General features: G+C 68.7%; 102 protein-coding genes and 2 pseudogenes (1 of these 104 running past the window's edge). 49 read left to right on the top strand and 55 right to left on the bottom strand.

Annotation, left to right across the window (positions count from 1 at the left end; translation table 11 throughout):
• The 5 genes from ACFZ8E_RS04385 to ACFZ8E_RS04405 all read left to right on the top strand — a co-directional run.
• A protein-coding gene (locus tag ACFZ8E_RS04385; protein WP_147840804.1) for a response regulator crosses the window boundary here: on the top strand, nt 1-262 show its 3' portion. Its footprint begins 113 nt before the window's first position; 262 of the gene's 375 nt are visible here — the last part of the coding sequence; the start codon falls outside the window, past its left edge; it ends in the stop codon at nt 260-262.
• A gap of 676 nt (nt 263-938) precedes the next feature.
• A complete protein-coding gene (locus ACFZ8E_RS04390) occupies nt 939-1334 on the top strand; it encodes a DUF4149 domain-containing protein (RefSeq protein ID WP_243937918.1) in 396 nt (131 codons plus the stop codon).
• A gap of 168 nt (nt 1335-1502) precedes the next feature.
• Nucleotides 1503-2138 (top strand): NAD(P)-dependent oxidoreductase, encoded by a 636-nt coding sequence (locus ACFZ8E_RS04395; RefSeq protein WP_405042114.1) that lies wholly within the window; start codon nt 1503-1505, stop codon nt 2136-2138.
• A 118-nt stretch (nt 2139-2256) separates the two neighbouring features.
• Nucleotides 2257-2436, top strand: a complete 180-nt coding sequence (locus ACFZ8E_RS04400; RefSeq protein ID WP_405042115.1) for a hypothetical protein — start codon at nt 2257-2259, stop codon at nt 2434-2436.
• A 15-nt stretch (nt 2437-2451) separates the two neighbouring features.
• Nucleotides 2452-2697, top strand: a complete 246-nt coding sequence (locus ACFZ8E_RS04405; RefSeq protein WP_405042116.1) for a helix-turn-helix domain-containing protein — start codon at nt 2452-2454, stop codon at nt 2695-2697.
• A 125-nt stretch (nt 2698-2822) separates the two neighbouring features.
• Here ACFZ8E_RS04405 and ACFZ8E_RS04410 read toward each other — a convergent pair whose 3' ends face one another.
• Complete coding sequence (locus tag ACFZ8E_RS04410; RefSeq protein WP_243937914.1) at nt 2823-3632, bottom strand: GntR family transcriptional regulator; 810 nt, start codon at nt 3630-3632, stop codon at nt 2823-2825.
• A gap of 53 nt (nt 3633-3685) precedes the next feature.
• On the opposite strand from ACFZ8E_RS04410, the gene ACFZ8E_RS04415 reads away from it, so the two are divergent.
• Nucleotides 3686-4654 carry a PfkB family carbohydrate kinase gene (locus ACFZ8E_RS04415; RefSeq protein WP_147858497.1) on the top strand — a complete coding sequence of 323 codons (969 nt, stop codon included), beginning with the start codon at nt 3686-3688 and terminating at the stop codon, nt 4652-4654.
• On the opposite strand, the gene ACFZ8E_RS04420 is transcribed toward ACFZ8E_RS04415, so the two are convergent.
• Nucleotides 4617-5597, bottom strand: coding sequence for a helix-turn-helix transcriptional regulator (locus ACFZ8E_RS04420; protein ID WP_405042117.1), 981 nt, complete (start codon nt 5595-5597; stop codon nt 4617-4619). The two genes, ACFZ8E_RS04415 and ACFZ8E_RS04420, sit on opposite strands and share 38 nt — an antisense overlap.
• 447 nt (nt 5598-6044) lie before the next feature.
• Here ACFZ8E_RS04420 and ACFZ8E_RS04425 point away from each other — a divergent pair, with 447 nt between their 5' ends.
• The 4 genes from ACFZ8E_RS04425 (at nt 6045) to ACFZ8E_RS04440 (ending at nt 9051) form a co-directional block, all read left to right on the top strand.
• Nucleotides 6045-6248, top strand: a complete 204-nt coding sequence (locus ACFZ8E_RS04425) for a hypothetical protein (RefSeq protein WP_147725588.1) — start codon at nt 6045-6047, stop codon at nt 6246-6248.
• A 16-nt stretch (nt 6249-6264) separates the two neighbouring features.
• Nucleotides 6265-7041: a LysE family transporter gene (locus ACFZ8E_RS04430; protein ID WP_405042118.1), complete on the top strand. Its 777-nt coding sequence runs from the start codon at nt 6265-6267 to the stop codon at nt 7039-7041.
• A gap of 120 nt (nt 7042-7161) precedes the next feature.
• Nucleotides 7162-7593 (top strand): hypothetical protein, encoded by a 432-nt coding sequence (locus ACFZ8E_RS04435; RefSeq protein ID WP_405042119.1) that lies wholly within the window; start codon nt 7162-7164, stop codon nt 7591-7593.
• A gap of 135 nt (nt 7594-7728) precedes the next feature.
• On the top strand, nt 7729-9051 hold the full coding sequence (locus ACFZ8E_RS04440; RefSeq protein ID WP_405042120.1) for a cupin domain-containing protein: 1323 nt from the start codon (nt 7729-7731) through the stop codon (nt 9049-9051).
• Here the strand turns inward: ACFZ8E_RS04440 and ACFZ8E_RS04445 are convergent.
• Nucleotides 8971-10323, bottom strand: a complete 1353-nt coding sequence (locus ACFZ8E_RS04445; protein ID WP_405041836.1) for a transposase — start codon at nt 10321-10323, stop codon at nt 8971-8973. The two genes, ACFZ8E_RS04440 and ACFZ8E_RS04445, sit on opposite strands and share 81 nt — an antisense overlap.
• 138 nt (nt 10324-10461) lie before the next feature.
• Here ACFZ8E_RS04445 and ACFZ8E_RS04450 point away from each other — a divergent pair.
• The 4 genes and pseudogenes from ACFZ8E_RS04450 to ACFZ8E_RS04465 all read left to right on the top strand — a co-directional run bounded on the left by ACFZ8E_RS04450 (nt 10462) and on the right by ACFZ8E_RS04465 (nt 15150).
• A protein-coding gene (locus ACFZ8E_RS04450; RefSeq protein ID WP_405042121.1) for an IS5 family transposase occupies nt 10462-11267 on the top strand; the annotation gives its coding sequence in 2 pieces (ribosomal slippage) (nt 10462-10789 and nt 10789-11267; 807 coding nt in all).
• A gap of 105 nt (nt 11268-11372) precedes the next feature.
• Entirely contained in the window at nt 11373-12725 is a 1353-nt protein-coding gene (locus ACFZ8E_RS04455; RefSeq protein ID WP_405041836.1) for a transposase, read from the top strand.
• 72 nt (nt 12726-12797) lie between these two features.
• Nucleotides 12798-13306: pseudogene (locus ACFZ8E_RS04460) on the top strand (transposase); the annotation flags it as partial.
• Between the two features lie 875 nt (nt 13307-14181).
• Entirely contained in the window at nt 14182-15150 is a 969-nt protein-coding gene (locus ACFZ8E_RS04465) for a hypothetical protein (RefSeq protein WP_405042122.1), read from the top strand.
• A gap of 287 nt (nt 15151-15437) precedes the next feature.
• Here ACFZ8E_RS04465 and ACFZ8E_RS04470 read toward each other — a convergent pair whose 3' ends face one another.
• The gene (locus tag ACFZ8E_RS04470) at nt 15438-15758 is read right to left on the bottom strand and encodes a hypothetical protein (RefSeq protein WP_405042123.1); all 321 of its coding nucleotides are present in this window, start codon (nt 15756-15758) and stop codon (nt 15438-15440) included.
• A gap of 178 nt (nt 15759-15936) precedes the next feature.
• Nucleotides 15937-17205 (bottom strand): acyltransferase family protein, encoded by a 1269-nt coding sequence (locus ACFZ8E_RS04475; protein ID WP_405042124.1) that lies wholly within the window; start codon nt 17203-17205, stop codon nt 15937-15939.
• A gap of 878 nt (nt 17206-18083) precedes the next feature.
• Between ACFZ8E_RS04475 and ACFZ8E_RS04480 the strand changes: the two genes are divergently transcribed.
• The 8 genes from ACFZ8E_RS04480 (at nt 18084) to ACFZ8E_RS04515 (ending at nt 33123) form a co-directional block, all read left to right on the top strand.
• Nucleotides 18084-20531 (top strand): hypothetical protein, encoded by a 2448-nt coding sequence (locus tag ACFZ8E_RS04480; protein ID WP_405042126.1) that lies wholly within the window; start codon nt 18084-18086, stop codon nt 20529-20531.
• 856 nt (nt 20532-21387) lie between these two features.
• The gene (gene bcsS, locus ACFZ8E_RS04485; RefSeq protein ID WP_147725596.1) at nt 21388-22140 is read left to right on the top strand and encodes a cellulose biosynthesis protein BcsS; all 753 of its coding nucleotides are present in this window, start codon (nt 21388-21390) and stop codon (nt 22138-22140) included.
• Between the two features lie 110 nt (nt 22141-22250).
• Complete coding sequence (bcsA, locus tag ACFZ8E_RS04490) at nt 22251-24674, top strand: UDP-forming cellulose synthase catalytic subunit (RefSeq protein WP_405042127.1); 2424 nt, start codon at nt 22251-22253, stop codon at nt 24672-24674.
• A 42-nt stretch (nt 24675-24716) separates the two neighbouring features.
• A complete protein-coding gene (locus ACFZ8E_RS04495; protein ID WP_405042128.1) occupies nt 24717-27272 on the top strand; it encodes a cellulose biosynthesis cyclic di-GMP-binding regulatory protein BcsB in 2556 nt (851 codons plus the stop codon).
• Nucleotides 27269-28399: a glycosyl hydrolase family 8 gene (locus ACFZ8E_RS04500; protein WP_147727198.1), complete on the top strand. Its 1131-nt coding sequence runs from the start codon at nt 27269-27271 to the stop codon at nt 28397-28399. Before ACFZ8E_RS04495 ends, ACFZ8E_RS04500 begins: the two co-directional genes overlap by 4 nt.
• Complete coding sequence (locus ACFZ8E_RS04505; RefSeq protein WP_405042129.1) at nt 28384-30324, top strand: hypothetical protein; 1941 nt, start codon at nt 28384-28386, stop codon at nt 30322-30324. Before ACFZ8E_RS04500 ends, ACFZ8E_RS04505 begins: the two co-directional genes overlap by 16 nt.
• A gap of 161 nt (nt 30325-30485) precedes the next feature.
• On the top strand, nt 30486-31337 hold the full coding sequence (gene bcsN, locus ACFZ8E_RS04510; RefSeq protein WP_405042130.1) for a cellulose biosynthesis protein BcsN: 852 nt from the start codon (nt 30486-30488) through the stop codon (nt 31335-31337).
• Between the two features lie 1570 nt (nt 31338-32907).
• Nucleotides 32908-33123, top strand: coding sequence for a DUF6894 family protein (locus ACFZ8E_RS04515; RefSeq protein ID WP_147727202.1), 216 nt, complete (start codon nt 32908-32910; stop codon nt 33121-33123).
• A gap of 228 nt (nt 33124-33351) precedes the next feature.
• On the opposite strand, the gene ACFZ8E_RS04520 is transcribed toward ACFZ8E_RS04515, so the two are convergent.
• Nucleotides 33352-34698, bottom strand: coding sequence for a lipopolysaccharide biosynthesis protein (locus ACFZ8E_RS04520; protein ID WP_405042131.1), 1347 nt, complete (start codon nt 34696-34698; stop codon nt 33352-33354).
• 576 nt (nt 34699-35274) lie between these two features.
• Here ACFZ8E_RS04520 and ACFZ8E_RS04525 point away from each other — a divergent pair.
• Together ACFZ8E_RS04525 and ACFZ8E_RS04530 are read left to right on the top strand one after the other, a co-directional pair.
• On the top strand, nt 35275-36273 hold the full coding sequence (locus tag ACFZ8E_RS04525) for an NAD-dependent epimerase/dehydratase family protein (RefSeq protein ID WP_405044325.1): 999 nt from the start codon (nt 35275-35277) through the stop codon (nt 36271-36273).
• A gap of 132 nt (nt 36274-36405) precedes the next feature.
• Nucleotides 36406-37902: an exopolysaccharide biosynthesis polyprenyl glycosylphosphotransferase gene (locus tag ACFZ8E_RS04530; protein ID WP_405042132.1), complete on the top strand. Its 1497-nt coding sequence runs from the start codon at nt 36406-36408 to the stop codon at nt 37900-37902.
• A gap of 18 nt (nt 37903-37920) precedes the next feature.
• Here the strand turns inward: ACFZ8E_RS04530 and ACFZ8E_RS04535 are convergent, their stop codons facing one another.
• Nucleotides 37921-38718 (bottom strand): LuxR C-terminal-related transcriptional regulator, encoded by a 798-nt coding sequence (locus tag ACFZ8E_RS04535; RefSeq protein WP_405042133.1) that lies wholly within the window; start codon nt 38716-38718, stop codon nt 37921-37923.
• A gap of 457 nt (nt 38719-39175) precedes the next feature.
• On the opposite strand from ACFZ8E_RS04535, the gene ACFZ8E_RS04540 reads away from it, so the two are divergent.
• On the top strand, nt 39176-40021 hold the full coding sequence (locus ACFZ8E_RS04540; protein ID WP_405042134.1) for a LuxR C-terminal-related transcriptional regulator: 846 nt from the start codon (nt 39176-39178) through the stop codon (nt 40019-40021).
• An 11-nt stretch (nt 40022-40032) separates the two neighbouring features.
• Here the strand turns inward: ACFZ8E_RS04540 and ACFZ8E_RS04545 are convergent, their stop codons facing one another.
• The 3 genes from ACFZ8E_RS04545 to ACFZ8E_RS04555 form a co-directional block, all read right to left on the bottom strand.
• Nucleotides 40033-41475, bottom strand: a complete 1443-nt coding sequence (locus ACFZ8E_RS04545) for an HlyD family type I secretion periplasmic adaptor subunit (RefSeq protein ID WP_405042135.1) — start codon at nt 41473-41475, stop codon at nt 40033-40035.
• Nucleotides 41472-43292: a type I secretion system permease/ATPase gene (locus tag ACFZ8E_RS04550; protein WP_405042136.1), complete on the bottom strand. Its 1821-nt coding sequence runs from the start codon at nt 43290-43292 to the stop codon at nt 41472-41474. The genes ACFZ8E_RS04545 and ACFZ8E_RS04550 overlap by 4 nt, the downstream gene beginning before the upstream one ends.
• A 247-nt stretch (nt 43293-43539) precedes the next feature.
• A complete protein-coding gene (locus tag ACFZ8E_RS04555; protein WP_405042137.1) occupies nt 43540-45573 on the bottom strand; it encodes a right-handed parallel beta-helix repeat-containing protein in 2034 nt (677 codons plus the stop codon).
• Between the two features lie 340 nt (nt 45574-45913).
• Between ACFZ8E_RS04555 and ACFZ8E_RS04560 the strand changes: the two genes are divergently transcribed.
• Nucleotides 45914-47002: an AraC family transcriptional regulator gene (locus tag ACFZ8E_RS04560; RefSeq protein ID WP_147840778.1), complete on the top strand. Its 1089-nt coding sequence runs from the start codon at nt 45914-45916 to the stop codon at nt 47000-47002.
• A 173-nt stretch (nt 47003-47175) separates the two neighbouring features.
• Here ACFZ8E_RS04560 and ACFZ8E_RS04565 read toward each other — a convergent pair whose 3' ends face one another.
• From ACFZ8E_RS04565 to ACFZ8E_RS04590, 6 genes and pseudogenes are all read right to left on the bottom strand, one after another.
• On the bottom strand, nt 47176-48528 hold the full coding sequence (locus ACFZ8E_RS04565; RefSeq protein ID WP_405042138.1) for a UDP-glucose dehydrogenase family protein: 1353 nt from the start codon (nt 48526-48528) through the stop codon (nt 47176-47178).
• 320 nt (nt 48529-48848) lie between these two features.
• Complete coding sequence (locus ACFZ8E_RS04570; RefSeq protein ID WP_405042139.1) at nt 48849-50321, bottom strand: mannose-1-phosphate guanylyltransferase/mannose-6-phosphate isomerase; 1473 nt, start codon at nt 50319-50321, stop codon at nt 48849-48851.
• A 224-nt stretch (nt 50322-50545) separates the two neighbouring features.
• Nucleotides 50546-51409, bottom strand: a pseudogene (gene rfbA, locus ACFZ8E_RS04575) (glucose-1-phosphate thymidylyltransferase RfbA); the annotation flags it as partial.
• Nucleotides 51410-51509: 100 nt separating this feature from the next.
• Nucleotides 51510-52691, bottom strand: a complete 1182-nt coding sequence (locus tag ACFZ8E_RS04580) for a hypothetical protein (RefSeq protein WP_405042140.1) — start codon at nt 52689-52691, stop codon at nt 51510-51512.
• Nucleotides 52692-52942: 251 nt separating this feature from the next.
• Nucleotides 52943-54124, bottom strand: coding sequence for a DegT/DnrJ/EryC1/StrS family aminotransferase (locus ACFZ8E_RS04585; RefSeq protein ID WP_405042141.1), 1182 nt, complete (start codon nt 54122-54124; stop codon nt 52943-52945).
• 882 nt (nt 54125-55006) lie between these two features.
• Complete coding sequence (locus ACFZ8E_RS04590) at nt 55007-55474, bottom strand: Lrp/AsnC family transcriptional regulator (RefSeq protein WP_405042142.1); 468 nt, start codon at nt 55472-55474, stop codon at nt 55007-55009.
• Nucleotides 55475-55599: 125 nt separating this feature from the next.
• Here ACFZ8E_RS04590 and ACFZ8E_RS04595 point away from each other — a divergent pair, with 125 nt between their 5' ends.
• Entirely contained in the window at nt 55600-57957 is a 2358-nt protein-coding gene (locus ACFZ8E_RS04595) for a transketolase (protein WP_405042143.1), read from the top strand.
• Nucleotides 57958-58069: 112 nt separating this feature from the next.
• Here ACFZ8E_RS04595 and ACFZ8E_RS04600 read toward each other — a convergent pair whose 3' ends face one another.
• The 6 genes from ACFZ8E_RS04600 to ACFZ8E_RS04625 form a co-directional block, all read right to left on the bottom strand.
• Nucleotides 58070-59392 carry an MFS transporter gene (locus ACFZ8E_RS04600; protein ID WP_405042144.1) on the bottom strand — a complete coding sequence of 441 codons (1323 nt, stop codon included), beginning with the start codon at nt 59390-59392 and terminating at the stop codon, nt 58070-58072.
• A gap of 185 nt (nt 59393-59577) precedes the next feature.
• A complete protein-coding gene (locus ACFZ8E_RS04605) occupies nt 59578-60501 on the bottom strand; it encodes a hydroxymethylglutaryl-CoA lyase (RefSeq protein WP_147726131.1) in 924 nt (307 codons plus the stop codon).
• Nucleotides 60498-61715, bottom strand: coding sequence for a CaiB/BaiF CoA-transferase family protein (locus tag ACFZ8E_RS04610; protein WP_147840769.1), 1218 nt, complete (start codon nt 61713-61715; stop codon nt 60498-60500). The genes ACFZ8E_RS04605 and ACFZ8E_RS04610 overlap by 4 nt, the downstream gene beginning before the upstream one ends.
• Before the next feature lie 108 nt (nt 61716-61823).
• Nucleotides 61824-62747, bottom strand: coding sequence for a LysR family transcriptional regulator (locus ACFZ8E_RS04615; protein WP_405042145.1), 924 nt, complete (start codon nt 62745-62747; stop codon nt 61824-61826).
• A gap of 236 nt (nt 62748-62983) precedes the next feature.
• Nucleotides 62984-64033 (bottom strand): ketopantoate reductase family protein, encoded by a 1050-nt coding sequence (locus tag ACFZ8E_RS04620; protein ID WP_405042146.1) that lies wholly within the window; start codon nt 64031-64033, stop codon nt 62984-62986.
• Between the two features lie 224 nt (nt 64034-64257).
• Nucleotides 64258-65163, bottom strand: coding sequence for a LysR family transcriptional regulator (locus tag ACFZ8E_RS04625; RefSeq protein WP_405042147.1), 906 nt, complete (start codon nt 65161-65163; stop codon nt 64258-64260).
• A gap of 91 nt (nt 65164-65254) precedes the next feature.
• Between ACFZ8E_RS04625 and ACFZ8E_RS04630 the strand changes: the two genes are divergently transcribed.
• Nucleotides 65255-66136, top strand: a complete 882-nt coding sequence (locus ACFZ8E_RS04630; protein WP_405042148.1) for an aldo/keto reductase family oxidoreductase — start codon at nt 65255-65257, stop codon at nt 66134-66136.
• A gap of 61 nt (nt 66137-66197) precedes the next feature.
• On the opposite strand, the gene ACFZ8E_RS04635 is transcribed toward ACFZ8E_RS04630, so the two are convergent.
• From ACFZ8E_RS04635 to ACFZ8E_RS04680, 10 genes are all read right to left on the bottom strand, one after another.
• On the bottom strand, nt 66198-67526 hold the full coding sequence (locus ACFZ8E_RS04635; protein WP_405042149.1) for an HlyD family type I secretion periplasmic adaptor subunit: 1329 nt from the start codon (nt 67524-67526) through the stop codon (nt 66198-66200).
• Nucleotides 67523-69247 carry a type I secretion system permease/ATPase gene (locus ACFZ8E_RS04640; protein ID WP_147840764.1) on the bottom strand — a complete coding sequence of 575 codons (1725 nt, stop codon included), beginning with the start codon at nt 69245-69247 and terminating at the stop codon, nt 67523-67525. The genes ACFZ8E_RS04635 and ACFZ8E_RS04640 overlap by 4 nt, the downstream gene beginning before the upstream one ends.
• A gap of 103 nt (nt 69248-69350) precedes the next feature.
• Entirely contained in the window at nt 69351-71837 is a 2487-nt protein-coding gene (locus tag ACFZ8E_RS04645; RefSeq protein ID WP_405042150.1) for a hypothetical protein, read from the bottom strand.
• Between the two features lie 315 nt (nt 71838-72152).
• A complete protein-coding gene (locus tag ACFZ8E_RS04650) occupies nt 72153-73301 on the bottom strand; it encodes a metallophosphoesterase (RefSeq protein ID WP_405042151.1) in 1149 nt (382 codons plus the stop codon).
• Nucleotides 73302-73425: 124 nt separating this feature from the next.
• The gene (locus ACFZ8E_RS04655; protein ID WP_405042152.1) at nt 73426-74538 is read right to left on the bottom strand and encodes an FAD-binding domain-containing protein; all 1113 of its coding nucleotides are present in this window, start codon (nt 74536-74538) and stop codon (nt 73426-73428) included.
• A gap of 125 nt (nt 74539-74663) precedes the next feature.
• Complete coding sequence (gene paoC, locus ACFZ8E_RS04660) at nt 74664-76883, bottom strand: aldehyde oxidoreductase molybdenum-binding subunit PaoC (RefSeq protein ID WP_405042153.1); 2220 nt, start codon at nt 76881-76883, stop codon at nt 74664-74666.
• Between the two features lie 4 nt (nt 76884-76887).
• A complete protein-coding gene (locus ACFZ8E_RS04665; protein ID WP_405042154.1) occupies nt 76888-77838 on the bottom strand; it encodes an FAD binding domain-containing protein in 951 nt (316 codons plus the stop codon).
• Complete coding sequence (gene paoA / locus ACFZ8E_RS04670) at nt 77835-78461, bottom strand: aldehyde dehydrogenase iron-sulfur subunit PaoA (protein WP_405042155.1); 627 nt, start codon at nt 78459-78461, stop codon at nt 77835-77837. Before paoA ends, ACFZ8E_RS04665 begins: the two co-directional genes overlap by 4 nt.
• Nucleotides 78462-79439: 978 nt before the next feature.
• Complete coding sequence (locus ACFZ8E_RS04675; protein ID WP_405042156.1) at nt 79440-79682, bottom strand: hypothetical protein; 243 nt, start codon at nt 79680-79682, stop codon at nt 79440-79442.
• Between the two features lie 363 nt (nt 79683-80045).
• On the bottom strand, nt 80046-80471 hold the full coding sequence (locus ACFZ8E_RS04680) for a helix-turn-helix domain-containing protein (protein WP_405042157.1): 426 nt from the start codon (nt 80469-80471) through the stop codon (nt 80046-80048).
• Between the two features lie 269 nt (nt 80472-80740).
• On the opposite strand from ACFZ8E_RS04680, the gene ACFZ8E_RS04685 reads away from it, so the two are divergent.
• The gene (locus ACFZ8E_RS04685) at nt 80741-80935 is read left to right on the top strand and encodes a hypothetical protein (RefSeq protein ID WP_147841329.1); all 195 of its coding nucleotides are present in this window, start codon (nt 80741-80743) and stop codon (nt 80933-80935) included.
• Nucleotides 80936-81039: 104 nt separating this feature from the next.
• Here the strand turns inward: ACFZ8E_RS04685 and ACFZ8E_RS04690 are convergent, their stop codons facing one another.
• The 6 genes from ACFZ8E_RS04690 to ACFZ8E_RS04715 form a co-directional block, all read right to left on the bottom strand.
• On the bottom strand, nt 81040-81264 hold the full coding sequence (locus ACFZ8E_RS04690) for a hypothetical protein (protein ID WP_405042158.1): 225 nt from the start codon (nt 81262-81264) through the stop codon (nt 81040-81042).
• Nucleotides 81261-81632 (bottom strand): hypothetical protein, encoded by a 372-nt coding sequence (locus ACFZ8E_RS04695; RefSeq protein ID WP_405042159.1) that lies wholly within the window; start codon nt 81630-81632, stop codon nt 81261-81263. The genes ACFZ8E_RS04690 and ACFZ8E_RS04695 overlap by 4 nt, the downstream gene beginning before the upstream one ends.
• A gap of 285 nt (nt 81633-81917) precedes the next feature.
• Entirely contained in the window at nt 81918-82259 is a 342-nt protein-coding gene (locus tag ACFZ8E_RS04700; protein WP_244030201.1) for a hypothetical protein, read from the bottom strand.
• A gap of 81 nt (nt 82260-82340) precedes the next feature.
• A complete protein-coding gene (locus ACFZ8E_RS04705; protein WP_147842436.1) occupies nt 82341-82628 on the bottom strand; it encodes a hypothetical protein in 288 nt (95 codons plus the stop codon).
• 573 nt (nt 82629-83201) lie between these two features.
• Nucleotides 83202-83948, bottom strand: a complete 747-nt coding sequence (locus ACFZ8E_RS04710; protein ID WP_405042160.1) for a Crp/Fnr family transcriptional regulator — start codon at nt 83946-83948, stop codon at nt 83202-83204.
• The gene (locus ACFZ8E_RS04715) at nt 83945-84184 is read right to left on the bottom strand and encodes a DUF6894 family protein (protein ID WP_405042161.1); all 240 of its coding nucleotides are present in this window, start codon (nt 84182-84184) and stop codon (nt 83945-83947) included. The genes ACFZ8E_RS04710 and ACFZ8E_RS04715 overlap by 4 nt, the downstream gene beginning before the upstream one ends.
• A 150-nt stretch (nt 84185-84334) precedes the next feature.
• Between ACFZ8E_RS04715 and ACFZ8E_RS04720 the strand changes: the two genes are divergently transcribed.
• Nucleotides 84335-84703: a chemotaxis protein CheB gene (locus ACFZ8E_RS04720; protein WP_405042162.1), complete on the top strand. Its 369-nt coding sequence runs from the start codon at nt 84335-84337 to the stop codon at nt 84701-84703.
• Here the strand turns inward: ACFZ8E_RS04720 and ACFZ8E_RS04725 are convergent.
• Entirely contained in the window at nt 84700-84948 is a 249-nt protein-coding gene (locus ACFZ8E_RS04725) for a hypothetical protein (protein ID WP_243989252.1), read from the bottom strand. The two genes, ACFZ8E_RS04720 and ACFZ8E_RS04725, sit on opposite strands and share 4 nt — an antisense overlap.
• Before the next feature lie 200 nt (nt 84949-85148).
• On the opposite strand from ACFZ8E_RS04725, the gene ACFZ8E_RS04730 reads away from it, so the two are divergent.
• Nucleotides 85149-85538 (top strand): heme utilization protein, encoded by a 390-nt coding sequence (locus tag ACFZ8E_RS04730; RefSeq protein ID WP_147726341.1) that lies wholly within the window; start codon nt 85149-85151, stop codon nt 85536-85538.
• A 75-nt stretch (nt 85539-85613) separates the two neighbouring features.
• Here ACFZ8E_RS04730 and ACFZ8E_RS04735 read toward each other — a convergent pair whose 3' ends face one another.
• From ACFZ8E_RS04735 to ACFZ8E_RS04755, 5 genes are all read right to left on the bottom strand, one after another.
• Nucleotides 85614-85805, bottom strand: coding sequence for a hypothetical protein (locus ACFZ8E_RS04735; RefSeq protein WP_147726332.1), 192 nt, complete (start codon nt 85803-85805; stop codon nt 85614-85616).
• 202 nt (nt 85806-86007) lie between these two features.
• The gene (locus tag ACFZ8E_RS04740; RefSeq protein WP_405042163.1) at nt 86008-86388 is read right to left on the bottom strand and encodes a hypothetical protein; all 381 of its coding nucleotides are present in this window, start codon (nt 86386-86388) and stop codon (nt 86008-86010) included.
• Nucleotides 86389-86563: 175 nt separating this feature from the next.
• Complete coding sequence (locus ACFZ8E_RS04745) at nt 86564-86863, bottom strand: hypothetical protein (protein ID WP_147859067.1); 300 nt, start codon at nt 86861-86863, stop codon at nt 86564-86566.
• A 33-nt stretch (nt 86864-86896) separates the two neighbouring features.
• On the bottom strand, nt 86897-87241 hold the full coding sequence (locus ACFZ8E_RS04750; protein WP_405042164.1) for a hypothetical protein: 345 nt from the start codon (nt 87239-87241) through the stop codon (nt 86897-86899).
• Between the two features lie 87 nt (nt 87242-87328).
• Nucleotides 87329-87760: a hypothetical protein gene (locus ACFZ8E_RS04755; RefSeq protein WP_405042165.1), complete on the bottom strand. Its 432-nt coding sequence runs from the start codon at nt 87758-87760 to the stop codon at nt 87329-87331.
• 278 nt (nt 87761-88038) lie between these two features.
• Here ACFZ8E_RS04755 and ACFZ8E_RS04760 point away from each other — a divergent pair, with 278 nt between their 5' ends.
• The 3 genes from ACFZ8E_RS04760 to ACFZ8E_RS04770 are packed head-to-tail and all read left to right on the top strand — an operon-like array spanning nt 88039 to nt 90716.
• Nucleotides 88039-88791, top strand: a complete 753-nt coding sequence (locus tag ACFZ8E_RS04760; RefSeq protein WP_405042166.1) for an NUDIX hydrolase — start codon at nt 88039-88041, stop codon at nt 88789-88791.
• Nucleotides 88792-88822: 31 nt separating this feature from the next.
• Entirely contained in the window at nt 88823-89812 is a 990-nt protein-coding gene (locus ACFZ8E_RS04765) for an SPFH domain-containing protein (RefSeq protein WP_405042167.1), read from the top strand.
• 10 nt (nt 89813-89822) lie between these two features.
• Nucleotides 89823-90716: an NAD(+)/NADH kinase gene (locus tag ACFZ8E_RS04770; protein ID WP_147726338.1), complete on the top strand. Its 894-nt coding sequence runs from the start codon at nt 89823-89825 to the stop codon at nt 90714-90716.
• 12 nt (nt 90717-90728) lie between these two features.
• On the opposite strand, the gene ACFZ8E_RS04775 is transcribed toward ACFZ8E_RS04770, so the two are convergent.
• Nucleotides 90729-91172 (bottom strand): PACE efflux transporter, encoded by a 444-nt coding sequence (locus ACFZ8E_RS04775; protein WP_405042168.1) that lies wholly within the window; start codon nt 91170-91172, stop codon nt 90729-90731.
• Nucleotides 91173-91261: 89 nt separating this feature from the next.
• Between ACFZ8E_RS04775 and ACFZ8E_RS04780 the strand changes: the two genes are divergently transcribed.
• A complete protein-coding gene (locus ACFZ8E_RS04780; protein ID WP_243989258.1) occupies nt 91262-92170 on the top strand; it encodes a LysR family transcriptional regulator in 909 nt (302 codons plus the stop codon).
• 35 nt (nt 92171-92205) lie between these two features.
• On the opposite strand, the gene ACFZ8E_RS04785 is transcribed toward ACFZ8E_RS04780, so the two are convergent.
• Both ACFZ8E_RS04785 and ACFZ8E_RS04790 read right to left on the bottom strand, forming a co-directional pair.
• Nucleotides 92206-92850, bottom strand: coding sequence for a hypothetical protein (locus tag ACFZ8E_RS04785; protein WP_405042169.1), 645 nt, complete (start codon nt 92848-92850; stop codon nt 92206-92208).
• 45 nt (nt 92851-92895) lie between these two features.
• Nucleotides 92896-93480, bottom strand: a complete 585-nt coding sequence (locus ACFZ8E_RS04790) for a hypothetical protein (protein WP_405044326.1) — start codon at nt 93478-93480, stop codon at nt 92896-92898.
• A 148-nt stretch (nt 93481-93628) separates the two neighbouring features.
• Between ACFZ8E_RS04790 and ACFZ8E_RS04795 the strand changes: the two genes are divergently transcribed.
• On the top strand, nt 93629-94612 hold the full coding sequence (locus ACFZ8E_RS04795; RefSeq protein WP_405044327.1) for a hypothetical protein: 984 nt from the start codon (nt 93629-93631) through the stop codon (nt 94610-94612).
• Between the two features lie 21 nt (nt 94613-94633).
• Here the strand turns inward: ACFZ8E_RS04795 and ACFZ8E_RS04800 are convergent, their stop codons facing one another.
• Together ACFZ8E_RS04800 and ACFZ8E_RS04805 are read right to left on the bottom strand one after the other, a co-directional pair.
• Nucleotides 94634-95827, bottom strand: coding sequence for a glycosyltransferase family 4 protein (locus ACFZ8E_RS04800; RefSeq protein ID WP_405042170.1), 1194 nt, complete (start codon nt 95825-95827; stop codon nt 94634-94636).
• Nucleotides 95827-96867, bottom strand: coding sequence for a glycosyltransferase family 4 protein (locus tag ACFZ8E_RS04805; protein WP_313899064.1), 1041 nt, complete (start codon nt 96865-96867; stop codon nt 95827-95829). Before ACFZ8E_RS04805 ends, ACFZ8E_RS04800 begins: the two co-directional genes overlap by 1 nt.
• Before the next feature lie 60 nt (nt 96868-96927).
• On the opposite strand from ACFZ8E_RS04805, the gene ACFZ8E_RS04810 reads away from it, so the two are divergent.
• The 8 genes from ACFZ8E_RS04810 (at nt 96928) to ACFZ8E_RS04845 (ending at nt 105177) form a co-directional block, all read left to right on the top strand.
• Nucleotides 96928-98982: an HAD-IIB family hydrolase gene (locus ACFZ8E_RS04810; protein WP_405042171.1), complete on the top strand. Its 2055-nt coding sequence runs from the start codon at nt 96928-96930 to the stop codon at nt 98980-98982.
• The gene (locus tag ACFZ8E_RS04815) at nt 98972-99859 is read left to right on the top strand and encodes a galactosyltransferase-related protein (protein WP_243936523.1); all 888 of its coding nucleotides are present in this window, start codon (nt 98972-98974) and stop codon (nt 99857-99859) included. The genes ACFZ8E_RS04810 and ACFZ8E_RS04815 overlap by 11 nt, the downstream gene beginning before the upstream one ends.
• Before the next feature lie 21 nt (nt 99860-99880).
• A complete protein-coding gene (locus tag ACFZ8E_RS04820; protein ID WP_405042172.1) occupies nt 99881-101014 on the top strand; it encodes a glycosyltransferase in 1134 nt (377 codons plus the stop codon).
• A gap of 47 nt (nt 101015-101061) precedes the next feature.
• A complete protein-coding gene (locus tag ACFZ8E_RS04825; RefSeq protein ID WP_405042173.1) occupies nt 101062-101979 on the top strand; it encodes a galactosyltransferase-related protein in 918 nt (305 codons plus the stop codon).
• Nucleotides 101976-103046 carry a glycosyltransferase gene (locus ACFZ8E_RS04830; RefSeq protein WP_405042174.1) on the top strand — a complete coding sequence of 357 codons (1071 nt, stop codon included), beginning with the start codon at nt 101976-101978 and terminating at the stop codon, nt 103044-103046. The genes ACFZ8E_RS04825 and ACFZ8E_RS04830 overlap by 4 nt, the downstream gene beginning before the upstream one ends.
• 173 nt (nt 103047-103219) lie before the next feature.
• Nucleotides 103220-103561 (top strand): hypothetical protein, encoded by a 342-nt coding sequence (locus tag ACFZ8E_RS04835; protein ID WP_405042175.1) that lies wholly within the window; start codon nt 103220-103222, stop codon nt 103559-103561.
• Nucleotides 103562-103779: 218 nt separating this feature from the next.
• A complete protein-coding gene (locus ACFZ8E_RS04840) occupies nt 103780-104835 on the top strand; it encodes a serine endopeptidase (RefSeq protein WP_405042176.1) in 1056 nt (351 codons plus the stop codon).
• Nucleotides 104836-104886: 51 nt separating this feature from the next.
• Nucleotides 104887-105177, top strand: a complete 291-nt coding sequence (locus ACFZ8E_RS04845; protein WP_405042177.1) for a hypothetical protein — start codon at nt 104887-104889, stop codon at nt 105175-105177.
• A 55-nt stretch (nt 105178-105232) separates the two neighbouring features.
• On the opposite strand, the gene ACFZ8E_RS04850 is transcribed toward ACFZ8E_RS04845, so the two are convergent.
• Both ACFZ8E_RS04850 and ACFZ8E_RS04855 read right to left on the bottom strand, forming a co-directional pair.
• Nucleotides 105233-105415, bottom strand: a complete 183-nt coding sequence (locus ACFZ8E_RS04850) for a DUF2934 domain-containing protein (protein ID WP_243989279.1) — start codon at nt 105413-105415, stop codon at nt 105233-105235.
• A 4-nt stretch (nt 105416-105419) separates the two neighbouring features.
• On the bottom strand, nt 105420-105707 hold the full coding sequence (locus ACFZ8E_RS04855; RefSeq protein WP_405042178.1) for a hypothetical protein: 288 nt from the start codon (nt 105705-105707) through the stop codon (nt 105420-105422).
• Between the two features lie 499 nt (nt 105708-106206).
• Between ACFZ8E_RS04855 and ACFZ8E_RS04860 the strand changes: the two genes are divergently transcribed.
• Together ACFZ8E_RS04860 and ACFZ8E_RS04865 are read left to right on the top strand one after the other, a co-directional pair.
• On the top strand, nt 106207-109542 hold the full coding sequence (locus ACFZ8E_RS04860) for a helicase-related protein (protein ID WP_405042179.1): 3336 nt from the start codon (nt 106207-106209) through the stop codon (nt 109540-109542).
• Between the two features lie 146 nt (nt 109543-109688).
• A complete protein-coding gene (locus ACFZ8E_RS04865; RefSeq protein ID WP_405042180.1) occupies nt 109689-110096 on the top strand; it encodes a DUF1236 domain-containing protein in 408 nt (135 codons plus the stop codon).
• 133 nt (nt 110097-110229) lie between these two features.
• Here the strand turns inward: ACFZ8E_RS04865 and ACFZ8E_RS04870 are convergent, their stop codons facing one another.
• The 3 genes from ACFZ8E_RS04870 to ACFZ8E_RS04880 all read right to left on the bottom strand — a co-directional run bounded on the left by ACFZ8E_RS04870 (nt 110230) and on the right by ACFZ8E_RS04880 (nt 111872).
• On the bottom strand, nt 110230-110604 hold the full coding sequence (locus ACFZ8E_RS04870) for a response regulator (protein ID WP_405042181.1): 375 nt from the start codon (nt 110602-110604) through the stop codon (nt 110230-110232).
• Nucleotides 110605-111168: 564 nt separating this feature from the next.
• Nucleotides 111169-111525: a hypothetical protein gene (locus tag ACFZ8E_RS04875; RefSeq protein WP_405042182.1), complete on the bottom strand. Its 357-nt coding sequence runs from the start codon at nt 111523-111525 to the stop codon at nt 111169-111171.
• Nucleotides 111526-111581: 56 nt separating this feature from the next.
• Nucleotides 111582-111872: a hypothetical protein gene (locus ACFZ8E_RS04880; protein WP_147727702.1), complete on the bottom strand. Its 291-nt coding sequence runs from the start codon at nt 111870-111872 to the stop codon at nt 111582-111584.
• A 244-nt stretch (nt 111873-112116) separates the two neighbouring features.
• Between ACFZ8E_RS04880 and wrbA the strand changes: the two genes are divergently transcribed.
• The 3 genes from wrbA to ACFZ8E_RS04895 all read left to right on the top strand — a co-directional run bounded on the left by wrbA (nt 112117) and on the right by ACFZ8E_RS04895 (nt 113304).
• Entirely contained in the window at nt 112117-112764 is a 648-nt protein-coding gene (gene wrbA, locus ACFZ8E_RS04885) for an NAD(P)H:quinone oxidoreductase (RefSeq protein ID WP_405042183.1), read from the top strand.
• An 84-nt stretch (nt 112765-112848) separates the two neighbouring features.
• Complete coding sequence (locus tag ACFZ8E_RS04890; RefSeq protein ID WP_147726124.1) at nt 112849-113043, top strand: hypothetical protein; 195 nt, start codon at nt 112849-112851, stop codon at nt 113041-113043.
• A 78-nt stretch (nt 113044-113121) separates the two neighbouring features.
• Complete coding sequence (locus tag ACFZ8E_RS04895) at nt 113122-113304, top strand: hypothetical protein (protein WP_147726123.1); 183 nt, start codon at nt 113122-113124, stop codon at nt 113302-113304.
• Nucleotides 113305-113373: 69 nt separating this feature from the next.
• Here ACFZ8E_RS04895 and ACFZ8E_RS04900 read toward each other — a convergent pair whose 3' ends face one another.
• The gene (locus ACFZ8E_RS04900; protein ID WP_147726122.1) at nt 113374-113817 is read right to left on the bottom strand and encodes a DMT family transporter; all 444 of its coding nucleotides are present in this window, start codon (nt 113815-113817) and stop codon (nt 113374-113376) included.
• Nucleotides 113818-113836: the final 19 nt, after the last annotated feature.

A 113836-nucleotide genomic window follows, 5' to 3' on the forward strand; every position in this document is an offset into this window, starting at 1 on the left:
GGCCGGCAACGCCGATGAGGCTTGGGACATCCTCGAACGGCGCTCGGATGTCGGGGTGCTGTTCACCGACATCGACATGCCCGGCTCGATGTGCGGCAAGACGCTGGCGGAGCGCGTCTACGCCTCGTGGCCGGATATCCGACTGGTCCTGACCTCCGGGCGACACCGCTTGGCGGATGAGGAGGTCCCCGATCACGGCCACTTCGTGTCCAAGCCCTACAGCACGCGGGATGTCGTGGAGGCCGTCGCGGACGCCAAGTAGGGCGCCCTCGACGTCAAGGTCGGTGCCAAGCCCCTCGTCGACAAGGCCATGGGGAGGCGTGATGCAGGCGAGGCCGGCGCGACCTGGGACAGGGCACGCCGACTGGGGAGGTTCACGGGAAGTCGCGCCTTTCTACCAGTGGGTGCTAGCGAGAAACACGGTTGCCGGCGCGGATCACCTTTCTTGTGCTCGTTCACCAAGCCCTTCGAGGCGATGCGAACAAGTAGCCGGCGACTGTTCCAGGACCACTTTGATGGGGGAAATCCAAGATGCCGGTTCGCGCTTTCGTGATTTTGATACTGGGATCGATCGCGACGCCAGCCTTGGCCTTGCAACCGCAGGACACCCTGCGGGACTGAAGTGCCGCAACGGGCGCGGACCGTGATCGTCTGCTGCAGCAGCTGGAGAAATCCAGCGCAATAGCTGCTCCGCGCAAGGATGTGTTGTCCTGCCTCAATGATGCCGCGCGCATGAATGCGCATGCCGACTTGGCGATCGGCGATGTGTTCAGGGCCTGTGCCAAGCAGGCATCGGAAGACTCGATCTGAGTGCCGACCATCCCCTGACCTCGCGCGTGAAGCGGAGAGGCGTTTCAGGACGCAGGGGACGGCTATCAGCCGAGCGAAACAGATGCCGCCCACGAGGGCGATCTGAAAGCCATTGAGGTTTGGAACCGATGCTCACGCAAGCGGCTATTCTCGTGACGGCCCTCCTGTTCGGCGGGATGGTCCTGTACTCGTTCGGTTTCGCTTCGTTTCTGTTCAGCGCGCTGCCCGCCGACGCGGCAGGCCCACTGCTGCGCCGCGCCTTCCCGCATTTCTACATCTTCGTCATGGTGTGCGCCCTCGGTGGCGCGGCGCTGACAGCCACCACCGATAGGGCATCGGCACTCATACTGGGACTGATCGCCGTCACGGCGCTCCTCGCGCGCCAGATACTCATGCCGGCCATCAATGGCGCGACCGACATGGGTAATCGCGCTCGCTTCGGCATCCTTCATACCGGATCGGTCCTGGTGACCCTGGCTCACATCGTTGGGTCCTCCGCAGTAATCCTGAGACTTTCCGCCTAGCCGCGTCCGATCAGGGGCATACCTGCAATGCCCGGGGGCATGCCAACGAGATCTCGGGCTCTCAGGACAGCTCGATCACCGAACCGTAGAGAGGCTGGTCAAGCGACCGCATGGCGCGTCCGCGGTTGATGGGGTCTCGTCGCGCATTCAACCAACCGGGAAACGACCATGGCCCACGTCCTCGTCATCGGCGCCAGCAAAGGTATCGGCCTGGAGACCGTGAAAGCGTCGCTCGCGGCCGGACATCGCGTCCGGGCTTTCGCGCGTTCGGCCACGACCATGACCCTGTCCGGTGCGGGTCTGGAGCGTTTCACGGGTGACGCGCTGAAGGCGGGAGATGTCGCCGCCGCCCTCGACGGCGTTGACGTCGTCGTCCAGGCGCTCGGGGTGCCGGTCAAGGATCTGCTCGGCCCGGTGACGCTGTTCTCGGACGCGACCAACATGCTGGTACCGGCCATGGAGAAAGCCGGTGTCAAGCGCCTTGTCGCCGTCACCGGCTTCGGCACGGGCGATAGCAGAGCCTCCATCGGCCTGCTTCAGCGCGTCCCGTTCCGCCTCGTCTTCGGTCGCGCCTACGACGACAAGGATGCGCAGGAGATGCGCATCCGCAAGAGCGGCCTCGACTGGACGTTCGTTCGGCCAGGGGTTCTCACGCCCGGATCGGCGACTGGCCGCTACAAGGTTCTCACCGAGCCCTCAAAGTGGCGGAACGGCTTGATCGCGCGGGCCGACGTCGCCCACTTCATCGTCGGGCAGGTCGACCAGCCGACCTACGTGCGAAAGGCCGTCGTCCTGATCGGCTGATCGACCACGGCCGGACCCAGGCATCCAAAAATTCCGTGACCCGTATCGGATGCCGTGACGCGGCATGCGTTACCCTCGGAGCGGCGCGGCTCCCGCCCGGGGCCCAGGTCGACCCATCATGTTCGCCTCCGTCTACGTCAACCTGCCGGTCTCGGACCTCGCGCCCGCCGAGGCCATCCGCGCCTCGCTGGCGCCCTTCCAACGCGGCGGCAAGCCTCGGCAATCCGGACCTCGGCCTGGCGACCGTGGCACACAGGCCCAGCGCGTCTCCAGCCGCCAAGTCCAGCCGATGTTCTAAGCGGAGGGCCAGACCTTGTCGGGCTTCGTCCTCGACCGACGCCTAAACCGCGCCATGCAGCGCCTCATCGAGGCCGAGGATGCCCGCCCGGTGAGTGCGATCACCTTTGATGTCGCCTTCGGAGACCTGTCCTACGTCAATCGGACCTTCCGCAAGCGCTTCGCCCTGACTTCGTCCCAGGTCCGTCGACTGGGCAGGACCACCGGCGCAGTAGCTTCGGGGCCGGCCGGAGCCGGCGAGCCACTGCGCGCTGAGCGGTAGAGCAGGCACGGACCTTCGAGCCAAAGCCGTAAGCATCGAAGCTCCTATCCATCCAGCGCAAGCCGATGGGTTCATCCATTCGAAGCAGTCCACGCGAGGAGGGATCCGACGTCGGATCTCAGTCGCTACGCGCTCAGATTCAGCCGATAGCGATAGGCATCGCCCCGGAACAAGCCCTCGACGTACTCGATCATGACCGAGTTTTGGTTGTAGCTGTGGCGCTTGATCAGCAGGCACGGAAGGGGCCGTTCGAAGGCGAAGATCTCGCATTCGTCCGCCGTCGGCATGGTCGCCTCCACCGTCTGCTCGCAGCGCACGAGGCGGCCGCCCGGATGCTCGCTTAGAAAGGCGTAGACCGAGCCGGAAAGGTCGCCGGTCTCGAGGGCGGGCACCGCGCGGATGTTGTACCAGGCGACCTCGCGCGACATCGGCACGCCGTCGCCCGACCGGACGCGCGTCAGGCGCAGGAACGGGGCCGTCGAGGGGAGGCCGAAGATCGAGGCGATCGAGCGGTCCTCGGTGACCGTCCGCTCCAGGATGCGCGAGGACGGGATCTTCCCCAGCTCCCGCATCTCCTCCGTGAAGCCCTTGAGCCGGTCCATGCCCGGGCGCACGGGCTCGGGGGGACGGCGCACGAGGAAGCCGGAGCGCCCGCGCGGCACGAGAAACTCGTCGTCGCTGAGCTCGGCATAGGCGCGCTGCACCGTGACGCGGCTGACCCCGAGGCTGTCGGCGAGCTGGCGCTCGGCCGGCAGGATGACGCCCGGCGGCAGCGAGCCCGAGAGGATCAGCTCGCGCAGCTGGCCCTCGATCTGCCGGTAGAGCGGCATCGCGGTGTCGCCGCGCAGGCGCAACAGAGAGATCACCGAGGGACGCTCGCCGCTCGCGATGTCCCGGTCGACCTCCCCCTGCATCGTCCGATTTTTGGGGCGCACGTCCGATCGACCTCCGGTACAGAGGCTTATATCGGATCGGCTCGGAGCGCTCCATGCGTGTCTTTGTCATCGGAAGCTTCGTGATCGCCTGCTCGGTCAAGGTCGCGCGGCTGCCGCAGGCGGGCGAGTCCCTCGACGGCTCGGCCTTCGTGGCCGAGCCCGGCGGCAAGGGCTTCAACCTCGCGTTCGCCGCGCACCGGCTCGGCGTCACGGTTGACGGGCTCTTTGCCGTGGGCACGGACGTGTTCTCCCCGGTGGTCCGCGCGACCTTCGCGCAGGTCGGGTTCTCCGAGGCCATGCTGGTGCCGCATGCCGGCTCGACGGGCGCCGGCGTCGCCTTCGTCGATGCAGCCGGCGAGAACTGCCTGGCGGTCTGCCTCGGTGCCAACCTCGCCCTCGCTGCGGAGGACGTCCGGGCCGCTGCCGCCCGCGTCGGGCAGGCGGACCTCGTGGCGGCGACGTTCGAATCGCCGGACGCCCCCATCCGCGAGGCCTTCGCCCTGGCTCGGACGCGGGGTCTTCCCACCCTGCTGAATCCCTCGCCGGTGCGTGCCCTCGACCCGGCGATCCTGGCCGACACTGCGATCCTCGTCGTCAATGCGGTGGAGGCGGCCGATCTGGGCCTCGGCGCTCCCGACGCCATCGCTGCGGCCCGGGCCGCGACGCCGGCCATCGCCGCCCTGCTGGACGGCGGCCTCGAGCTCCTGGTGGTGACCCTGGGGCAGTGCGGCGCGATCGCGTTCCGCCGCGGAGTGCCGCCCCTGCGCCAGCCGGCCTTCGCCGTGACGGCGGTCGATACGGTCGGGGCGGGGGACGCCTTCGCGGCCGGGCTGATGGCGGGCCTGCTCGCACAACAGCCCCTCGACGCGACCCTGCGGCAGGCCGCGGCCTGCGGCGCCCTCACGACCCGCCGGTTCGGGGCCTTCGACGCCTTTCCGACCGCGCAGGCGTTGGCCGCCTTCCTGGACGAAGCCGGACCTCGCCTCAGGCCGCATCCAGGCACGGCGCCGTCTGCCCGCTGAACATCGAGAGCGAGGCGACGATGCTCAGCAGCTCCGCCTGCCGCTTGGTCCCGGTCTTGTTGAAGATCGAGGTGAGCTGGGTGCGAACGGTGCTTGTCTGGACGCCGACGCTCTCGGCGTAGCTCTGCAGGCGCGAGCCCCCGGCCAGCGCCTGGAGCAGGCGCGCTTCCGCCGGGGTGAGGTCGAACAGCAGGTTCAGGAGGCCGTCGTCCGGAACGGCCCACGCGCCGACGTGCACGAGGACGAGCAGCACCGCCGAGGCACCGAAGACGTCGCCGGGGTGCCGGTCCAGGCGCATGACGTGAGCGATCTGAGGGCGGTGGTCGGAATAGCCGCGCACCGGCATGCTCTGCGTCGCATGCCGGCCGCCGACGACGTTGCCGATCGCATCCTGCAGCAGCTTGCTGTTGATCAGGCTCTTGAACAGCAGGCCGCCGTGCTGGCCCGGGGGCAAGACCTCCTCCCGCTCCTGCATGCGGGCATTCATGGTCAGCACCCGCCCCGAGGCCGACAGGACCGCCGCGGGAAGCCCGATCTGGTTGAGCGTCATGGTGGCGACGCGGGTGCGCTCGCAGCCGAACTGGGCGCCGAGCTGGCACGCACGCGCGAGATGGGGCCGCAGGGCGTCGAGCCGAGGCAGGATGGCGGCCTCATGGGGGCCGGTCCGGGCCCGGCGTTCGGCGGTGATGATCGCGACGTCGCCGGTCGCCAGGGGAATCGTCGTCCCCACCTGCCAGAACGGCGCGTCGACCTCGCAGGGCCGCCCGTCATGGGAGCCCGGCACGAGGTCGACGTCGCGCATGAAGCCCGCATGAGCCAGGGTGCGCCACTGCGCCGTGCGCCCGCTGCCGCGCCAGGAAGCCGTGGTCGTGTGATGACGCAGGCGCTGCTCCAAAGTCGGTGAGGCGATCCACCGGGGCATGCCGACGGGGGGCAGCACCATGAGCACGGCACCATCCGAGTTCGCCGTATCGCCAAGAGATTGAAGGACCTCCGGCCAGAGCTCGGGAGTGCCTGCAGCCTCGTAGATCCGGTCGATGAGAGCTTCCCGCATCAGCACGCCCCACGGTGATCCCGCTGATCGCGATAAGACCAATATCAGTCCAAAATCGACGGCGGTATCCCTCAAACGGATGATGCCGGCGACGAGGGACGGCGCCGCGAGCCCGCTTCCGGCAGGTTCGCCGGTGCGTCGCCTCGCCGGGGGCGGCGACAACGCGGCATCCAGCGTCGTGGGTGAAGCCGTGCAAAGGCCTGACGTGGCGGAGCTTTCCTGTTCGGCCGAGACGTCCGCGGCGGGCCTGCGGCGGCGCAGGCGGTGCCATCCGCCAGACGGAGGATGCTCGGGGTTCAACCATCCCTAGATTGTCGGCTCGCGGAAGGATCAGCCATGAGAACAATCGTCGCCAGCCTCATCGTCGTTTTGTCCTGCACCGGGATCCGGGCCGACGAGTTGAACGACATGCCGGACATCGCCTGCGCCCAAGCATCCTCGGCCCTGGAGCGCGCGCAAATCGGGTGCCCGGACGCCGACAATGCCGCGCCCGAGCCCCGGGCGGTGGCCTCGCCCCTCGACCGCCGGGAAGACGACTGAACGCAGTCCCGCCGCCATGGGCGTCATCGCCACGGCCCTGCTCGCCGGCGCGAGCCTTGGGCTGACCATCGCCGCGCCGATCGGGCCGACGAGCCTGCTTTGCGTCCAGCGCACGCTGGCAGGGGGCCTGCCGACGGGCGTCGCCACCGGGCTCGGCGTCGCCACCGTGCATCTGACATACGGGGGGCTGATGGTGCGCTGGAGCGCGGACTTGGCTGCGGCGTTCTCGAACGGGGCCGTGCTCTCCCTGGTCTCGGGGACGGTGCTGCTCGGCCTCGCAATCCGGGTGCTTCGCAGCGTTTCGGTCCTGCACGTGAGCGGCGAGCGCCGCCACACCCTCGCCGCGAGTTACGGCAGCGCGGTCGTGCTGGCCCTGGCGAATCCCATCACCCCCGTGCTGTTCCTGGCCGCCATGCCGGCCCTCCTCGCGCGCGCGGCCGCGCCGCTTCCGGCGCTGGTGGTCGGCGTCTTCCTGGGCTCGTTCAGCTGGTGGGTCGTGCTCAACACCGCCGTGTCCCTGTTCCGGCGCTGTGTCACCAATCATGTTCTCGGCCGGATGAACAAGGCCGCCGGCCTCCTCCTCGCCGTCCTCGCGTTGAGCCTGCTGGCTCGGGGGTTGGACGGCCGCTGGGTGGGCCTTTTGGACGGTCCGCCCAGGGACGGGACACGATCGGCCAGCCCCCCGATCGGTGCCGAGGGGCCGCGCGGGACCGACCGGGCGACAGCGACACCCTCGCCACCGATCACGACATCCTCCGCCCGCTCTTTGGCCGGGTCGTGGAACGCACCCTAGGTCGGGGTCCCGCTACGATTCGGAATGATGAATATGCAATTTCAATATTGTCACAAAATTGCATTGATATTGTCCGCAGGGTTGTTGCTGTCTTCGGCTCCCGTCGATTCACGGGAGGATATGTTCATCGAAACCGTCGAAGGCTGGCACAGCAATAAGACACTTCGAAACAACGATCCGCTTCCCTGTCAAATGACCCATTCCTATCGCGACATGACGGACGGGGGAGCTCAAAATTCGGTCGGGATTACGAGATCGGACGGGCAAATCGTATTCATGCTGTCTTATGAAAGATGGAATTGGTCCGAGGGTGAAAGTCTTAAATCAGATCTGATAACCGGGAATGAAACGATCAGCCCCGTCCCAACCTGGATCGGCAAGGGGACGATCCTGTACTGTCGTATACTCGACAGGGAAGTCCGCAAGCTGTCGGTGAGCCGGACGGTTTTCGTGCGGTTTCCCAAGGGAGATGCTGATTTCGACGTTTCGGGTATCGAGGGCGCACTTGCGGCGATGGACCGCTGCAATCGATCTGATACAAAAACGAGATAGCGAAATAGTAATACTGTCATTCAATTTGCATTATCATCGCTAAAAATTGATCAGTATTTGAGTTTTATCAATTAAAAATCAAGAAAATATCAATAATTAGTGAAATAATCATATAGATCGAATTCTAGAAATACTGTGATTCTCCTCTCCTTGCTGTCGAAGGGATTCTTCGCGATGGTGGACGGCACGCGTCGGGCGATCCTCGGCGGCATCACTCTGGCGGCCGGTGCGCTCTCAGTGCGGACTTCGTCGGCCGCCGAAGCAGACGGACATGCGGCCGGGTACGATGTGGCCCCTGCTTCAAAATTCGCATCGACGATCCCACGCAAGGTGGGCGATGCCGTCAGTTTCACGACCTCGCTCGACAAAGGCTCGCTCAAAGCGACATCGGGCGGCTGGGCGCGAGACGTGACAGCGAGAATACTCCCTATCGCAACGGACATCGCCGGAGCACACCTTTATCTCAACGCTGGCGGCGTCCGCGAGATGCATTGGCACACGTCGGATGAATGGGCGTATATTCTTGCCGGTCGCTGCCAAGTGACCGTGGTGGACCCGAGCGGGGAGATGGAGGTCGCGAATTATGGGCCGGGCGACCTGTGGTATTTCCCAAAAGGTCACAGCCACGCCATTCAGACCTTGGGGGCTGAACCCTGCCACGCCATTCTTGCCTTCAACGACGGTCTCTATGGAGAGCATGGAACCTTCGGTCTCAGCGATTGGGCGAGCCGGCTAGACCCTGCGATGATGGCGCAGGTCTTCGGGATGCCCGAGGACTCGATCGCAGGCATCCCATCCGGCGAGGTCTATATTCGTCAGGGCGCTCTGATGCCTCTCGACGGGCCGCAATCCCGGGCCACCAAGGTGCTCAGCCGATCCCGCACGCACCGATACCCCATGCTGGCAGCCGGTCCCCAGACGAGCTCGGACGGCGGATCGCTGGCGATTGCCTCTGCCGAAGATTATCCGTTGTCCGCGGGCATGACAGGTATGTTGTTGAGGCTCCAGCCCGGCGCTCTGCACGAGCCGCACTGGCATCCAAACGCAAATGAATGGCACTACGTTTCTCGCGGACGGACGCGCGTGACGCTCTTTGCCCCGGACAAGCGGCTCTCTGTCGCCGAACTTTCCGCCGGAGATTGTGCTTACTTGCCACGCGGGTGTGGTCACACGGTGCAGAATATCGGCAAGGAGGAATGCGAAGTCGTAGGCGTGCTCGACAGCGGGTCCTATCAGGAAACGTCGCTGTCGGACTGGGTGCAACGTGTCCCGGTACATCTTCTGGCCAATAATCTCGGCCTTCCTGACGAGGCGTTCGCGAAACTTGCGCGCAAGAAATCTGTCATCATAGCAGCGTCTAAGCTCGACTTTGGCCACTCATGCGGCGTGGCAGAGGGCATAGGCCCAGGGCGCTGGCAAACGGAAGCCGGGTTTTGTTCGGGCGCGTCGGCGCGGTGATGTTGCCAAAGTCCGCTCGCGCCAGATCGCATAGCGCACGGCGGCCAGAGCATCGGCGAAGGTCGGGCGCGGTTTGGGGTACCACGCGGCGGCCGCGATCCGTTGCCGTTGGCGGACTGGGAGCCGTGCAGCCAGCAGCGTGACGATCGAGAACAGGGCGAGCAGGCAGGGCGTGGTGCGGGCGATGGCCTTGTCCGACCACTGCCGCTGCGTCTCGACACCGAGATGGGCGCGCGCTTCCTGGAAGGTGACCTCAACGGTCCAGCGCCGCACGAACCACCCCACGATCTGCGCGGGCTCGCGCACCGGTTCGGTGCAGAGCAGGGCCTGCGGTGCAAAGCGGCTCTCGGGATCGCGCACCAGCACCCATCGGATCGGCACGACCGGCAGACCGCCGTGCCGCCACACGGCGGTCCCGGAGGCGATCTCAAGGGTGCGCTCGCCCGCCCCGTACCAGCCGGGCACCACGACCGCGTGCCAGCGCGTGTCCTTGGCCGCGAGGATCGCGGCGAGCGTCGGCAGCCGCGCGCCTTTGGTCCGCGGGCGTCCAATCGTGCCGGGCGGCCGAGGTGGGGCCGGCTCGTAGAGAGCAGCATCCAGCCGCAGGCGGGTGATCGCCGTGATGCGAGCGCGGCGCATCGCGTCGAGGAACAGCAAGGCCGAGAAGCCGCTGTCGCCCACCACAACGAGGTCGCGTGCGCGCAGCCAGCGGCGAGCCTGGAGAGCGAGTTGGCGTCCGACGTCGAGCAGAGGCTTGTGCCGACGGCCCCGTTCGCGACAGGCGCGCTCTGACGGCACCAACGCGGTTAGGAACGGCAGCGCCCAGACGCGCCCCGCCCAGGGGATCGGGGCGAGCACCATGAGGCTCATCCAGCGCAGCCCGCTCGCCTTGACGAAATGGCTGTCGGAGGAGCGAACTGGATCACGGTAGATGCCCTTGGCCGCGATCCGCTTGCCGCGGCGGCGCTCGATCGTATCGTCCAGTCCCAGGACCACGGGGCCGCGTTGCGCGAACGCATCGACGAGGAGCCCGAGCAGGATACGGCTGCCGGAGCGCGGGCACCACGCCGCTCGGTTGAGGATACGGTGGACGTTCACGAACCGCCGCTCCTGCGCGCGGCCGATGATGCGCAGGACGCTCGTCACCGTGCGCCGCCCCGGCGTCAGGATCGCGCCGATCAGCAACAGCTGAGCATGGCGCCAGGAGCGGTGGACGAACAGCGGCGCGAACGCCAGGATGATCCCGGCAAAGCGGGTGGGCAGGGGCAGCATGGCGGTGTCTCTTGGCGGGGACGCCACCAGCCTATCCCTCACGCCCGCTTCGTCACCTCCGCCCACTCCACGCGCCGCAAATGGCCAAAGTCGAGCTTAGAGCCTCTAACAAAACCGGTTGCGGCGCGTTGAGGGGAGATGGCGAGACCGCTTCTTCCCGATGGCCTGTGGGCCGAGATCGCACCGCTGCTGCCGCCTGAGACAGCCAAGCCGAAGGGCGGTCGCCCGCGAAGATCTGACCGCGCGGCGCTGACCGGCATCCTGTTCGTGCTGCGCTCGGGCACGCCGTGGGAGTTGCTGCCCAAGGAGATGGGCTGCGGCTCCGGCATGACCTGCTGGCGGCGCTTACGCGACTGGCAGAAGGCCGGGGTGTGGGACCGCCTTCAGCAGGCGCTGCTCGACCGGCTCGGACGCCAGAACGGCATCGACTTCAGCCGCGCCTCCCTCGACAGCGCCTCCATCGCTGCAAAAAAGGGGGCCCGGCGGCAGGCCCGAACCCGACCGACCGGGGCAAGCCGGGCACGAAGCGCCACGTCCTCACCGATGCGAAGGGCATCCCGCTCGCCCTGAAGCTGACGGGGGCCAACGTGCATGACAGCCGGATGCTGGAGGCGGTCGTGGATGCCGTCCCGCCGATCCGTTCATGCTGGGGACGGCCGCGCAAGCGGCCCTCGAAGCTGCACGCCGACAAGGCCTACGATCACCGCCGCTGTCGTCAGGCGCTGACCCGCCGTCGCATCCAGCCCCGCATCGCCCGGCGCGGGATCGAGAGCAGCCAACGTCTGGGCCGACACAGGTGGGTCGTGGAGCGGACGCTGGCCTGGTTCGCCAAGTTCCGCCGCCTCGCCATCCGCTACGAGCGACGGGCCGACATCCATCTCGCCTTCTCGACCCTGGCCGCAGCCCTCATCGTTTGGCGCTTCATCGAACGATGGTTTTGTTAGACGTTCTTAGCTCGACTTTGGCCATTTGCGGCGCGTGGAGTGGGCGGAGGTGACGAAGCGGGCGTGAGGGATAGGCTGGTGGCGTCCCCGCCAAGAGACACCGCCATGCTGCCCCTGCCCACCCGCTTTGCCGGGATCATCCTGGCGTTCGCGCCGCTGTTCGTCCACCGCTCCTGGCGCCATGCTCAGCTGTTGCTGATCGGCGCGATCCTGACGCCGGGGCGGCGCACGGTGACGAGCGTCCTGCGCATCATCGGCCGCGCGCAGGAGCGGCGGTTCGTGAACGTCCACCGTATCCTCAACCGAGCGGCGTGGTGCCCGCGCTCCGGCAGCCGTATCCTGCTCGGGCTCCTCGTCGATGCGTTCGCGCAACGCGGCCCCGTGGTCCTGGGACTGGACGATACGATCGAGCGCCGCCGCGGCAAGCGGATCGCGGCCAAGGGCATCTACCGTGATCCAGTTCGCTCCTCCGACAGCCATTTCGTCAAGGCGAGCGGGCTGCGCTGGATGAGCCTCATGGTGCTCGCCCCGATCCCCTGGGCGGGGCGCGTCTGGGCGCTGCCGTTCCTAACCGCGTTGGTGCCGTCAGAGCGCGCCTGTCGCGAACGGGGCCGTCGGCACAAGCCTCTGCTCGACGTCGGACGCCAACTCGCTCTCCAGGCTCGCCGCTGGCTGCGCGCACGCGACCTCGTTGTGGTGGGCGACAGCGGCTTCTCGGCCTTGCTGTTCCTCGACGCGATGCGCCGCGCTCGCATCACGGCGATCACCCGCCTGCGGCTGGATGCTGCTCTCTACGAGCCGGCCCCACCTCGGCCGCCCGGCACGATTGGACGCCCGCGGACCAAAGGCGCGCGGCTGCCGACGCTCGCCGCGATCCTCGCGGCCAAGGACACGCGCTGGCACGCGGTCGTGGTGCCCGGCTGGTACGGGGCGGGCGAGCGCACCCTTGAGATCGCCTCCGGGACCGCCGTGTGGCGGCACGGCGGTCTGCCGGTCGTGCCGATCCGATGGGTGCTGGTGCGCGATCCCGAGAGCCGCTTTGCACCGCAGGCCCTGCTCTGCACCGAACCGGTGCGCGAGCCCGCGCAGATCGTGGGGTGGTTCGTGCGGCGCTGGACCGTTGAGGTCACCTTCCAGGAAGCGCGCGCCCATCTCGGTGTCGAGACGCAGCGGCAGTGGTCGGACAAGGCCATCGCCCGCACCACGCCCTGCCTGCTCGCCCTGTTCTCGATCGTCACGCTGCTGGCTGCACGGCTCCCAGTCCGCCAACGGCAACGGATCGCGGCCGCCGCGTGGTACCCCAAACCGCGCCCGACCTTCGCCGATGCTCTGGCCGCCGTGCGCTATGCGATCTGGCGCGAGCGGACTTTGGCAACATCACCGCGCCGACGCGCCCGAACAAAACCCGGCTTCCGTTTGCCAGCGCCCTGGGCCTATGCCCTCTGCCACGCCGCATGAGTGGCCAAAGTCGAGCTTAGAGCGTCTGGAGGCTGTTATGGACCGTCATTCGGAGATACCAGATGAAGGGGCATGACCTCTTCACGCAGATCCTACCCATCCGATGTCTCCGATGACGAATGGGCGCTGGTCGTCTCGTACCGACGCTGTTGCGTGAGGATGCGGGGCAAGGCGAGCACGGCTTGCGCGAGGTGTTCGACGGCCTGCGCCATGTGATGAAGACAAGGGGCACCGTGGCGGTGGATGCCCCACGATCTGCCACCTTGGGAAGCCGTCTACCAGCAAGCGCGGCGCTGGCTAACGGCGGCGGCTTCGAGCAACTCGCCGACGAATCCCGTACGCTGCCGCGCCTCGTCACCGGCCCCAATCCAGAACCAAGTGCCGCCATTCTCGACGGCCGGACCCTGCGCTCGATGCCCGAGAGTGGCGCGCGGGCCGGCTACGATGAAGCCAAGCGCAAGAAAAGCTCCATGATCCGCTTGGCCGTCAAGACGCTTGGCCACCTTCTGGCCCTGCGCGTCACGCCCGCCGACGCCGACGACTGCGCCCAGGTCGGGCGGCTGGCGGAGGCTATGCAAGCCACCAAATTCAGAGCTGAGACAACATGAAGGATTGACGGTCTGCGTCAGCGTATTCCCTAAGCGTAACAATTTCTCGCGTCGGGACAAAGTCTCGTTGCACGAGTCGATGACGCATGCATCGAACGAGCCTAATCTGCCCTATACCTGGGACGTCAACTTCCCGATCTGCGTCCCGTTCGGCCGAGCGGCAGCCGTGGGTGCAAATTCGCTTCCGCATGGCTTAAAGCCATACCTTGAGGAAGATGGACATTCAGGGGACAGGCCAAATTTCGAATTCTACTAGGAAGCGAGCTTCACCCGCGGGTCCACGTTCTCCGACAGATGCAAGTATGGTTCAATCAGATCGTAAACCCTGGATGCTTCATTCGAGCCTTTCCTGCATTGATGGCGTCGGGTGATTGACGAAGCTGCCCCCCTATGAAAGGGCAAATCCGAGATCTCCATGCGGCGTTAGTTCACGGTGAAGATGCCTTAAACTGTTTACGCCGCTCTGAAGATTGCGTTATACCTCAACGGGAAAATTGAAGGCATCCCACAAAGAGCGCTCGGATTGCGGATCTGGAAATCCACCAACGAGCCAAGCAATCTACAAATAGCCTGTTTGCTTTGGTTGTAAATACTGTATTGGGCGCGTATTTGAACAAATTCTAGCACATCAAAAGATTCGACGCAGTTCCAGCGTCAGCTAAAAATAATTTTACCAAAACCATTAAGCTGAAAATTGAGCTTCAGGAGTTCGACTTATTATCGAGCATCTATTTAGCTGTTAACCACTGTAGCAGTTTATTCGATCGCATGTAAATCGATAAATGAGGTGCGATATGTACCATAGAGTCTATAATAAAAAACCTGAAATATTTGTTGTAAAATCAACCGTGACCGAAGATCTGTTCGACGAGTTCGCAATGGCGTGCGGGGCGACCTATCAGGCAACCATTCGGCATGCACGAGTCACGGCAGCATTGGAGCAGGGAGTTTTTCGTATTCGAAGATTTGATATTTGGACCAACGATGAATCAGGAACGAAAAAGAAAATCGGCCAATTTTTGATCACAAAAGGTTTTAGGAACCTAAAGTTTCACCCAGGAATTTGTCTCCTTCAAGGTCATGAGCATCTTTGGAGTGAGGCTATGAGAATGGCTCTTGAAGCTCTGGGTGACGGACGATACGTTTATGGGTCACGTTTCAATCTAGAAGATCCGCGCGAAGACGAGATTGAGTGTATTAGAGGAGCTTATATTATCGAAGTCCATGACCATGTCGTCGAAGCGGTGGATTTTTCTCAATGGCCGACGTGGAATCATTATGTAAAAAACGTTAGCAACAACATCCGAAGGAACATTAAATATTTTGCAGAAAATACTCAAAATTATGATATAGAAATAAACACTGGTATACAATTCATACGCCATATTCCGTCTCTGGTTTTCAGTCGATACAAGATGTATCGAAGAAAGTCGGTCAAGTGCAGTCCTTATGGGATGGTAAGGATGTACCTTACTCGATTGCTGAGTTCTGGAAACAATTCGTATAGCGCTAGATTGCAAATCAATAAATCGAATAAGGCGACCTTTAGCGGGATCCAGTTCGGTGCTTTGGATTTCTACATGGACGGCGCCTCGGATGATAACGTCAGGGGCTGCGGATCATTTCTCGTTCTCGAAATGCTTGCGAGACTTTTCAACCGATCGCCCAATGGGAAATTCGTGCTTGGAAGTGATCCCAACCCAATTCGGGATCGAGAATCGAAATACACAACGCGACATCGTTATCGCCAAGACTTGAGGATATCATACTTTCCGACCAGCACAGTTGATTTTTATTATAAATCTCCAATAGACTGAGATCGCCCTAATTCAAAGTTTTTAACAATGAAAAACCGTCTAACAAAACTATCTGTGAAATTGTTGATTCGGTACTTAAGGTCAAGTCAATGCTTCCAACGATATTATTTATCTGTCAGATGAAGTAGAAATACAATACGGCGTGTTCGATCTTGGGATATAGAAATATGCCCATCGACAATCGGTTTTATTTGTCGTTGCCTGCTGGAGCTGAGATCTACGCCCCGTCGGTTGGCGGCGGGTTTTTGGCTAAGGCGTTGATGGGCTGAGGAGCGTTTCCGATGCCGTCATCCCTGTCGATCAATCTGCGCGAGCGGGTTGTTGCGACCCTGACGGGGAGGCGCGACCTGCCATGGCTCCGCCGCCCGCTTCGAAGTCAGCGTGTCGCGTGCCAGCCGCTGGGCGAAGCGCGTGCGGAAGGAGGGGCAGATCGCATCGTGGGCGCAGCGCAGCGATCGGCGCTCGCAGGCCATCGAGGTCCAAGCCGATCCGATCCAGCAACTTAGGAAGCGCATCCTGCGATCTGTCTGGACGAACTGCGCGATGCCCGGGCCGTGCAGGGCGTGCCAACCAGCACAGGCGCGCTGGCTCGAATCTTCGCCCGGCAAGGCATCACCCGTAAAAGGCGGCGCTGCGCGCGGCTGAACAGTCGCGGGCGGACGTGACGGCTGCCCGTACCGTCCGAAATCCCTGAACCGCCATCCGGCGAGCATCCGCCCGCTTCACACCGCTAGGATGTCGAAACAGCAGCAATGCCGCAGGATACAAAACGATTCGGCCTTCGCTTCATGATTGGACGCGACTCGACGCAATTTGTTTGATCGATATCGGACGTTGCGGATTTTGCTGTTGCAGCCTCGTGATGCGCTTTCCAAGCCGCGCGCACGGTTCGGCAATCAGAACATGAAAGGCCCAGCCACTCGTCAATACTAAGGGATAGACAATAATTATCATGGACCAAAGGGGAAGGACGTTTTGAAGTAAAAACGTGACGGCCGCCAGGATTGGCACTTGCACGAGGTAGACGCTGTATGAAATCCTTCCCAGGAGTTGTAGCGGCGGAGCCGATAAAAAACGTTCGATCCGACCTGGCGCGAGTGCTGCGGATATGACGAAAACCGATCCGGTTGCGACGCCAATATTGTGAAAGGCGTGTGTCTGCGACCAATGAGTTTGAACCATCAGCAGGCCGGCACACATCACGAACTCGCCAGCGTGGTATTTTGAGGTCGTCTCGAAGAACCGCCGGATTCTATCCAGATTGAGGGCCATCGAGGCGCCGATGACAAAAAATATCGTGTAATAGGCAGTATGTTGGAGTTCCCACAAAATGGTTCCGGTCAATGAAGTCTCAGGTACGGATCTGAGGAGGGCGTGTATTGCTGCTACGATGAAAAAGCATCCCAGGATAAGAATTAATGATGCTTTCCATTTCCACGAGATCATGGGTATCATAAGCAGAGGAAACAGGAGCGAGACACGCATTTCCCAAACAAGGGAATGAACAGCTCCGTTGAGGCGGAAGTTCGTCTGCCCCAGCATCAGTGCATGCTGCACGAGGTTTTCGATCGTAACAGGTGCCGACCACGTTTCGGCATTGATCCAATTGCTGCCCCCGGAAATATGAAAAATCGGTTGAAGAAAATAGACTGCAACGGCCGCAATCGCAATAATCGCAACATACGGAAGATAAATTCGGGAGATGCGCTTGATTAAGAATGCGCGATACTGCGGAGGGTGTCCTTCGATCCAAGGCAAAGCCAGCACCAGGCCACTCAGGACATAGAAGAGCGTGACCGCTTCATAGCCCGACCAAAAAATCCTCGCCGGGGTATAGAACAGGATATATTCCGTGGCGGATCTCGCCTCCGTTGTCCAGTCGGAGTAGAAATAGTCGCTGTAAGCGGGAATGATCGTAAGGCAGTGATGATTGAGCACGATGGCGGCTGCAAGGCCGCGAACCGCGTCGAGAGCATGCAAGCGCTGTGGTAATCCCGCATCGATTTTGGCGAGATCGCTATCCGTCGCAAGATTGTTTGCAGTCCGATCCGGCATGACAATATTCGCCTTCCTCACATGCCCTTTTGGAATAGCTCTTATCTCGTTGCGGGTGTTGTCGTACGGATCATCTGCGGGCTCAATGGCGATTTGGGGGAGCGCTTTGGTTGTAGGTCCGCGCTTCGGAGCCGAATGGAAACTGGCGCGAAATTGCCGCCGAGCAGATTGTCGGGAGCAGCCGTCTCTCAGCTTGGTTCACCGGCTCGAAGAGGTTTGTCTTTTGGTTCGACGCCACGTCCGAGGGTTTCACAATCGTCGTCGAGATGTCCGATCAAGCAAGAGCCGGCGCTTGATCGAGGCTGCGGCGACGCGGTGAGAGCCCAAGCGTCTGCGCGCGCGACATGATTTTATTCAAGACTTTGATAATGTTTTGAAATGCTGCGCTGCGAAGGCCGCGTTCTGTGCCAGGTTCCCATGGAAGTGCCGCCCCGACGGAGCCAATCAGTCACCTGATTCCGTCCCATGAAGAGAGCGCTGAGAATGCTCGCCAGGTCCTACGGCGTCACTCGGATCTCGCCTGCCGGTCGACCTCTGGCCATCCACGCGAGGCCGGTGATGTCACGCGGTGATCCTCTGAGCAGCATGGGCTTGGCCTTCACATTTCGGTATCGCGATCCTGCCGAGGGTGAATTGATCCGCTCATCGTTCGGGCTGCTGGATTAGGATCGGCAGAAAACGGATTCGGCCATCGTCGCTGCGATGGACCGGATTGCTGCCGCGACTTTGCAACCCAGGGGCGCGCCGATCGGAACTTTTGTCGAAAGGTCTATTTTCTTAGATGTGGGAGATCATTAACCGTTTTTTAACCATGTCTATCGAATTGCTGATCTGCTTGACCGGATGGCGACAAGCCTCTTTGGGCGCAGATGATGCATATGGGACGATCGATTTCGCTTCGGGTCCTGCTGGCCGCGATCCTCGTGGTCGCGGTGCTTGCCGGCGGTGCCTGCGTGCTGCTCGTCGGCTCTGAAGATGCTGCGGAGACTGCGCGCAGGAGCGAAGCGGACGTCCGTCGTACGGCGAACCTGATTTCCGACAGGCTGAGCGAGGAATTGGCGACGGTCGGGCGTGATGTCAGCCTTGCTGCGGAAAACACGGTGCTCGGGCGCGAGGGGAACGGGACGACGGTCCAGCAAGTCCTCGGACGCTGGCGTGCTCTTCATCCGGGATATGCCGACATCCTCGTCGCCGACAGGAGCGGTCGCGTGCTGGTCACCGCGAGCGGATCGCTCGCCGGCGCCGACGTGTCCGGGACGACCTGGTTTTCGCGCGGCCTATCCGGGATCGTGATCGGCGACGCGAGCGATCGCACCCGCACGGGCGGCGACGTCCCGCCGAACGTGATCATCGGCGCGCCCGTTCGCGCCGGCGGCACAACGGAGATCGGCGTCCTCGCGGTCCAGCTCAAGCCGGACTGGATCCAGGAGGTGGTCGCCGCCCTGCGCCGCAACCTCGGGGGTGCGGCACGCGACTCCGCCATTCAAGTCATGAATGCCGGCGGGCGTACGCTTCACCGGTCGACCGGCTTGGCGCAGGTGGGTCGAACCCATGAGGCCACCGCAGCCATCGCCGAAGGCGCCGGGCTCGGGTGGATCGTTTCGGTCAAACAGCGCGATCTCGTCGAGGACGCCGCGGGCGCAGGCCCCGCCACGTTCCTCGCCCTCGCCGCGGCGGCCCTCGGCGCGGCTTATATCGGCGGCGCGGTCGGGGGACGGCTCGGCCGCAACGTGCAACGGATCGCCGACGCGGCCCGTCAGGACCGGGTGGATCTGCTCCGTCGTGATGTGCCCACCGCCGATCTCGCCAACCTGGCCGATGCCGTCGGCGCCTGCATCGGGCGAAGCCAGGGACGGGAACGCCTGCTCGGGGAGTCCCGGGGAGCCCTGGCACGCAGCCGCGACCGCGTCCGCTCGGCGAGGCTGCTCGGGGGCTTCACGAGTTGGGAGGTCGACCTGCGGAACGGGCAGGTGACCTGGGCAGACGGCGCGGCCGCCGCGGTCGAGAATGCCGCCGAGCGGGCGTGTACGCTCGAGGAGATGCTCGCGCGGATCGAGGTCGACGACCGCGCGCTGCTCAAGAACACGATGCGCGCCGTATGCGAGGAGCCCGGCTCCATCCGAGAGGCGGTCATTCGTTCTCTCGCCGGTCCCGAAGACAGCGCTGGCCGCCGCCTGGTCCTGCGCCTCACCGCCGTCGCGCTCAACGGGCAACCGGTCCGTCTCCACGCCTTGACGCGTGAGATCGCCCAGGTCGCCCTTCCCGCGCCGTCCACTGGATCCGTCGCGCCGGGGGCCGTGCTGGCGGAGGTCGGTGAACCACCGGCCGCCTTCCCGGCACAGGCGATCGTCGCGGGGATCGCGCACGACATCGGCGGCGCCCTCGACGCGATCTGGGCCGACCTGCGCGACATCGAAAACGATGCCGCCTTCACGGATGACAACGCGATGGAGACCGCACGGCGCGATGTCGCCCGTGGTTCCGCACTCTTGAAGCGCATGTTGGCGCTCGTCCAACCCGACAGCCCGGTCGTGCAGAACGGCGACGCCGCGCGCGTCGTGACCGAGACCGTCGACTTCATCCGCGCGGCGATCTTGCCCGGGCTCGTGCTGACGCCGTGGGCGGGCACCCTGCCGAAGCTCGCATGCGGCATTCGCGAATTGGAAGTCGCCCTGCTCAACGTCGCCAGCGATGCACGCGCCTCCCTCCCGACCGATGCGATCGTGACGCTTTCGGTCGAGGAGGCGTCTGATCACGGCGACGCCCAGATCGGCCTGCGGGCCCGATTCTCGGCCCCGGACGGCTTCCGGGCCGATCGTGGCGTCGCCGCGGTCCGGGGCCAGATGGATGCGATCGGTGGGGCCATCGGCGTCGCGACTGCGAACGCGGGCATCACCATCACCCTGACGTTCCCGATCGCACGGGAGAGCCTTGTGCCATCCGATCCCGCCCGTGAGGCGGAACAGGTCCTGCTCGTCGAGCCCGATGCCGTCCTTCGCGCCTCGACGGCCGAGAGCCTGATCGGTCGCGGCTATGCGGTGACGCCCGTGGCGTCGACGGAGGAGGCGAGCGAGGCTCTCGCCGAGTCCCGCGCCTACGCCGTCCTGCTGTGCGCACATGCGATGCCGGCGGTGGACGGGGTCTTTCTGGCCGACGTCGTGTCGCGCACGCATCCGGCGACGGCCATCGTGCTGATGGCACCCGACGCGATCCCTCTCCGGGGCGACGCTGCGGTCCAAACACTGCGCAAGCCGTTCAGTTCGCAGGATCTCGTCGATGCCCTCGCCGGCGCGACCAAGCCGTCGCGCCGCGCCGATGCAGCGTGATGCCTGACCGGGCACGGGGACGCCGGTTCGCTCGAAGTCGACGTCCCGATCGCTTGCGCTGATCTGGAGTTGTCCGTCTCCCGACCGGAACACAGCTCCGCGTTGCGGCGGGCTGCACGGTCTTCGGTTCCTGACGACGTCGATCTATCGCGCCGAATGAAGGCGATCGATCCTTTTCACGCCCGTTCATTGATCGAGCGCGTGGAGGGTCTTTGATCTCCGCTTCGCCGCGTCGAAGTGCCGTGTTGCACGGGATTTCCTACGTGTAGGAAAAAGGCCACAGGGCGTCCTGCCCGGCCGGCGCAGATTCGCGACGCGCATCCTGTCGCGGACCAGCCGGAAGGAAACATCGTCCCTCTCTCGTCGATCAGGGGGGGCGACATAGCGTATTGCCGGCGGAGCTTTGGATCGTGAGCCCGTCCGGATCGGCGTCCGACCTTTTATTGGCGTCGTCACCGCCGACGAGCGCACCGATGTCACGGAGTCGATTGCGACCGGTGTCGCCACCTCTTGGCTCCGGATCTCCGGGCAGGTCTTACCTGTGCGTGTTCCAGCTCGAAGATTGACTTCCCCACAGCGTTCCGTCTGAAACGTTGCACCTGATCGCCTGAGACATTCTATCGGCCAGCACGGCCTCAATTCAGCACCGCGATCCGCGCAGAAAGCCTACAAAGTCAGCAAATTTAGACTGCAGATCTGAGCAATATATCGCCACTACAACCAATGGTTGAATAATCTAAGCACATTTAGAGGTCCCAGATATTGGGCGTTAACCATCCTTTAATCCTTATGAAGCTCTTTGTGCCGCTGGACATCGGCGCGCCGCGATGATCCGCCTGCACCCTCGGACGACATCATGACGAAGATTCGCGCTGGTCTCTGTGTCTTCGGAGCAATTGCGACGCTGGCTACGCCCAACGTCGTCGCGGCGGCCGACTGGTACACCGGCGCGGAACGGGAATCCGTGCAGGACGACTACATCGTCGCGATCGACTCCGCAGCCACCGTGACCTCGAACAGCTCGGCGTTCGGTGTCGTCACCGCGACGATCGCGCCAGTGACCCCGCTCAACGAGAGCGGTCCGCGCATCCGGCTGCAGGGCGTGGCCGGTACGTATTCCTATCCGTCCTCCACCGGCCGCACCGTGCGCGGCGAGCAGGAGGAGGGCACCGCCATGCTGGGCTATGAATGGATCTGGCAGCAGGCCGCGCTGGCCGGTTACGTCGGCGTGAACATCCGCAGCAATTCGCTGTCCGTCATCGATCCGAACAATCCCGTGCTCGGAACCGGCATCGGCGCGAAGGTCGCCGCCGATCTCTATCTCAATCCGACGGCGAACACTCTGTTCGCCGCCAACGCCTCTTATTCGACGCTGTTCAGCGCCTACTATGTCCGCATGCGGGCGGGTTTTGCCGTGGCCGATGGTGTCTTCGTCGGCCCGGAGGCGACGCTGCTGGGTGATGCGTTCTTCAACCAGTGGCGATTGGGCGCTCATCTTACCGGATTCACCATCGGGCCAATGAAGTTCTCCGTTGGCGCCGGCTACGCATATGATCGGATCCAAAAGGGTGGTTATTACACCAGCGTCGAAGGTCGAGCAGCCTTCTGATGAACCTCCGGCCGAAAGACAACCGTTGAGCGCCGAAATCCGGCAGTAACCGTGCCTGCATCCGAGACTCCCGCGATGCGCGACATTCTTTGATTCGAGGGATCGAGCCCGTGACATCCGTCCTCGTGCGTGCAGTCTGGCTTGTGAGTGCTGCCGTGGTGCTGCTTCTGCTGGCACAGCCGGTCGGAACCTCGATCCAGCTGGAGATGAGCCTCGGCGCGATCGGTCTGATGATCCTCCTCTGGCTGTTCGCGCGGGGGCAGGTCGGGCGTTCGGTGTTCCTGGCGGTCGGCAGCCTCATCGTGCTGCGCTACCTCTACTGGCGCCTGTCGAGCACGCTGCCGCCAACGACCGACCCCTTCGGCTTCGCCGCGGGCGTGACGCTGGCGCTGGCCGAGGTCTATTGCTTCTACATCCTCATGGTCAGCCTGATCGTGAACGCCGATCCGCTGACGCGCGCCCTCGTGCCGGCGGATGACGATGCGGACCTGCCGACCGTCGACATCTTCGTGCCGAGCTACAACGAGGACCGGCACATCCTCGCCACGACGCTGGCGGCGGCCCGCTCCCTCGATTACCCGGCCGGCAAGCTCACGGTCTGGCTTCTGGACGACGGCGGGACCGATCAGAAATGCACCGATTCCGATCTGGCGGCCGCGCAGGAGGCGCGCACGCGCAGGGCGGACCTGCAGACGCTCTGTGCGGAGCTCGGCGTCTCCTACCTGACCCGGAGGCGCAACCTGCACGCGAAAGCGGGCAACCTCAACAACGGTCTCCAGAATTCCGGCGGCGAGGTCGTGGTGGTGCTCGATGCCGACCACGTGCCGTTCCGCTCCTTCCTGCGCGACACCGTCGGCCACTTCGCCGAGGATCCGAAGCTGTTCCTCGTGCAGACGCCGCACGCCTTCCTCAATCCCGACCCGGTGGAACGGAACCTCGCCACCTTCGATCGCATGCCGTCGGAGAACGAGATGTTCTACGCGATCGGCCAGCGCGGCCTCGACAAGTGGAACGGCTCGTTCTTCTGCGGCTCGGCCGCGCTTCTTCGCCGGACCGCCCTAGAGGAGGCCGGCGGCTTCTCGGGCGTGACCATCACCGAGGATTGCGAGACCGCCTTCGAGCTCCATTCGCGCGGTTGGACCAGCGTCTACGTCGACAAGAGGCTGATCGCCGGGCTTCAGCCGGCGACGCTCTCGGACTTCATCGGCCAGCGCTCGCGCTGGTGCCAGGGCATGCTCCAGATCATGCTTCTGAAGAACCCGATGTTCAAGCGCGGCCTCAAGCCGATCCAGCGCCTGTGCTACCTGTCGAGCATGACGTTCTGGTTCTTCCCAATTCCGCGCCTGATCTTCATGATCGCGCCGCTGCTGTACATCTTCCTCGATATGAAGATCGTCATCGCGAACGTGGACGAGGCGGTGGCCTATACGGCGACCTACATCCTCGTCAATTTGATGATGCAGAACTATCTCTATGGCCGCGTGCGCTGGCCGTTCGTGTCGGAGCTGTACGAATACGTCCAGGGCCTGTTCCTGATCCGGGCGACGGCGGCGGTCATCCTGTCGCCGCGCAGGCCCCAGTTCAAGGTGACGGCCAAGAACGTGACGCTGGACCGCGACCAGCTCTCCCCCCTGGCGCTGCCCTTCTTCCTGGTGTTCGCGGTCCTGCTGACGGGCTGTTGCGTGGCGAGCTATCGCTACCTGTTCGAGCCGGGCGTCACCAACCTGATGCTCGTGGTCGGCCTGTGGAACGGCTTCAACCTGATCACCGCCGGTGCCGCTCTGGGCGTTGCGGCCGAGCGGCGCCAGACCGAGACCAGCCCGTCGCTGGCCGTCGACCGCCGCGCCGTCCTCACCCTCAACGGAATGGCGGTCGACGTGGCCGTCGAGCGCATCTCGAGCGCCGGCTGCCAAGTCCGCATGGATGCCGTGGTTCCGATGCAGCGGAGCACCGACACCAACGCCGGCCTGCTTTCGGTCCCGCCGCGCGCCGGGCTGTCCGCGGAGGCCGTCCGGGCCGCGATCCCGGTGCGGCTCACGGCGATGACGGCGTCCGGCGAGGAATCCGTGTGGCGGCTCGACTTCGAGACCCTGCCGCCCGAGGCGTACTTCGTCCTCGCCGACCTCATGTACGGCGACGCGGACGCGATGGCCCGGTTCCAGCAGCGCCGGCGCGGTCACAAGAACCTGCTCGCCGGGATCCTGCAGTTCGTCTGGTGGGGAGTCGTCGGCCCGGTGCGCGCGGCGGCGTACCTGCTCAAGGGCAACCCGGCACCGGTCCCCGCCGCAGCGCCCCAGGTCGAGGTGCCGCTTCCCCGCACGGTGACGATGCATCGCCGGCTCGTCGACGGCGCCCGCGCCGAGCCGGCCGCCAACGTCGGATCGTCGGAGATCACCGTCCGGAGCGCGAAGCCGGTGCCGAAGGTCGAGGATGCGACGCCGGGCTGGCTCCAGATGATGCTGGACGCCGAGAACGCCGCGCTCGTCCGCGACCGCCGGCGCAATTCGGACTCGCCCCACCCAAGCGCCGGCTGAGACATGGCTCAGATTGATCTCCCCCCCGCCCGTGCGATCGCCGTGCGTTCGCTCCGCTGCATCCGGGCCGCGATGGTGCTGGCGACCGGCCTGCTCCTGGCTCCCTGCGCCGGGGCGCAGAGCTTCCTCGGTCGCGGGGCTCCGCACGCCCTAACGATTCCCGGAGCGGACGAGGCGGCACGCCCCCCGCGCCGGGCCGAGGGCCCGTCGCCGGACGGCCCGGAGGCCGGGACGCCGGTCCCCGTGTCGCAGGCCGCCGTATCGCTGCCCCAGCGCCCGCTTCCCGCGACCGGCGAGAGCCTGCGGCTCAGCGGCGAGGAGGACGCCTTGCAATGGCCGGTCTACGTCACGGCCGAGCAGGCACGCGAGCGGCTGCGGCTTCGCGTCGGCTACCTCGCCGCCATCTCGGTGGTCCCGGAAGCCTCGTTCCTGACCGCGGCGGTCAACGACGTCGTCCTCGGCCGTACGCCGATCAAGGCGCCCGGTGCCGTCAAGGTGATCGAGTTCGACATCCCCGCGGGCGTGCTCAAGGCCGGGTACAATGCGATCGCGATCTCGGCGGTCCAGCGTCACCGTGTGGATTGCTCGCTGGCCGCAACCTACGAGTTGTGGACCCAAATCGACCCGTCCTGGACCGGTCTCATGATGCCGGCGGGCGTCGAAACCGTGCGGTCCCTGCGCGACCTGCCCGCGGTGGCACCGGATGCGCGCGGCCTCGTGCCGCTGCGCGTGGTGCTCCGGAGCAAGCCGGGGTTCTCGACCTTCGAGAAGATCATCGCCCTGGTGCAGCGCGTCGCGCTCGCGGGCCGCTACGCCCACGTCTCCGTCGAGTTCGGGGCACCGCTCCAGGGGCCTGCGGGCCTCAACCTGGTCATCGGCTCGGCCGACGAATTGCGGGATCTGCCCGGCATCGATGCGGCCCAGGCCGCGACGGGGCAAGCGCTCGTCTTCCTCCCGGCCAACGCGGAGCGGGCCGCGACCCTGATCGTGCCCGGCAGCGGAGCCGCCGAGATCGAATCCGCCGGTGGGGTGCTCACCGCCTCCGCCTCGCGTGTCGCCGAAGGCAGCCCGCAGGGCCTGCGCCAGCTCGCGCTCGCCCGCGGCTTGGAGCTCGGCGGCGGCACCACGGTGCCCCTGTCCCGCTTCGGCGTGCAGAATCGCGAGTTCTCCGGGCGATTGTTCCGGACGGGCTTCGACGTGACCCTCCCCGTCGACTTCATCCCGGCCGACTACGGCAAGGCTATCCTGTCGATGGCGGGCGGCTATGCGGCCGGCCTCGAGACCGGCGCGCAGGTCATCGTCGACGTCAACGGGCGCAACGTCGCGAGCGACACGCTCCCCCGCGCCGAGGGCGAGGTCTTCCGCAGCTTGGCGATGCCGCTGCCGCTCGGCCGCTGGCGACCCGGCCGGAACCGTATCGAGATCACGGCGCGGCTGCCGTCGCGGGCCGACCGGACCTGCGAGGACAGCGGGGTCGAGGCGAAGCGCTTCTTATTCCTTAACGACACGACGTTGACGCTTCCCCCCCTCGCACGCGCGCTGCGCCTGCCGGAACTCGCGGCGACCGCCAGCGGTGGATTGCCCTACCTTCGGACCGCGCAACGGCCGCGGCTGGTGGTGCCGACGCCGGACCGCGAATCGATGTCGGCCGCCGCCACCATCGCGGTCCGTCTCGCGCTCGCCGCAGGTCGCCCCATCGACTTCGAGATCGGAAACGAGAACGCGCTTCTGCGCAGGGCGCCGACGGTGGTCGTGGCGCCGGCCCGCGCCCTCGATCCGGAGGTGCTGCGCGCGGTCGGGCTCGACCCCGAGCAGATCCGGCGGATCTGGGAGACGCGGGCGACGGCGCTGCCGTCGCCCGCCCAGCCCGATGCGACCCCGGGCCTCAGCCTCGACCGTCTCCGCAACGACGTGCCGCCGGCCTGCGCCCTGCCGGCGTCCGCCTCGCGGACCGCTCTCGTGATGCCGCGCCGCGCCCGGGACGCGGACAGCGACGGCGAGACCCGCGATCTCGTCTCGTCCTGGAGCACCGCGGTGCGCAACCGCGACTCCGTTGGCGACATGCTGTCGAACGCGACGGGCAGGCTCGGCAGCGCGGCAACCGAGACCATGGCCGCGGCGACGGGGTGGCTCACGGATCAGGTGCGCGAGGATCCGGTGACGATCGGCATCGGAGCATCCCTCGTCGTCGGCCAGGGCATGGCGGGCCACGATCCGGACACGGCGATCACCGTCTTCACCGCACCCAACGGTGCCGCCCTTCAAGCCTCCGCCATCTGCCTGAGCGCTCCCGTCGTGTGGAACCAGCTCGAGGGACGCGTCGCCGCCCTCGACGCCAACGACGGCGCCCTGACCACCTTCGCCGCGCGCCAGGGCCAGATCGTGGAGACCGTTCCGCGGACCTTCGAGAACACGCGCCTCGTGCTGGCGGGGTGGTTCTCGACCAATCCCAACACCTTCGTCCTCACCCTGCTCGCGGCGGCCGTCCTTCTTGGCCTCAGCACGCAGGCGATGCTCCGCGGAGTCGGCCGCAGGAGCCAGCCGATCCCCGACGCGCGGCGGGACGCCGACGGGGACGACCGGGAGTCCGACCGATGAGCCCCTTGCGCCGGCGCCTCGCCGCCCTTCTCCTGGTTCCTCTCCTCGCGCTGCCGGCGGCGGCGCAGGCGCCCGCGCCGCCGGACGGCGTCGGTGAGGCATCGTCCCGCCCGGCTGGACCGCCGACGATGTTCAACGCGATCGGCGATATCGGTGCCTGGCGCAGCTACCGGAGCCGCTTCGTCACGCCCGAGGGCCGCGTGGTCGATACCGGCAACGGCCGCATCAGCCACAGCGAGGGCCAGGGCTACGGCATGCTGCTGGCCGTCGCGGCGGGAGACCGCGACGCCTTCCAGCGCATCTGGGGCTGGACCCGAGCCAACCTGATGGTCCGTCCCGACGCGTTGCTCGCCTGGCGCTGGGAGCCGGACAAGCGGCCGGGCGTGGCCGACGTCAACGATGCCACCGATGGCGACATCCTCGTCGCATGGGCCCTGGCCGAGGCCGCCGAGGCCTGGTCGGACGAGGGGTACCGCCTCGCGGGCCGCCGCATCGCCGTCGACGTCGCGCGGCGCACCGTCCTGTTCAAGGCGGAAGGCGGGCCCCTGCTCCTGCCGGCCATCGCCGGCTTCTCGGCCGAGGACCGGGCGGACGGCCCGGTCGTGAACCTGTCGTACTGGGTGTTCCCGGCCTTTCCGCGGCTCGCCGCGCTCGCGCCGGAGTTCGATTGGGCACGCCTGAATACCGCCGGGCTCGACCTGATGACGCGCGCCCGATTCGGCACGTCGAGGCTGCCGACCGAATGGATCGCGATGCGCGGCGGCGTGCCGAAGCCGGCGGAGGGCTTTCCGGCGACCTTCTCCTACAACGCGGTCCGTGTGCCGCTCTATCTCGCGATGGCGGGATACGAAGATCGAAAGGCCTACGAACCCTTCGTGAAGCTCTGGTCCGCATCCGGTTCCGCGGGCATGCCGATCCTCGACATCAACAGCGACCAGACGGTGGGCCAGCTTCAGGAGCCCGGCTACGCGGCCGTAGCCGCCCTGGCCGCCTGCGCCGGGACCGGTGCCGCGCTGCCGCCGAGCTTCGCCGAGCCGGCCGTCTCCGAGAACTACTATCCCGCCACCCTCCATCTCCTGGCGCTCGCCGCCGCCAACACGAGGTATCGCTCATGTCTCGGGCGTTGAGACGAGGCGGCGCAGCCCTGTCGCTGCTGGCGGGCCTGAGCCTCGATGTGGCGGGAACGGCGACCCAGGCGCGGGCACAGGGCGCGCCGGACGCGGCGAGCACCGTCCTGCGCGACGACCGGCGCGCGCCAGTGATCCTCGGCGCGACCAGCGCACCGTCGTCGGAGATCGTCGACGAGAGTGGGCTTCGCTACTACGCCGCGCAGCGCCAGAACGAGCGGGTGCAGACCGAGATCGCCCGCCTGCGGCGGCGCTATCCCAACTGGACCGTGCCGACCGACCTCGACACGCTGAAGCCGAGCCCCCCGGAGGAGGCTCCGCTCTGGGACCTCTTCACCGCGGGACGGGTCAACGAGGTGCGCGCGGCGATCGCCGCGCGGCAGGCGGCCGATCCCGAATGGCGTCCCTCGGACGACCTCGCGCGCAAGCTCAACCGCGGGACCCTGCGCAGCGAGGTCAAGGCCGCTGAGGCGAAGGGTGATTGGGACCGGATCCGCGCCCGCGTCGACGCCGCACCGGACACGCTGCGCAACCTCGACATCGACATCGCCTGGACCGTCGCCGAGGCCTACGCGCGCACCGGCTACACAGCCCAGGCCGTCAACGCCTACCGCACCATCCTGACCGGTCAAACCGACACCGCCCTGCGGCTCGCCACCATCCACAAGGCGATGGCCAACCTGCCGATGGCACAGGTCGAGCCGCTGCTCGCCATGGGCCATTCCGCCGCCGACGGGAGCAGCGAGTTCCAGGCGATTCGCCCCGACGTCACGCGGGCACGGATCGCGGCCGTGCTGCACGAGGAGCCGGCCGGGAAGATCGAACCGGCGGACCTCGCTGCGCTGAGCGACGCCGTGCGCAAGGCGGCGGACCCCGCCGAGCTCAGCCTGCTCGGATGGTATGCCTATCACCGCCGCCAGTTCCGCGAGGCGCTCGACTGGTTCAAGGCCGCCATCGCCCGCGGGGGCGATGCGCGGATCGCGACCGGCCTCGCCCTCTCGCTTCGCGAGCTGGGGCAGGAGCGCGAAGCCGAGGAAGTCGCCTATGCGTGGCGTGGCCCGTCCGTGACCAACGCGGCGCTCTACCTCGACATGATGGGACGCCGGCTGACACGGCCACCGGTCGCGGCCGTCGATCCCGCGCGCCTCGACCGCTTCGCCAAGCTCGTTCTGATGACGACCTCCGGCGAGGGTGCGCAGGCGTTGGGCTGGTACGCCTACAACGCCTGCCAGTTCGAGGCCGCCGCGGACTGGTTCCAGCGTGCGAGCGCATGGAAGCCCCAGGAAGCCGCCGTTCTGGGCTACGCGCTCACCCTGAGCCGCCTGAAGAAGACCCGCGAGTTCCTCGAGGTGGTGAACCGCTACGATGGCCTGTTCCCGACGGTGGTGGATCTGGTCTTGCCGGCGCCCGACGCCCAGGCATCGGGACCCTGCGACCCCGTCCGCGACCCGCCGGCCGCGCGGGCAGCCGCCGCCGCTCAGGTTCGCGTCCCCAAGCCGGTCCCGGCGGCGGTCCTCGGCCGGGCGTTGCCCGTGCGGCGCGGCGAGTTTCCTTTGCCGGTCGCCGCCGAGAATCCGTTCCGCTTCCCCGAGCCGTCCGAACGTGGCCGCGAAGCGGACTTTCTGCGCGACGCCAAGGCGCTACAACCTTTGATTGCTCGTCGCGTGCCCGGTGTCCCGGCGATGCCCTACGAACGCTACGGCTTCACCCTGCTGCCGGCCTGGAACGGCATGGACCGTCCGACATCGCAGGCTGCGCTGCCGCTGCCGCCCGCCGGCACGCTGGCCCATGCGGATGCCCCGAACCTGACGCAGGGGGACCCATCCCGCACCGCCGAGGCGCACGACGGCGATCGGTTCGGTCCCTTCGACACCGCGTCCGACAGATCTCGCACCGATTCGCGCAGCACGGGACTGGACCGATGATCCCGTTCTCATTCCCCGGTGTCGGCCGGCCTCTGCGCCGCTCCGGCAGCATCCTGCTGTTGACCGGTCTTCTGGCGGCCTGCAACACCGCGCAGGAGGCGCGCGGGCGGGTCGCGTTCGTCGCGACGGCCTACGCCTCCGGCGAAGGATCGCCCCAGCGCGTGCCGCTCGTGTCGCTCCCCGATGCCGGGTCGGCCGTTCTCGTCGACGAGTCCCGCCGCCGTGGCGCCCTGCATCAGAAGATCGTCTTCGGCCGCGATGGCAGCAGCCGGGCCGACCTGAGCTTGGGGACCGCCGGCTCGGGCATTTCCGGCATGGCCAAGCCGACGCGGCTCGGAATCGCCGCCGAACTCGCCCAGCTGCCCGACGGGCCGTACCGCGTGTCGCGTGAGCCGGCGCGCAACGCCTATGGCCCGGTGGGCGTGGCGCTGAACGGGCGCTGCGCGTTCGCGTGGCAGTGGATCGAGGATCTGCACGGCATCGGATTGGGCGACACGTCGGAGATGCCGGGCCGCATCTCCGCGTCGCTCAGGGTCCATCATTGCAGCCGCGGCTCGTCCGAATCCCTGATCCGCGACTTGTCCCGCCTGCGCCTGGGCGCGGCTCTTCCCGAACGGATCGCCCGGGCGCCGCGACGCGCACGCCCAGCACGGGCGCCGGAGAAGATGCAGGTTTCCAGCACGCCGGACCCCGTCGCCACGATGACGCCGCCCGCGGTCGCCCGCCCGCTCGTCACCGTCAATGGCAGCCGGACCCTCGTGAGCATCCCGCCGGATCGGGGCACCGCGGACTATGCTGTCGATTCCGGTCGCCCGGTGGTGCCGAGGCCGGGGCCGGGCGCCGCCGGATCCGAGGCGCTCGATCAGCCGCGCTACCTCACCGATCCTGCGCCGGCACGGCCATCCTCGAGCGCCCCGGCGACGCAACCGCCCCCCAGTCGACGCGACGCCCTGTCGACGGACCTTCCGGCGCAAGCCTATCGCGGGCCGACCCCCCCGCCGTTCGGTTGGTGAGGCCACCGACCACGCTCTCGAGGAAGACGAGGGCGGCCGAAACCGATTCCGGCCCGAAACGTCAGTATCCGATTCGGGCGACATCGACAGGGAATCCCTGCCGTGTCGTCCGTGTCCGATAGCAGATGTAGCCGTAGGGACCGTACCATCGGCTGCCGTTCCAGCACGGACGCTGGAGCGGTCGCAGGTCGATGATGCCCGGCTCCGGCCAGCCTGCCGAGGCGTAGATCGGGGCGGGCCGCGCGACAGGCTGATCGATCGGCTGTGCGCTCACCGCGGATCCGAACAGCGGCGTCAGGCAAAGGATCGATAGGGCGCGTCTCATGTTGCTTGCATCCATCGTGGATGGTCCTTCGCCTGAGATTTTCTCGTCAACGCTCGGCGCCCATGGATGTTCGACGTGGGTTGCATCGGCAAATCAGCGGTTCCGTCTTCGCGATCGATGTTCCCGAAAGACTCGGAAGCTGAAAACTCATTCTTGGTCGCGCGGCGAAGGCGGGGCGAGCGGATGGCACGGAGCCGCTTGGTTCGGCTGGTCGGAGGATGAGCTCGGGCGAAGGCGAAGGGTGGCTCGGCGACGCATGCGGACGGACGGTGTGGCGACGCTTCCGCCATTGCCCCATCACGGAAACCGACCTCCTCGCGCGTGCAGGACAGCACGGTCTGAGCCGTCCTCCCGCGTTCCGCTGTTCGGGCTCGAGCCATGCTGTCGCTCTATGCCGCAGCCCGAAGCTCGAGGCGGGGAGGGATGTCGAGCGTCACCGCGACTGTGACGCCGGGCGCGATCTCGCTTCAGGTTTGCCGGGTCACGTCGGAACCGGAGGGGTTCGCGAGCGGATCACGGTCGCGACCGGCGACGTCGAGCACCTCCCGATCGTGCTGAGTCGCGTCGGGGACCCTCGTGCCTGGAGGGCTACCGGTGCTTTCCCGCCTGGGTCGCGGACGAGGTCGACGCGCCGCCTCGGCAGAGTTCCGCCCCGGTCCGCGAGCCACGGCCGGTCTTCTCGATCGGCCCGGAAAAGCCCGCCGATCCGGTCGAGCGGTACTCCCAAAGCCCAACTCCATCGCTTCCGCGTTCTGCGGTAAGTATTGCGGGTCGTACCAGAGTGGTCCTCTGCCTGGCTAATCGCGTTCGACAAATCAGAATTCATGCCTCCGGCGCGTGCGGAGTGCCATGTCTCGCTATTTGGTCGGGTCCGTTCGAATGCGATACTCAACGAGCTTGCGAAGCACCGCCCGAACGTGCTCTCGAACCTGTCTGCGTCTGATGTCGTCGGCCTCTGACCGAGGCCCATCCTGCGGTGCGGCTTCAGTGGGCACGATTTTCACGTCCTCATATGGAGACCGGTGGCGACGACTGCGGCTTAAGCCGTTCGGCGCAGGCAACAATAGATACGCCAACTTGCGGGCAAAAATTTCATCAAAATACGTAGGCCGCTGTCGGATGCGCGCTTGTGCAAATGCGGATGGCGACATGGTTAAGCCGTCCTGATGCGCAACGCGGCAAAGTCGGCTGTTTACGACTCGGTAACGAGCCTGGGCCAAAAAAAATGAAACTCGGGAGGTCGGTTTGCCGCAACGCTTTCGCTTCGATCTTGAGAGCAGCCACATCGCGATCCGGGACGAAGCCGGCGTGGAAGCCGACAGCCTCGATCAGGCGATCGAGCAGGCGGAGGCTGGGATCGAGGAGATGCGGGCGAGCGGTGAGATGCCGCCTTCCAGCGAGACCTGGGAGCTGGTGATCCGCGACGAGGACGGCGTTGAGCTGAAGCGTCTCCCCGTCTGAGCCTTGCCGACGGATAGGAAGCGCCGATCCTCGCGTGCGGCGGTGCCTGCGGACGAGAGGAGGCGTCCCGCCGGGAAGGGCGTCCCCCGCCGGCACCAAAGCAACACCGCGTCGGCGAGCGGCGGGGTCTGCCAAGGAGCGCCGGACACGGTGCCGGTCGCGGCAAGCGTCAAGTTCGCGACCGCCTATGGGGCGGCTCGGCCGGCTTCGGCAGGGGGCCGTGTCTCGTCAGATGACCTGTCCGACACGGTCCTCGAGGAGCATCCTCTTCAGGATCATGTGGCTGGCGACCAAGCGCGCGATTGCCGAGATCAGCGTCGCCAAGGCTGCACCCATCACGCCGTGGAGGATGATCAGCGGGAGGCCGACGACGATCGATATCGCCACGCCGATGCCGTTGATCACGACAGCGGTTCGCGGGGCATCGATCCCGTGCAGGAACGAGCAGACCGCCTCGGTCGCGTAACCCGCCATGAATGCGAGGACGAGCACCCTCACAGGGCCGGTGAGGTCGAGATAGGGTGAGCCGGCACCGTAGAACGCCGACAGGATGAGCCGCGGCTCGATCAGCGCGCTGCAGTACAAGGCGAAGATGACGGGCGCACCCAGGAGGGCGCAGTTGCGTGCCGCGTTCCAGGCGCTGGATCTCCCGGACAGGTGCGCCCGCGCCGCGAGTTGCGGGATCAGGTTGAGCAGCGCGAACAGGACCGGGTTTGCGACGTTCAGGACGTTGAGCGCCGCCTGATACGACGCCGTCGAGCCGGCACCGTAGGCGAGGGCGAGCGTCCAGCTCAAGATCTGAAAGCGCGTGATGCCGAGCACGTTGCTGGTGAGCGAATACCGCCCGATCTGCCAGAAATCCTGCCAGGTCCCGGCGAGCCCCGCTGCATTCGGCATGGTCAACCGCGCTTGGCGCGCCTGAACGCAAGCCGCGACGGCCGACGTCAGCGCCATCACCCAGAAGATCGCGGACATGGACAGGGATTCGACGTACCAGAACAGCGATACGACCACCAAGGTTTGGCCGAGGTAGCTGATCGCGTCACCGAGGATGGCGTCTCGAAACCGCAATTCGGCGAACAGGGCGCGGCGGCAATACTCCTGGAACTGCCAGCACAGGAAGTAGGCGATGGCGGCCAGGGCCAGGTCCGCACGTCCGTTGGCGAGGTTCACGACCGCGAGGCCGATGCAGAGCGGGATGCTGAGCGGTACGAGGATCAACAAGCTCGTATGGATCAGCGCCCTGCTCTTGTCCGGGAGCGCGACGCTGCATCTGACGGTCATCGGATAGAAGACCAGCGTCGTGTTCACGACCTGCAACAGGAACAGCACGCCGAACAGGATCGAAACGTGCCCATATTCCGATGGTGGAAGATGGCGCGCGAGCATGATGTTGAGGACGAAGGTCCCCAAGCTGACGATCGCCTGGTCGATCAGAGGATATCCGGCACCGGTCGAGCGCGCCTTGATCCAGGTCGTCTCGATCCTCGATCGCCATGTCTGCCTCGAAAGCCCGGTGTGAAGCGCTGGGGGATCGCCGACGGCGGAGGCGGACGGATCGGATGCTGGCGGCATGGCTGGAACCCGTGCGGGACGCGGTGACCGGCGTCCTGTCGGCTCGACGTCTCCGTCGAACGGTCTGCCACGATGTCGCGTAACGACCCCCGCGACCGAGGTCCGGGGCGGCTCGAACCGAGGTCGGCGTCGTGATGTCTTCGAACGACGATGATGATCGACAGGCAGGAACGCGTCCGTTCATGCTGGAAGCTCGAGCACGGACGGAGCAGCGGCGACACGCGACGGGAGCGATCGACACTCCCTGCCGATACTGTATCGCAGCGTCCAAGCAGCAAGAAGCGTTCGCTTCGTACTAGCCCTCCTGGCTACTGCGCCCTGGTCCACCTCGGACTTCCGAACCATGCCCGCAGCCATGCTGCGATGATGTCGCCGCACGCGGGTGTCGTCCGGCGACGCGCGGACCCGATGAATCATGAAAACCGTCCATAGCAAGCCAAGCAACGCGGTGCGGATCTTCGCTTGCCGTACCAGCATTCCAGGACGGCGAGAGGGAGTAATACCTGTTAGAGATGGATATTAACGCATCGTTAAACATACTCTTCGGCGTTGCATTCGCTGGGAGAAGAGACAATGTTGAGCCGACGCGTGCTTGTGACCGGGGCCGGAGGATTCATCGGGCACCATCTGGTGACGTTCTTGAAAGCGAAGGGCTATTGGGTTCGCGGCGTCGACATCAAGATGCCCGAATACGAGACGTCGCAGGCCGACGAATTCGAGGTCCGCGACTTGCGGGATCCCGACGCCTGCCGAGCCGCGGTCAAGGGCATCCACGACGTCTACCACCTCGCCGCCGACATGGGCGGCATCGGCTACATCACCTCGTCCCACGCAGGCATCACGCTGAACAACACCAAGATCAACGTCGGCATGATCGACGCCGCTCGTGACTTCGGCGTCGAAAGATTCCTGTTCGCGTCGTCGGCCTGCATCTACCCGCAGTACCTGCAGCTTCAGCCCGATGTGACCCCGCTGAAGGAAGCCGACGCGTTTCCTGCCGATCCCGAGGAGGGCTACGGGCTCGAGAAGCTGTACATGGAGAAGATGTGCCAATATTTCACCGAGGACTATGGTTTCGCGACGCGCGTTGTCCGCTTCCACAACGTCTACGGACCGCTCGGCACCTATGACGGCGGGCGCGAGAAGGCGCCGGCCGCGATCTGCCGCAAGGTGGCGCTCAGCCAGGACGGCGGCGAGATCGAAATCTGGGGCGACGGCCTCCAGACCCGGTCGTTCATGCATGTCGACGATTGTGTCGAGGGCATCTACCGGATCATGGGATCCGGTTACGACAAGCCCCTCAATCTCGGAACCGACGAGCTGATCTCGGTCGACGGGCTCGTCGATCTCGTCTCGTCGATCGCCGGGAAGCGGCTGTCCAAGCGTCACGACACGTCGCGCCCGCAGGGCGTGCGCGGCCGCAACAGCGACAACAGCCTGCTCCGGGAGGTCCTCGGCTGGGAGCCTCGCATCCTCCTCGCGGAGGGGCTCGTCCCGACCTACCGCTGGATCTCCGGCGAGCTCGAAGCTCAGAGCAGCCTGCAGGCCCCGATCCCGGCGGTCGCCGCCGAGTAGCGAGGAAGGCGCGTGGGCATCGATCCCGGTGCCCACGCGGCCACGCCGCATCGGCATGCGCCGTGGAGCGGGCGAGCCGCCCGGTTCGTCGCGCTGCCGTCGATCCCCTCTCCGAGACCGAGATCGCGCTCAATGGCCACGACACTCCCGACGTCCGACCTCAAATCCGCCGCCGCCTCGCCCCTCGTCACGCTGCGGGGAAGCGGCCGACCTCTGCGCAGGACCGACGCGCTGGCGCGCTGCCTCGGCGTGGCGCTCGCTCTCGTGTCCGCGGACGCCGCGGCGGCGGCCATGGCCGTGGCCGGCGGCATGCTTCTGACACGGCAGAGCATCTTCGCCGATGCCGCCGGCATCTCGGACGTGATCGCTCTCCCGATCCTCGCCTGCGCGATCTTCGCCCTGTCGGGGCTCTACAGCGGGTACGGCCCGAGCCCTGCCGAGCGCCTTCGCCTGCGGACCTACAGCGTGCTCGCGCTGGCTCTGAGTTCCCTGGTCTTCCTGAGCGGATACGGCCTCACCGCAGGGTCCGCGATGAGCCTGACCGTGACGACGCTGCTCCTGGTCACCCTCGGCTTCTACGCGGAGGTCGCCGTCCGAGGCTTCCTGATCCGGAAGGGGGTTTGGGGGGCGCGGACCGTGATCGTCGGCACCGACGCGTGCGCCACCGGCTTGGCAACGACGCTGCTGGCGCAGCCGGAGCTCGGCTTCAACCCGATCGGCTTCCTGGTCGATGGCGCCCGGAGAACCGACGCGACGCAGGCCGGGCAGGCCGTTGCCCTCCTGCCGATCCTGGGCGCGATCGAGGAGGTGCAGAACCGATCGTCCGTCGAGGTCGCGATCTTCTGCTCCTCCGCCGATTTCGCGGCGAGCGACATGGCGGAGACCGGCCCGCTGCCGTTCCCGCGGGTCGTCGTGGCCCAGCAATCGCAGGATCTCCAAAGCCTGTGGATGCAGACCAGGCTGCTCGGCAGCACCTTCGGGTTCGAGATCCGCCGGGATCTCTACAGGCCGCGCAATCTCGGCCTGAAGCGCCTGGCGGATCTCGTCCTGACCTGGCCGCTCATCGTTCTGATCGCACCGGTCGTCGCTCTCCTCGCGCTGCTGATCAAGTGGGCCGATCCGGGGCCCGCCTTCTACGTGCAGCAGCGGGTCGGACGAAACGGCAGGCCGATCGGCGTGCTCAAGCTCCGCAGCATGTACGTCGATGCCGAGCAGCGACTGAAGGACCATCTCGCTGCCGACCCGCAGGCCGAGAGCGAGTGGCTGCGGTTCTTCAAGCTGAGGCACGATCCGAGGATCCTGCCCTGGATCGGCCACTTCATTCGGCGGACGAGCCTCGACGAGCTGCCGCAATTCTGGAACGTCATACAGGGCGAGCTCAGCCTCGTCGGGCCGCGGCCGTTTCCTTCGTACCACACCGACGGTTTCGATCGCCGCTTCCAGGCTTTGCGGCGCAGCGTCCCGCCGGGCCTCACGGGGCTCTGGCAGGTGTCGTCGCGCAGTGACGGCGACCTGGCCGTGCAGCAGAGCCAGGATACGTTCTACATCCGCAACTGGTCGATCTGGCTCGACTTCTACATCCTGCTCGCCACGGTGCCGGCGATGATCGCCGGGTCGGGTGCCCGCTGAAGCGGGCGCCTTTCTCTCTCAGTGAGCGTCGGCGAGCGACGGGTCGGGCTTGGCACCGACCCGTTCGGCCTGTTCGGGGCGGGAAGCGTGACCCAGGGCCCAGATCGCCGCCTGGGTTCGGTTCTGCACGTTGATCTTGCGCAGAATGCTCTTCACGTGAATCTTCACCGTCGACTCCGCGATGCCGAACTGCCGGGCGATGTGCTTGTTGGAGATGCCGTCCGTGAGGCATCTGAGAATGTCCGCTTCCCTGCCGGACAGGAACAGGCGCTGTTCCGTCGGCGCCGCCTTCAGGGGCTTGGGCTCGTACGGCGTGCGACGCGACGCCAAGTACTTGGCGAAGTTGATCGACAGGACGCCACCGTCGCCGAAGACGACATCCAGTGCCGTGATCAACGCGGAAGGGCTGATGCCGGCGCTCAGGAAGGCGTGCGCCGGGATGCTCATCGCGTCCGCATAGCGATCGGGATCGTTCTCATCCACGAGCACGACGATACGCGCCGCCGAATTTCTGGACCGCAACGCCGAAACGATCTCCGCCAGCTCGGTGCCGTGCGCTGCATCCGTGAAGATGATAAGCTTCGGGCTGGTATCCTGCAGATGATTCGAGCAATCGAGATGTGGTAACTGAATGATGTTCCGATATTGATGATCTTCGAGAATGCTACGCAGTCCTTCGCTGTAAAATCCAAACGGTCCGATGATCAGCGTCGCTATCGACCGGCTTGGATGCTGGTCTGTGATCTTGAGCCTGCGCTGCGCCGACGCAGCTGCTGGCGCTCTGATTCGGCTGAGTCGTAGCCCTTCGGACATCATCGCCTCGCGAATTTGAAAGACCGGGCATCTATAAAGCAAGAGAATGGAAATCCTGGAGGATAAGTCAATTCTAAAATGGAGCCACCGAGATCCGATTAGGGCTCTACATCGCGGATGAGAAAACAGTTGTCGCAATTTTTGCATGCCCCGAAGAGCGAGGGCCGAGCATCGGGCACAACGTTTGCGGCGGAAATGTAACTTATGATGGTCGCCCCGGGCGCCCCAACTAGTGTTTCGACAACAGTTACGAACCTCCTCGATTCGCAGGATCGAACGCTCGGCACAGGACGTGCTCGGGATCGCACACGGATCGACATCGGCATCCGGATGCCGCCGCCTGCGCTGCAGGGCGCATAGTACTTTGGGAGGACCAAGCTGGCCTTTTGAGACATATGGAGAAGGACCGATTTGATTATATTCGACGGTCACATGTCAAAACTGTCTTAGGCAGGCTCTCATGGCTGTAGAGAAGCGTAAAAGCGCGCGGTCCTCCGTGCCGCGGCCGGTGAATCGCCGTCGGACGGACGAGATCGTCGAGACGGCCCTGGTCGAGCCGAACAGCCTGTTTCGAGAGGGGATGGAACACATCCTGGCTCGAACGCGATTGCAGGTCGTCGCCAAGACCGACACGCTCACCGCTCTGCTGGCATCCTCGACCGGGCACAAGGCGCCGCGCCTGGCCATCCTGGCGATGGAGGGAGTGGACGCGCCCTCGACCGCGACCATCGGCGCGCTGAAGGCCCGGTATCCGGATTGCCGTATCGTGTGCCTGATCCAGGGCGATCATTCGGATGCGAGCGTCGACCTGCTGAAATCCGGCGCCGACGGCGTCCTGTTGCGGTCGATCGGCGCCGACGCCTTCGTCAGATCGCTCGAGCTGGTGATGCTGGGAGAGCGCGTGCTTCCCGCGGCCGCCCTGTCCGCGGCCTGTTCCGGCGAGTGTCGAGAGGCGACGCCCGCACATGGGCCTCTTCCGGACGGCGATCAGCCCGGCAAGCCGGAGCACGCGCCGCGCTACTGCAATCTGTCTTCTCGGGAACTCGCCATTCTCCGATGCCTCGTCCAGGGCGAGTCCAACAAGATCATCGCACAAAACCTCGACATCGCCGAAGCCACGGTCAAGGTTCACGTCAAGGCCATTCTCCGCAAGACCCACGTTCAGAACAGGACCCAGGCCGCCATCTGGGCCCTCAACCATCTCGCCGACTGCGAGCCCTCCGATCTCGAAGGGGCGGCGAATGGCAGCCACGGCCAAGTCGCGCCGGTTCTTCTGCCCGCCGATGGGTCTATCCGCGTAGCCTAAGCCGGGCGCGCTCAGTTCTCGCGCCAAGCCTTGGCGACCTGATCCGCGAGCGGTTTCGTCAGGAAGGAGATGACGGTGCGCTCCGTCGTCTTGATGAAGCTCTCGACCGGCATGCCCGGGCGCAGCTTCGCCTTCCCGAGCCGCCTGCTCTCCTCTTCGCCGATCGAGATCCGGGCGGTGTAAACGTTCATGCCCGACTTGGCGTCCTTCGTCACATCGGGCGAAAGCCGGTCGACGACGCCGTTGATCTCGGGGGTGGTGCGCTGGTCGAAGGCGGTGAATCGGAGCACGGTCTGCTGTCCGACATGGACGTGGTCGATGTCCTCCGGGCGGATCTTCACGTCGACGGCGAGCGCGTCGGCCTGCGGCACGATCAGCATCGCCGGCTCGCTCGGCGTGACGAGGCCGCCGATGGTGTGCACGCTCATCTGGTGGACGATGCCGTCCTGCGGCGCGCGCAGATCGATGTGACGCAGCGCGTCCTCGGCGACGACACGCTTTTCCACGTACTCGGAGGTCTTGGCACGGATATCGGCGAGTTCCTTTGCGACCTCGGCGCGCATGTCCTGGTCGATCTGGAGGATCTGCAGCTCCGTCTCGCTGATCTTGCCCTTCGCCTGCGCGATCGCCGCCAGGAGCTGGCCGCGCTCGCCGTCGAGGCGGGTCGCCTCGCGCTCCAGCGCCGTCACCCGCGAGACGGGGATCAGGTTCTTCTGACGAAGCTCGCGCAATCCCTGAAGCTCGTTCTGGATCAGCGCGATCTCACCCTCCTTCGCCCGAGACTGGTCGTTCAGGCCCGTGATCTCGTGGTTGAGCTGGGCGACCCGCTCGTTGAGCTGTGCTTTCTGGCCGCCGCGGGTCGCGCGCCGGATGGTGAAGAAGGCGGTTTCTCCGGCGATCAGGTTCGCCACCGTCGGGTCGGTCTTCGCGCGCTCGAGGAACTCGGCCGGGAAGGTCGGCGCGTCGGCGCCGCGCTGTTCCGCCTCGTCGCGCGCACGGCGCGCTGTCGTCTCGTCGAGCGACTTGACGACGATGTCGAGGTTGGCCCGGATCTGGGTGTCGTCGAGGCGCACCAGCACCTGCCCGGATCGCACGCGATCGCCCTCGCGGACGTTCAATGCGCCGACGACCCCGCCCACCGGGTGCTGGACCTTCTTCACCTCCGATTCGACGACGACCTGCCCGGGCGCGATCACAGCGCCCGAGAACGACGTCAGGCAGGCCCAACCACCGATGCCGAACACGAGGATCCCGGACAGGATCGCGGCGGCTCGCAGCTGACGCAGCAGCGAATCGTAGCTCGGGCTTCCATGGACGCCCGGCGCCGGGACGAAAACCTCGGCCAGGGCGCGCAGGCGTCCGGCCGCCGTCTCGATGCCGGCGCGCGCACGGGACAGCGCGAGGCGAAGGCGCGGCTCGAGCGAGCGGAACCTGGCCGGGACAGTCCGAATCATGCGCGGAACCGTTGCTGTGCGGCGGCGAAGGCCGGCCTCGGCGCGTCGGCCCGGGCGGGCACCTTCGCCGGCGGAGCGGTCGTCGGGACGGCGGTCGGGCGAAGGAGCCGGCCGAGAACCTCGTCGCGTGGACCGAACTCGGCGATGCGCCCGTCCGCGAGAGCGAGAATGAGATCGACGGTCGCCAGCACGTTGGGACGGTGCGCGACGACGATCGAGATGCCGCCGCGCGCGCGAACCCCGTGCAATGCAGCCGCGAGCGCGGTCTCGCCGGCCACGTCGAGATTGGCATTGGGCTCATCGAGCACGACGAGGAACGGGTTGCCGTAGAGCGCCCGCGCTAGGCCGACCCTCTGGCGCTGGCCCGCAGACAGGCGGACGCCGCGCTCGCCGATCGGGCCGTCGTAGCCGCCCGGCATCTGCACGATGGTGTCGTGGAAGCCGGCGGCCTGCGCCGCTTCGATCACGGCGTCCGCCGACGCGTTCGGGTCGAACCGGGCGATGTTCTCGGCGATGGTCCCCTCGAAGAGCTCGACCTCCTGCGGCAGGTAGCCGATGTGGCGCCCGAGCGCCGAATTCGACCACTGGTCGAGGGAGGCGCCATCGATGCGGACGCTGCCCCTGACCGGCGACCAGACGCCGACGATCGCCCTCGCCAGCGAGGACTTGCCGGACGCGCTCGGCCCGACGATGCCGAGCGAGGTGCCCGCCTCCAGGTCGAGGCTGATGTCGGACAGGACCAGCCGCTGGATCTGAGGGGGCGCGACGCTGACGGCCTGCAGGCTCAAGGTCCGGTGCGGCGCCGGCAGCTGCAGCGGCGTCGGCATTACGGGCAAAGCGGTCAGGAGCACGTCGAGCCGGCGCCAGCTCTGCCGGGCCGCGACGAAGCTGCGCCAATTCGCGATCGCCAGTTCCGCCGGCGCCAGCGCCCGCGAAACCAGGATCGAGCTCGCGATGATGATGCCCGAGGAGGCTTCGCCCGAGATGACGAGGCAGGCGCCGAGCGCCAGCACGCCGGATTGGAGCGCGAGCCGGAAGACCTTGGATGCGGAGCCGAGGCCGGTGGCGATGTCGGCGACGACCTGCTGCGCATCGAGGAAGCGGCGGTTGGCGCCGGACCAGCGACGGATGAAGGTGTCGCGCATGCCCATGGCGGCGAGCACTTCGGCGTTGCGCTGCCCGGCTTGGGCCAGGCTGCCGCGGCTGGCCGCGTGTTCCGTCGCCCGTTGCATCGGCCGCCGGGTCAGGCGGTCCGTGACGATGGTCAGGGCCACCAGCACGCCGGCTCCCGACAGGGCGGCGAGGCCGATCAGCGGATGGAACAGGAAGCAGATCAGGAGGTAGAGCGGCATCCAGGGGAGGTCGAACAATGCCCCCGGGGCCGGGCCGCTGAGGAAGCTGCGCAGGGCATCGAGATCGCGCACCGGCAGCAGCCCGTCGTCGGGCATGCGCCCGACCAGCGGCGCCCGGATGGTGGTCTCGAAGACGCGGACGCCGAGCGACTCGTCCAGCATGGCGCCGACGCGAACCAGCGCACGCGCGCGCAACACCTCCAAGGCCCCCTGGAACACGAACAGGGTGAGCGCCAGCAGGCACAGACCCAACAGCGTCGCGATGCTGCGGCTCGGAATCACCCGATCGTAGACCTCGAGCATGAAGAACGATCCGGTCAGGCACAGGATGTTCACGAGGCCGCTGATCACGGCGAGCCCGACCAGGGCGCGGCGGGCGACGACGATCGCGGAGGCGATCTCGAAGCCTCCGGCCGGCAGCCGGGACGCCGCGCGTGGATGTGCAGGCTGCGGTTTCACGAACACCACATCACCGTCCTTGCAGTCGATGGAGGAGGATTTCGGGTATGCGGGACCGGGGGCGCCAGCCGCCATCGCCCCGCGGATCGGAGCGATTCTGATGCCGGATGCGCTGTGCGCCGCCCGTCGCCGTGCCCCTCTGCCCGAGCGGAGCGAGGGGGCGGTCAGGCGTCGTGTCGCTGGAAATCCAGCGCGCGTCGCCGGGGAGGGCCGATCCGATGACCGGCCCCCCGTCGTGTTCGTCTCGACGGCGTCAGCCCCAATGGCCGCCCGCAGAGGCGTGGTGGAAGTGGTCGATCGGCGTCGCGGTCTCGGCCCCGGCGTGATTCGCCCAGTGCTGCTCGGCCAGTCCGGCGTAGTGCTGCAGCGCGTTGCCGGCCACGGCCTGCCAATCGACATGGCCGTCCAGGCGAGCCGAGATGGCGCTGGCGACGGACGGGTCGACGCCATGGTCGGCCAGCAGATCGGCCCAGGACGGGTGCGCGTCGCTCGATGCCGAGACGGGGCTCGTCGGCGTCGCGCCGCCGCCCTGTGCCTCCGTGCCCCCGTGGCAGTGCGCCAAGCCACGACCGGGGTCGTGCGGGTCGGTGTGCGGCGCACTCCCCGTCGCGGATGTTTCGTCCGGGGCCGCCGGGACGGGGGGCGTCCCATCGCCGATCCCCTCGCCGGGCTGCGCGGTCACGGGCGCCGGAGCCGTGGAGCCGGTCTGCTCGGGAGCCGCCGGCTGCGCGGTCGCCGGCGACGCTGGCTCCGTCGCGACGGGGGTGGAGACGACGGGCGTCGAGGCTGGATCGACGGATTCCGCATGCTCCGGTGCCGCCGGGGCGGTGGTCGCGGGCAGGGCGGGGTCGGCCGCGACGGGAGGCGTCTGGGATCCCGGCTCGCTTGGTGCCGGCGTCTCGGGGGCGGGCGTGAACTCGACGGGCACGGTCTGCGCCACCGGGATCTGCGTCGAGATCGTCGCACCGGCATCCTCGCCGGCGGTCGTTTGGAAGCCGCTGAAATCGTAGCCGGTGTTCACCCAGGAGAAGTGCTGCCCCGAGGGGTCGGCGTAGTGGTACGCGTTGTTGGCGAAGCTGTTTCCACCGTTGCGCAATCCGGCTTCGTCGAAGTCGGCGACCGAGCCGGAGACGCCGGCGCCCGGCGTGCCGTCGACGATCACGTTGTCATGGACCGCGTTGCCGGTGGTGGTGTGCGGGCCGTACGCGCCCGATCCGCGGTCCTGCTGAATCAAGGTGATTCCGTTGCCGCCGGTCGTCGCGTCGACATGGTTGCCGTAGACCTCGACGTTCTTCGAGTTCTGGATTTGGATCTGACCGTCCCACAGCCAGGGCGCCGTCGGGCTGCCGTTCCCCGTCACGACGTTGTTGCGGATCGTGGCGTCGTAGCTGATCTCGTGGCTGATGCCGCCGGCGAGATTGTTGACGACGGTGTTGCCGTCGTAGAGCGTGTGGATGTTGTCGATATCGGTCCAGAGGCCGTAGCCGTTGTTGTCGTGGGCATAATTGCCCAAGACCTGAAGATTGGTCGTCTGGGCGAACTTGCTGCCGCCGCCCTCGAAGCCGGGATCGATGCCGGCGAAATATCCGTTGTGGCCGATTTCGTTGCCTTGAACGAGAATGTCGGTGCCATTCGCGCCGAGACCCATCTGGCCGTTGTCGTGGATATTGTTGCCGACGATCTTGCCGTCCGTTCCAACGTAGGCACCGAGGGCGTAGTTCAGCCGGATCTCGTTGTTCTGGACCACCCATCCCTGGGCCGACGGGTCCCATCCCACGGCCGCGTGCTGCACCGGCGGGTCGTACTTCTCGATGACCAGGTTCTCGACGGTCACGCCCTTGGCTCCGCCCGCGAAGGCGAACGGGCTCACGCCGGCCTCGACCTTGTGGCCGGCGGGATCGTCCTGGAAGTAAATCTTGTCGGCGGCGTAGTCGAAGTAGAACTTGCCCGGCGCGACCTTGCCGAGCGAATCGACGGGCGAGAGCGGTTTGTCGTCGATGAAGAACGTCTCGGGATAGCCCGCACGCTCGGCACCGGGAATGCCCTTGTCGGTCGAAAGACGCATGCCCTCCTGGGTCTGGTCGCTCGCGACCCAATTCGCTCCTTCCTTGGTGAAATCCGTGATCTGGTGCGAACCGTTGAGAATCGCACCTTCCTGACCGATGAAGTGGTCGTTGTCCTTGGGCGTGACCGACTGCATGCGATGCTCGCCGGCCTCGATCCAGAAGGTCGATCCCGCGGGCGCGGAGTCGACGACGGATTGGATGTCCACGCCGACCGGCACCACGATGGCGCCTGCAGGCATGCTGGTAGAAGTAATCCCAAAGGTCTGTGACGCCACCATTGCGCTCCCGATCAGCTGAGGGTTCTCGTTGACGTGCAGGCCGAGCGACGTCTAAGTTTCTCTCAATACTGAAAGAAACCGTATTGCGTTCGCGATTGCGCGGACGCTCGATGTAGCCGGCTTGACCATTGGATACGCCCGCCATGGACTCGCTGTCTTGTCTTTTCGCGCCAGATATTTGCGACGTCGCGCCTCGGCGATCTCGAGCGATCCCGGCCATGGGCTATGCCGTGGCCGCATCCGCTCTCGTTTCCCTCGTGAACCCGATCCGTGAAGCGGTCGCATGACGGACCTCGGCGCAGCCCTGCCACAAGATCCGTCCCTGAGCAGCACGGCCGTCGCGCTCGCGGTCGAACGGCTCGTCCTGGCCGGGTTGGAGCCCGATCCGCTGCTTCGTCAGGCCGGCCTCGTCGGCGCGGATGCGGACATGCCGGTGCGGGGCGACGCGGCCGAGAAGCAGGGCGTCTTCCTCGATACCGCGGCCGACGTGCTCCAGGACCGGTCGCTCGGCCTGCACATCGCCCAGGATTACGAGCTGCGCCGGTTGGGCCTGTTCTTCTACCTGATGGCGTCGTCGGAAACGGTCGGCGAGGCGCTGAGCTGCTTCGAGCGCTACGTGCGCACGCAGGATGCCGGGCTCGACGCCTCGTATCGCCAATCCGACGTCGCCCTCACGGTCGCCGTGCGCCCCCTCGACGTCGGCTTGGCCCCCAGCCGGCATCTTTCGGAATTCCTGATGCTCTCGCTCTATCGACTGGTGACGTCGTTCACGCCGGCGACGCCGCTCGGCGTGAGCTTCGTCCACGTCCATCCCGAGACCGCCGAAGACACCGAGACCTCGTTCGCCGCTCCGGTCGACTTCGGCGCATCGGAGAACCGGATCGCATTCGCGGTCGACATCGCGAATGCGCGCCTGCCGAGCTTCGACCCCTACCTCCACGGGTCGCTCGTGCGTCAGTTCGAGCATGCGGCCGAGGCGGCGCAGGCGGAGCCGAAGTTCCTCTGGTCCGACGTCAAGAAGGCGATGGCGCCGCGGCTCTCGAACCGGACGGCGACCATGGCCGACATCGGGCGCGACCTCGGGATGAGCACCCGCACGCTGTCGCGCCGGCTTCGCGAGGAGGGCAAGACCTTCAGCGGGGTCCTGGACGAGCTGCGGGCCGAGCTCGCCAACTACTACATCCGGATCAAGGGTTTGCCGATCACGGAGATCGCGTGGCTGCTGGGTTATCGCGAGGCGAGCGCGGTCGTCGTCGCGTTTCGGCGCTGGACCGGCCTGTCGCCGACCGAGCTGCGGCGACGGAACGAGGCCATGACGATGGTGCGCAGCGCAGCGGCTCCGGACGAGAACGCGAGCGGGCCATCGCACTGACGGCCGCGCAGCTGCGCCGTTCGCACAGCCTCCGGTCCGTTATTTCGGAAGAACGATCGGGCTCGTCTCGGGGCGCCGGAACAACGGAAGGGATGGTTGCCCGCTCGGTCACGACGAGGAACGACCGGACGTGAGACGCCCCGGTCGCGTGACGCGCGACCGGGGCCGTGCCGTCACCCCGCAAGCGCCAGCGGGACCACGCGATCCGGCTTGCCGGCGTCGGCATCGCCCTTCCCGACGCCGACGTAGCGGAAGCCCGCCTTCTCGACCCGCTTGGGCCCGTAGACGTTCCGCAGGTCGACGAGGATGGGCCGGGCCATCGCGCCGCGGAGGCGATCGAGATCGAGCGCACGGAACACGTCCCATTCGGTGACGATCACGACGGCATCCGCATCGACCACGCAATCGTACGCGTCGAGGCAGTACGAGACGTTGGCGATCATCGCGCGGGCATGATCCATTCCTTCGGGATCGTAGGCACGGATCCGCGCGCCGGCATCCTGCAGCGCCGTGATGATCGAGATCGCCGGCGATTCGCGCATGTCGTCGGTATTCGGCTTGAAGGTCAGCCCCAGGATCGCGATCGTCCGCCCGCGCACGCCGCCGCAGGCCGCGATGACCTTTCGGGCGATGATGCGCTTGCGATGATCGTTCGAGGCGGCCGCGGTCTCGACGATGCGCATGGGCGCCCCGTGCGCCTGCGCCATGGCGATCATCGCCTGGGTGTCCTTCGGGAAGCAGGAGCCGCCGAAGCCGGGCCCGGCATGCAGGAACTTGGCGCCGATCCTCTTGTCGAGGCCGATGCCGTGCGCGACGTCCTGGACATCCGCGCCGGCCTGCTCGCAGAGGTCCGCGACCTCGTTGATGAAGGCGATCTTCGTGGCGAGGAAGGCATTGGCCGCGTACTTCGTCATCTCCGAGCTGCGCCGGCCCATGAACAGGATCGGAGCCTTGTTGAGGAACAGCGGCCGGTACAGCTCCTCCATCACCGCCCGCGCGCGCTCGTCTTCGGCGCCGACGACGATACGGTCCGGCCGCTTGAAATCGTTGATCGCCGCCCCCTCCCGCAGGAACTCCGGATTCGAGACGACGGCGAAATCGAGCTGCGGCCGCAGCTCCCGGACGATGCGCTCGACCTCGTCGCCGGTCCCGACCGGCACGGTCGACTTCACCACGATGACGGCGTAGCCGCTCAGCGCCACGGCGACTTCCCGGACGGCATCGAAGACGAAACTCAGATCGGCTTGGCCGTCCCTGGCGCGCGCCGGCGTTCCGACCGCGATGAAGATTACCTCGGCCGATGCCACCGCCGTCGCGAGATCCGTCGAGAAGCTCAGGCGCTCGTCCGCGAGATTGCTGGCGACCATGCCGTCCAGATGCGGCTCGTAGATCGGCAGGACGGCGCGTCTCAGAGCGGAGATCTTGTCGGCGTCGCGATCGACGCAGACGACGGTGTGTCCGAAATCCGCGAAACATGCGCCCGAGACGAGACCGACATATCCTGATCCAATGACGGCGACGCGCATCGTACCGACTCCTCTCGTGAGGTTACCCAGGCCAACGCCACGTCGGCGGCGTCGAAGACGACAAATGAAAGAATGATGTCCGTAAATATCGTCGGACGACAGGGCAGGTATTGGTCTATTTGGAACAAGCCGATCGCTCCAGTGGGCAAATAGCGTGTAGCTCTTTTGGAGAGAAGACCGTGCTTGTTGCCTGTGATGCGGCGTGCTTCGACACGGGCGGTCGGAAGGGGTGGCACGGTCTCGCAGCCCGATCGCGAGCGTGGTGCGGTCGCCGCCGCTCCGCTGGCGGCGTCACGCAGCCGAGACGCGCGGCGGTATCGCTACCGCCCGTAGACATCCTCGACGCGGACGATGTCGTCCTCGCCGGTGTAGGAGCCGACCTGGACCTCGATCAGCTCGAGCGGGATCTTGCCGGGGTTGGTCAGGCGGTGCAGCGCGCCGATCGGCAGGTAGATCCCTTCGTTCTCATGCACGAGGATGATCTGCTCGTTCAGCGTGACCTCGGCCGTGCCCTTGACGACCACCCAGTGCTCGGCCCGGTGGAAATGCTTCTGCAGCGACAGGCGTCCGCCGACCTTCACCATGATGCGCTTGACCTGGAAACGCTCGCCGATGTCGACGCGCTGGTACCAGCCCCAGGGCCGGTACATCCGCCGGTGCGCGTCGGCCTCCGGGTGGGCCTTCTTGCGCAGGCCGGCGACCAGTTCCTTGACCCGGCCCGACTGCGACTTCGAGGCAACCAGCACCGCGTCGGGGGTCGCCACCACCACCACGTCGTCGAGGCCGACCACCGTGGTCAGCCCCTCGCCCTCGCTGTGCACCAGGCTGTTCGAGGTACCGACGAGCTCGACCCGGCCCCGCACGGCGTTGCCCTGCTCATCGCGGTCGAGCACCTGCCAGACCGCGTCCCAGGTGCCGACGTCCGACCACGGGAACGACACCGGCAGCACGCCGGCGCGCGTCGTGCGCTCCATCACCGCGTAGTCGATCGAGATCTTCGGAGCCTCGGCGAAGGCGGCGGCGTCGAGGCGGACGAAGTCGAGATCGGTGGTGGCCGCGTCCACGGCCGCCCGGGCGGCGCCGATCACCGCGGGCGCGTGCGCCTCCAGCTCGGCGATCATGGTGTCGGCCCGGAACAGGAAGTATCCGGCATTCCAGAGCGCGCCTTCCGCGATCAGACGCTCGGCACCGGCCAGGTCCGGCTTCTCGACGAAGCGCTCGACGGTGTGCAGGCCGGGAAGCTCCTCCAGGCCCGCACCGGGCCGGATGTAGCCGTAATCGCGCGCCGGGCGCGTCGGCTCGATGCCGAGCGTCATGATCATGCCCCTTCGCGCGCCTTCGGCGGCTTCGGCCACGGCCTGCCGGAAGCCCTCGGTGTCGCCGATGACGTGGTCGGCGGCGAGGATGAGCACGACCGCCTGCGGGTCCGTGCGGGCCGCGTGCACGGCCGCGACCGCGACGGCGGCCGCCGAGTCCCGTCGTTCCGGCTCGAGCAGGATGTCGGCGGCGACGCCGCATTGTGCCAGCTGCTCGGTGACGATGAAGCGGGCATCCGCGTAGGTCAGGACGATCGGCCGGCCGAAGACCGGCGTATCGGCCACGCGCAACGCGGCGGCCTGGAACGTCGAGGTATCCGGGTTCACCAGCCGCGAGAACTGCTTCGGCATGCTCTCGCGCGAGGCCGGCCACAGCCGCGTGCCGGAGCCGCCGCACAGGATCACCGGGCGGACCGGGCTCTTGCGATCGCCGTGCTTCGTCAGGGACAGCACGCTCGGAGACACGTGGTAGGTCATGGCGACTCGATCCGGATCGGAAGGGTTTCGGCAGCCTCGCTGACGATGAGACCGATCCGATCTGCAGGGCTTGCTGAAGAACGGCATCGGCGATCGCGCGCGGGGCTCCATGCGCGCGATGCTGCTCACGCGACGCGGATGTCGCGGTGATGGGGCGCCGGTTCGCGCGGGAGGATCTGGCCCGGGGCCTTCACCATGAGATGGATCGGCTTGGCCGGCTGCTTGTCGCGCGCCAAGCGGAGCAGGTTCTGGCCGTAAGGGGTCTTCGCGAAGAGCTCGCCGCGGGCGACGAGTTGCTCGTGGCTGATGAAACGCTGCCGATAGGCGATCTCCTCGAGGCAGGCGACCTGAAGCCCCTGCCGCCGTTGCAGCGTCCGCACGAACTCGCCGGCTTCGAGAAGGCTGTCGTGCGTGCCGGTGTCGAGCCAGGCATAGCCGCGCCGCAGCAGCTCCACGTGCAGGTCGCCGCGTTCCAGGTAGACCTGGTTCACGCTGGTGATCTCCAGCTCGCCCCGGGCCGAAGGCCTCGTCGCCGCTGCGATGTCGAGCACCCGGTTGTCGTAGAGATAGAGCCCGGTCACGGCCCAGTGGCTCTCGGGCCGGATCGGCTTCTCGACGAGCTTTTGCGGCCGGCCGCGCCCGTCGAGGGTGACGACGCCGTAGGCTTCGGGGCCGTCGACGTGATAGGCGAAGACGGTCGCCCCGCGCTCGCGCATCGCCGCGCGGACGAGCAGGTTCTTGAGGCCGGCCCCGAAGAACAGGTTGTCGCCCAGCACCAGGGCGACCGGGTCGGTTCCGACGAAGTCGCGCCCGATGATGAAGGCCTGGGCCAGCCCCTCGGGCTTGGGCTGCACCGCATAGGAGAAGCGCAGGCCGAACTGCTCGCCGGTGCCGAGCAGCTGCTGATAGCTGCCGAGGTGCTCGGGCGCGGAGATGATTAGGATCTCGCGGATGCCCGCCAGCATCAGCACCGAGATCGGATAGTAGATCATCGGCTTGTCGTAGATCGGGAGCAGCTGCTTGTTGATGGCCAGCGTCGCCGGGTGAAGCCGGGTCCCGGACCCTCCAGCGAGGACGATGCCCTTCATGGCGACCCACTCCTCCTGCTCGACGGCGCCCCGCCGGGGACGCGATCACGATCCGAAACATCCGAAGCTCCGCCGGGACGTGCCCGAAGCGATCCAGGCCTCACCGCGCCGCGGCGGCCGGTCTCAGGTCGGGCGCCGCACCGATCCCCGCCGCCTGCTCCAGCACGTGAAGGTCGAGCGCGAACGGCGATGGGGGCGCGACGTCTTCGCGCGCGGCGGTCAGCAGATTGTCCAGCAGCATCGAGCCGACGGCCGTCTGCCAGAGCCACAGCCCGTTTGCCTGACCGACGAAGCTCGGTTCGCCACCGAGGGCACCGGCCGGCCTGAAGCCGGCGGCGAGACCGATCCCGAACACGCCGGCGACCGGCCGGCCCTTCGCGTCGAGAACCCGACAGGCACCATCCACGGCGGGACGGGGGGACGTGTTTCCCGTCAGGCGGATCGGTGCACCGCTCGAATCGAACAGGGGCAGCAGTCTCGGTCGATAGCCCAGCGCCGCGACGATGACGTCGGCCTCCTCGAGAAGGCGATGCGCGGGGGCCGGATCCGCGCCGTCGATGAGCATCGGAACGACACGCGGGTCCCCCGGCCGCCCGCCGATGCGTCTGACGTTCATGATCAGGTCACGGGATTCGGTCCGGAATCCGGCGAACCGGAAGACGAAGCCGCTCACCGGGCAGATGTCGCGAGGCTCGAACTCCGTATAGCCGTCGGCCAGAGCCGCCTCGGAGGACGGATAGAAGATCCGCAGCGGGCGCCGATGCAGGATCTGGATGCTGCCGGGCCGCTTCGTCTCCTCGGGCAGGGTTCTCAGGAGCAGCACCGCCGTCGCGACCGCGCTCGTGCTGCCGCCGACGATCGCGATGCGCGGCTCGGCGCGGCCCAGCAGGAAGCGAGCGAGGCGCTCCGTGCCGCCCTGTCGCAGGACATCGTCGGATTGCAGGATCTTGCCGGCGAATGCCGGCAGGAGCGGCCGGCCCGCGACCGGCTCCTCAAGCAACCGCGCCGGATCCTGTGCGCCGCCGGTGGCGAGGAGCAGCGTGTCCGACACGACCTCGAAGGTCGTGCCCATCGTCCTGCTGCAAGTTTTCGTGTGCCACAGCCCGTCCGCGTCGCGGTGGGCGCTTGTCGCCTCGTGATCGACGAGGACCAGCCCTCCGGCATCCAGGATCGCCTTGCGGAGGACCTCGCCGATCAGGACCATCAGGGCCCCGGCCTTCTCCAACGGGATCGATCCCTTTCCGTAGCCCCGCAACTCCCGGCACAGGGGATGGTCGACCAACTGGCCGAGCCGCGGGTCGGCGTGATCGGTGACCGCCGTGAGGAAGGTTTCGGCCGTGCTGTCGGACCAGATCGCGTAGCGCCCCAGGCGTCCGGCTCCGAGGATCGGCCCGGCCTCGATGACGGCGACGCCGCCGGCGAGGATCTCGTCGAGGCGCCCGTCTCGCGAGGCCGCGACGAGGGGCGCGAGCGCGGCCGGGCCGCCGCCGACGATGGTGGTGCGGAACGGCGCCTTCGGCGCACGCCGGGCCATCACGCCACCTGCTCCCGAGCCTGGGCGCCGCAGGCCGTGCGAAACGCCTCGCAGATCCGGCCGACATCCGCGACGGTGAGGAAATCCGAGAGCGGGAGTGAGACGACGTGCGCGCTGAGCGCATCGGCCACGGGAAGCGCGCCGAAGACGCACCGCTGCTGGAAGTAGGGCTGCTGCCCGACATGGGGGCTGAAGTAACTCCCCGTGCCGACGCCCATCCGTGCCATGTCCGCACGGATCGCGTCCCTGCTCGCGGCCGATCCGACCGGGAGCAGCACGGGCATGAACTGATAGACGATGCGCTCGCCCGGCGCCTGCTGCATCGAGAAGTCGCGCAACGCCTCGCGATACGCGGCGGTGAGGATCTGCCTGTGCCGAGCGCGTTCCTCGAAATCGCCGAGGCGGACGAGGGCGCCGAGCGCGGCGACCTCCGACATCTTGGCGTTCATCCCCGGCAGCACGGCCGAGCGCTCGCTGTCGAAGCCGAAATTCGCCATGCTCCGCAGGAGCGCGATCGTCTCGCCATCGGTGCTGTAGATCAGTCCGCCCTCGCCGACGCCGAACGGCTTGGTGCCGTGCATCGAATAGACGATCATGTGCGGGGAGCCGGTGCCGAAGGCTCGACCGAGCTGGTCGAGACATCCGAGCGAGGCGGCGGCGTCGATCACGATCGAAACATCGTGTTCCTGCGCCAGGCGATCGTAGCGCGCGAGATCGATGCACGCCCCGAAGGTCGCGTACGGCATGATCGCGACGACCTCTCCGGCATGGGCCCTCAAGGCCTCGTCCTCGGCGATCCGGCAGGCGCACCAATCCGACGGATCGACGTCGATCAGCAGCGGCGTGAGGCCTGCCCACAGCGCCGCATGGGCCGTCGCCGCGAACGTGAAGGCCGGCATGATGACGTAGCGCGCGGTCGGCCCGGACCGTTCGGCGGCCAGCTTCAACGCCAGCATCAATCCGCTCGTCGCATTGCAGACGGTGAGGCACGAACCGATGCCGCCGAAGACGTTCTCGATCATCGCCACTTCGAGTCGCGTATTGGTCGGCCCATAATTGCTCAACCAACAGGATCTCTCGATCTCCTGGAGCTCGCTGACGTGATCGCTCAGGCGCGGCGCATCCGGCTTCGTGAGGGGCAGATAGTTCGCTGCGATGGTTTCCAGCGCTCGCACTGTCATGGTGAGACCTCAGAATTACTGAATTCGCCTTGATCGCCGTTCAGGAGAACTGATCCCCGACGCGAGAAGCATGGCGGCAGTATTTTTTCTATTCAACTCACCGAACGCCTATATTATTGACTAGCCCAAAATCGCTCGGAGGCGGATATCAGGCTTCATGATTTGGGGAGATGTCGGGATGACAGCAGAGCGATCGAGTTGCTGCGAATTCAATCAATTATCGGCCGTATACAGCTGCGGAATATTGGAAAAATTCACATGCAGGTTCCTCGGCACTGTCACGCGCCGTCGCGGGCCATCGCGCGCGGCCACGGCTCAGGGGTCTTCCGCCGACCGTTCCTCAGCGCGACCACGGAGGGACGGGGCATCGCCGAACGCGTTCGCACGCGCAAAAGGATTAAGGTTGGCGCCGATGATGTATCCGTTTCGGCCCAAGCGAATACGTCCATCGGGAACACCGCGAAGATCGCCGGTGTCTCGCAAGATGCCGTCCGCGTGGCCTGAAAGGCCTCGATGGTGTCGTTTCACGCGAAGATGGTCCGCATTCGACGGGTCCCGATTCTGCTCGAATACCGAGATTGCCGGATCCGGGCGAGGCGGTTGCCCTTCGTCGCTTCGTCCGAGCCGATCCTGTCGAGGGCGACGGCACCACGCCGCCCGCGGCGCTGCCCGACGGGGTGACGATTGCTTCAGCCCCCCACATCCGGCACGGGCGGGCGCCGCTGGATGGATTGGTAATGACGTTCTGTCGGACCATGGCGGTCGCAACAGGCCTTCCGAACCGCCCCGGCGCAAGGCCGCCCGGTCGGTCCATGGGGAAGCCGGTCCGATGGACGACGGTCCGGCGACCGAGCCCTTCGCTTCCACGCCGGCCGCGCGCGGTCAGATCGGAAGCACGTTGGTGTACTTCACTTGGCCCAGGGCGAAGCTCGACTCGATGGATCCGACCCCGTCGAGGCGGGTGAGCTTGTCCTTCAGGAAGCGCTCGTAGGCGGCGAGATCCGGGACGACGACGCGCACCAGATAGTCGTGCCGCCCGGTCATCAGGTAGCACTCCACCACCTCCGGCCAGCGCGCCACGGCCTCGGCGAAGCGGTCGAGTTCCTCCTCGCGCTGGCGCTCGAGCTTCACCGAGGCGAACACGCTGATCGGCAGGCCGACCTTGGCCTGATCGACCAGCGCCACGTAACCCTTGAGGATGCCGGCCTCCTCCAGCATCCGGATGCGGCGCAGGCACGGGGAGGCCGAAAGGCCGACGCGGCCGGCGAGATCCTGGATCGTCACCCGCCCGTCGCGCTGCAGCTCGGCCAGGATCTTCCGGTCGATCGCATCGATTCGTCGATCCTGCATGAACTCACCTCAAGGTCCCGCTGGATTAGCGAATCCTGCCGAGATTTGCGCTCGGCACGCCGAGATTGGCAATTCCTGCCGCGTGCGTGGTGGCATCCTCAGGCCATCTCCGAGAGGCCGAAGCGATGCACAGCGACCCGCGCCTGCCCTGCCTGACCGAACTGGAGCGCAAGGCCCTGTGGCTCTCCACCTGGATGATCCACAACGCCAATCACCTCCGCCCGAACCCGGACGGCATGAAGGTCGGCGGCCACCAGGCCTCGTCGGCCTCCCTCGCGACGATCCTGACGGCGCTCTACTTCGCGGTGCTGCGTCCGGAGGACCGCGTCGCGGTCAAACCCCATGCCAGCCCGATCTTCCACGCGATCCAGTATCTCGCCGGCAACCAGACCCGCGCGAAGCTGGAGACCTTCCGCGGCTTCGGCGGCGCGCAATCCTACCCGTCGCGGACCAAGGACACCGACGACGTGGACTTCTCGACCGGCTCCGTCGGCCTCGGCGTCGCGCAGACGCTGTTCGGGTCGCTGGTGCGCGACTACGTCCGCGCCCACGGCTGGGGCCTCGACCGGCCGGAAGGCCGGATGGTGGCGCTGGTCGGCGATGCCGAGATGGACGAGGGCAACATCTTCGAAGCCCTGATGGAGGGCTGGAAGCACGGCCTGCGCCGGACCTGGTGGATCATCGACTACAACCGCCAGAGCCTCGACGCGGTGATCCGCGAGGGTCTGTACACGCGCTTCGAGGAGATCTTCCGCTCGTTCGGCTGGGACGTCGTCGTCCTGAAATACGGGTCTTTGATGGACGCGGCCTTCCGCGAGCCGGGCGGGGCGCGGCTGCGCGCCTGGATCGACACCGCGCCGAACCAGCTCTACGCGGCCCTGACCTTCCAGGGCGGCGCGGCCTGGCGCCGCCGCCTCGAAGCGGACCTCGCCGACGATGCCGACGCGCTGGCGCTGATCGACCGCCGTTCGGACGCCGCCCTGGCCGCGCTGATGGGCAACCTCGGCGGGCACGACCTCACCAACCTGATCCGGGCCTTCGAGGCGGCCGACAACGATCGCCCGACCGTGTTCATCGCCTACACGGTCAAGGGCTTCGGGCTGCCGCTCGCCGGCCACAAGGACAACCATTCCGGGCTGCTCACCCCGGCCCAGACCGCGCTGCTCCGCGAGAGCATGGGCGTGCGCGAGGGGCGCGAATGGGAGCCGTTCGAGGGGCTGGCGCTGCCGGACGCCGAGCTGCGCCGCTTCATCGACGCGGCGCCGTTCTTCTCCGAGGGGCCGCGGCTGCGCACGGCGCCGCGCCTGCCGGTGCCGGCGGGCTTCCCATGCCCGCGCCAGCCGACGCAGTCGACGCAAGCGGGATTCGGGCTGATCCTCAACGAGCTGGCGCGATCCGACGCGCCGATCGCGGAGCGCATCGTCACCACCTCGCCCGACGTCACCGTCTCGACGAACCTCGGCGGCTGGGTGAACCGGCGCGGCCTGTTCGCCCGGGAGGAACTGCGCGACCTGTTCAAGGCGGAGCGCATCCCCTCGACCTTCACCTGGGACTTCTCGGCCAAGGGCCAGCACATCGAGCTCGGCATCGCCGAGATGAACCTGTTCCTGCTGCTCTCGGGCCTGGGCCTGTCGCACAAGCTGTTCGGCGAGCGGCTGATCCCGATCGGCACGCTCTACGATCCGTTCATCAGCCGCGGCCTGGATGCCCTGAACTACGCCTGCTACCAGGATGCCCGCTTCATCCTCGCGGCGACGCCGTCGGGCGTGACCTTGGCGCCGGAAGGGGGCGCCCACCAGTCGATCGGCACGCCGCTGATCGGGATGGCGCAGGACGGGTTGTCGAGCTTCGAGCCGGCCTTCGTCGACGAGCTGTCGGTGCTGATGGCGCACGCCCTTGACCATGTGCAGCTCGAGGGGCCGGAGGGCGGCTCGGTCTACTTCCGGCTCTCGACCCGCAGCATCGCGCAGCCGCAGCGCGCGATGACGCCGGCCCTGTCCGACGCAATCGTCGCCGGCGGCTACTGGCTGCGCGAGCCCGGCCCGAACGCGGAGATCGTGGTCGCCTATACCGGCGCCGTCGCGCCCGAGGCGATCGAGGCGGTGGGCCTGATGGCCGAGGACCGGCGCGACATCGGCCTGCTCGCCGTCACCTCCGCCGATCGGCTCCATGCCGGCTGGACGGCGGCGCAGCGCGCCCGCGAGGGCGGCGACCGGACGGCGCGGAGCCACATCGAGGCCCTGCTCGCCGGCCTGCCGCCGCATTGCGGGCTCGTCACGGTGATCGACGGCCACCCGGCGACGCTCGGCTGGCTCGGTGCCGTGCAGGGTCACCGCACCCGGGCGCTCGGCGTCGAGCGCTTCGGCCAGACCGGCACCGTCGCCGATCTCTACCGGCACTACGGCCTCGATGCCCGCGGCATCGCCAAGGCTGCCCTGGCGCTGGCACCCGAGCGGCCGATCCGCAACCTGCGCATCGCCTGAGCGCCGCACGTGACGCTGCGCGATCCGATGCGGCTCGACATCGGCGTGATCGCCCGGGCTCCCTCGCAGGGCGAGATCTCGGCGGGTGTGGGACCGCCGAGGACCGGCCGGATCAGGGATTGCGGTCGTTGCGGCGCAGGCTGGCGGGCGATGCGAAGATCAGCAGGCCGGCCGCGACCAGGCAGAGGATGCCGATGCCGTAGAGGGCGGGCGTCGTCGAGCCGGTCAGGTCCTTCACCCAGCCGACCGCCACGGGGCTGACGATGCCGCCGAACTGACCGAGCGTGTTGATGAGCGCGATGCCGCCGGCGGCCCCGACGCCGGTGACGAGCTTGGCCGGCAGCGTCCAGAAGGTCGGGATCGAGGCGACGATGCCGGCGCCGACCAGCGCTAGGGCGATCATCAGCGGCACGATCTGCTTGTCGAACAGCCCGGCGGCGAAGAAGCCGATGGCCGCCGCCACCGCGAGGCCGGCGACGAATTTCGGCCGGTCGCCGGAGGCGTCGGACAGGCGCCCGATCACGACCATGCTGATCGCGCCGCAGATGTAGGGGATCGCGGTGAGGAAGCCGACCGAGGCCGCGGTGCCGCCGGTGGCGGTCTTGATCAGGTCCGGCCCCCAGAAGTTCAGGCCGTACGAGCCGACCTGCAGCAGGAAGTAGACCAGGGCGATGAGAAGGAAGCCCGGCTGCCTGATCGCGCCCCAGAGCGAGTGGTCGCCGATGTCGCGGTTGTGGTGCGCGATCTTCGAGGCGAGCAGGTCCTTCTCCGGCTGCGTCAGCCAGCGCGCGTCGGCGATCCGATCGTCGAGACGCAGGAACACCAGCACGCCCAGCACCAGGCAGGGCAGGCCGCCGGCCAGGAACAGCCATTGCCAGCCGGCGAGCCCCGCCGTGCCGTTGAGGCCGCCGAGGATCAGCCCCGCCACCGGCGCCCCGAAGATCCCGGAGAAGGCCGAGGCGACGAACATGAACGAGGTCACGCGGCCGCGGAACGAGGCTGGGAACCACAGCGTCAAGTAGTACAGGATGCCCGGTGCGAAGCCGGCCTCCATCGCGCCGATGATGAAGCGCAGCAGGTAGAAGTGCCACTCGGTGCTGATGAAGACCATCAGGGCGGTGGCGATGCCCCAGGAGATCATGATCCGGGCGATCCAGCGCCGCGCGCCGACCTTGTACAGCAACAGGTTCGAGGGGACCTCGAAGATCACGTAGCCGACGACGAACATGCTCGCCCCGAGCCCGTAGGCGACGTTGCTGAAGCCGAGGTCGCTCTGGAGCTGGAACTTGGCGAAGCTGATGTTGATCCGGTCGAAGAACGCGAACATGTAGCAGACCATGATCAGCGGCATCAGCCGCCAAGCGGCCTTGCGGACCACGCTGCTCTCCGTGATGGCGTCGAGACCCGCGAGCGGGCCGGTCGTGGCGGCGGTCATGGTTTCCTCCTGGAACGGGGCGGCGGGCGCCCCCGCCGGCCGGTCGCGGACGACCGTCGGGCAGGATGCGCGCGAGCACGGCGGAGCCGCCTTCTCCGAGGGGCTTCCGACGCGGATCGGTTCGGTCGGCGGCTCAGGCCGCCCGATCGACGGGACGGCTTACGCCGAATGAGGGACGGGGCGGCTCATGCCGCTTGCGGGACCGGGTGCAGATCGCAGGGGCGCCCGGCCTTGGCGACCTGGCCCGGCACGTCGTGGCCGACGAGGCGCGGCAGGTCGCGGGAGAGGCCGAGCAGGGCCTCGAGGTCGAGGCCGGTCTCGATCCCCATCTCGTGGGCCATGCTGACGAGGTCCTCGGTGCAGATGTTGCCCGTGGCGCCCGGCGCGAACGGGCAGCCGCCCAAGCCCCCGAGCGCCGCATCGAACCGGCGCGCGCCGGCGCCGTAGGCCGCGAGCACGTTGGCGAGCCCGAGCCCGCGGGTGTTGTGGAAGTGCAGGGTCAGCCGCTCGGCCGGCACGATCGCCAGCGCGCGGGCGACCAGGCGCTCCACCTGGCGCGGGTTGGCCATGCCGGTCGTGTCGGCGAGCGTCACGCCGGCGATGCCGAGCGCGAGGTATCGCTCGACCTGCGCCATCACCTTGTCGGCCGGCTGGTCGCCCTCGAAGGGGCAGCCGAAGGCGGTGGCCACCGTGGCGTTCGTCGACACGGGTGTACCCTTCACTGTCTCCATGATCCGGCCGAACCCCTCGATCGAGGCCTCCGGGCTCATGCCCATGTTGGCGCGGTTGTGGGTCTCGCTCACCGAGGCGACGAGGTTGACCTCGCCGACGCCGGCCGCGAGCGCCCGCTCGGCGCCTTTCGGGTTGGGCACCAGGGCGACGTAGACGGTGCCGGGCCGCCGGGCGATCCCGGCGAAGACCTCGGCCGCGTCGCGCAGTGCCGGCACGGCCTTCGGCGAGACGAAGGACGAGACCTCGATCCGCGAGAAGCCAGCGGCCGAGAGCGCGTCGATCAGCCGGATCTTCTCGGCGGTCTCGACGTAGCGCGGCTCGATCTGGAACCCGTCGCGGGTGGCGACCTCCTGGATCAGCATGGCGGTTTCGGTCATTGCACGGCTCCCTCGCGGCGCAGGCGCTCGATGGTCTCGGCGTCGCGGCCGAGGTCGGCGAGCACGGAATCGGTGTGGGCACCGAGCGCCGGTCCCTGCCAGCGCACCGCCCCGGGGGTGCCGGACAGCTTGGGCACGATGCCGGGCATCTTCACCCGGGTGCCGCCGGGCAGCTCCGCGTCGAGGATCATGTCGCGGGCGCGGTAGTGCGGGTCGGCGACGATGTCGGCCACCGAGTAGATCCGTCCCGCCGGCACGTCGGCCGCCGCGAGCGCTGCGAGCGCTTCGTCCACGGTGTGCGCCCGGGTCCAGTCCGCGATCACGCCGTCGATCATGCCGGCCACCCGCGAGCGGCCGTCGTTGCTGCGCAGCGCCGGGTCGTCGGCGAGGTCGGGCCGGCCGACGACGGTCATCAGGCGGCGGTAGATCGGGTCCGAGTTGCCGGCGATGACGACGAAGCCGTCGTCCTTCGTCGGGTAGGTGTTCGAGGGCGTTATGCCGGGCAGCGCCCCGCCGGTGCGGGTGCGGACCTCGCCGAGCAGGTCGTATTCCGGGACCAGGCTCTCCATCACGTTGAACACGCTCTCCACGAGGGAGACGTCGATGACCTGGCCCTGGCCGCCGGCGGTCTTGACGTGGAGCAGCGCCATCAGCGCGCCGATCACCCCGTGGAGCGAGGCCAGGGTGTCGCCGATGCTGACGCCGACGCGGGCGGGCGGGCTGTCCGGGCTGCCGGTGGTGAAGCGGATGCCGCCCATCGACTCGCCGATCGCGCCGAAGCCCGGCCGGTCGCGATACGGCCCGGTCTGGCCGTAGCCGGAGATGCGCACCATCACGAGCTTGGGGTTCAGCTCCGAGAGCACGTCCCAGCCGAGGCCGAGCTTCTCCAGGCCGCCGGGCCGGAAGTTCTCGACCACCACGTCGGCGCTCCGCACGAGGTCCTTGACCACCGCCAGCCCATCGGGCGCCTTCAGGTTGATCGCGATCGACTTCTTGTTGCGAGACTGCAGGTACCACCAGAGCGAGGTTCCCTCGTGCAGCTTGCGCCACTTGCGCAGGGGATCGCCGTCCCCCGGCGACTCGACCTTGATCACCTCGGCGCCGAACTCGGCCAGGATCTTGGTGGCGAACGGTGCCGCGATCAGCTGGCCGAGCTCGAGGACCCGGATCCCGTCGAGCGGACCCTTGGGCGATGCTTCGCCGGTGCCTGGCATGGCCGTTCCCTCCATTGTCTTTGGGTCGATCGGTATTGGATCGGGTGCACGCTGTCCAAACGCGATGCATCACCCCGCGTTCTCCGAAGGCGAACGCAGGCGCCCCTCTCAATCCCCGCCTGCCCGGCGCAGGTGATCGAACAGGACGGCCGCCGCCGGCGATTGCGTGCCCGGGCGGACGACGAGGCTGAGCGTCCGCCGCGCCCACGGGTCGGTGAGCGGCACGGCGACGACGTTCATCTGCGGGCCGAGCAGGGCGTGCACCCGCTCGGGCACCACGCCGAGCCCCATCCCGGCCTGCGCCATGCGGCAGATCGCGTCGAAGCTCGGCACGTGGACGCGCAGGCGCAGCGGCCGCCCGAGGCGTCGGGCCTCGTCGCGGAGCGTGCCGTAGATCGAGCTCTCGCGGTGCATGCCGACATGGTCGTGGTCGAGGGTGTCGGCGAACGCGACCGCGTCGCGGCCGGCGAGCGGGTGGCCGGCGGGCACGACGAGCACGAGGCGGTCGCTCCGATAGGGGTGGGCGACGAGGGAGCGCGGATCGGTGCTGCCGGCGCAGATGCCGAGATCGGCCGCTCCTTCCTCCAGGCCGGCCACCACGCCGCCGCTCGGCCGTTCCTCCAAATCGATCCCGATGCGGGCCTGCGCCGCCAGGAACGCCTGCAGGTCCTCGGGCAGGAACTGCACGATCGCCGAGAGGTTCGCGAGCACGCGGACGAAGCCGCGGAGCCCGCTGGCGTGCTCCGCGAGCTCCAGCGCGATCTGCTCGGCGGACCCCAGCATCCGGCGGGTGTGGTGCAGCAGCGTCTCCCCGGCGGGCGTCGGCCGCATGCCCCGTGGCTCGCGGATGAGCAGCTCGCAGCAGAGCGCGCGCTCCAGCTCGGCGAGCCGCTTGCTCACGGCGGAGGGGGCGATCGCGGCCCGGCGCGCCGCGCCGTTGAGCGTGCCCTCCTCGCAGATCGCCGCGAACAGCCGCAGCGTCTTGAGGTCGAGGCGGTTCAAGATGAACGGGGTCGGCGATCCCTCCGACATGGTCCGCGCCGCTCCCGTGATCCGATCGATCCGACCGGCGGACCCCGTGCTGCGATCCTGATCGCGCCCGGACGCTCCGGCAACGGGCCAAGCCTGAAGCACGCGCCCCGAGCCGCGTCCAGGCTCGGCGTCGCAGGGGGGCTCCACAAGCCGTCGGATCCCGTCGAGGAGTACATGATCCCGACGGGCGAGCGAGGTCCGGCCGCGCTTCGGTGAGACGGGCCGGACCGGGCTGCTCAGCCCGGGATGATGCGCTCGTCGAGCTTCCGGTCCACGATCTCGACCGTTCGGTCGATCTCGGCATCGGGCATGTCGAGCTGGTGCGAGATCAGCTTCAGCAGCAGGTCGACACGCTCGATGTAGGGCGCGCCGCTCTCGACCGCCCGGGCGGCCGACGAGGGCTTCAGCAGGCCCTCGGCCGCCTTGGCGTACTTCTCGAACGGGACCTGATCGCTCGGGTCGGCACCGAGCCGTCGGGCCACCGCGTCGACGTGCTCGTAGATCGTGCGGGACAGGGGGAGGTCGCCGTGCACCGCGTCGCGGATCGAGCGCGGCGCCTGGGGCGTGATGCAGCGGTAGTTGCCGGTGAGCAGCATCGACCACTTCGCCAGGGGCACGAACAACGAGTCGAACACCTTGAGCTTGACCGGAACGTCCTGGCCCTCAACGCGCACCGCGTCGATGTCCGCCTCGAGCTCGCGGAGCAGCGCGTTGTGCGCGGGATCGGCGAAGGTCGCCGCCTTGAAGTTCGTCGGCAACCCGACATGCAGGACGTTGGCGCCCTCGTCGGGCGGGCGGAACGCCTGCGGATCGGGCGAGCACAACGACATCAGGCCCGGCTCGAAGCGGTCCCAGACGCCGGCATTCGTGTAGGCCTCGCGCAGGTCCATCTTCGCGAGCGCCGGGATCCGATCGAGATACGGCAGCGGCGGCATGTTCATGATCGACAGGCACGGCAGCCTGGCCGCCGCGATCTTGATCATCAGCACGCGGATCGTGTGGTTGTTGTACTGCGGCTCCTGCATCGCCAGGCCGACGAGATCGTAGCGCGAGACGTCGACGTCCTCGGGCGGCATCGCGTCGACCTTGCCCGGCAGGTCACGGGAATGAAACGACCGGTGCGTGGCCTCGTCGCGCAGCTTGATGCGGACTTCGGTGCCCTGGCTGTTGATCAGGTCCGCGGTTTTCCGACGGCAGACCAAGGTCACATCATGCCCGGCCATCAGCAGCTTCGTCGAAAGCAGCGAGCCGTATGATGCCCCCAGGATCAATATTCTGCGCGGCATGGTTTCATCCCTGAGCGTTCGGTTCTTGTTTTTGCGCCGGACGGGCGCGCGGCTTGTATCTGGTATACGCAGCCGCCCGGCTCGCACGCAAGCGGCCACGCTCCAGCGGGACAGGCGGTCCCCAGGCTCGATCGGCGGCGGGCCTCGGGTGCTCGGCGGGGTGCGCTCGCGTCGTGCCGGCGCGCCGTGCGCCCCTTCCGCTCGCCGCGCGGCCGCGCCCGCGATCAAGCGATCTTCGGGTGCCGGATGAAGTCGACGAAGGCGCGCAGCGGGGCCGGCACGAGTCGCCGGCCCGGGTAGTACAGGTAGGGCCCCGAGAAGCGCGGCCACCACGCTTCGAGGACCGGTTCCAATGCCCCGCTGGCCAAGTGCGGCCTCAACCAGTCCTCGAACAGGGTGATGACGCCGGTCCCCGCGATCGCCGCCTCGACGGCGAGGTCGGTCGCGGCCCCGACGCGCACGAGCAGCGGCCCTGCCGGATCGACCTTCACGGTCTCGCCGTCGCGCTCGAACTCCCAGGCCATCTCGACCCCGCTCGGGAAGCGGCCGCGCAGGCAGGCATGGCCGAGGAGGTCGCGCGGATGCTCGGGCCGGCCGTGACGCGCGAGGTAGGCCGGCGCCGCAGCGGTCGCGAAGCGCTGCACGCGCGGCCCGATCGGAACCGCGATCATGTCCTGCTCCAGGCGCTCGTCGTAGCGGATGCCCGCGTCGCATCCGGCGGCGAGCACGTCGACGAAGCCGTCCTCGGCCAGGACCTCGAGACGGATCTCGGGATAGGCGGCGAGGAAACCCGGAACGATCGCGGGCAGCACGAGGCGCGCGGCGCTGACCGGCACGTTGAGCCGAAGCGTCCCGGCCGGCCGGTCGCGGAAGCCGTTCACCAAGTCGAGCGCCGCCTCGACCTCTGCGAAGGCCGGGCCGAGCCGCTCCAGCAGCCGTTCCCCGGCTTCCGTCGGCACCACGCTGCGGGTCGTGCGGTTGAGGAGGCGGACGCCGAGCCTGTCCTCGAGCCGCCGAACCGCCTCGCTCAAGCTCGACGCGCTGGCGCCGCTCATGCGTGCGCCCTCGCGAAAACCCTGCCCGCGCGCGACGACGAGGAACGCGTCAAGATCTCCGAGATCGGCCTTCATCGTTCGCCCATCCGCACAACTTGTGCGGATTGTGCCCCATTCTCGCGCACGGTCGCAACGTCCAGTTAGGTCGGGTCACAGGAGAAGCACCATGTCCTTCATCGATCAGGCCGGGACGTTTCGGATCGGCCACCGTTCCGTGAAGCGCCTCGGGTACGGCGCGATGCAACTCGCCGGGCCGGGCGTCTTCGGACCGCCCAAGGATCGCGACGCGGCGCTCGCCGTGCTGCGCGAGGCGGTCGCGAGCGGCGTCGACCACATCGACACCAGCGACTTCTACGGACCCCACGTCACCAACCAGCTGATCCGGGACGCGCTCGGCCTGTATCCGCACGACCTCACGATCGTCACCAAGGTGGGCGCGCGGCGCGGTTCCGATGCGTCGTGGAACCCGGCCGCGTCCGACGCCGACCTCGCGGCGGCCGTCCACGACAACCTGCGCCATCTCGGGCTCGACCGGCTGGCGGTGGTGAACTTCCGGGCCATGCTCGGCGACGGGCACGGGCCGGCCGAAGGGTCGATCGAGGCGCCGTTGACGGCGCTGGCCGAGCTCCAGCGGCAAGGGCTGATCCAGCACATCGGCCTGTCCAACGTGACGCCGACCCAGGTCGCCGAGGGACGCCGGATCTGCGAGATCGCGTGCGTGCAGAACCACTACAACCTCGCCCATCGCGGCGACGACGCGCTCGTCGACGCGCTGGCACGGGACGGCATCGCCTACGTGCCGTTCTTCCCGCTCGGCGGTTTCAGCCCGCTGCAATCCGCGGGCCTGTCCGCGGTGGCCGAACGGCTCGATGCCACGTCGCTGCAGGTGGCGCTCGCTTGGCTGCTGCGCCGGTCGCCCAACATCCTGCTGATCCCGGGGACCGCGTCGCTGGCGCACCTGCGCGAGAACCTCGCCGCCGCCGCGCTCCACCTGCCGGACGACGCGCTGGCGGACCTCGACCGGGTCGGCACCGCGACCCAGGCGTGATCGACCGGGCGGCGGCAGGCCGCATCGGCGAGCCTGCCGTCCGCGACGGGGGACCGGTCGCCTACTTCTCGCGGAACGCGCGGCGTGCCTGATCGACGAGGGGCTTGGTCAGGTAGGAGAGCACGGTGCGGTCTGCGGTGCGGATGAACGCTTCCACCGGCATGCCGGGCATCAGCTTGGCGCCGTCCAGCCGGCCGAGCTCGTCCTTCGTCACCCCGAGGCGCACGAGATAGTAGAAGCTGCCGGTACGCTTGTCCTCGCTCACGTCGGCGGCGATCCGGGTCACGCGTCCGTTCAGCTCCGGCGTGGTGCGCTGGTCGAAGCTCGGGAAGCGCAGGCCCGCGGCCTGGCCGGTCTGGAGCCGGTCGATGTCCTGGGGGGCGACGCGCACCTCAACCACCAGGGAATCGGCCGTCGGAACGATCAGCATGATCGGCTCGCCCGGCGCGATTACGCCGCCGCGGGTGTGGACCGACAGTTCGTGCACGTAGCCGGTCTGCGGCGAGCGGATGTCGATGCGCTGCAATTGGTCGAGGGCGGTGATCTTCTGCTCGGTCAGGGTCGCGGCCTTGGCGCGGTTCTCCGCCAGCTCCTTGGCGACGTCGCTGCGCAGGTTCTGCTCGAGCTGGATGATCTGAAGCTCGGTCTCGGAGACCTTGCCCTTGGTCTGCGCGATGTTGGCGACCAGCACGCCGCGCTCGCCCTTCAGCCGGGAGATGTCGCGCTCGAGGCTGGTCAGGCGCGTCAGCTGGATGAGATTCTTCTTCCAAAGGCCTTCGACGCCCTCGTACTCGCGCCCGATGATCGCGGTCTCCTGCTCCTTGGCGACCGACTGCTCGACAAGCCCCTTGATCTCCTCCTTGAGCTGCCCGATCCGCTCGCGCAGCTGCGCCTTCTGCCCCTCGCGGGCGTCGCGGCGGAAGTGGAACAGCCTGCGCTCGCCCTCGACGATGCGGGCGACCTCGGGTCCGGCTTCGGCGAGGCCCTTGGGGAACGCGACCTCGTCGCGGCCGTCGCGCTCGGCTTCCAGGCGGGCGTTGCGGGCGGCGATCTCCCACAGGCTCTTGGTGACGCTGTCGTAGGTGGCCCGCGCCGTCGTGGCGTCGAGGCGGATCAGCAGGTCGCCGGCCTGGACGCGCGCGCCCTCCTCGATCGGCAGCTCGGCGACCACGCCGCCGGTCGGGTGCTGCACCTTCTTGATGTTGCTCTCCACCACGAGCGAGCCCGTGGCGATGATCGCGCCGGACAGCTCCGTCGCCGCGGTCCAGGCGCCGGCGCCGGTCGCGACCGCGATGATCGTGGCGACGCCGGCGATGTGCCGGCGCAGGGAGCGCCGGGTGTCGCGCGTCGGATCCGGCTCGGGCCGGTTCGGCGTGTCGGCCTTCGTCATGCGACCCTCGTCGGTGTCTGCCGGGTGAGCGCGCTCAGCTGCGCCAGGACGTCGTCGCGGGGGCCGTGCAGCTGCACGCGGCCGTCGCCGAGGACGAGGATGCGGTCGACCGCGGTCAGCGCGCTCGGGCGGTGGGCGATCACCACGGCGATGCCGCCGCGGGCGCGTACCGCCTGGACGGCGGCCGACAGGGCCCGGTCGCCCTCGACGTCGAGGTTGGAGTTCGGCTCGTCGAGGACGACTAGGAACGGGTCGCCGTAGAGCGCGCGCGCCAGGGCGATCCGCTGGCGCTGGCCGCCCGAGAGGCCGAGGCCGCCGGCGCCGACGCGGGCATCGTAGCCGCCGGGCAGGCGCAGTACGACCTCGTGGACGCCGGCCGCCTTCGCGGCGGAGAGCAGCGCCTCCGGGTCCGGCTCGGGATCGAACCGGGTGATGTTCTCGGCGATGGTGCCGTCGAACATCTCGATGTCCTGCGGCAGGTAGCCGATCGAACGGCCGAGGGCGTCGGGGTCCCACTGGTCGATGGCGGCGCCGTCGAGGCGGATCACGCCGCGGCTCGGCCGCGCCAGGCCGACGAGGGCGCGGGCGAAGGTGGACTTGCCCGATCCGCTCGGGCCGATCACGCCGAGCGCGCTTCCGGGGGCGAGCGCCACGTTGACGTCGTGCAGCACCAGCGTGTCGGTGCCCGGCACGGCGATCGACAGGGCGGTGACGCGCACGCTCTCCCGCGGCGCCGGCAGCGGCGTGAGGGCGGCCGGCTCCCGCGGCGGCAGGAAGGCGACGATCCGGGTCCAGGCCTGGCGCGACGCCGAGAACGACTTCCAGTTCGCGATGGCGAGATCGACCGGCGCCAGCGCCCGGGCCGAGAGGATGGTCGCGGCCAGCATTACGCCGGCGGTCGCTTCCTCGCGCACCACGAGGTAGGCGCCGAGGCCGAGGATGCCCGATTGCAGCACGGTGCGCATCAGGCGCGCCGTCGCGCCGAAGCCGATGGCGAGGTCGTTGCCGTCGGTCGCCACGTCGAGGTTCCGGCGCGCCCGGGCCTGCCACAGGGTCGCGATCCGCGCGCGCATGCCGAGCGCCGAGAGCAGCGGCGCCGTGCGGTGCGCCATGTCGGTGAAGGCGCGTCGCTCGCCGGCCACCCGGACGCCCTCGCGGGTCGGGCCGGCCGAGGCCCAGTCGGTCAGGATCGTCAGCAGGCACAGGACCACCGCGCCGCCGGCGATCGCGGTGCCGAGCCAGGGATGGAACAGGAAGCAGACCGCGATGTAGAGCGGCACCCACGGCAGGTCGAAGAAGGCGGTGAACGCCATGCTCGACAGGAAGCCGCGCACCGTGTCGAGGTCGCGCAGCGCCTGCGGGCCGTCGTCGCCCCGCGGCGTCTCCGACCCGCGAACCAGCAGGGTCCGGAAGATCCGCGCGCCGAGGCGCTCGTCGACGAGGCGCCCGAACCGCGACAGGATCCGGGCGCGGAACACCTCCAGCACGCTCTGGATCAGGAACAGCATCAGCGCGATGCCGGCCAGCCCGACCAAGGTCGCGATGCTGCGGCTCGGCAGCACCCGGTCGTAGACCTGCAGCATGAAGATCGGCGCGGTCAGCATCAGCAGGTTGATGAGGCCGCTGACGATCATCACGGTCGCCAGCGAGGCGCGCCCGGCTCTGGCGGCAGCCCAGAACTCCCGGCGCTTGGCGATACGCAGCACACGTTCGTCGATCACGAGACGGTTCCCCGGCTTGCAGGATCAGGCAGAGACGATTCGGCAGGGCAAGTCGGCGGAAGAGGAAGCCCCCGCCGCGTCGGGCGGCGAGGGCTCGGATGGGTCAGAGGCCGAGGAGGTGGATCCCGGTCGTCGCGGTGTGCGGCGTCGGGTCGACATGCGCGGCGTCGACGTGGCCGCCGAGATCGATCGCCGCGATCCCGAGATCGAGGGGCAGCCCGTGCGAGGCTCCCGCATCCGCCGATGCGGTCGCCGTGGGGGCGACGTCGAGGAGGTGGCCGACGAGCGCGTCTCCGCCCCCGCCGCCGGCCTGCGGGAAGACGATGCCGTCGCCCGAGAGCAGGCCGGCATGGAGCAGGCCGGGCTGATCGGCCGGCACCGCGATCGCGCTCGCCTGGACGGTGTGGGCCGGGTCCGCGCTCGGGGTCAGCACCGCGAGATTCGCCGCCGGCGTCGGCGTCGCCGGGCCGGCCGCCACGTCGATCAGGGGATGGGTCCCGGCATCGTCCGCCGCACCGCCGGTGAGACCGCCGAGGAGGCCGCCGACGGGATTGGATGCGCCGCCGGCGCCGCCCAGGATGCCGGTCACCGGCGAGAGAACGCCGTCGAGCGGCGTCCCCGCGCCGGCCCCGCCGACACCGCCGAGGGCCCCCGTCACGGAGCCGAGGACGCCGCTCGCGGCGTCCGCGACGTGCCCGAGATCGCCCGCGACCTGCCCGACCGCCGCCGGTCCGCTGCCGGTCAGAACGGCACCCGGCAGGTTGGCGACGTCCGTCAGCAGGTTGCTGGTGTCGCCGAGCTCGCCCAGCCCGACGGTGTTGCCGAGCCCGATCACCGAATGGACGGGATCGTTCAGGACCGGCACGTCGTGGCCGATCTGCTCGAGGCCGGCATGGATGCCGTCGATGACCCCGTTGGCGAGGTCGCCCACCGGCTGCAGCGGAGCGCCGGCGCCGAGGAGCGCACCCGTGGCGCCGGTGCCGGCGCCGCCGGTCAGCCCGCCGACGACCGACGTGACGGGAGTCAGGAGCCCGTCGACGGGCGTGCCGGTCGCGATCCCTCCGGCACCGAGACCATCGAGGCCGCCGAGGATCCCGGTGGCGGAGCCGACGACACCGCCCGCGGCGTCGACCACGTGCCCGACATCGCCGACGATCTGCCCGATCGCCGCCGGTGCGTTTCCGCTCAGGATCGCGCCCGGCAGGTTGACCGTTTCCGTCAGGAGGTTGCTGGTGTCGCCGAGCTCGCCCAGCCCGACGGTATTTCCGAGCCCGATCACCGAATGCAGCGTGTCGTTGAGGATCGGCACGTCGTGGCCGATCTGCTCGAGGCCGGCATGGATGCCGTCGATGACCCCGTTGGCGAGGTCGCCCACCGGCTGCAGCGGAGCGCCGGCGCCGAGAAGCGTGCCCGTGGCGCTCGTGCCGCCGCCGGTCAGGCCGCCCAGTCCGCCCACGAGACCGGTGACGCCGCCGAGAAGACCTCCGGCCGCGTTCGTCACCGCGCCGACATCGCCGAGGATCGGCGACAGCGCCGCCAGGCCCTCGCCGCCGAGGAGATTGCCGGGCAGGGCAACGACGTCGGTCACGAGGTTTCCGCTCTCGCCGAGATGGCCGAGGCCGATCGTCTCGCCGAGGTTGGTCAGGCCGTGCAGCGCATCGTTCAGGAGCGGGATCTCGTGGCCGATGTTCTCCAGCGTCGCGTGAATGTTGAGGACCGCGCCGTTGGCGAGGTTCGTTACCGGCGCGAGCAGCCCGTCCCCGGACAGCAGGCCGCCGGCGCTCGCCGCACCGGTCAGCGAGCCGACCAGCGTATCGACCGACCCGAGAACGTGGCCGAGATCGCCGAGGACCGGCGTGGCGGATTGGAGGCCGCCGCCGCCGAGGAGGGAACCGGGCAGGGTGGTGACGTCGGTCAGCAGGTTGCCCGCGGTGTCGAGATGGCCGAGCCCGAGGGTTTCGCCGAGGCCGGTGACGGCGTGGATCGGCCCATTGAGAACCGGGATCTGGTGGCCGACGGTCTCGAGCGTGGCGTGCACGTCGAGGACGGCCTGGTTCAGGATGTTGGTCGCGGGGCCGAGGATGCTGCCGCTGCCGACGAGGCCGTTGCCGGATGCCGGCACCGCGCCGACCGTCTCCGCCAGCGTTCCGGCGGCGGCGGCGACGCCGCCGGCATCGGTCAGCAGCGGACCGACCGCCTCGGTGCCGGTCGGGTTCGCGGCGACGCCGCCGAGATCGGTCAGAAGGTTTCCGGTCTCCCCGAGATGGCCGAGCCCGAGGGTCTCGCCGAGGTTGGTCAGGCCGTGGAGCGGTCCGTTCGCCGGAGCGACCTCGTGGCCGACCTCCTCGATCTGGGCGTGCGTCTGGAGGACGACCTGGTTGGCGGTGGCCTCGATCGCGTCGGGAAGCAGCGAGGCTCCGGTCTCCGTCGAGCCGCCGTCGACCGCGCCCTCGGTCAACGAGGCGATCGGGCCGAGGCTTCCGAGCTGGCCCGTCGACAGGGCGGTCGAGGACAGCAACGCGCCGGGGCCGGCGAGCCATTCGAGCGAGCGGGTGGACGAGCCGAGCACGGAAAGGGGGGATGCGGACATGAAAACCTCCAGGTTTTCGATGCAACCCGATCTGCAACCATTGGTTGCATAATCCCGGTTCCGTAGTAAATGCTGAGTGAACGGTGGAGCCCGTCCGAGCGTCCGGGAACGACGACTGTAGTTCGATCCGGGTTCGACATCGCCGAGTCTCGGGGCGTTCGGTAGGTCGTGAGTAATCTCCACTCTATCCAGACGAGCGCTTCGCGAGGACCCGACGGCCGGCCGATAGATCGGCCGCGTGATCGGGCGACGATCCAAGCCGGCTGCTGGGTGCATCCCGAGGATGATCGTCGATGGGGGTGATCCGACGTTCGCCTATCCCGGCGCCAGGGGCCGAGCGGGATCGATGGACGCGTCGGCGCGGCGCAGCGTGATGCGCGTCAGCTCGGAAGGTCGGCCGAGCCTGACGGCGAAGCCCGGCCACAACGCCGTGCCGTTGTTGACGTAGAGCGTCATGCCGCCGACCCGGTAGCGGCCCGAGACGAAGCCCTCGTTGGCGCGGGCGAACAGGCGGTCGAACCCGCGCATCGTCCCGCCATGGGTATGTCCCGACAGCTGCAGCGCGACGCCGTGCGCGGCCGCTGCCCGCGCCCCCTTCGGCTGATGATCGAGCAGGAGGACGGGTGCGTCCCGCGGTGCCCCTGCGAGCGCGGCGTCGAGGTCCGGACCGGGGTGTCCCGTATGCGGCGCCGACCGATCGGTCACGCCGGCGAGCACCAGGGCGGCGTCGCCCCGCCTCAGCACCGTATGCCGGTTCGCGAGCGCCGTCAGGCCGAGTTCCGAGTACCGCCGCATCCAAGCCGGGTAGTCGAAGAAGTATTCGTGGTTGCCGGGCACGAACCAGACGCCGTCCGGTGCACCGAGCCGGCCCAGGGGCTCGACGTCGGCGCGCCGCGAAGCCGGGGCGCCGTCGATCAGGTCGCCGGTGATGACGATGAGGTCCACGCCGAGCCGGTTGGACCGCGCGACGACCTCCCGGGTCCAGGATGCCGGGAAGAGCCGGCTGATGTGCAGGTCGGTGAGCTGCAGGATCGTGTAGCCCTCGAAGGCGTCCGGCAGGTTCTCGATCGCGATGTCGACGTCCTTGAGCGCCGGCACGCGCACGGCCTGCTGGACGCCGAGCGCCGACAGGAGCATCGCCGCCGTCGCGGCCCCGTAGCGCCATCCGGTCGGAATCGCCCAGCCGCCCAGGGGCAGCGAGACCAGCGCGATCACGTCGAGCGCGAGCTGCATCACCGCCAGCAGCAGGATGGCGCCGAAGGCCCAGTTGAACAGAACCACCAGCCACCGCGGAAACTCGGGCGCGAACACCGAGCCGGAGGAGAGGCGGCACCACAGGTGATACTGGGAGGCGACGAGCAGCAGCACGGCGATTCCGGCCTTCGCGGCAGGCGGGCCCGGCAGCGGCCAGAGCACCCGGGTCACGACGTACAGGCAGGGCAGGCTGAAGATCAGATGGAACATGGCGTTCCGGCTACGCTGAAAGCCGGGGTCCGGGCCAGAGCCGATGCGGGGAAATGCCGGCTTCGGCGCAGGTCGGGTCGTCGCGGCACCAGTCAGGCCGGCCCTGCATGAGCGCGCCGGACCGTCACGCTGCGGTCAGGCGCGGGATCGCGGAGCGCAGCCGGGAATATCCGCGGTTGGAGAGCGGCCACGCCGCCTCGTCCCAGGGGCGCCGCACGCGCACGACCGCCTCGGGCAGCATCGCCGCCGACGGGCCGACGGGCGCCCAGGCCGTGACGACGGGTAGCCCGGCCGACCAGCCGGTGTCGGCCGGTCCCGCCTCGCAGCCGAAATGGGCGGTCGCCCGGTCCAGCGCGTCCTGCATCGCGGCGTGATCCGCCGACCGGACGCGCTCGGACGCCCCCTCGGCATGAGCGAGCATGCCACCGATCCGCACGATGCGCGCCTCCCCGAGCGGAAGACTCTCCGGGTGCAGGTCGTCGAGATGCAGCAGCAGCGCGACGTCGCCGGTCGGCGGCATGGCGGCAGCCGGCAGAGGGACCTCGCGCGGTGGCATCGCCTCGTCGAGGGCGTCCGGGTACTCGTCGAGCCCTTCGGGATCGAAGCGGTTCTCGGTGTAGCGCCGGATGTTCTCGGCGCGCGCGACGTAGTGCTTGCCCCGGGTGTGCAGCCCCGCCACCCAGCGCCAGGACAGCGTGTTGCTCGCCGGATCGCCGTCGACGAGATGACGCATGAAGAAATCCGCACCCAGCGCCCAGGGCAGGCGCAGGGTGAAGATCCAGATCGAGGCGAACCACATCCGGGCGTGATTGTGCAGCCAGCCGGTCTCGACGAGGTCCCGCGCCCAGTCGTCGAAACCGTCGATGCCGGTCCGGCCCGCGATCGCGGCCTCGTAGGTCCGGCGCAGGCCGGGCTCCGCGGCGAGCCGCGCCCGATCCGCCGTGGCCAGCGCGAGGGCGTCGGTCCAGGCGGTCGGGTGGGTCTCGAGATGACCCTTGAAGTAGGTCCGCCAGAAGACCTCGGAGACGAACTTCTCGGTGCCGCCGTCGCCGAACGCGGCCTGGGCGGCGGCCACCACCTCGGCTTCCGTGATCAGGCGGCGCCGAAGGTAGGGCGAGAGCGCCGACGTGGTCGGCCGCGCGTCCGGTCCGCGGTCGGTGTTGCGGGCACCGGCATAGTCGACGGCGGCGTCCGCGAGGAAGGCCGACAGGCGGTCGAGCCCGGCGGCACGGGTCATGGGAAAGCTGCGATCCATGCCGTCGAGCTAGCGCGGCGGCGCGCCGGCTTGGATGCGACCGATTCCCCGAACCCCGGCGGAGGCCGCCGGGGTGTATCCAGTGTCGAGCATGGCGCGATCGCGCGTCAGGCCGCCTCGGGCATGCGGTCGAGGAACTTGTCCAGGGTGAGCGGATAGTCCCGCACGCGGATGCCGGTGGCGTTGTAGACGGCATTCGCCACCGCGGCGCCCACGCCGCAGATCCCGAGCTCGCCGACGCCCTTGGCCTTCATCGGCGAGGACATCGGATCGACCTCGTCGAGGAAGATCACCTCCTGATGCGGGATGTCGGCGTGCACCGGCACCTCGTAGCCGGCGAGGTCGTGGTTGGCGAAGAAGCCGCGCTTGGTGTCGACCGTCAGTTCCTCCATCAGCGCCGAGCCGGTGCCCATCGTCATGCCGCCGATGACCTGGCTGCGGGCCGATTTCGGGTTGAGGATGCGCCCGGCCGCGCACACCGCGAGCATGCGCCGGACCCGGATCTCCGCCGTGTCGGCATCGACCCCGACCTCGACGAAATGGGCGCCGAAGGTCGATTGCTGCTGCTTCTTGGAGAGGTCGCCGAACTCGATGGTGTCCTCGGCCGTCAGCTCGCCCCGGTTCGCGGCCTCGCCGAGCGGAACCGCACGGTTGCCGGCCCGCACCTGCCCGTCGGCGAAGACCGCGTCGTCGGAGTTGATGCCGAGACGCTGCGCCACCGCCTCGCGAAGCTTGACGCACGCCGCGTAGACGCCAGCCGTCGACGAGTTTCCGCCGAACTGGCCGCCCGATCCCGACGAGACCGGGAAGGCGGAATCGCCGAGCCTGACCGCCACCTTGTCGAGGGTCACGCCCATCATCTCGGCGGCGGTCTGCGCGATGATGGTGTAGCTGCCGGTGCCGATGTCGGTCATGTCGGTCTCGACCGTGACGGTGCCGGCTCCGTCCAGCCTGACCCGCGCGCCCGACTTCAGGACCATGTTGTTGCGGAACGCCGCGGCCATACCGACGCCGACGAGCCACTGCCCGTCCCGCACCTGGCCCGGCCGTGCATTGCGCTTGGACCAGCCGAAGGTTTCGGCCCCCAGCTTGAGGCAGCCGACGAGGTCGCGGTGGGAGAACGGGCGCTTCGGGTCCTGCGGGTCGACCTGGGTGTCGTTGCGGATGCGGAATTCCACAGGGTCGATCCCGAGCTTCTCCGCCATCTCGTCCATGGCGACCTCCAGGACCATCAGGCCGGGCGCCTCGCCCGGCGCCCGCATGGCGTTGCCCTCTGGCAGGTCGAGATGAGCGAGCTTCATCGCGGTGAGCCGATTGGCACCGGCGTAGAGCAGCTTGGTCTGGCTCACCGCCGTCTCGGGATCGCCGTCGGGCAGGTTGCCCGACGTGCTCTCGTGGGCGATGGCGGTGATCGTGCCGTCCTTGGTCGCGCCGATGCGCACGCGCTGGATCGTGGCCGGGCGATGCGTGGTGTTGTTGGCGATGAACGGGCGGGTCAGCGCCACCTTCACCGGGCGCTGGAACGCCTTGGCGGCGAGGGCTGCGAGCACCGCGTCGGCCCGCACGAACAGCTTGCCGCCGAAGCCGCCGCCGACGAAGGGTGAATCGAGGCGGACGTTCTCCTTCGGCACGCCGAGGATCTTGGCGAGGCTGCCATGGCCCCAGCCGATCATCTGGTTCGAGGTCCAGAGCGTGACCTTGTCGCCGTCCCAGGCGGCGATGGTCGCGTGCGGCTCCATCATCGCGTGGCTCTCGTCGGCGGTGGTGTAGCGCTCGTCGAGCGTCACCGGCGCCTGCGCGAACGCTCCCTCGAAATCGCCGACGCGTTCCTCGCCGTCGCCGCCGCTGCCCTCGCTGCTGTCGCCGGGCACGGGCGGCGCGCCCTTCGCCTCGGCCGCGAGATCGAACTTGCCGGCCTCGGGCGCGTAGTCGACCGTCACGAGAAACGCCGCGGCGCGGGCCTGCTCGAACGTCTCGGCGACGACGACCGCGACGGCCTGGTGGTAGTGCTGGATCTCGTCGCCGCCGAACAGGTAGGCGGCGTTCATCATGCCCCGCTCCAGCCGGGGATGCTCCAGGGTCGTCACGACGCCCACGACCCCGGGCGCCGCCTTGGCGGCCGCCGTGTCGATGGCGCGGATGCGGCCCTTGGCGATGCTGGACCCGAGCACGTAGCCGTAGGCCTGGTTCGGCACGACGTCGTGGCGCTCGTAGGCGTAGGGCGCGGTGCCGGTGGTCTTGTACTTGCCATCGATGCGGTCGGTCGGCTTTCCGACGACCTTGAGCTGGTCGATCGGGTTTTGGCCGGCGGGCTGATCGAACTTCATGGCTTCAGGCCCTCGCTTGGTTGAGCGCCGCGGACAGGGTCCGCTCGGCGAGCGTCAGCTTGTAGGCGTTCGCGTGCGTCGGCGCGGCGCCGGCGAAGACCTGCTCGGTCACCGCCTTGGCCCCCCGCGGCAGGTCGGCCTCGGCCGCCTCCACCCGCCAGGGTTTCGGCGCCACCCCGCCGAAGGCGACGCGGCCGGACCCGTCCCTGCCCAGGATCGCCGCCACCGAGACCAGCGCGTAGGCGTACGACGCCCGGTCGCGGACCTTGCGGTAGAGGTGCGTGCCCGCCACCGGCTTCGGCAGCGTCACCGCCGTGATCAGCGCGCCGGCCGCGAGCGTGGTGTCGCGCTCGGGCGCGTCGCCCGGCAGGCGGTGGAACTCCTCGATCGGGATCGTCCGGGAACCGCCCTTTGCGTCGATGGTCTCGACGGTGGCGTCGAGCACGCGCATCGCCACCGCCATGTCGCCGGGATGGGTGGCGATGCAGGCGTCGCTTCCGCCGATCACCGCCAGCTGCCGGCTGACCCCGTCGAGCGCCGAGCAGCCGGAGCCCGGCCGGCGCTTGTTGCAGGCCTGCGCGGTGTCGTAGAAGTACGGGCAGCGGGTGCGCTGCAGCAGGTTGCCGGCGGTGGTCGCCTTGTTGCGCAGCTGCCCCGAGGCGCCGGCCAGCAGCGCGCGCGACAGCACGCCGTAATCCTTCCGGACACGGGCGTCGGCGGCGAGGTCGGTGTTGCGCACCAGCGCGCCGATGCGCAGGCCGCCCTCCGGCGTGGCCTCGATCCGGTCGAGCCCGAGCCCGTTGACGTCGACGAGGTGGGTCGGGGTCTCGATCTGCAGCTTCATCAGGTCGAGCAGGTTGGTGCCGCCGGCGATGAACTTGGCGTTGGGCGTGCGCGCCACGGCGGCGGCGGCCTCGGCCGGCGTGCTCGGGCGCTCGTAGGTGAACGACTTCATGCGGGCCTCCGGCCGGTCTCGAGGCCGGCGACCTCGCTCATCGCCTCGACGATGTTGGAATAGGCGCCGCAGCGGCACAGGTTGCCGCTCATGCGCTCGCGGATCTCGGCCTCGGTGACCCGGGTCGGCGCGGTGAGGTCGGCGGTGACGTGGCTGGGGATGCCGGCCCGGATCTCGTCGAGCACGGCCACGCCCGAGCAGATCTGGCCGGGCGTGCAGTAGCCGCACTGGTAGCCGTCGTGGCGGACGAAGGCGGCCTGCATCGGGTGCAGGTCGTCGGGCTGGCCCAGCCCCTCGATGGTGGTGATCTCGGCGCCCTGGTGCATCACGGCGAGCGTCAGGCAGGCGTTGATGCGCCGCCCGTCGACGATCATCGTGCAGGCGCCGCACTGGCCGTGGTCGCAGCCCTTCTTCGAGCCGGTCAGGTGCAGATGCTCGCGCGCCGCATCGAGCAGGCTGGTGCGGGTGTCGAGCTCGAGCTCGCGCCGCTGGCCGTTGATCGTGAACCACACCCGCGCCAGGACAGGGCGGTCGCCGGACGCAGCGTCGGCGCGGGCGCCCGCGGGAAGGGTGGAAAGGGCCGCGGCGGCGGTCGCGCTGGCGACCACGTCTCGTCGGCTCATGTCGAATTCTCCAGGCGGTGCCATCATGGTCTCCGAACCTGTTGCGGGGGGCGACGACGCGCCCGAAGGCCGTCCGTCGGAAGCAGAATGCCCAGGGCAACTCCGGCAGGCTGGATAAGCTCCAAAGTGCCACCGGCTTCGGTCCGGTGCTCGGCACGGACATTTCGCCCCGGCATCCCGCGTCGGGATCGCCTCGCCTGCCGCATCCGGGGTGTCGGCGGCTCCCGAGGACGCGGCACCGACCCCGGTCGCCCGGTTCGGTCCGTCGCGCGTTCGCGCCTTCAATTGGTCGCACACTTCCGGGTGCCGACGCGTCGGAATCTCAAGAACCCTGCTTCCGCCGCCCTGATGGTCGCGGGATCGGCGGTAACGAGGAATCCCCGACATCGCCCAGCGAGGCGAAGGGCCGTGATGCCTCGCACATGTGATGATGATACACACGCGCGCCACCTCTCGGCTGACCATGCGAAGGCCGTGCGTTCGTCCGCGATGATGCATCGGGGATAGCGCGACTGGCCGGGCACCGTCTCGATATCGTCCTCGGTACCTTAGGCGATGCGGATCGACGACCGCCCGCCCGGTCGACGCCCGAGCCGACGTCGTGTGGTGGGTTCGATTCCGGCGTGGCCTCGATGCGCGAGGTGAAGGTCGGCGCGACGATCGGCGATTTCGTCGTCGAGCCGACGCCGCGCCCATCCGACTGCCGTTGCAGCAGATCCGATCGCCCAAGGCTCGATGATTCGGTCTCGATCATCGTGCGGCCTCCGTCACGAGGAGACAGGCTGCGCACGACAGGGTGGTTCAGGTCGAAATCGAGACGCCGTCCGTGCGGCGTTCGGGGATGTCGCGACGCGCGTCGCGGTCATCGGCGGCGCGCCTCGTCTCACCGATCCGCAATCGCGATCCGCCGGCGACCGTATCGGCTGCGCCGGCGGGCGGGCCGCCGAACGCAGATCGTGACGCCACGGGAGCGCGGACTCAGCGAGCGGGCACGGCCTCGGCGACCACCTCGACGACGCGGCGCGGCGCGACCGGCTTCGTGGCGGCCACGGGCTGAGGCGTCGTGGTCATATCGCTGACGGAACGCGTCTGCTGAGACGTCCGGGCCTGCTCGCGGTAGAGCGGCGGGGTGAGGTTCAGGGCGTCGCCGGCCATCGCCGCGCCGGCGGAGACGGATGCCGAGGCGAACGCGATGAGGGCGAGGGCGTGGGTGAAGCGCATGACGGATCTCCGGTTGGGTCGCTTGCAGAGCCGACCGACCGAGAGATTGAACCACAGAATTTGTGCGTTGCGATATGTGCATTTTGCAACGCAACATAATGCGAGCGAAGGCCAGTTCTTCTTTTATAATTCCGCCCCCGGACGCACTCATCTGTCCATCGCAACACTTCGCTATGCATTCGGCGCATACGGCATTAAATCGGTATCACGACGTCAAATTATCTTTTCGGAGCCCGAAAAAACAATTTTACCAATAATGTCGCGATACGTTCAGTCGCTCCCGAGCCCGCTCTTTCTCTTCAGGGCATCACAGGCGGCCCCGGTCAATGACTGACCTCGCGCGCGGCGCCATCGGTCGCGCATTCAATCGACGATCGCTGAATCAACCCTCTTCGTGAATTCGGCGTCGAGGGTTGCGGCGGATTTGACGATGGCAAGGACACCTCGGCGCGTCGCCTTGTCGGAGATGCCGGCAAACGTCCTGATCAGGTCCATCACCTCGGAATCCTGTAACAGTTGCTGAATCGACTCGCGGCCATCGCCGATCTCTGCCGGAGCGTCGAAGAAGGTCGAGACCGGGACGCCCAGGAAATCCGCGATCGCCTGAAGCCGGGCGGCACCGACACGGTTGCGTCCCTTCTCGTATTTCTGGACCTGCTGGAACGTGACCCCGAGAGCCTGCCCGAGCGCGGTCTGGCTCAGACCTTGAGCGGTCCGATACGCCGCGATGCGGCTTCCGATCGATCGGTCGCCGCTGGTCGCGAGCTTCGGCGCATGGATGGGGGTCATTCTGGCATTCGCTTTCAGGTTGGAGACGACTCGACCAGCGTCGCTGCTGATCCGAGCACATCCCAATACGCATTGCGCGCGATTGAGTTTCGCGGCTGCGATCAATCCTGGGTTGCAGAAATGTCATAGCTTGGCCTTGTGACGAACGGCCGAGCGGATCGCGTGCCGGCCCCGTGGAGGCCGTGCGCCATGCACGGTGCCGCGAGGTTCTGCCGCACCGACGAAGCGAGCGGTGCGGCGTTGCCCGCGGCGAACGTGAAGGAGCTGGCATGGCCGACAAGGCAGACGTGACGACGTACATCCTGAAGCAGGCGCTGGCGGCCAAGGTCGGCGACCATGTCGAGATCGCGGTTGAGGCTGAGGACGGGACGCGGTTCAAGATCCGCTCGTCGTCCGAGCAGCTCGACGCGCTGGTGGGCGACCTCGACGGCATCCTCGATGCCGACGACGCCGACGCCGCGTAAGGCTTCCCAAGAACGGTCCGCCTCCGCATCCGCGGGGGCGGACCCGTGCCCCGTTCGACCGAGGCGTCCGGCGGCTCGACCGCCCCCGGGCCGGCCGCCACGGATCACGGTCTGAGGCCGGCCGCGCGAAGTTCCCGCTCGACGGCCTCGTAGACCAGAGCCATGCCGTCGTCTGTCGGCGCGGCCTGCTTCCCGGCCACCGTCGTCGGCTCGACGCGGTCCGCGACGGTCCGCGGCGGGTGCCGTGTTCGAAGCTCGGCGTACTCGACAGGGTGCTGCGGCCGTGCTCCGGAGAACAGCGACTTGAGCTTTTCCCACGCGCGCGTCATGCGGTCGCCGCCTGCCGCATCGGTCCGGCCGCACGGGACGCATGCATCCTTTCACGCCCGGCTCGCGACGACGATGTGCCTGCGATCTCCCGAAGGAATGCGGACACCGCGCCATCGGACAGCCACGCGTCGACGGGGCGGGACGTCGGTTTCTCCGGCGCCTGCCGGGCAGAGGCCGCGTAGCTCCTCGCGATGAAGGTCGAGCGCGTCATGGTATGGGCCGGGTCGGTTCGCGGCGTCGCCGCCTTGAGGAACGGCTCGCTTCCCGGCACCCCGTCGAGCGCGGCGATCTCGGTGTAGACCGGCCAGCATCCGAACCCGCCGCGGTCGTCGGCGAGATCGCAATCACCGTAGGCGATGTCGAGCACGCGGGTACCCACACCCGTGGTTGGCAAACGTAATGTCGGCTCAACGACACATAGAGATGGCCGGAATAGCAACCCTCTATCGCGGGTGAGATCTACATGAGGCGACGACGCTCGGCACTGACGACAAGCTCAAGCCGACGTCTGCAGCGACAAGCCTGTCTCCGCGGCGGTGGTCGTCGGATCAGGCAAGGTCCGATCGACGGTCTTCAGCAAGTCCGGATGCCTGCTCTGGCGCATATCGAGCCAAGCACCCGCGCGATGCTGGACTTCCCCCCGAAGGCAGCGTCACGCTGCGATGGCCGGGGACGTCATCGTCGCGGATTGACCCTCGGCGACCTTCCGGCTCGCGGCATCGATCGTCTTGCGAAGGATGACGATCGTGTCCTCGACCGCGGTCTGGGTCGACAGTTTCGCCCCTTCCGGGCCGGTCAACGTTCGCAGGGCGCGCACGAGCGAATGCTCGAAATGGTCCAGTGCCTCTTCGGCGCGGCTTCCCGACAGCTCTCCGAGCCGCACCAGGGCGACCTGCAGGGCGACGCCGAGAAAGCCCTCGATCGCCCGCTTCTCGAAGGTGGCGCTACGGTCGACGGTCATGGTTCGATCTCCCGAAGCATCGTCCGTGATCACTGGATCACGGACGATGCTTCATCTTGTTGTGAGATGGCATTGTCTTCACGCGAGCCGGCATCCGTCTCGCTCGAAAATGCACTAGGCAGCGCGCGCCGACGACCGGCGACCATGCGCCTGGTCCATGATCTCGGCGACGCGCTCGCCGACCGCCAGAGCGATGGCGTCCGAGCGTTCGCCTTCGGCGCGGGTGCGGCAGACCCCCGTGAGGACGTCGGTGACGCGCTGCTCCATCACGGCCAGCAAGGCGGCCGCCGCCTGCGGCTGCGCCCCCTGTACCACCGCCGCGAGGTCGTAATAGGCGTCCTCGACAAGACGGAGCGTGAGGCGCTCGACCGCCTGTTCTTCGGATTGCGCAAGACCAATCACGTCGGCACCCGTTCTCGTCGATCTACTGACGCAACTTTCGATTGTAATGGTTAACAAGTGGTGAACGTGCCGTCGGTTCGGTCGAGAGCGGCAGGACACCTTAAGCGGACGGCGTCGCGTCGGCGGAAGGCCGCAAGGTCGCCCTAAAAGCTCAGGAGCCGGCGGATCCGGTGAGGCGAACGGGTCCAGCGATCGTCGGGATCGCCGCGGCTGGCGACAGAGGCCACGGCGACCATCAGGGCGCAGGGCATGATCAGTGCGGCGATCAACGGCAGATACATGGACCGACCACAATCTTGAGTTGTCCTAGGTGTCCCGTGTGGTGGTGAGCGCTTTGTTAAAGCCGCGGCGTCCCGCCGTCTTTTGCTTGCCGAACCCTGCATCGTGGCCGACGATGCTTCGCCTTTCACATCGTCTGCGTGCCGTCTTCAGTCTCAGCTTGCCGCCCCCCGTGACGGCATTGCCGGCATCGTCGTGCGCCATCCTCTCGGGCCAAGTTTCGGACGCGCCTCTCCGACGCGCGACGGCGACCGCTCCGGCGTGCCGGCGTCCAACCGATCAGACGATGTGCAGTCAGACGATGTGAAGGTAGGCGGGATCGAACTCGGCGACCGTCTCGAGGCCGTCCCAGTCGTGGATGATCAGCTCGCGACGGTGAAGCGTCACGAAGCCGAGCTTCCTGAGTTCCTGCAACGAGCGGTTCGCGTGCACGGAAGACAGGCCCAAAGCGTCGGCGAGTTCGGCCTGGGTCAGCGGCAGCACGTACCGGAAGTCGTCCGCTACGCCGACCGTCCTGAGCCGGATGTACATCTCGCAGAACAGGTGCGCCATCCGGCCGACCGCCTGGCGCCGGCCGAGGCTGATCACCCGCTCGCGGCAGCGCGTGGCATCGATCAGCGTATCGCGCCACAGGGCCATCGCGAGGGAGGTGTTCCGCTCGATCAGCGCGCGCATGTCGCTGTGCGCGACGAAGGCGACCGTGGTCTGGGCGATCGCCACGAGCCCCTGGTCCATCACGTGCAGGTGCAGGCTCTCGATGTCCGGGATGTCGCCGGGCACGTAGAAGGCGAAGATCTGGCGCTGTCCGTTGGCGAGGCTGCGGCAGCGATACGCCCATCCGTCCATCACCAGGCAGCACTGCTTGGGCACGTCGCCTTCGTGAACGATGCTGGTGCGTCCGCCGAAGGTTCGCACCGTGAACGACAGGTTCTCGATGTCGGCGCGATCCCGAGCCGAGATCTGCGCCGTGCTCTTCAGCTTGCGGATCAGCCATGACGCTGGGGCGACCGATGGGAGGCCCGAGTCGGGGGCGTCGCTCACCGATCGACCAACCAGAGGCCGGTCAGGCTCAACGTCGTCGTGAACACCGGATGCCGGTCCGCATCCCTGGCGATCACGGTGAAGGTGTGCCGGTCGCCGTTCCCGGTCTCGAACCGTGTGATCTCGGGAAGGATCTGCATGGCGGCACTTCGAACCGCGTCGAGGTCGGCGCATTCGGTTCCGGTCTCGTCGATCCGAAGGTCGCCGTCCGCGATGTCGAAAAAGTAGCGTGGCAACGTCGTCTCCGATGGACGGGAGGCAGGCGCCCCGATCGGCAAGCCATGGCTGGCGATCGGGGCACCTACGAGCCGCATAGCGAAGGCGGCGCGCTTTCACTCCATCATAAGTTAAATCGCGCAATGCTGGGTTGATGCAGGCTCGACGCGATGGGCTCGGTCGGCATCATCGCCGCCTCGACGGGCGGTCTCGCTCCGCCTCGGCAAGTCGTCGGCGCACGCCCGGTCCCGAGTACTGAATTCGGCTCGACCGCGGACCCGTTGTTCATCGCGGCAGCCGAAAGCCACGGCGAGCACGCCGTCGGCATCGTGCTCCGCGGCTACGACGGCGACGGCGCGGAAGGCCTCCCGATCATCGAGGAGCACGGCGGCGCGGCCCTCGTCCAGAAACCCGAGGACGACGCGCAGCCCTCGATCCCCTGGGCGGCGATCCTCGCCAACCCTCCCGATGCCTGCCCGTCGGTCGAGGCGATCGCCGACCGGGCGTCCGCGCGTTGGCGCGGGCAGGCGGACGGCTAAACGGCCGACAGCCGCTTCGTGTTCTCGGCGACGTGCTCGCGGTATCGCGCCACGACGACTTCGGGCGAGCCGCCCATCATCAGGGTGCCCGCGGCCTCGATGCTCGCCTGGATCTTCTCGGCCACCATCGAGTGCATCTCGGCCATGCCCTCGCGGCCGCCCCAGGCGAGCCGCACCAGGCGCAGCTCGATCACCTTCTGGGATTCGAAGGCGAGCATCATCGACGAGAAGAAGGGATTGTACACGGGACACTCCACACCGCTGACAGGTGCGGCGGGGGATCAACCGGCCCAAGCGCCGAAAAGGTCCGCGGCCCTAACGCCATGGTTGCCGGCTCGTCGAGAGATGGCGAGCACGGATGACGAGCGCGGAAACCCTTCGGCCGGCTCCGCCGTATCCCTGGTTTCCGGCCTTCCCTCGGCCGCCCTCACGCGAAAAGCGGCTCATGTCTCGCATCTCCGTCACCGTTCTCGCCGGCTGCGTGCTCGCAGCCCTGCTCGTTCCGGCCGAAGCCGCGCGGAAGAAGGTCCGGGTCCCCGATCGGTTCGACGGCTCGTGGACCATCACGGCCGTGACCGAGGAAGGGCCGTGCCCGGCGAGCACGCGCTATCAGGTTCAGATCAAGGATAGCGACGCTTCGATCCCAGGCGACGAGATCGACGTCGACGGCGGCGTCTCGCAGGGCGGAACCGTGCAGGCCACGATCGTCAAGGGCGCGAACCGGGTGCCGATCGCGGGAACCCTCGACGCCGCGGGCAGCGGCAGCGGAACCTGGCGCACCACCGGCGGCATCGTCGGTTGCAGCGGACGGTGGAGCGCCAGGCGCTCCGGCTAGGTCGCTCGACGCTTCGGCCGTCAGAGCCGGATCGCGGTTGGCGATCGTGTCGCGGATCTCGCAATCCGGAACCTTTCAGCCGCGCTCCCAGGTCGCGTGCTCGTCGGAGCCCTCCGGGTAGGGGGCGGCGCCGATCGGCTCGCCACGATCACGGGCGTAGCGGCCTTCCTGGCTCACGAAGACGGAGACCGTTGCGAAAACGACATCGTGCACCTCCGGGCGACGCCGACGATGCGGAAAGATCGTCCAGCACCGGCTCGTCTTCATCCTTGGGCTCCTCACCGGCGTCGACGTGCCAGCCCAAGGGGCGGGAAATCGACGAGGAAACCGAGTTCACGCCGATTCCGAACTTCGGTCGCCGACGGGATCGACCGCTCGGCGGATCCGCAGGAGCAGGAACGGAAGTAGATCGGACCTCACCGATCCTCGCGGCGCCACCGACGATGCGGCCGAGCCCGAAGACGCGCCGTCAACCGAAGAACGATCCGACGGACGGCAGGGCGGTGCTGGCTTCGACTTTATGGGCGGCGACGCGAACGTGCGGAATGCGGGTGAGAGCGTCCCCGTACTGAGCGCGGATGTGCTCCGGGACGAGCGGCAATGCCTTCAGATCGGCGGAGGTGAGCCGGGCGGCGGCGCGGTGTTCGAGGTTCGACATGGCGGATCTCCGGTTCGGGGACACCGACGGTGTAGCTGTCAGCGCTTGCGTTGCACCATAGATGGGGCTCGCAGTGCTGCGGTGCAGCGAGAACGGCTGCCGCGCGGCGATCTGACCGTCCCGAACGAAGCCGATCTCAGAAGCTTCCCGTCGATCGCACGGCAGGCGCCGGAACGCATACTCGTCCACCATGACCTGCTCATGAAGCCTCGGCTTCGCGAACCCGCAGATCCTCTCCACGCCGCGAGGCGGAGATTGGGTCGATTTCGGATTTGACTGAGGAACGGGAAGTCGACGCATGAAAATGGCCCTGCAGGACAGATGCTGCAGGGCCATCGGATCGGACGTCTGAGATCGCTTTCGGGCTTCAGCAGTCGTTGCTGCCCGGCTTCACCACTTGGCCCTCGGCCGGCTTCTGCTCGCCGTCGGCGGGCTTGGTGCCGGCACCGACGTTGTTCAGGGCACCGACCGTTCCGGGGGTCTCAGCCTTGGCGCCGGGGGTCGTCTTCGCCGTCGAGGTCCCGTCGGCCATCGAGCTCTTGTCGGCCGAAGACGACGTGCCCTGGTTGTTGGTGGTCGTGCCCACCGCACAGGGGGCTGCGACGGACGCGCCGGCCGTGAGCATCAGGATGGCGGCAGCGCCAGAAAGGGTCGTGAACTTGGTCATGTTTCCTCCGGAGATATGCCGAGAGAAGCCGGCCTACGAACGATAGTTCCGAAACGGCCGCAGGAATCGGGCAAGACCTCTTGTCTCGTCCTGCTCCTCCGCTTCGCGAACGATCTCCGTCGCCGCATCGTCGGCGCGACCCCTGATCCCTCGATCGAGACCTTGCGCGCTGTCCAGGCCGTGCAGCGCCTGAAGCAGCATCGGCGGCAGGGCGATGCGATGCTCCTGCAGAAGGAGCGCTGCATCGTTCAGTGCCTTGACCTGCGCCTCCGGAATCGGGCGATTCATGATCTGCGCGTCGAGCACCGCATCGGACAAGGTTCCGATCAGGCGCAGGACTTCGGACATCTGCGCGGTGTCTCCCTGTTCGCCCGCCATGATCCACATTCCACTCGAGTTCGACGCACGCCGGGTTCGGAGCCGAGCTCCGGAAGAGAATGCCGCGAAGCCGAGGACGCTGCGTCCTCAGTTCGGTCCCGTGCATTCCGCGTTGAACGGCCCGAGGACGATATCGCCCTGGTTCGGGTTGTTGACAGTGAAGGGCGCCGTGTCCTTCGTGCCGACGAAACCGGGGCCGAGATCCGGCTGGAAGAAGCCGTCGCCGAACTTCATGTAGCAACGGTCGAGGACCGCCTCGTATTCGAGGTGGATCTTCGCGGCTTCCCGCCCGCCCGCGACCGGCTGCCCGAGGCGGCCGAGCGGTGCGCAGTAGGCCGTCAGATCGACGTGCCCCGGCTGCGACAGCCGCACGGTGGCGAAACGCCCCGGCCTCACGACGAAGGCGGGCCCACCATCCTGGCTGGCGACCAGCACGGCGGCGGAGCGATTGTAGACCCGCCTCAGGCAGTCCGCCGAGGCGGTGCTCGTCCACCCCACCACGATGACGGTCGAAGCCATCAGGGTTCGGGCGCAGGCGGATCGGATGAACATCATGACACGTCTCTCGGTGGTTCCGGGAGGCAAACGCCGAAGACGCTGCCGTTCAGCGTCATCAACGCGAAACCAGCGGTTGCGATCAAATTTTGCTTTCCGCAGCCGTACGCGACGCGCCGCACGCCGAAGCCGCCCTTGCCGCACGGGCAATTCGGCCGGCGAGGACGGCGCATCACCCCTCGCGCTTGACATATATCTATCTTGAATATTAGTTAGATGCATAACGGATATATGGTGCTGCCGTGAGCGAGACCGAATTCCTCGAGGCGTACGATCCCGCCGCGTTCGCGCGGCCGGCGCTCACCGTGGATCTCGTCCTGCTGGGGCTGAGCGAGGGCCGCCCGGCCGTGCTCCTGATCGAGCGCTCGCAGCACCCGCATGCCGGCCGGTGGGCGCTGCCCGGCAGCTTCGTCGCGATCGACGAGCCGCTCGACGCGGCGGCCGGGCGCATCCTGCGTGAGAAGGCCGGCTTCGGCGCGAACGAGGCCGCCCGGACGCATCTCGAGCAGCTCTACACCTTCGGCGCCGTCGACCGGGACCCGCGCATGCGCATCGTCTCGGTCGCCTACCTCGCCCTCCTGCCCGAGGCGCTGTTCACGCAGGTGCTGATGGGCGACGCCGGGTTGTCGGCAGCCCGGATGGCGGTGCCCGGGGAGGGCGAGGCGGGCCGCCCCGTCGCGGTCTTCGCCGCACGGGATCGGGCGGCGCGCACGGCTCTGTCGCTCGCCTTCGACCACGCCGACATCCTGGCTCTGGCGATCCTGCGGCTGCGGGGGAAGCTCGATTATTCCGACGTCGGCTTCGCGCTGCTGCCGGAAACCTTCACCCTGCGGCAGCTGCAGGACGTGCACGAGGCGATCCTCGGCACGACCCTGAACAAGCCGGCCTTCCGCCGCCGGATGCTCGATCGGGGCTGGCTCGTGCCGACGGGTGCCCGGGAGACCGGCACCTCGTTCCGTCCCGCCGAACTCTATCGCTACCGGAAGCCGCTCTGATCTGCGGCTCCGCCCCCACGAGGAGGGTCCCATGGCTACGATCCGCAACATCGGTCCGGTCGCGCAGCTGAAGAGCGAGGCGAGCAGCCACGTCATCCGCCACCGCAACGGCCGCATCCGGCAGAGCGGGCGCGGCCTCGTCTTCTGGTTCCGGCCGGAGACCGCGAGCATCAGCGAGGTGCCGATGGACGACCGCGAGATGACGCTGTTCGTGCGCGGCCGCAGCCGGGACTTCCAGACCATCGTGGTGCAGGGGACGATCGGCTGGCGCGTGGTCGACCCGGAACTGCTGGCGAGCCGGGTCGACTTCTCACTCGGACTGCGCACCGGCAGGCCTCAGGGCGAGCCGATCGAGCGCATCGAGGCGCGTCTCGGCGGCATCGCCGGCCAAGCGGTCCTGCAGGCGATCGGCGGGAACCCGGTCGGCGCCCTCCTCGATGCCGGCCCCGAGCCCCTGCGCGTCGCCCTCCAATCGGTCCTGGAGGCGGCGCCGGCCCTGGCGGAGATCGGCATCGCGGTGGTCTCGGTGCGGCTCACCAACCTGGCGCCGTCGAGCGAGCTGGAGCGCGCGCTTCAGACGCCGACCTTCGAATCCCTTCAGCAGAAGGCGGACGCGGCGACCTTCGCGCGGCGCGCCCTCGCGGTGGAGAAGGAGCGGGCCATCGCGGAGAACGAGCTCGAGACGCGGACGGAACTGGCCCGGCGCGAGGCGCTGCTCATCGCGCGGGAGGCGGAGAACGCCCGCGACCGTGCCGCCGGCCTCGCCGAGGCGCAGGGGCTGGAAGCGGCGGCCGAGGCCGAGCGCATCCGCCTCGTGGAAGGCGCCCGGGCGGAGGCCGAGCAGCGCCGCGCCGCGATCTATCGCGATCTCCCGCCGGCCGTGCTGCTCGGGCTGGCCGCGCGCGAACTCGCAGGCAAGCTCGAGACGATCGAGCACGTCAACGTGACACCCGACCTGCTGGCCGCCGCCTTGGGCGAGTTCCGCAGGCCGGTGCCGCCGCTCGCGGCCGCCTCGCGCTAGGCGTCGTGCCATGCCGGTGATCACCCCGCGGGCGGTGTTCGTCATCCGCGACACCGATTACGAGGCCCTGCTCGCCCGCCACGCCACCCGCGGGCAGGCCCGCTTCTTCCTGGAGAGCCGCGGCCAGAGCCTGGCCGAGGTCGAGGCGCGCCACCTCCGGTTCCACGCCGTGCTCGGGCAGGCGCGGGCGGCGGTGCCGGGGGACTGGCGGCAGGCTCTGACCCGGCGCGTCGACCTCGATCGCTTCCTATTCGCCCCCGAGGACGTCGTCGTGACGGTGGGCCAGGACGGGCTCGTCGCCAACGTGGCGAAGTACCTGCGCGATCAGCCGGTGATCGGCGTCAACCCGGACCCGGACCTCTACGACGGCGCCTTGGCGCGGATCGCGGTCGGGCGCCTGCCCGCGCTGCTCCCGGCGAGCGTCGCCGGGGCGGCCCCGGTGGAGCGCCGCACCATGGTTCAGGGCGTGCTCGACACCGGCGAGCGGCTGCTGGCGCTCAACGAGATCTTCGTCGGCCATCGCAGCCATCAATCGGCGCGCTACAGGATCGAGGCGGCGGGCACGGCCGAGGACCAATCGTCGAGCGGTCTCATCGTCGCCTCGGGGACCGGCCTGACCGGCTGGGCCCGCTCGATCGGGGAGGCGACGCACCTCACGGTCGGTATCGGGAGCGAGGAGGCGGCGGTCGGCTACTGGGTGCGCGAGCCGTTCCCGAGCGTCGCCACCGGCACCGCCGTCCGGGCGGGCAAGCTGACAGGCACGGCGCTGGCGGTGACCTCGCGGATGAACGAGGGCGGCGTGGTCTTCGCCGACGGGATCGAGCAGGACTTCATCGCCTTCGACTGGGGTCGGCGGGTCGAGCTCGGCCCGGCCGACCGCGCCCTGACCCTCGTGGTCGCGTAGCGTCGCCGCGGCTCAAGCCGAGGGCTCCACCGCGGCGTCGGTCCAGCTCTGCAGCGGAAACGTCCGGTCGTAGGCCAGATTGAACAGGAAGGCGTAGGCCACGTAGAAGCCCGCGATCGCAAGATCCATCACAAGGGCCTCGACGAGGCCGATGCCGAGATACCAGGCGATCGGCGGCAGCAGGATCACGAGCAGCCCGGCCTCGAACAGCACGGCGTGCGCCACCCGCAGGGGGAGGCTCTTGCGCGTATGCCCGACCAGCCGCTGCATCGCGCGGTCGAAGCCGAGGTTGTAGGCGTAGTTCCACGCCATCGCGACCAGCGCGCTTCCGACGCCGATCACGCCCATGTCTGCGGCGTGCAGCCCGAACAGCAGGGTCCCGAGCGGGATGATGAGCGCGAGCCCGATCACCTCGAACAGGATGGCGTGGCGGATGCGGTCACGGGTGGTTCGCATGGTCTGGCCCGAAAAAACCTCGTTGGTCGGCCGCGTTCTATCTGCGATATCCGACCCGGCAAGTTGGTACGTATCTCGGGAGCCGATGGATGGCGGTCTCGCTCGATCAGCTTCAGGCCTTCGTGGCGGCGGCCGAGGCCGGGTCCTTCTCCGGCGCCGCCCGCGTGCTGCGGAAGGCGCAGTCGGCGGTCAGCACGCAGGTGGCGAACCTCGAAACGGATCTCGGCCTGCCCTTGTTCAGCCGGGCGGGCCGGAACCCGGTGCTCACGCCGGCGGGGGAACGGCTGCTGCTGGAGGCGCGGGTGGTGCTCGACCGGCGGGAGCACCTGATCGGCGTCGCGAGCAGCCTCGAGCAGGGGGTGGAGAACCGGCTCGTGGTCGCCATCGACGAGCTCTATCCCGAGCACGCGCTCGGCGCGCTCTTCGCCGACTTCGCCCGGCACTTCCCGTCGGTGGAACTGGAGCTGCTCTTCCCGCTGATGGAGGACGTCAGCCGCATGGTGCAGTCCGGCGCCGCCGACCTCGGGGTGATGTGGCGCCAGGAGGTCTTGCCGACGGAGCTCGGCTTCCAGACCATCGGCTGGGTCCCGCTCAAGCTCGTCTGCGGGCGCGATCACCCGCTGGCGAAGGCGCGGGTCGCTTGGGAGGAGCTGAAGCGCCACCGCCAGATCCTCGTCGCCGCGCGCGGCGACGGGCCGGAGAAGCGCCGCCTTCGCGTGGCCGCCGAGGTCTGGTGGGTCGAGAGCCACTGGGTGATCCTGGAGATGGTCAAGCACGGGATCGGCTGGGCCTTCGTCACCGACCACGTCATCGCCGCCTCGCAGACCGCGCCGGACCTCGTCACGCCGGACCTGCAGTTCGACAAGGGCGACTGGCCGATCGCCCTCGAGCTGGTCTGGCACAAGCAGCGGCCTTGCGGCCCCGCCGCGGCCTGGCTGCGCGAGCGCTTCGCCGCGGAGCGCGTCGGCAGCCTCGCGGGCGACGACCGGCCGCGCTGAGGCCGGCCGCGTTGAGGTAAGGGCGCGCGGCGCGGTCAGGGCTCGGCCCACGCCGCCCGCACCGGCCCGGTTGCGGTATCGGGCTTGGCATCGCCGATGAAGATCACCACCGGGCCGTGCTCGGCCCGCCGCGGATCGTAGAAGTCGAGGAGGTCGGGGTACCGGCGCTGGATAAAGTCCGGGCGCAGGCCCGCGCGGCGCAGCAGATGGTCGATGACGACCTGATCGCCGTGCACCCCGTTGGGGACCGGGCCGCACGAACCGGCCCGCATCCAGCGTTCGGGCTCGGCCGCGAACGCGGCGTGGAGGAAATGCAGCTCGCCCCCGTCCCAGCGCAGCAGGGCGCTGGAGAGCCGCCCCTCGTGGAAGTAATCCTCCATCGCGGCGAGCCCTGGCTCGGCCAACGCATCGCATGGCCCGGTGAGGACGGTGTCGAGGTCGCACAGCAGCGTCGGCCCCCGCGTCAGGCCGGGGCGGAACGCCTCCATCTTCGCCCACCAGGCCGGCCAATCGTGCCACAGCGGAACCTGCTCGACGCCGGCGACGGCGAGCGGAAGGTCCGTGAGGCAGAGGATCCGCTCGAACGCCGGGGCGTGGCGGCGCACGCCGCGGGCGAGGCGCTCGACCCAGGTCGCGTCGTAGCGGCCGCCGCCCTTCAGGACGGTGACGAGGGTGGTCATGCGCGGAACCCGATCATGTTGCGGGGACGGACCCGGTAGGGCCGGTCATCCCGAAGGGTGAAGGCGGAGCTGGCCGGACGCCTCGGCTTCGGCGAACCAAGCACGCTCGGCCGCCCAGGGATGACCGGGCCAGCCGGCGAAGCCGAAGCCGTAGGCGTCGACCGGCCCGGACCACGAGGGCCGGCCGAGCAGGAGCGCCAGGGTCACGAGAAAGCCGGTGCTCGGGTTCGGCCGTCCCATGGTGCCGGCGCCGAGGCGCAGGCCACCCTCGCGGTGCAGGTCTTCCGGCAGGACGTGAACCGGCTTGCCGAGCGGAGCCAGCAGCGCCAGCGCCTCACGGGTCCAACACACCTGCTCGGGTCGGTTGTGCTCCGCTGGAAGCATCGGGAACGGCAGGATGAAGGCCTCGGCCGCACGAACCACCGGGCGGTCGAGGAAGCCCGGGTCGGCCAGCCATTCCCGCATCTGGCCGCCGCGATTGACCAGGGCGAGGTGGGTGACACGCGAGCCGGTGCGTCCGCGAAAGCCCGCCGCGTTGTTGAAGCGCACCACCGAGGGCGCCGCGTCGATCGCGGCGGCGGCCTCGATCTCCGGCGCGTTGCCGACGATGGCGAGCCGGGAACCCGAGATCCGGAGCGCACCGGTCCGGGGCGCATCGTGGGCGCGTGAGGGATCGACCGGTGCGTTCACATGCGGCTGGGGTTCGAGGAGCAGCGGAGGTATGGCGTCGGCCCCACGCGGCAAGGTGCGGCGGCGGAGCGGGAGGGTTGGACCGATGATGCGCCGATGCTTCGTCTGCGCCGCAGACATGCTGCAGCCGACCGAACGGCATCTCACGTATCCGGGCGGTCGCCGCCGCGATTTCCCGCTCGCCTGCGCCTCCTGCGGGCTCCTGCTGACGGCGGATGCCGATCCCGACCGCTGCCGCGCCGATCTCGCGGAACGCCTCGCCGCACCGGCCTTCGTTCCGGACCCGGACGGCGCCTACGGGCTCGACCTCTACACCCTGCGCAGCGCCGCGACCGGAGCCAGTCTCGGAATTCGCGCGCTCGACGGGGACGGCCGTGCGGATCTGCGCCGGCCGCACGGCATCCGCGCCGCGCAGGCGGACCTCTACGCCCTCGACGTGGGGGAGACGATGCCGGTCTCCCTCGGCCTGCTCTGTCGCCCTGCGGATCTCGAGCGCGTCCTGGCCGGCGTCGAGGCCCACGCAGCCTGGACCGACGACGTGGTCGTCCTGCTCGATGCGTCGGCCGGTCCGCCGCGCGCCATGGCCGCCGCCGGCTTCGCGCACGGTGCAGTGCGCGTGGCCGCGCGGCCGATGGACGGCGATTTCGGCGCGCAGCGCAACGCCCTCCAGGACCTCGCCCGCCATCCCTGGATGCTGCAGCTCGACGCCGACGAAACCCTCGACGCCGCCGCGGGCCGCCGCCTCCCGGCGCTTGCGGGCCTGGCCGAGGCGGGCGATGTTCTCTCGGTCGGGCTGCCGCGCCGGAACCGCGTCGACGGCGTCCTCTCCGACGTCTACCCGGACGTCCAGTACCGGCTGAACCGCAGGAGCGTGCGCTATGGCGGCCGCGTGCACGAGCGGCCGGTGCTCGACGACGGCTGGCCACGCAGCGCCATTGCGCTGCACGGGGCGATCGAGCATCATCTCGGCCGAGCGCACGTCCTGGCGCGCTCGCGGCGCTACGAGAGCCTCGCCCCCGGACGCGGGCGCCCGGAGGAAGAGGCGGCGCTGCTGCGGCCGTTTCGCGACTGAGCGCCCGGTTCGGGGCTCGGCTCAGCGCGTCGCCCGAGCGCAGCTCGCCGAGATGGCGCGCGCGTACAGATCGAGGGTCTCGCGGCCGAGGGCCGCCCGGTTGAAGCGTCCGGCCGCCGCGAGCGCACGTGTTCGGTAGGCCAGGCGAAGGCCCGGGTCGGCGAGCAGCGGGCGGAGGGCGTCGGCGAGCGCCGGGCCGGTCGCGTCCCGTGACAAGGGCCCCGCGCCGGGGTCGCCGACGAAGGCGCGGGCGCTGGCATCCAGCGCGCAGGCCACCACCGGGCGTCCATAGGCCAGGGCCTCCTGGTAGACGAGGCCGAAGCTCTCGTAGCGGGAAGGTGCGAGCACCGCATGGGCGGCGGCGTAGGCTTCGGCGAGCTCGTCGGCGGGAACCCGCCCGCGCGCGCGGATGCGGGCCCGCGCCCCACCGGGCAGATCGCCCGGGAGGTCCGACGGCGGCACGCCGACGAGATCGAGCACGAAGGGCGGAACCGATCCGAACGCGGCCTCGTCGGCGAGGATCGCGATCGCTCCGAGCAGGGCGTCGAAGCCCTTTCGCGCCTCCGCCCGTCCCACGAAGAGCAGGCGCACCGGCTCGGAATGGTCCGGATAGGCCGCGCCCCGCGCGGCCGCCGTGATCTCCGGCGGCAGGCTGAGGCCGATCACCGCTTCCGGCTGCCGGCCGGACAGAGCGTAGGCCCGGGCGATCACCGCCCCGTGCTCGGCCGTGTTGGCGATCAAGCCGGCGCTGCCGCGCGCCTGGGCACGCTCCAGCGCGTCGGCGGTGCGGCCGTCGAACCCGTCGCGCAGCGAGGCGGGGGCGTCGCGCGTTAAGGCCGCCGGCGTCGAGCTTCGCGTCACCAGCGGCAGGTCCCGGCGCCGGGCCAGCAGCACGGCGGGGGCGTACCAGTTCGTTGCCTCCGCCACGTCGAACGGTGCGTGCGCGTGGACCGCGCGCACCGCGCGGCGGAAGGCGAGGGGGGCCGCGAGGTGGCCGGCCGAGCCCCAGCGGCGCAGGCGCGCCAGCGCGCCGCCCGGCGGCAGGGCGATCCCGACAACGGTCACGCCGCCGATGCGCTCGCGGCCGGTGCGGTCGAGGGCGAAGACCGTCACGTCGGCGCCGGCCATGGCGAGGCTCTCCGCGATCTCGCGCGCCGCGGTCGAGAGGCCGCTCGGGGCCGGCGGGTAGTCCCAGGCGAGGTAGGCGACCCGCATCAGGCTGCGAGCAGGCGGCGATACAGGGCGAGGTAGTCGGCCGCCATGCGGTCGGCCGTGAAGCGCGCCTCGAAGCGCGCGCGGACCTGGGCGCGGTCGATCTGCTCGATCCGCCCGAGCGCGGCGACCGCCTCCGCTTCGGAAGACACGATGAAGCCCGTCACGCCGTCCTCGACGATCTCCGGCACGGAGCCGCGGTTCCAGGCCACCACGGGCGTGCCGCAGGCCATCGCCTCGATCATCACGAGGCCGAAGGGCTCCGGCCAGTCGATCGGGAACAGCAGCGCCCGCGCGCCGCCCAGCAGTTCCCCCTTCCGACGATCGTCGACGGGTCCGAGATAGGTCGCGTCGTCACCCAGCAGCGGGCGGACCCTGTGCTCGAAGTAGTCCGGGTTGCCGACGTCGACCGTGCCGCCGAGCCGGATCGGGATGCCGGCGGCGCGCGCGACGCGGATCGCGGTGTCCGGCCGCTTCTGGTCGGTCATCCGGCCGACGAAGGCGACGTGCGCGCCGGGCTGCGTCTGCAGGGCGTAGCGGTCCCGCGCGATGCCGTGATGCACGATCCCCGCCCGGTTCGCGGCCGGGATGCCGGCCTCCTGCGCCGCCGAGATCGCCGCGACCGGCAAGTCGGGGAAGCCCGCGAAGAACAATGCCCGGTCGAGCTCGTCCACGCGCCAGTGCACCGTCGTGAGGCTGTGGCGCCGTCGCGCGCCGAGAAGCGCCGCATGCGCGAACTCGCCATGGCAATGCACGATGTCGAACCGGTCGAGGCGCAGCCGCAGCGCCTCGAGCTGCAGGGCGTCCAGCGCCGCCGGGACGCCGGGCGCGACGCGTCCATGGCGGCGTTCGAGGGCCGAAAGACTCGGGTGATCGCCCACGTGCGGCAAGTCTGTCGCACTGTCGGAGGGGGCGAACAGTGTTACCTCCACCCCCAAGCCACTGAGCGCCGTGCCGAGGTCGTGGATGACCCGCTCCGTGCCGCCGTGATGCTCAGGGGGAACGGGGAAGATGTTCGGGGCGACTTGGGCGACGCGGATCACGATGGGTACCTCACCTGCAGCGTTCTCTCGTCCCGGCACGCCCGAGACGCCGGCGGCCTGATGTTCGTCCTGCATGTCGCCTTGCAGGGCTGCCTTCGCGGCGGCAGCGTCGCGTTCGGGCTGACCGCCGATACCGGCGGCCACATCCGCTATCTGCTCGACCTCGTCGCGGCCTCGTCTCAGGATGCCGGCATCGAGCGGATCGTGATGGCGACGCGGCTGTTCGACGGCATCCATGGCCCGGACTACGCCGTGCCCGAAGAGCGGATCTCCGACAAGGTTGAGCTCGTGCGGCTCGCGAGCGCGTCGCCGGCCTACCGGTCGAAGGAGGAGATGCACGCGGAGGTCGCGAGCTTCGCCCGGAACCTCACGGCCTGGATCGGCCGGCAGGCGCGGGCGCCCGACCTGATCCACGCCCACTACGCCGAAGCGGCCTCGGTCGCGCGGCTGGTCGAGGACGCGCTCGGGATCCCCTTCGTGTTCACCGCCCACTCGCTCGGACGGGTCAAGGCGTCGATCCTCAGCGCAGGCGCCGAGAACGGCCCCGATCTCGCGCCTCGCATCGCCGCCGAGGAAGGGGCCCTGGCCCGCGCCAGCCTGATCATCGCCTCGTCCCGCGACGAGGCGGAAGTGCAGTATGCCGGCTACGCGGCCTACGATCCCGGCCGCATCCGTGTCCTGCCGCCGGGCAGCGATCTGGCGCGATTCACCGCGGCCGAGCCCCTTCCGCGGGTCGACGCCACCATCGACCGTTTCCTGCACGATCCGAGCAAGCCTGCGCTGCTGGCCCTCGCCCGGCCGGTGGCGCGCAAGAACCTCGCGGCGCTGGTGCGGGCCTATGGGGAGAGCCCGGAGCTTCAGGCCCGCGCCAACCTCGTCCTGATGGCCGGCATGCGCGAGGATATCGATGCGCTCGACGGCGACATGCCCGCGACCCTGCGCGAGATCCTGGTGCTGATCGACCGCTACGATCTCTACGGCCGCGTCGCCTATCCGAAGACCCACGACCCGGAGGACGTGCCGGCGATCTACGCCTATGCCCGCACCCGCGGCGGCGTGTTCGTGAACCCCGCCCTCAACGAGCCGTTCGGGTTGACGCTCCTCGAAGCCTCCGCCGCCGGCCTGCCGCTGGTGGCGACGGACAGCGGCGGCCCCAACGACATCGTCGAGACCTGCGGCAACGGCCTCCTCGTCGACCCGCGCGCGCCGGATGCGATCGCCGCCGCGTGCCTGCGGATCCTCGACGAGCCCGATCTATATGCGGCCTGCGTCGCGGGCGGCGCCCGCGCGGCGGCCGCCTACGACTGGGACCAGCACGCCGCCCGCTACCACGATCTTCTGCGGGCGCTGCGGGCGCCCGAGCCGCCGCTGGCCGTGCCGCGTCAGCTGCTGGTCTGCGACATCGACAACACCCTCGTCGGCTGCGCGGCGTCGCTCGGCATCTTTCGGCGCTGGCGCAGCCGCCAGGCGGGGCTGGCCTTCGGCGTCGCCACCGGCCGTTCCTTCCACTCCGCGATGGCGATCCTCGAGCAGCAGGCCAGCCCGCGCCCGCAGGTGATGATCACCTCGGTCGGCTCGGAGATCTACCATCTCGATCCCAACGGCGTGACCTACACGGCAGACTTGGCCTGGCGCGCGGTCGTCTCGACCGGGTGGGACCGCTCCGGCGTCCGCGCGGCGCTCGCCGATCTCGACGGGCTCGTGCCGCAAGGCCCGCTGGAGCAGCGCGGGCACAAGCTCAGCTATTTCGGGGACGCGACGACGGCACGGGCGGTGCTCGCCCGTCTCGCGCAGGCGGGGCACCGCGCCAGCGTGATCCACAGCCACGGACGCTACCTCGACGTGCTCCCCGCAGCGGCCTCGAAAGGGACGGCGGTCGCCCACGTCCGGGCGCTCTACGGCCTGCCGGAGCGGGCCGTGTTCGTCGCCGGCGATTCCGGGAACGACGTCGAGATGCTGCGCGCCCAGGCGCAGGCGATCATCGTGGCCAACTACTCCGACGATCTGGCGAGCCATGCCGCGCTGAAGCATTCCTACGTCGCCCGCACCTCGCACGCCCGCGGCATCATCGAGGGCGTCGGCCATTTCCGCCGGATGCTGGCCGATGCCGGCTGAGCCTTCGCATGTGCCCTCCGCGAGCGTGCTGACGCTGGTCCGCGGCCGGGCCGACCGTCTGCGCAACCTCATGCATGGGTTGGCGCGCCAGTCCGCGTCCCCACGGGAGCTGGTGATCGCCTGGATGCAGCCCGAACCCGCGCCGGACCTGCCGGACCCGGGTTGTCCCGTGCGTCACCTCCACGTGGCGGGCGAGCCGATGCCGCTCGCCGCCGCCCGCAACCGCGCGGCCGAGGCCGCCCGCGGCGAGCTGCTGATCTTCCTCGACGTCGACTGCATCCCGTCTCCCGGCCTCGTCGCAGCCTACCGCCGAGCGGCGGCGCAGGCCGAGGGCCTGTTCCTCGGCGAGGTGCTGTATCTGCCGCCCGGGTCCGAGGCGGGGAATGCCGCCGACGATGCGGCGCTCGCGCGGGCCGGGCAGAGGCATCCGGCGCGGCCGGCGGTGCCGCGAACGGGCCTGCGCCCGGAGCCGGATCCCGGCCAGCTCTGGGGCCTGTCCTTCGCTCTGCCGGCCCGCGCCTGGCACGCCGTCGGGGGCATGGACGAGGCTTACGCCGGCTATGGCGGGGAGGAGACCGACCTCGCCGTCCGCCTCGCGGCCGGCGGGTTGCCGACCTTCTGGGTGGCGGGGGCTTGCGCCTACCATCAGCACCACCCGGTCCACGTGCCGCCGCTGCAGCACTTCGAGGCGATCCTCGCCAACGCCGCCCGCTTCCACCGAAGGCACGGACGCTGGTGCATGACCTACTGGCTCGACCAGTTCCGGGCCGCCGGGCTGATTGCCTGGGACGCGGACGCACCGGCGATCCGGCTCGTCCGCCGGCCGCGCGCCGACGAGGTCGCCGCCGCCCTGCGGCCCGACGCCCTGTTCTCCTGACGGTTTGCGAACACTCCAGCCATGAAGAAGCCCATCGCGTTCTTCGTCCATCATCAGGGACGGGGCCATGCCAACCGCACGATGGCGATCGCCGCCGAATTCGCCCGCGACCGGCCCGTCTCCGTGCTCACGGCCGGCCCCCAGCTGTTCGACGGCTTCTCCCGCGACATCGAGATCGTGCCGCTGCCGAACATGATCGGCGCGTCCGTACCGACGCTGCGGCTCTACGCGGAGCCGACGCCGCAGGTGATGCACTGCGTGCCCCTCGGCCTCGCCGAGATGCGACGGACCATGCGGCGGATCCTCGACCACCTCGACGAGCGCGAGGTCGGCCTGTTCGTGGTCGACGTCTCGGCGGAGATCGCGCTGCTCGCGCGCATCGCCAGCGTGCCGGCGGTGCAGATCCGCATGCACGGCGACCGCTCCGACATCGGCCATGTCGGCGCCTACGAGGCCTGCGTCGGGATGCTCGCCCCCTTCGACGAGCGGATGGAGCAGGACGACTATCCGGCGTACCTGTGGGCCAAGACCTTCTACAGCGGCGGCCTCTGCACCAGCGTCGACGGCGTGCCCGGTCGCGCCGAGGCGCGCGCACGGCTCGGTCTCGATCCGGCGCGCGAGATCGTCGTGGCCGTGACGGGCGGCGGGGGCAGCGGCACGCCCTACGCGCCGCTGACGGTGGCCGCGCGCGCCGCCCCCGAGACCCTGTGGCTCACCCTCGGGCCGACCCATCGCGAGGGCCACGAGACTGACTTCTCCAACCTGCGCGAGCTCGGCTGGGTGCCCTCGGTGACCGACTACCTCGCCGCCGCGGACATCGTGCTGGCGTCGGCCGGCGACAACACGGTCCACGAGGTCGCCCGCGTGGGCGGCCGCCTGATCGTGATGCCGGAATGGCGCTACTTCGGGGAGCAGACGCGCAAGGCCGAGGCCCTGGTCCGTTTGGGCGCCGCGGTCCAGGCCCCGGTCTGGCCCGGCGATCTGCAGGGCTGGCGCGATCTCCTCGCCCGGGCCCGCACCCTCGATCCCGCCCCGCTGGGCAGCCTCTACGCGCCGGACGCCGCCGCCCGCGCCGCCGGCTGGCTCGAAGGGCTCGCCGACGAACTCTGGAGCGGCGCGGCCGAGCGACCGGCGCTCGCCGTCGTCGCTCGTTGACCGCCCGCTCAATCCCGCGCTCGATCGTCCAGGAGCCAGACCGCCCGATGTCCACCGTTTCCGTCGTGACCCTCGCCAAGGGGCGGCCCGCGCACCTGCGCAACGTGCTCCTCGGCCTCGAGCGCCAGACGCAGGCCCCCGTCGAGTTCATCGTCGCGGTGATGCAGGACGTGCCCTACGACCTCCCCGAGGTGGCCTTCCCGGTCCGTCAGATCCTGGTCCCCGGCACCGAGCTGCCGCTCGCGGCCGCGCGCAACCGCGGCGTCGCGGCCGCGAGCGGCGACGCCGTCGTCTTCCTCGACGTCGACTGCATCCCGGCCCCCGACCTCGTGGCCGACTACGCGCGCGGGCTCGCCGAGCTCGACGGCCTGCTGATGGGCGAGGTCCTGCACCTGCCCGAGAAGGCCACGGCGGGCGCCTGGACCTGCGAGGCCTTCGCCGCGGTCGCCGAGCGTCACTCGGACCGTCGCGGCCCTCCGGCTTCCGGCATCGAGATCTGCCGCGACTACCGCTGCTTCTGGTCGCTGAACTTCGCCATCCGGCGCGCCACCTTCCTCGCCACCGGCGGCTTCGACGAGCGCTACGTCGGCTACGGCGGCGAGGACACCGATTTCGGCAAGATCCTCGATCAGGCCGGCATCCCCATCGCCTGGATGAAGGGCGGGCTGGCCTACCACCAGTACCACCCGCACCACATGCCGCCGGTCCACCACCTCGCCAGCGTGGTGCGCAATGCCGAGCTGTTCGAGGCCAAGTGGGGCTACCGCACCATGGGGCACTGGCTCTACGCGTTCAAGGTGATGGGGCTGATCGACGACGCCCCCGATCGGCCGATCCGCATCCTGCGCCACCCCGAGGCCGGCGATCTCGCGCTCACCGGCCAGCAGAGCCACCAGCCCTACAGCAACGCGGCGTCCGTCATCCGCTTCCTCGAAGCCCAAGCCGCCCCGGCGGCGACTGCGTGAGGATCGCGCTCCTCGCCCATCTCCGGCATCCGGTGGCGCGCCCCTTCGCGGGCGGGATGGAAGCCCAGAGCTGGGCCCTCGCCGACGGGTTGATGGCGCGGGGGCACGAAGTGGTGCTGTTCGCCGCCGGCGACAGCGATCCGCGCTTCGCCGTCGATCCCGTGATCCCGGTGCATCATGAGCGCAGCTTTCCCGGGCTGGAGCATCGCGGCGACGCCGGCCTCGTCGCCCATGTCGACGCCGGCTACGCCGCCGCCTGCGACCGGATCGCGGCCGGCGGGTTCGACGTGCTCCACAACAACAGCCTGAGCCGGCTGCCCCTGGAACGCCGGCGCATCGCGGTGGTGCCGACCGTGACGTCGCTCCATGTCCCGCCCTACAACGCGCTGCGCTGGTTCGTGGACGAAAGCCTCGGGCCCGGTCATCGGATCACCGTCACGTCGGAGGCGCAGCGCACGCTGTGGTGGCCGGACGCGGTGCCGGCGGGCGTGTCCGTCCTCCACAACGGCGTCGATCCTGGCGCCTGGCCGTATCGTGAGCGCGGCGACGGGACCGCCGTCTGGTCCGGGCGCATCGCGCCGATCAAGGGCACGCATCTCGCGGTCGCGGCGGCACGGCGTGCCGGCATGCCGCTGACCGTGTTCGGCCCGATCGAGGACCGGGCGTACTGGGAGGCGGAGGTCGCGCCCCAGATCGGCGGTTCGATCCGATACGGCGGCCACCTCTCCGGCGCCGCGCTGGCGCGCGAGATCGGCCGCGCCTCGGTCTTCCTGTTCACGCCCTGCTGGGACGAACCCTTCGGCCTCGTGGCGGTGGAGGCCATGGCCTGTGGCGTGCCGGTCGCGGGCTTCGCCATGGGCGCGGCCGAGGAGGTCGTCGGCGAGGCCGGCCGCCTCGCGCCCGTGAACGACGTGGCCGCGCTCGCCCGCGCGATCGGCGAGGCACGCGCCATTCCCCGCACCGTCCCGCATGGACGGGTCTCGCGACTGTTCACCCGCGATCTCTGGCTGGAACGCTGCGAAGCCGTGTACGCGCTGGCGCGGACGGAGCATGCCGCCCGGAACTGACCTCGTCCACTGCCGTCCGGCTCCGATGCTCACGCGACCGTGAACACAGCATCGCCTCAATCCCAAGCCCAAGAGACTTCGATGGTCCTGCGCGGGCGGCCACCGATCGACCGGATCATGCCGGCGCGGTCGTTTGTTCGGCGGCGACCTGGATTGAATCTCAGGCGGTGGTGATGCTGCTCATCTGGTCCGGCTGGGGCATTTTGGTCCTGCCCGTGGTTCTCGGCACCGCCCTTCTCGTCGGCGCCTCGGGCGGGCTGGCGCTTCGCGCACTCGGCCATCCGGAGCTGACGTTCCTCGCCGTCAGCCTCGGCCTGCTCGCCGCCGCGGCAGCCAACTGGTTCGTCGGCCGAAACCTCAACGGCACGCCGCCCCGCGAACTCCTCGATCCGGCCACCAACCAGCGCGTGCTGCTGCACAGGGTCCACCAGCTGTTCTGGATCCGGATGGAATACTGGTCCGTCCCCGTGGCGCTCGCCGCTCTGGTGCCGCTCCTGGCCCTGCGCAACCTGTGAGCCGGCCGACGACGCGCGTCGCCGGCGGACCGGACGCGCTTCGGCGCGGCTCAACTCGGCTTGCCGTCGCGATGGGAACGCCGGCGGCGGCCGAGATGCCGGTCGCCTCCGTCGGGATCGACGGCTTCGACGCGTTCCTCGGGGCCTGCGCGCGGGGTGCGGCGAGCTCCGGGGTGCCGGAATGCCCAAAGCTTCTCCAGAGATAAGGACCGATCTGCGTGGCCAACGGCACCCGCGTATCCGAGCGTTGGTTCAACGCCGCCCTGTGGCTCGTCGCCCTGCTGTTTGCGGGCTTCCTGATCGGTCTGGGCTCGCTCGTGGTCGGCGACCTGCCGCAGGTCGAGCACCGCTACACCGTGGATCAGTTCCTCGACCCGGAGCCGGCGCGCGCCTCGGCCGCCGCCCTCAAGCAGATCCGGCGCGAGCAGGACGACGCGCGGCGGCAGGCGGAGGCGGCGCAACTGGCCCTCGACGCCGCCCGCTCGGCGACCGAGTCGGCGCGCGAGACCTTCGCGAACTGGCTGAAGACCCGCAACGCCACCCAACGCGTCGACCAGGATCCGGGTCTCGTCGCCCGCACCGAGGGGCTGGATCAGCTCAAGGCGGCCGAGCGCGCCGTCGAGGAGCGGCTCGAAGGCCTGAACCGCACGGCTTTCGAGCTCGGCGAGCGGGAGGCGGCGCTCTCGGCGGCCGACGGCGCCCTGCAGGCCGAGGCGCAAGCCCGGCTCGATTCGGCCGAGCGCGGGCAGGAACTGCGGGTGTTCGGCTACCGGCTCGCCCTCACGCTGCCTCTCCTGATCCTGGCCGGCTGGCTGCTGATGAAGCGCCGGCGCACGCGCAACTGGCCGTTCGTCTGGGGATTCGCATTCGCCGCGGCCTTCGCGTTCTTCGTCGAGCTGGTGCCCTACCTGCCGAGCTACGGCGGCTACGTGCAGTACGGCGTCGGCGCGGTCCTCACGCTCGTGGGCGGCCGCGCCGCGATCAACGCTCTGCACGCCTACCGCGAGCGGCAAGCCCTGGTGGAAGCGCGGCCGGATGCCGAGCGCCGCACCGAGATCGCCACCGACGAAGCGCTCGCGCGCCTTGCCCGGAAAGTCTGTCCCGGCTGCGAGCGCGGGATCGCCCTCGACGATCCCGCCACGAACTTCTGCCCGCATTGCGGGCTTGGGGTGTTCGAGCGCTGCTCGGCCTGTGCCCAGCGCAAGAGCACGTTCGAGCGCTTCTGCCGCGGATGCGGCGAGCGCCGGATGGTCACCGCGGCCGTGACCGGGTAGCTGACGCGCAGAGAACGCCGCATGTCGACCGCTTCACACACAGGGTACCCGATGAGTCGCCCGCGCCGCGTCGGTCTGCCTTGGTACGGCCCCGAGCACTACGACGCGCTCCGTCACGGCCTCGTCGACGGCGCCAAGCTGCCGGCGTCGTACGAGGCGTGGCGCATCTCCGCCGAGCAGGTCGAGCGTGAGGTGCACCGCAGCGGCGTCGACGTCGTTCGCGTGCCGATCGAGCCGGGCGCGTTCATCGACTGGTGCATGCGCACGGGGTCGGCGAGCGACGGCGCGGCACGCGCCCGGTACGCGGCCGAGCGCCTCGAGGAAATCGCCGCAGGGGGCTAGCGGGCCGTCCCTCGGGACGATCTGGTCGGTCCGGGGGCCTTGGGCCGCCGGAGCCTCACGTATGATGCGGATCGGTGTTCCGGTTTTCGCCTCGGTTCTTCCGTTCCGCCTTCAATTCCCGCTCGGCCAGAACCCAGAATCGCATCTCCTGGCCTTCGGGGCGGTGATTGCGGTCCCAGAGGTCGTAGGCCCGCTGCCGGATCTGCTCGATCGGGATCGGTGCGTCGTCGTCGTCCATGCGTTCACTGATCTTCGTTGGGCCTGATCTGCATCCCTGCGCGATCGGAGGATCGCGCCGCGGCGTCTCGGACTTGCGATGGCGCCGGGTCCGGCTCGAACCGAGCGATGAAGCGTAGCTGATCCCATAGATCGATACCGTGACCATCCACCAGGGCCTGCACCTGCGCCTTGGCGTCGTCGTCGCCCGCCGCGGCGATCACGGCCTGCAGGACCATCCGGCCGTCCGCGCCGAACATCATCGCCCGGTAGCACGGCACGCCCTCCGGTTCTGCCGACGGCGGCCCGCTCATCGGCCGGGCCCCGGTCCCGTGATCGATGGGCGCGCCCGGGCGATCGGGGCGCGTCCGCCGTCGATGCGCCGACCCGCGCCATCCGCACGAACGTCGTTGTCGGGGCTCGCCATGGGATTTGCCGCGCTGGAAACGGCGGGAGCACGAGCGTCTCGCAGGCGCTGACGGCCGGGATTCTGGTCAGCGATGGTCTAGAACTGCACCTTCGGAGGGGATTCGCACTAACATAGGATAGCTTGTGGATCGGTGCGGTGCGTTCCCCCAAGAGCGGTGCCGATCTTCTGGCGGCTTTCCTCTCCGTGCCCACGTCGAGGCCGAGATGCCCTAACGCTGCGGCTAGTTCGACGCCCTGCCGCGCGACCGTGGCGCGGGCTGGACGGCGGGCGGTGCGAGCGGCGGCACGCCGCACGCTTGAGCTGTGAATAGCCGCCTTTCGGATGGGACCGGTCCGGACCGAACCGCGTTGCCGGAGTCCCAAGGGGTGCGGACGGAGTGCGGAATGGCCGAGCGTCGACGGAAGGTGGCAGAGCCGGCACCTGCGCAGCTGGACGACGCCCCCCTCGTTCCGATTGGGGCGCTCGCGGTTTCGCTCCTGGACATTGCTGCGCAGGCCGGATCGAGCCGGTCGAACGCGTCGAAGCCGGTCGTGCACGTCGCGCGCGACGCGCGTCGTCTCGACGACCTCGCCCGCGTCCTGCGCGCGCTCGCTCCGAACGCCGAGATCCTCGTCTACCCCGAATGGGACTGCCTGCCGTTCGACCACGCGTCGCCGTCCCGGGCGACGATGGGAGCGCGCGCCGCGGTGCTCCGCCGGCTGAGCGGTAAGGGAGCGCCGCCGGACTTCGTCATGACCACGGGGCCGGCGCTCGCCCAGCGCGTCCCGCCGCGAGCGACCTGGGACGACGCGCACGTGCCCCTCGCGATCGGCGACCGGATCGATCCGGAGCGGATCACCGCCGCCCTGGTCCGTCTCGGCTACGTCGTGGACGAGCGCGTCGACGAGCCGGGTGAGGTCGCCGTGCGCGGCCGCACCATCGAGGTGTTCCCGGCCGACGCGGCCAGGCCGTCCCGCATCGAGCATGTGGACGGCCGCGTCACGGCGATCCGGGTCTACGATCCGATCACCCAGCGATCGGTCGGAGACGTCGACCGCCTCGTGATCGATCCGGCCACCGAGATCGTCCTCGCCGCGGGTTCGGAAGAGCAGCTGCGCCCCTTCACCGGCCAGGAGCACGCCCTCGCTCGATTCTACCCACGCCTGGTCACGCCCCTCGACTATCTTCCCGATGCCGGCCTCGTGGTCGAGGAGGGAGCGTCGACGCGGATGGCCGCCTTCTTCGAACAGATCGACGAGGCGCGCGCGATGAAGCGAGCCGGGCGGAACGGCCGGAGCGACGTGGGGCTCGGAGACGACCTGTATCTGTCGCTCTCGGACTGGACGAAGGCGGTCGAGGCGCGGACGCTCTCCGCGGCGACCCGGGACGCGGCCAAGGACATCGCCCTGCCGAGCCTGGCGGGGGCCGCGCGTCCGACGGTTGCCTTCGCCAAGGTTCTTCGCGCGGAGTTGAAGGCCGGGCGGCGGATCGTCCTGGCCGGCCCGACGCTTCCGCTGCGCCGGCTCGTGCGCGAAGCATCCGCGGTGGCCGACCGCGCGGTTCGCCTGATCGACGGTTGGGCGGAGGTGGCCTCGGCCAAACCGGGGGAGGTCCTCGCCCTGCAGGCGCCCCTCGGGGCAGGTTTCCGCGCCGACGGCGCCACCGTGATCGCGGCGGCCGACCTCTACGGCCCGGACGCCGCGCCGGTCGGTCCCGCAGGCCACGTCCTGCCGCTGTGCGAGGTCGATCTGCGCCCCGGCGACGTCGCGGTCGACCGCGACCGCGGCCTGTGCGTCTTCGAGGGCTTGGAGCAGGTCGCTGCGGTCGGTGACAGGCCGGCGACGGAAGCCCTGCGCCTGCGGTTCGCCGACGAAGCCGTCCTGATGGTGCCCGTCGCCCAGGCCGACCGGATCTGGCGCTACGGCTCCGAGCCGAGCGCCGTCACCCTGGACAAGCTCGACGGCGGCACGTGGGCCCGCCGCCGCCTGGAGGCCGAGGCGACGATGGCGCGGACCGCCCGCCACATGCTGGAGACGGCCCGCGAACGTCGCGAGGCGGGCGTCCCGGCGATCCGGCCTCCGGCTCGGGAGATGGAGCGCTTCGCGGCCGGTTTCGGCTTTCCGCCGACGCACGACCAGGCCGCGGCCTTCGAGGCCGTGTCGACCGATCTCGCTTCCGGAGTGCCGATGGACCGGCTCGTCTGCGGCGACGTCGGCTTCGGCAAGACCGAGGTGGCCCTGCGCGCGCTGGCGGCAGCGGTGTTCGCCGGGCGGCAGGCGGTGCTCATCGCGCCGACCACGGTGCTCGCGCGCCAGCACGCCGAGACGCTGCGCCGACGCTTCGGCCGCTTCGGCATCGCGGTGGCGCAACTCTCCCGCCTGGTATCCCCGGCCGAGGCCAGGCGCGTGAAGGCGGGCCTCGCCGACGGCACGGTGCGGCTGGCCGTCGGAACCCACGCCCTGGCTGGGCGCGGCGTCGCCTTCGCCGATCTCGGCCTCACGGTGATCGACGAGGAACAGCGCTTTGGCGTGAAGACCAAGGCGGACCTGCGTCGTCTCGCCGGCGGCGGCCACGTGCTGACGCTCACCGCGACGCCGATCCCGCGTACGCTCCAATCCGCCCTCGTCGGCCTTCAGAGCCTCAGCATCCTGGCGACGCCGCCGGCGCTGCGTCAGCCGGTCCGCACGATCGTCGCCGCGTTCAATCCCGATACCCTGCAGGACGCGCTCGTTCGCGAGCACCGGCGCGGCGGGCAGAGCTTCGTGGTCTGTCCTCGCGTCGAGGATATTGGGCCGATGGCCGAGCGCCTGCGCGCCCTCGTTCCCGACCTCGAGGTCGTCGTCGCGCATGGCGGCCTGAAACCGTCGGAGATGGACGAGGCGATGGTGCGCTTCGCCGACGGCGACGGGGACGTGCTCCTCGCCACCGCGATCATCGAGAGCGGGCTCGACGTGCCGCGCGCCAACACGATGCTGGTCTGGGAGGCGGCCAAGTTCGGGCTGGCGCAGCTCCACCAGCTGCGCGGCCGGGTCGGGCGCGGCCAGCGCCGCGGCGTCGTCCACCTGCTCTTCGATCCCGATGCCCCCCCGAGCCCGGCCGCCGAGCAGCGCATGCGGGCGCTGGAGGCGATGGACCGTCTCGGCGCAGGCTTCGCGATCAGCGCCCGCGACCTCGACCTGCGCGGCGCGGGCGATCTCGTGGGCGAGGATCAGGCCGGCCACGCCAAGCTCGTCGGCCTCGGTCTCTACCGGCATCTTCTCGAGCTCGCACTCCGCCTCGCCAAGGGCGAGGAGGCCGAGGATTGGTGCCCCGAGATCGAGATCGGGCTTCCCGGCGGCATCCCGGGCGATTACGTGCCCGAGCCCGAGATCAGGCTCAGCCTCTACACCCGCCTGCTGCGACTCCGGGACATCGAAGCGATCGAGGCGCTTTCGAGCGAGGTCGAGGATCGCTTCGGTGCTCCGCCGGAACCCGTCTCGGCGCTGTTCGCCCTCGGGCGCCTGCGTGCGGCCTGCCGTACGCTCGGCGTCGCCCGGTTGAGCGGCGGCCCGCAGGGTATCGCAGCCGACCTCCGGCCCGGCATCAAGGCCGGGCCGATGCCGGTTGAGGACGACCTCGTCGTCCGCGAGGGACGCGTCGTCCTTCGCCGCTCCGTCACCGAGCCGACGGAACGCGCCGCCCTGGCCATGGACCTCCTCGACCGGCTGCGGGCGGCCCAGGAGCGAAACGGCCAGCGGTGACATCGCCGGGCTGCATCGGATCGCGGGACGCCGACTTCGTCTCGCGGGTCGATGACGTTCGCCACCGGCTCCGGCGCGATCGGTGCTACCGTGCCGGCGTTCGCGGACTCTCGCCGTCGGAAGCCACTCCCCTAAGGATCGATTCGATGCGTCACCCCCTGGCCTCGGCCGCACTCCTCCTCCTCCTCGGCACGGCCGCGCAGGCGCAGGGTCTGCAACAGGGGGCACGGGAGGGCTCGCGGCGCGGCGAGGAGATGGCCGGCCCACTCGGAGCCGTCGTCGGCGGCGCGATCGGTGCGGCCGTCGGCACCGCCAACGGCATCCTCGGGATCGACCGCCGCGAACGCTTCCGGATCTACGCCCACGCCGAGCGACGGCCGTCGTTCGCTTATGGCGGCCCGGTTCGCGTCGGGACCGTGCTGCCGGAGGATGGCATCGTCTACTACGACGTTCCTCGCGAGTTCGAGCTCGTGGGCTTCAACTATACCATCGTCAACGACCATCCGGTGCTGGTTGAGCCGGGCACCCGTCGCATCGTCGAGGTGATCGATTGAAGAACCGCTCCGCGATCGGGGCGAATCCCGGGGATGGCGCGCCGCGACGGATCGCGTGATGCGGCGATAGCGGGCGCTGTTCCCGCGCAGCATCAGATGAGAGCCATGCAGGCGGCCCAGCGGCCGGTCGATCTCAGGCCGCGTGGTGCAGCGCGTCGACGACCTGGGCTGCCTTGTAGGGTTTCGGCACGAACAGGCCGTGGTCCGGCACCTCCGTGTCGGCGAGCCGGTGCCGCCCCGAGTTCAGGACGAGCCGGATGTCCGGCCAAGCCGCGGACACGCGTCCGGCCAGGGTGACGCCGCACATCGTCCCCGGCATGTCGACGTCGGTGAAGATCGCCGCGATGTCCGAGCGCTCGTGCAGGATGAACCAGGCCTCGTCCGCTTGACGGGCCTCGATCACCGCGAAGCCGGCATCCTCCAGCATCTCGACCGCGTACATGCGCACGAGGTCGTCGTCCTCGACGACGAGAACGAAGGAATGGTCGAGCTCGCGCTTCACCGGCATGGTTGTCCAACAGAAGTCGACGTCTTTGGTCGCCGGCTTCGCTCGCATTGGCCGCATGGTCGCGTGAAGGCAGACGCAGCTTCGCGCATCATGAATATCGTCGCTGCTCTTGGAATTCGAAGCCTGCTTTCGGCGTCACCATTCGGAAAAGCTCAATCCGTGCGGTTCGTCGATCTCACCCGACAGGGAAAGGGCGATGCACCGGCTGCGATACCGATGACGGCCGATGTCCTGAAATTCGCTCGCGGTCGACCGTGAGCGGTCGAGCAAGCAGCACGCGAAGCCCGCCGACCGACCCGAAGGCTGGTACCCGCCACCTGAGAGCGGCAACGGTCGGTGATGCGAAACACCGGCGGCTGCATCGAGCGACCGGATCACGCCGTTTCGGCGGGTGCACCTCATCTACAAAGGCTCCGGCATCACGATCGTATGTTCTTGATCGCGAGGTCCTTGGCCGACCGAAAATCTTCCTCGACCAAGCGTACCCAGCACCGTCCGTCCTGCCGAGCCGATCGTCGGTCGAGGCGTGCTCGGCACCAAGCGCGCCGACACACATCCCGTCGGTCAGCGCAGCAACAGCAGTGCGCCGCCGATCACCACGGGGATGGCGACGATCGCGCTGTAGAACACCGGCATGACCCAGGATCGTTCGCCGTGCACGTCGGCCGCCGCCCGAACCTGCTCTGATGCCGCCTCGGTCTCGCGGGCCAGCTTGATCCGCTGCGGGGTCGGGGGCGTATCCCCGGCCTCGTCGCAGGTTCCGAGCGGTGCCGCCCCGACATCGCCGTGGCTCGCCTTGTCGCCCGTCCGGCCGCTGTCGATGTCGGCCTTCAGCTGCGCCGAGGTCGGATTCTCGCTGTCCGGCGCCTCGCCGAAATCGAGGTTGCCCGGGGCGGGTGGCGTTTCGGAACGAAGGTTCATTGCGGGTTTTCCCATGCTGGACGTCGGCATCGGGAACGCCCGGATCCGAGTGCGGTTCAGTTGGCGTTTCGCTTCGCGGGCTGCGGGTAGGCCGGATTTCCGGCCGGCACGGCGCCGGTGTTCGCGGACGACGTGCCGCCGTCCTTGCCGGTCGTCGATCCCGTGACCTCCGCCCGCGAGGCCGCCTGGCTCTGGCTGGCATAATCGGGCGGCGCGCTGGCTCCCTGCCACACCATGAGGCCGACCAGGGCCGCGATCATCAGCCCGACGCTGGCCACCAGCACGTAGAGTGCGGGCTTGCCGCGCTTGCCCTGTCGACCGGACTGCCCGGAGAGTTGTTCTGCCACCGTGAAACCTCGCTCGTCCGATCTTGCCGGACATCGAGCAAGTAACTTGCGGCTCGCGCGATAGGTCCGCCCCTGTGGCGCTATCGACCGTCGATCCGGCACGACGGCCAAACCTCGCGCCGGGTCTCTGCAACATTCGCCGCGACGGTTCGGATCGACGTCATCGTGGCGCGGCCCTTTGGCAGCTCTCGGTTCCACGGATGTTTCCGGCCCTACTTCGAGAGATCCCGAAGAGGAAATCATCGTGTCCCAATCCGATCTCGATCCGGCCCGCGTGCTGATCGCCTTCTATTCCCGCTCCGGTTCGGTCGAAGCGCTGGCCGTGGCCGCAGCCGACGCGGCGCGTGCGGCTGGCGCCGAGGTGCGGCTGAGTCGGGCCCGCGAGGTCGTCGACGCCGATGCGATGGCGAAGGTCGACGGCTGGGCCGAGAACGCCGCGCGACAGAACGCGCTCTATCCGGAGCCGACCCATGAGGATGCGGAGTGGGCGGACGCGATCCTGTTCGGCACGCCGTGCTACTTCGGCGCGATGGCCACGGAGCTGAAGGCCTTTCTCGATCGGCTTGGCCCGCAATGGAAGCGCGGCGCGCTCTCGGGCAAGGTCGGCGGCGCCTTCGCCGTCGCCTCGTGGCCGCATGGCGGATCCGAGGTGGTGACGTTGTCGCTCTACGCGCCGATGGCCCATCTCGGCATGGTCATCCTCCCGCCGGGCTACACCGACGAGGCGATGCTCGAGGCCGGCTCCCCTTACGGCGCGTCGGCCATCGTCGGAGCCGAGAACGCCGATCCGCGGCCGGAGGATCTCGATGCCATCCGCCATCAGAGCCGCCGTACGGTAGCGATCGCCCAGGCCCTGATCGCCGCCGGCGAGATGCCGTGCCGCCGAAAGTGATCCCCGGCATGGTGCCGCGAGATTCTGCCGCACCGACGAAGCGAGCGGTGCGGCGTTGCCCGCGGCGAACGTGAAGGAGCTGGCATGGCCGACAAGGCAGACGTGACGACGTACATCCTGAAGCAGGCGCTGGCGGCCAAGGTCGGCGACCACGTCGAGATCGCGGTTGAGGCTGAGGACGGGACGCGGTTCAAGATCCGTTCGACGTCCGAGCAGCTCGACGCGCTGGTGGGCGACCTCGACGGCATCCTCGATGCCGACGACGCCGACGCCGCCTAGCATCCCCGGAACGGCTTCACCCCCGAACGCTTCCCCAACGTTCCCCCAGAGAACGTCCCTCGAAGAACGAGCCCTGCCATGATCCACGCCGATACGCCGATGCCGGGAGAGGATCCCGGCGCCCTGATCGAAGATCCCGCCCGCCTCGACGAGGTCGTCCCGGCAACCGAGGAGGACATCGAGGCCGATCCGCAGCCCCAGCCCAACGTCCCGACGGAAGACGATCCCGAGGTCAAGGACACCGAGGTTCAGCCGACCTGAGACTCCTTGCGCAAACCGATCGAACGGATGCGCGCGGGTACGAGCTCGCGCGCATCCGTCGTTTCGCATCTAGAATAGGGCGACGAGCCCGACGCCGAGGACCATCAGCACCCCGCCGAGGATGCGCCAAAGGCTCGCGGGATGGCGCTCGAATCCGACCCAGCCGAAATTGTCCAGGACGATCGAGGTGGTCACGCCCGCCGTCACCAGCAGGCCGAGGAACGGAGCCGCACCGATCTGACGCGCGACGACGAACTGCGCGAGGATGATGCATCCGCCGAGGATGCCGCCGAGCCACGCCCACCACGGCATCGCCGCGGCCTGCGCCACCGTCGGCCACGCGAGCTTGCCCGCGAGCAGGCCGACCACGAGGATGCAGGTGGCCGTGCCGGCGACGACGATCAGGCCCGCCGTCAACGATTCGTCCAAGCCCTTCGACAGCGCGCCGTTCTGCCCGGCCTGGACGGCGTTGGCGACGCCGGCGAGAAGCACGAAGCCGTAGAGATACCACATGGTCGCGATCTCGCATGAT

This window comes from Methylobacterium sp. HMF5984 (assembly GCF_045033435.1).
GTDB lineage: Bacteria > Pseudomonadota > Alphaproteobacteria > Rhizobiales > Beijerinckiaceae > Methylobacterium.

Excerpts from the sequence above, each read along its gene's own strand:
- ACFZ8E_RS04690 (WP_405042158.1), bottom strand. The coding sequence starts at position 81,264 with ATGACGCGCGCGTGGGAAAAGCTCAAGTCGCTGTTCTCCGGAGCACGG.
- ACFZ8E_RS04870 (WP_405042181.1), bottom strand. The coding sequence starts at position 110,604 with ATGCCGGTGAAGCGCGAGCTCGACCATTCCTTCGTTCTCGTCGTCGAG.
- ACFZ8E_RS04765 (WP_405042167.1), top strand. The coding sequence starts at position 88,823 with ATGGCTACGATCCGCAACATCGGTCCGGTCGCGCAGCTGAAGAGCGAG.
- ACFZ8E_RS04890 (WP_147726124.1), top strand. The coding sequence starts at position 112,849 with ATGGCCGACAAGGCAGACGTGACGACGTACATCCTGAAGCAGGCGCTG.
- ACFZ8E_RS04750 (WP_405042164.1), bottom strand. The coding sequence starts at position 87,241 with ATGGCGGGCGAACAGGGAGACACCGCGCAGATGTCCGAAGTCCTGCGC.
- ACFZ8E_RS04620 (WP_405042146.1), bottom strand. The coding sequence starts at position 64,033 with ATGCCGCGCAGAATATTGATCCTGGGGGCATCATACGGCTCGCTGCTT.
- ACFZ8E_RS04435 (WP_405042119.1), top strand. The coding sequence starts at position 7,162 with ATGTTCATCGAAACCGTCGAAGGCTGGCACAGCAATAAGACACTTCGA.
- ACFZ8E_RS04565 (WP_405042138.1), bottom strand. The coding sequence starts at position 48,528 with ATGCGCGTCGCCGTCATTGGATCAGGATATGTCGGTCTCGTCTCGGGC.
- ACFZ8E_RS04520 (WP_405042131.1), bottom strand. The coding sequence starts at position 34,698 with ATGCCGCCAGCATCCGATCCGTCCGCCTCCGCCGTCGGCGATCCCCCA.
- ACFZ8E_RS04430 (WP_405042118.1), top strand. The coding sequence starts at position 6,265 with ATGGGCGTCATCGCCACGGCCCTGCTCGCCGGCGCGAGCCTTGGGCTG.
- ACFZ8E_RS04480 (WP_405042126.1), top strand. The coding sequence starts at position 18,084 with ATGGGACGATCGATTTCGCTTCGGGTCCTGCTGGCCGCGATCCTCGTG.
- ACFZ8E_RS04810 (WP_405042171.1), top strand. The coding sequence starts at position 96,928 with ATGTTCGTCCTGCATGTCGCCTTGCAGGGCTGCCTTCGCGGCGGCAGC.
- paoA (WP_405042155.1), bottom strand. The coding sequence starts at position 78,461 with ATGAGCCGACGAGACGTGGTCGCCAGCGCGACCGCCGCCGCGGCCCTT.
- ACFZ8E_RS04400 (WP_405042115.1), top strand. The coding sequence starts at position 2,257 with ATGTTCGCCTCCGTCTACGTCAACCTGCCGGTCTCGGACCTCGCGCCC.
- ACFZ8E_RS04455 (WP_405041836.1), top strand. The coding sequence starts at position 11,373 with ATGCTGCCCCTGCCCACCCGCTTTGCCGGGATCATCCTGGCGTTCGCG.
- ACFZ8E_RS04780 (WP_243989258.1), top strand. The coding sequence starts at position 91,262 with ATGGCGGTCTCGCTCGATCAGCTTCAGGCCTTCGTGGCGGCGGCCGAG.
- ACFZ8E_RS04675 (WP_405042156.1), bottom strand. The coding sequence starts at position 79,682 with ATGCGCTTCACCCACGCCCTCGCCCTCATCGCGTTCGCCTCGGCATCC.
- ACFZ8E_RS04755 (WP_405042165.1), bottom strand. The coding sequence starts at position 87,760 with ATGGCTTCGACCGTCATCGTGGTGGGGTGGACGAGCACCGCCTCGGCG.
- ACFZ8E_RS04645 (WP_405042150.1), bottom strand. The coding sequence starts at position 71,837 with ATGTCCGCATCCCCCCTTTCCGTGCTCGGCTCGTCCACCCGCTCGCTC.
- ACFZ8E_RS04795 (WP_405044327.1), top strand. The coding sequence starts at position 93,629 with ATGCGCCGATGCTTCGTCTGCGCCGCAGACATGCTGCAGCCGACCGAA.
- ACFZ8E_RS04815 (WP_243936523.1), top strand. The coding sequence starts at position 98,972 with ATGCCGGCTGAGCCTTCGCATGTGCCCTCCGCGAGCGTGCTGACGCTG.
- ACFZ8E_RS04390 (WP_243937918.1), top strand. The coding sequence starts at position 939 with ATGCTCACGCAAGCGGCTATTCTCGTGACGGCCCTCCTGTTCGGCGGG.
- ACFZ8E_RS04735 (WP_147726332.1), bottom strand. The coding sequence starts at position 85,805 with ATGAAGACGAGCCGGTGCTGGACGATCTTTCCGCATCGTCGGCGTCGC.
- ACFZ8E_RS04775 (WP_405042168.1), bottom strand. The coding sequence starts at position 91,172 with ATGCGAACCACCCGTGACCGCATCCGCCACGCCATCCTGTTCGAGGTG.
- ACFZ8E_RS04820 (WP_405042172.1), top strand. The coding sequence starts at position 99,881 with ATGAAGAAGCCCATCGCGTTCTTCGTCCATCATCAGGGACGGGGCCAT.
- ACFZ8E_RS04730 (WP_147726341.1), top strand. The coding sequence starts at position 85,149 with ATGTCTCGCATCTCCGTCACCGTTCTCGCCGGCTGCGTGCTCGCAGCC.
- ACFZ8E_RS04530 (WP_405042132.1), top strand. The coding sequence starts at position 36,406 with ATGGCCACGACACTCCCGACGTCCGACCTCAAATCCGCCGCCGCCTCG.
- ACFZ8E_RS04650 (WP_405042151.1), bottom strand. The coding sequence starts at position 73,301 with ATGTTCCATCTGATCTTCAGCCTGCCCTGCCTGTACGTCGTGACCCGG.
- ACFZ8E_RS04570 (WP_405042139.1), bottom strand. The coding sequence starts at position 50,321 with ATGACCTACCACGTGTCTCCGAGCGTGCTGTCCCTGACGAAGCACGGC.
- ACFZ8E_RS04680 (WP_405042157.1), bottom strand. The coding sequence starts at position 80,471 with ATGACCCCCATCCATGCGCCGAAGCTCGCGACCAGCGGCGACCGATCG.
- ACFZ8E_RS04740 (WP_405042163.1), bottom strand. The coding sequence starts at position 86,388 with ATGGTGGACGAGTATGCGTTCCGGCGCCTGCCGTGCGATCGACGGGAA.
- ACFZ8E_RS04860 (WP_405042179.1), top strand. The coding sequence starts at position 106,207 with ATGGCCGAGCGTCGACGGAAGGTGGCAGAGCCGGCACCTGCGCAGCTG.
- ACFZ8E_RS04425 (WP_147725588.1), top strand. The coding sequence starts at position 6,045 with ATGAGAACAATCGTCGCCAGCCTCATCGTCGTTTTGTCCTGCACCGGG.
- ACFZ8E_RS04770 (WP_147726338.1), top strand. The coding sequence starts at position 89,823 with ATGCCGGTGATCACCCCGCGGGCGGTGTTCGTCATCCGCGACACCGAT.
- ACFZ8E_RS04665 (WP_405042154.1), bottom strand. The coding sequence starts at position 77,838 with ATGAAGTCGTTCACCTACGAGCGCCCGAGCACGCCGGCCGAGGCCGCC.
- ACFZ8E_RS04595 (WP_405042143.1), top strand. The coding sequence starts at position 55,600 with ATGCACAGCGACCCGCGCCTGCCCTGCCTGACCGAACTGGAGCGCAAG.
- ACFZ8E_RS04415 (WP_147858497.1), top strand. The coding sequence starts at position 3,686 with ATGCGTGTCTTTGTCATCGGAAGCTTCGTGATCGCCTGCTCGGTCAAG.
- ACFZ8E_RS04720 (WP_405042162.1), top strand. The coding sequence starts at position 84,335 with ATGGGCTCGGTCGGCATCATCGCCGCCTCGACGGGCGGTCTCGCTCCG.
- ACFZ8E_RS04655 (WP_405042152.1), bottom strand. The coding sequence starts at position 74,538 with ATGACCCGTGCCGCCGGGCTCGACCGCCTGTCGGCCTTCCTCGCGGAC.
- ACFZ8E_RS04475 (WP_405042124.1), bottom strand. The coding sequence starts at position 17,205 with ATGCCGGATCGGACTGCAAACAATCTTGCGACGGATAGCGATCTCGCC.
- ACFZ8E_RS04505 (WP_405042129.1), top strand. The coding sequence starts at position 28,384 with ATGTCTCGGGCGTTGAGACGAGGCGGCGCAGCCCTGTCGCTGCTGGCG.
- ACFZ8E_RS04635 (WP_405042149.1), bottom strand. The coding sequence starts at position 67,526 with ATGACGAAGGCCGACACGCCGAACCGGCCCGAGCCGGATCCGACGCGC.
- paoC (WP_405042153.1), bottom strand. The coding sequence starts at position 76,883 with ATGAAGTTCGATCAGCCCGCCGGCCAAAACCCGATCGACCAGCTCAAG.
- ACFZ8E_RS04865 (WP_405042180.1), top strand. The coding sequence starts at position 109,689 with ATGCGTCACCCCCTGGCCTCGGCCGCACTCCTCCTCCTCCTCGGCACG.
- ACFZ8E_RS04605 (WP_147726131.1), bottom strand. The coding sequence starts at position 60,501 with ATGACCGAAACCGCCATGCTGATCCAGGAGGTCGCCACCCGCGACGGG.
- ACFZ8E_RS04835 (WP_405042175.1), top strand. The coding sequence starts at position 103,220 with ATGCTGCTCATCTGGTCCGGCTGGGGCATTTTGGTCCTGCCCGTGGTT.
- ACFZ8E_RS04500 (WP_147727198.1), top strand. The coding sequence starts at position 27,269 with ATGAGCCCCTTGCGCCGGCGCCTCGCCGCCCTTCTCCTGGTTCCTCTC.
- ACFZ8E_RS04590 (WP_405042142.1), bottom strand. The coding sequence starts at position 55,474 with ATGCAGGATCGACGAATCGATGCGATCGACCGGAAGATCCTGGCCGAG.
- ACFZ8E_RS04420 (WP_405042117.1), bottom strand. The coding sequence starts at position 5,597 with ATGGTGCTGCCCCCCGTCGGCATGCCCCGGTGGATCGCCTCACCGACT.
- ACFZ8E_RS04610 (WP_147840769.1), bottom strand. The coding sequence starts at position 61,715 with ATGCCAGGCACCGGCGAAGCATCGCCCAAGGGTCCGCTCGACGGGATC.
- ACFZ8E_RS04395 (WP_405042114.1), top strand. The coding sequence starts at position 1,503 with ATGGCCCACGTCCTCGTCATCGGCGCCAGCAAAGGTATCGGCCTGGAG.
- ACFZ8E_RS04745 (WP_147859067.1), bottom strand. The coding sequence starts at position 86,863 with ATGACCAAGTTCACGACCCTTTCTGGCGCTGCCGCCATCCTGATGCTC.
- ACFZ8E_RS04445 (WP_405041836.1), bottom strand. The coding sequence starts at position 10,323 with ATGCTGCCCCTGCCCACCCGCTTTGCCGGGATCATCCTGGCGTTCGCG.
- bcsS (WP_147725596.1), top strand. The coding sequence starts at position 21,388 with ATGACGAAGATTCGCGCTGGTCTCTGTGTCTTCGGAGCAATTGCGACG.
- ACFZ8E_RS04625 (WP_405042147.1), bottom strand. The coding sequence starts at position 65,163 with ATGAAGGCCGATCTCGGAGATCTTGACGCGTTCCTCGTCGTCGCGCGC.
- ACFZ8E_RS04600 (WP_405042144.1), bottom strand. The coding sequence starts at position 59,392 with ATGACCGCCGCCACGACCGGCCCGCTCGCGGGTCTCGACGCCATCACG.
- ACFZ8E_RS04785 (WP_405042169.1), bottom strand. The coding sequence starts at position 92,850 with ATGACCACCCTCGTCACCGTCCTGAAGGGCGGCGGCCGCTACGACGCG.
- ACFZ8E_RS04535 (WP_405042133.1), bottom strand. The coding sequence starts at position 38,718 with ATGATGTCCGAAGGGCTACGACTCAGCCGAATCAGAGCGCCAGCAGCT.
- ACFZ8E_RS04855 (WP_405042178.1), bottom strand. The coding sequence starts at position 105,707 with ATGAGCGGGCCGCCGTCGGCAGAACCGGAGGGCGTGCCGTGCTACCGG.
- ACFZ8E_RS04615 (WP_405042145.1), bottom strand. The coding sequence starts at position 62,747 with ATGTCGGAGGGATCGCCGACCCCGTTCATCTTGAACCGCCTCGACCTC.
- ACFZ8E_RS04630 (WP_405042148.1), top strand. The coding sequence starts at position 65,255 with ATGTCCTTCATCGATCAGGCCGGGACGTTTCGGATCGGCCACCGTTCC.
- ACFZ8E_RS04850 (WP_243989279.1), bottom strand. The coding sequence starts at position 105,415 with ATGGACGACGACGACGCACCGATCCCGATCGAGCAGATCCGGCAGCGG.
- ACFZ8E_RS04895 (WP_147726123.1), top strand. The coding sequence starts at position 113,122 with ATGATCCACGCCGATACGCCGATGCCGGGAGAGGATCCCGGCGCCCTG.
- ACFZ8E_RS04800 (WP_405042170.1), bottom strand. The coding sequence starts at position 95,827 with ATGCGGGTCGCCTACCTCGCCTGGGACTACCCGCCGGCCCCGAGCGGC.
- ACFZ8E_RS04560 (WP_147840778.1), top strand. The coding sequence starts at position 45,914 with ATGACGGACCTCGGCGCAGCCCTGCCACAAGATCCGTCCCTGAGCAGC.
- ACFZ8E_RS04900 (WP_147726122.1), bottom strand. The coding sequence starts at position 113,817 with ATGTGGTATCTCTACGGCTTCGTGCTTCTCGCCGGCGTCGCCAACGCC.
- ACFZ8E_RS04585 (WP_405042141.1), bottom strand. The coding sequence starts at position 54,124 with ATGACAGTGCGAGCGCTGGAAACCATCGCAGCGAACTATCTGCCCCTC.
- ACFZ8E_RS04845 (WP_405042177.1), top strand. The coding sequence starts at position 104,887 with ATGAGTCGCCCGCGCCGCGTCGGTCTGCCTTGGTACGGCCCCGAGCAC.
- ACFZ8E_RS04540 (WP_405042134.1), top strand. The coding sequence starts at position 39,176 with ATGGCTGTAGAGAAGCGTAAAAGCGCGCGGTCCTCCGTGCCGCGGCCG.
- ACFZ8E_RS04825 (WP_405042173.1), top strand. The coding sequence starts at position 101,062 with ATGTCCACCGTTTCCGTCGTGACCCTCGCCAAGGGGCGGCCCGCGCAC.
- ACFZ8E_RS04545 (WP_405042135.1), bottom strand. The coding sequence starts at position 41,475 with ATGATTCGGACTGTCCCGGCCAGGTTCCGCTCGCTCGAGCCGCGCCTT.
- ACFZ8E_RS04685 (WP_147841329.1), top strand. The coding sequence starts at position 80,741 with ATGGCCGACAAGGCAGACGTGACGACGTACATCCTGAAGCAGGCGCTG.
- ACFZ8E_RS04875 (WP_405042182.1), bottom strand. The coding sequence starts at position 111,525 with ATGAACCTTCGTTCCGAAACGCCACCCGCCCCGGGCAACCTCGATTTC.